Genomic DNA, 115,343 nt, shown 5'->3' with positions numbered 1-115,343 from the left:
AGGCGGCGGTGGCCGGCCCCACGCTGGATGCGGTCAAGAAGAAGGGTTACGTGCAGTGCGGCCTGACCGACGGCGTTTCGGGCTTCTCGGCCACCAACAGCAAGGGCGAATGGGAAGGCATGGACGTGGACATCTGCCGCGCCGTCGCCGCCGCCGTGTTCGGCGACCCGACCAAGTTCAAGGGCACCGCGCTGTCGACCCAGCAACGCTTCACCGCGCTGCAATCGGGCGAAGTCGACGTGCTGCTGCGCACCGTCACCCTGACGCAGACGCGCGACACCTCGCTGGGCCTGTCGGCCGTGGCGGCCAGCTTCTATGACGGCCAGGGCATCCTGGTGAACAAGAAGCTGGGCGTGAAAAGCGCCAAGGAACTGAACGGCGCCACCGTCTGCGTGCAGCCGGGCACCACCACCGAACTGAACCTGGCCGACTGGTTCCGCGCCAACAATATCGAATTCAAGCCGGTCGTGATCGACAAGGTCACCGAAGTCGTGCGCGCCTTCGAATCGGGCCGTTGCGACGCCTTCACCGACGACGCCTCGCAACTGGCCGCGGTGCGCGCCACGCAGGTCGCCAAGCCGGACGACTACGAGATTCTGCCGGAGCGCTTCTCCAAGGAGCCGCTCGGCCCCATGGTGCGCCAGGGCGACGAGAACTGGCTGGGCATCGTCCGCTGGACGCTGTTCGCTCTGCTGGAAGCCGAGGAATACGGCATCACGCAGAAGAACGTGGACGAGATGCTCAAGAGCAACAACCCCAACATCTCGCGCATCCTGGGCGTGACGCCGGGCGCCGGCAAGAACATGGGCCTGGACGAGAAGTGGGCCTACAACGCCATCAAGGCCGTGGGCAACTACAGCGAAGTGTTCGAGCGCAACGTCGGCAAGGACAGCAAGCTGGGCCTGCAACGCGGCACCAACGCGTTGTGGAGCAAGGGCGGCGCGATGTATCCGTGGCCGATCCGCTGAACGTGACGGCATGAGCCCGGAACGGCCCGCGCAAGCGGGCCGTTCTGTTTTCGGCGCTTGCCGGCGCCGCGGGCGCCCTGGAAATTCCGGCTGCCGGAACCCCTGAAATGGTTCCATGCCGGGCGCCGCAAATGGCTCTAGCCGGTTTGCGTTACCCTCCCTATGATTGCCGGGGAAGGGCGCGCAGCCGCTTGCGCCCGCCCGATACAAAACAACCAGGGAAACACGATGAACGGCGCTGATAGTCTTTGCGATACCCTTCTGGCCAATGATGTGGACGTCTGCTTCGCCAACCCGGGCACGTCCGAGATGCACTTCGTCGCGGCGCTGGATCGCAAACCGAAGATGCGCTGCGTGCTGGGCCTGTTCGAAGGCGTGGTGACGGGCGCGGCCGACGGCTATGCGCGCATGGCCGACAAGCCGGCCGCCACGCTGCTGCACCTGGGCCCGGGCCTGGGCAACGGCCTGGCCAACCTGCACAACGCCAAGCGCGCGCGCACGCCGATGGTCAACATCGTCGGCGACCACGCCACCTATCACGTGCAATACGACGCGCCGCTGACCAGCGACGTCGAAGGCGTGGCGCGCCCCATGTCGCATTGGGTCAAGCGCGGCATGTCGGCCGAATCGATGTCGGCCGACGCCGCCGAGGCCATCGCCGTGGCGCGCCGCCATCCGGGCAACATCGCCACCCTGATCCTGCCGGCCAACTCCGCCTGGACCGAGCTGCCTGCCGACTCCCAGGTGGTCAAGGTGGTCGATGAAGCCGTGCCGCACACCACCATCGAGGCCGTGCGCGCCGCCGCCAAGGCGATCCGTTCCGGCGAAGTCACCACGCTGATGCTGGGCAGCACCGCGCTGCGCCAGCGCGCGCTCGACGCCGCCGGCCGCATCGCGCGCGCCACCGGCGTGCGGCTGCTGTCCGAAACCTCCAACCGCCGCATCGAGCGCGGCGGCGACCGCACGCCGGTGGACCGGCTGCCCTATCCGATCGACCTGGCCGTGGCCAAGCTCAAGGACGTGCGCCACCTGGTGCTGGTCGGCGCCAAGGCGCCGGTGGGCTTTTTCGCCTATCCCGGCAAGCCCAGCCTGCTGGCGCCCGAGGACTGCGAGAAGATCGTGCTGGCCACCGTCGAGCAGGACCTGGCGCACGCGCTGGAATGGCTGGCCGATGAACTGGGCATCGCCGCCGACGCGCCGCGCCTGGCGGCGCCCGCGCCGGCCTACGAGGTGCCGGCCAGCGGCAAGCTGACCGGCGCCGCCGTCAACATCCTGGTGGCGCACCACCTGCCCGACAACGCCATCGTCTGCGACGAGTCCATCACCCAGGGCCGTGAATTCCCGATCTACAGCGCCAGCAGCGCGCCGCACGACTGGCTGATGCTGACCGGCGGCGCCATCGGCATCGGCCTGCCGCTGGCGGCCGGCGCGGCGGTGGCCTGCCCGGACCGCAAGGTCATCACCCTGCAGGCCGATGGCAGCGGCATGTACACCTTGCAGGCGCTGTGGACGCAGGCGCGCGAAAACCTGGACTGCCTGACGGTGATCCTGGCCAACCGTTCCTACGCCACGCTGCACGGCGAGATGAAGAACGTGGGCGTGCAGGAGCCGGGCCGCAACGCGCGCCGCATGCTCGACCTGGAAGAGCCGTACCTGGACTGGACTCACCTGGCGCGCGGCATGGGCGTGGAGGCGGTCAGCGTCGATACCGTGGAAGGCTTTGCCCGCGCCTTGCAGGACGGCCTGAAGCGCCGCGGCCCGTTCCTGATCGAAGCGCTGATCTGACGCTTTTGCCCCGCACTGCAAGGAGCAGGCGCGGGGCGATCAGACGCCCAGGTAGCGCGTCAGTTGTTCCGGCGCGGCGGCCAGCGCCGCGCTGTCGCCGTCCCGCACGATCAATCCCTTTTCCATCACCAGGCAGCGGTCGGTGTGCGCCAGCACGGCGCGGTAGTTGCGGTCGACGATCAGCGTCGACATGCCGGTGGCGCGGATCTGCCGGATGATCCTCCAGATCTCGGCCACGATCAGCGGCGCCAGGCCCTCGGTGGCTTCATCCAGGATCAGCAGGTCGGGGTTGGTCATCAATGCCCGGCCGATCGCCAGCATCTGCTGTTCGCCGCCCGACAGCTGCTGGCCGCCATGGCCCAGCCGTTCCGTCAGGCGCGGGAAGGTCTCCAGCACCCGCGCATAGGTCCAGTCGCGCCGTCCCTGTTCGCCGGCGCGCGCCGCCACCAGCAGGTTCTCGCGCACGCTCAGGTTGGGGAAGATGCCGCGGCCCTCGGGCACGTAGGCCACGCCCATCTGCGCGATGGCGTGCGGCCGGGCGCGGGTGCAGTCGGCGCCGCGCACCGCCACGCGGCCCTGCGCGCTGCGCACCTGGCCGACCAGGCTGCGGATCAGCGTGGTCTTGCCCATGCCGTTGCGGCCCACCAGTCCGACGGACTCGCCGGCGCCGATGCGCAGGCCGACGCCGCGCAGCACGTGGCTGGCGCCGTAGTACACGTGCAGGCCGTCGGCCTCGATCAGTGCGCGCATGTGAAGTCTCCGTCCAGGTCTTCGCCCAGGTAGGCGGTGCGCACCTCGGCATTGGCGCGGATCCGCGCTGGATCGCCGCTGGCGATGCTGCTGCCGTTGACCATCACGGTGATGGTGTCGGCGATGCGGAACACCGCGTCCATGTCGTGCTCCACCAGCAGGATGGCGTGGCTGGCCTTGAGTGTCTGCAGCAGCGCCAGGATGCGGTCGGTTTCCTCCGGGCCCATGCCGGCCAGCGGTTCGTCCAGCAGCAGCACCTGCGGTTCGCCGGCCAGGCACATGGCGATCTCGAGCTGGCGCTTGCGGCCATGCGGCAGCAGGCCCGCCGGCCGCGCGGCGTCGGCCGCCAGGCCGGTGCGCTCCAGCGCCTGCGCGGCCAGGTCGGCGCTGACCGCGCAGGCCGAGGCCGGCCGCCACCAGTGCCAGAAGCGCTGGCGCCGCGCCTGCGCCGCCAGCCGGCAGTTCTCGAACACGCTCAGTTCGGGAAACAGGGTCGAGCGCTGGTAGCTTCGGCCCAGGCCGGCGCGGGCGCGCTCGGGCTGGCCCCAGGCGGTGATGTCGCGCCCGCCCAGCGACACCTGGCCGCTGCTGGGCGCCAGTTCGCCGGACAGGATGTTGATCAGGGTCGACTTGCCCGCGCCATTGGTGCCGATGACGGCATGCACTTCGCCGCGTCGCAACGCCAGCGACACGCCGTTGACGGCGGTCAGGCCGCCGAAGCGCCGGGTGACCGCGTCGGCGGTCAGCAGGGGATCAGGCATGAGGCTCTCCTTGGATCGGCAGGGGCAGCGGTTTGGCGGCGGGCGATGCGGCAGGCGCGTTCGGGGCGTGGCGCGCGCGACGCCGGCGCCACTGCGCCGGCAGGCCGGCCAGCCCGTCGGGCAGCAGCGCCACCAGCGCGATGATGGCCAGGCCCAGCGGCAGGTGCCAATGGCGCGCGTAGTCGCCGAACAGCGCCTGCGACTGGAACAGTTCCTGCAACAGCACCAGCGTGGCCGTGCCCAGTACCGCGCCGCCCAGGCTGCCCATGCCGCCCAGGATCACCATCAGCAGCACCAGCCCCGACTGTTCCCAGGCCAGCAGCTCGGGCGTGACGAAGCCGTCCTTGAGCGCGAACAGGAAGCCGGCCAGGCCGGCCAGCGCGGCGCCGATGACGTAGGCCGCCAGTTTGTAGGGATAGGTGGAATAGCCGGCCGCCCGCATGCGCTGTTCGTTGATGCGGATGCCGGCCAGCGCCGCGCCGAACGGCGAGCGCCGCAGCAGGGCCAGGAAGCCCCAGGTCAGCGCCAGGCAGGCCAGCACGAAGAAGTAGTAGGCGTTGCCCTGGTCCAGGTCGAACGGCAGCCAGCCGCCGATCTCGGCCCGCGGCCGGAAATACAGGTAGATGCCGTCGCTGCCGCCGCCGACCTTGGTGTCATGGAACACGTAGTACGCCATCTGCGCGAAGGCCAGCGTCACCATGATGAAGTACACGCCGCGCGTGCGCAGCGCCAGCGCGCCGGTCAGCGCGGCGTAGGCGGCCGCGGCCAGCAGCGCCGCCGGCAGCAGCCACCACAGGCTGGCCGCTTCCGAGGACGGCGACAGCAGCGCGGCGGCATAGGCGCCGATGCCGAAGAACGCCGCATGGCCCAGGCTGACCAGCCCCGCGCCGCCCACCAGCAATTGCAGGCTGAGCGCGAACACCGCGTAGATCATGATCTTCACGGCCAGGCCGGTGTAGTAGTCGCTGCCGCTCCAGGCGAAGGCGGCCAGCGCCAGCAGGGTCGCGACGGGCAGGAGTCGATTCACATTCATGGTCAGCCCTGTTTGAACAGCCCTTCGGGCTTGCACAGCAGAATCGCGGCCATCAGCACGTACACCAGCACGCCCGCCGCGGCGGGGAACAGCACCTGGCCGAAGGTCTCGACCACGCCCACCAGCATCGCCGCCAGGAACGCGCCGCGGATCGAGCCGATGCCGCCGATCACCACCACCACGAAACAGATGATCAGCACGCCGTTGCCCATGCCGGGATATACGGACGACACCGGCGCGGCGATGCTGCCGGCCAGCGCCGCCAGCGCCACGCCGGCGGCGAACACCAGCCGGTACAGCTTGTTGACGTCGATGCCCAGCGACCCGGTCATCTCGCGGTTGCTGGCGCCGGCGCGCAGCATCATGCCCAGCCGCGTGCGCGCGATGACCCAATACAGCAGCAGCGCCACCGCGATGCCCACCGCCGAGATGAACAGCCGGTACACCGGGTAGGTCATCACGTCGCCCAGCGCGATGCTGCCCTGCAGCCAGGACGGCAGCGGCACGCCGTGCACGTCGTTGCCCACCAGGATGCTGCGCAGTTCCTCGAACACCAGGATCAGGCCGTAGGTCATCAGCACCTGCTGCAGGTGGTTGCGGCGGTACAGGTAGCTGAAGAACGCCGCCTCCAGCAGATAGCCGAGCGCGGCCGCGGCCAGCACGCACACCGCCAGGGTGGCGACGAAGCCGCCGCCGAGCCAGCGGTCCACCGCCGGCCCCAGCGCGAACGCCATGTAGGCGCCGATCATGTAGAAGCTGCCGTGCGCCAGGTTGATGATCCCCATGATGCCGAAGATCAGCGTGAGCCCGCTGGCCACCAGGAACAGCAACAAGCCGTACTGGAAGGCGTTCAGGCTCTGGATGAGCAGGATGCCGAGGTCCATGGGGACTCTCCGGTCCTAGAGCTTGCAGCCGCGGGCCGGGTCGGCCAGCTTGCGCACGGCCACGTCGACCACCTTGTTCTCCAGGCCGTCGACGCGGCGCAGGTAGATGTCCTGCACCGGGTTGCCGGCCTTGGACAGCGTGAATGCGCCGCGCGGGCTGTCGACCGTGGCGCCGCGCATGGCTTCGCGGAATTCGGCCTTCTTGCCGAAGTCGCCCTTGACCGCTGCCAGCCCCGACTGCATCAGTTGCGCGGCGTCGTAGCCTTGCACCGCGTATACGTCAGGCTGCATGTTGTAGGTCTTGCCGTAGTCGGCGCGGAAGGCGTTGTCGCGCGGCGTGTTCAGGCCGTCGGCATAGTGCAGCGTGGTCAGCAGCCCCTGTGCCGACGCGCCCTGCGCCTGCAGCGTGCCGTCGGTGAGAAAGCCCGAGCCGTACAGCGGGATGGTCTTGTCCAGTCCCGCGGCGTGATAGTCCTGCACGAATTTCACCGCGCCGCCGCCGGCGAAGAAAGTGAACACCATATCGGGCTTGAGCGCGGCGATCTCGGTCAGGAGCGACTGGAATTCGACGTTGGGGAAGGGCAGGCTCAGTTCCTTGACCACCTTGCCGCCGGCCTGCTCGAAGCCTTCCTTGAAGCCGCCGATGGCCTCGTCGCCGGCCGCGTACTTCCAGGTGATGGTGACCGCCGTCTTGTGGCCGCGCGCCTTGGCCACCGGGCCCATGGCGTAGGCCGGCTGCCAGTTGGTGAACGAGGTGCGGAAGATGCCGGGGCCGCACAGCGGGCCGGTGATGGCGTTGGCGCCGGCGTTGGTCACGATCAGGGTGGTGTCGGCGTCCTTGGCGGCCTTGGCCAGCGCCATCGCCACGCCCGAGTGCACGGTGCCGATCAGCACGTCGACCTGGTCGCGCTTGATCAGGCGGTTGGCGTTCTCGGCGGCCTTGGACGGATTGGATTCGTCGTCCACCTTGAAGTATTCGATTTCGCGCCCGCCGAGCTTGCCGCCCTGCTCGGCCACATACAGCTTGAAGCCGTTCTCGATGGCGTTGCCGAGCGCGGCGTAGGTGCCGCTGTAGGGCAGCATGAAACCGACTTTGAGCTTGTCGGCGGCCAGGGCGCCGCTTGCGGCCAGCATCAGCGCCGCGCCTAGCGCGGCCCGGGTCAGGGCGTGGGTCATGGTGGTGTCTCCGTGCTTGTCATGGGCTGCCGCTGGGGCGGCCGGGTTGGTCCAGCGCGCCGACGAAGCCGGCGATGGCCTGGATTACGGTGGCGGGCTGGTCCTTGTGCGGCGAATGGCGGCAGTCGGGAATTTCCAGCAGCCGCGTCTGCGGCGCGGCGCGGCGGATGCCGCGTATCTGTTCGAGCGTGCCGTACTCATCGTCCACGCCCTGCATCGCCAGCACCGGGCAGGCGATGGCGGGCAGGTGATCCTCGATGTTCCAGCTGCGGAAGGCGGGGTCCAGCCAGACGTCGTTCCAGCCACGGAAGGCCGAGTCGACGTCGTCGTGATGGCGCGCCAGCCGCGCGCGCAGGTCGGTGTCGCGGTAGGCCTGGCGCGCCTGTTCGATATGCGCCACGGTGCGGTCCTCGACGAAGATGTGCGGCGCGGCCACCACCACGCCCGCGACTGCGTCCGGATGCATGGCGGCGTAAAGCAGGGCGATGGAGCCGCCATCGCTGTGGCCGAACAGGATGGGGCGATCCCGCTTGGCATCGATACCGAGCGCGGCGAGCAGCGCCGGCAGCGCGTCGGCGGCCTCGCGGTGCATGAAGTCGACCGCACGCTTTTCGCCGGTGGCCAGCGGCGTGGAGCGGCCATAGCCGTAACGCGAATAGACCAGCCCGCGGCAGCCGGCGGCTTCACAAGCTTGCCTTGGCCAGTCCTTCCACATCGACACCGAGCCCAGGCCTTCGTGCAGGAACACCAGCAATGGCGCGCCCTGGCGCGACGCCGCGATCCACTGGTATTCCAGGCGCAGGTCGCGGCCCGCCGCGCGCACGTCGGCCAGGGCAGCGGGCTCGGGAGCGGGCACGGCGCTCATGGCGTGACCTGTTCCAGCTGGCGCAGGCGGAATCGCTGGATCTTGCCGGTGGCGGTCTTGGGCAGTTCATCGGTGAAGTCGATCTGGCGCGGATACTTGAAGGGCGCCAGGTGCTGCTTCACATAGCGCTGCAGGTCGGCGCCGGTGTTCGCGTCCGGCGCGTAGCCCGGGCGCAGCACCACGTAGGCCTTGGTCTTGACCAGGCCGTCGTGGTCCGGCACGCCGATCACGGCGGCTTCGAGCACCGCCTCGTGCTGCACCAGCACGTTCTCCACTTCCACCGGCGACACGTACTGGCCGCTGACCTTGATCATGTCGTCGCTGCGGCCGGCATAGGTGTAGTAGCCGTCGGCGTCGCAGATGTATTTGTCGCCGCTCTTGAGCCAGTCGCCCAGGAAGCACTGGCGCGTCTTGTCGCGGTTGTTCCAGTACATCAGCGCGGCGCTCGGGCCCTTGATGTAGAGGTCGCCAATCGTGCCAGCGCCCACCGGCGCGCCGTTGTCGTCGCGCAGTTGCACCTCGTAGCCGGGCACCGGCTTGCCGGTGGTGCCGTAGCGCAACTGGCCGGCGCGGTTCGACAGGAAGATGTGCAGCATCTCGGTCGAGCCGATGCCGTCCAGGATGTCACAGCCGAAATGGCGCTGGAAGCGTTCGCCGATGTCGCGCGGCAGGGCCTCGCCGGCCGAGGTGCACACGCGCATCGCCACCTGTTCGCGCGGCGGCAGGTCGGGCGCGGCCAGCATGCTGGCGTACAGCGTCGGCACGCCGTAGAACACGGTCGGGCGGTGCCGCACCAGGCGCTGGAACACGGCCTGCGGCGTCGGCCGCTCGGCCATCAGCACGACGGTGGCGCCCACCGACAGCGGAAAGGTCAGGCCGTTGCCCAGCCCGTAGGCGAAGAACAGCTTGGCGGCGGAGAATGCAATATCGTCCTCGCGGATGCCCAGCACCGGCTTGGCGTACAGCTCGGCGGTGTGCCACAGGTTGCCATGGGTGTGGACCACGCCCTTGGGCTTGCCGGTGGAGCCCGACGAATACAGCCAGAAGGCGATCTCATCGGACAGCGTGCGCGCGGCCGGCGCCAGCGGGGCGGCGGCCAGCAATGCGTCGAGTTCGTGCGCGCCGGCGGGCAGCGCCGCCGCGGGGCGTGACACCACCAGGTGTTCGACCTCGCCGGGCGCTTGCGCCAGCGCGGCCTGCAAGGTCGACAGCAGGCTCTCGGAGACGAAGGCGGCGCGCACGCGGCTGTGGTTGAGAATGTAGGCGTAATCGTCCGGCGTCAGCAGGGTGTTCACGGCCACGGGCACCACGCCGGCGTGCAGCGCGCCCAGGAACACCACCGGCCAGTCGGCCGTGTCCTGCATCAGCAGCAGGATGCGTTCCTCGCGCCGCAGCCCCAACTGGCGCAATGCGCCCGCCATGCGCGCCACGCGCTCGGCCAGTTCGCCGTAGGTGAGCTGGCGGGTGTCGTCGATGTAGGCCAGCTTGGCGGCGCGCGGCGCGTTCAAGGCGGCCAGATGGCTGGCGAAGTTCAGTTCGGCGGGGCAGGCATTCACGGTTGTCTCCTGGTGTCCTGGCGGGCGGGGGCTGTCCGGCGGTCCGCAAGCGTCTGGCGGCTTGTCGTGACCGGCGGCAGGGTGTGGCTCAGCCCGCGCCGGCGGCCGGCCGGCCGCGCGGGGGGCGACCGGGGCGATGGGGAAGGGCGAGGCGCGGATTCATGCGCGGGTGAACTCGATGGCGCCGCCGGGCAGCAGGTACAGCACCAGCGCGCGGCCCTGCGTCACGGTGGGGCGGTGGGCGCTGCCGGGGCCATAGACCAGCCAGCCGGCGCCGTGGCCGTCGAAGCGCGCCGCGTCGGTCAGCGGCATGATCATGTCGACTTCGCCGTTGGGATGCGCGTGGTGCGGGCCGGCCAGATCGTCCATGTCGACCACGTCGACCGAACAGCCGCCCAGGTCCTCGGCCGGCTTGATGACGCGGCCGTAGCGGATGCCGCCGCCTTCGCGGTTGCACATCCAGCCGTCGGCCACTCCCTGCCTACTGGTGGCGAAGATGTCGGCGTACAGCGCGCTGTCGGGGCCGGCCTCCTGGTTCAGGCGCTGCTGCAAGGCGCTGTCCAGCGCCTGGCCGGCCATCAGGCCCGTCACCTGGCGCATCAGCGCGTGGAATCGTTCTGGCGTGCTCACCCGGTCTCCTCCTATACACTGTCGGCGCTTCAGCGGCGGATGCAATCCAGTGCTGTTTTGTCGCACCTGACACGCTGTTGAAGCTGTTGAAGGAAAAATAGTGCTTCCGTTGATGTGGGTCAAGCACTATAGTGCATAAATCAGGTGTTATCAGGGTTTTTGCGGAGTCAGCTACACCATGAACCAAGCGCTAGAAGACGCGGCGCCAACCGAACCCAGGCGGGAAGCTTTCCTGGTGGCATTGGGCGAACGGGTGCGCCGCCTGCGCGCTATCCGCGGCATGACGCGCAAGGGCCTGTCGCAGGTGACCGGCGTGTCCGAACGGCACCTGGCCAATCTCGAGCACGGCGTGGGCAATGCCTCGATCCTGGTGCTGCTGCAGATCGCCAAGGCCTTCAATTGCGCGCTGGCCGAGCTGGTCGGCGACGTCACCACCGAGTCGCCCGACTGGCTGCTGATCCGCGAACTGCTCAGCGGCCGCACCGAGTCCGACCTGCAGCGCGCGCGCGAGGCGCTGACCCAGCTGTTCGGCGTCGGGGCCGGCGCGCAGCGCCCCAACCGTACCCAGCGCATCGCGCTGATCGGCCTGCGCGGCGCGGGCAAGTCCACGCTGGGCCAGATGCTGGCCGATGACCTGGGCTACCCGTTCGTCGAGCTGAACCGCGAGATCGAGCGGGTGGCCGGTTGCAGCATCCTGGAGATCCACAACCTGTACGGGCCCAACGCCTACCGCCGCTACGAGCGCCGCGCGCTGGAAGAGGCGGTGCAGATCTATCCGGAAATGGTGCTGGCCACACCCGGCGGTTTGGTGTCGGAGCCCGCCACGCTCAACCTGCTGCTGGCGCACTGCTACACGGTCTGGCTGCGGGCCACGCCCGAGGAGCACATGGGCCGGGTGATGGCGCAGGGCGATTTCCGGCCGATGTCCGGCAACAACGAAGCCATGGCCGACCTGAAGCGCATCCTGGCCGGGCGCGAGGCTTTCTATGCCAAGGCCGACCTGACCTGGGTCACCAGCCACCTGGAGGTGCAGGAGAGCTTCGCCGGTCTGCGTACCCAGGTGCGCAAGGCTTGCGGTCTGCCGCTGTAGCGTCCACGTCTTTCGCCGACCGCCAGGGCCGCCCGTTGAGGCGGCCTTTTCTTTGGCGGGGCCTCGGCCTGTCCGTTCGGAGGGCGGGCTTCATTGAAGGACGCTTTGATGGGTCCCTTGGTGACCTGCACTTTTGTGCATCTTTTGCTTGACGCTGATTTTCACCTGCACTAACCTGCATAATAATTCATGTCGTGCAGTATTTTTCCTGTCAGATCAGGGCATCAGGAGACAAGCGATGAGCAGCACCGCCAGCAAGGTCGATTTTCGGACCGATCCCACCCAGTATCGTCATTGGCGCCTGTCGTTCGATGGCCCGGTCGCCACGCTGGCGATGGACGTGGCCGAGGACGGCGGCCTGCGCCCCGGCTACAAGCTCAAGCTCAATTCCTACGACCTGGGCGTGGACATCGAGCTGCACGACGCGCTGCAACGCATCCGCTTCGAGCATCCCGAGGTGCGCAGCGTGGTCGTCACCAGCATGAAGGACCGCATCTTCTGTTCGGGCGCCAACATCTTCATGCTGGGCCTGTCCTCGCACGCCTGGAAGGTGAACTTCTGCAAGTTCACCAACGAAACCCGCAACGGCATCGAGGACTCCAGCCGCAACAGCGGGCTGAAGTTCATCGCCGCGCTCAACGGCGCCTGCGCCGGCGGCGGCTACGAGCTGGCGCTGGCCTGCGACGAGATCCTGCTGATCGACGATCGCTCGTCCTCGGTCGCGTTGCCCGAAGTGCCGCTGCTGGGCGTGCTGCCCGGTACCGGGGGCCTGACCCGCGTCACCGACAAGCGCCGCGTGCGCCACGATCACGCCGACATCTTCTGCACCCTGGTCGAAGGCGTGCGCGGCCAGCGCGCCAAGGACTGGCGCCTGGTCGATGACGTGGTCAAGCCGGCGCAGTTCGAGGCCGCGGTGCGCGAGCGCGCGCGGGCGCTGGCCGAGGGCAGCCACCGTCCGGCCGGCGAGGCCGGCGTGACGCTCACCCCGCTGGCGCGCGAGGAAAGCGCCGATGCCTTGTCCTACCGCTACGTCGACGTGCGCCTGGACCGCGAGAAGCGCCAGGCCACCTGGACCGTGCGCGCGCCGCAGGGGCCGGTGCAATCGGAGCTGGCCGACATTCTGGCCGCCGGCGCGGCCTGGTGGCCGTTGCAGATGGCGCGCGAACTGGACGACGCCATCCTGTCGCTGCGCACCAACGAGCTGGACATCGGCACCTGGATCTTCAAGACCGAGGGCGACGCGCAGGCCGTGCTGGCCGCGGACGCTTCGCTGCAACGCCATGCCGGCCACTGGTTCGTGCGCGAGACCGCCGGCCTGCTGCGCCGCACGCTGGCGCGCCTGGACGTGACCTCGCGCAGCCTGTTCGCGCTGGTCGAGCCGGGTTCGTGCTTTGCCGGCACGCTGCTGGAACTGGCGCTGGCCGCCGACCGCAGCTACATGCTGGACAGCGAAGGCGAGGAGCACGACGCGGCCCAACTGATCGTGGGCGAGGCCAACTTCGGCGCCTACCCGATGGTCAACGGCCAGAGCCGCCTGCAACGCCGCTTCCACGAGGAAACCGCGCCGCTTGAAGCGGTGCGGGCCCGCGCCGGCCAGCCGCTGGCCGCGCGCGAGGCGCTGGCGCTGGGGCTGGTGACCTACGCGCCCGACAGCATCGACTGGGACGACGAGGTGCGCATGATGCTGGAAGAGCGCCGCGCGCTGTCGCCGGACGCGCTCACCGGCCTGGAAGCCAACCTGCGCTTCGGCGGCCGCGAAACCATGGAAACGCGCATCTTCGGCCGCCTGACCGCCTGGCAGAACTGGATCTTCAACCGACCCAACGCGGCGGGCGAGAAGGGCGCGCTCAAGCTCTACGGCAAGGGCGAGCAGGCGACATTCGACTGGAACCGCGTCTAGCGCGGCCCACGCAGCAAGTCCCCATACACGGCGCCGGCCCGCGCAGCGCGGCCGGCGCCCCAAGACCCGACGCCGCCCCGACGCGGCCGTCCATCCAGGAGCAGAGACAATGTCAGGCATCAACTACAGCGACAAGATCCCCAATAACGTCAACCTGTCCGGCGACCGCACGTTGCAGCGCGCGCTGGAACACTGGCAGCCCAATTACCTGCAATGGTGGCAGGACATGGGTCCGGACGGCTCGCATGGCTTCGACGTCTACCTGCGCACCGCCGTCAGCGTCGAGCCCGACGGCTGGGCCCACTTCAATCACGTGCGCATGCCCGACTACCGCTGGGGCATCTTCCTGGCGCCGCAGGACGGCCAGCGCAAGATCCACTTCGGCGAGAACATGGGCCGCGACGTGTGGCAGGACGTGCCGGGCGAACACCGCGCCAACCTGCGCCGCATCATCGTCACGCAGGGCGACACCGAGCCGGCGTCGATCGAGCAGCAGCGCCACCTGGGCCTGACCGCGCCGTCGCAGTACGACCTGCGCAACCTGTTCCAGATCAACGTCGAGGAAGGCCGCCACCTGTGGGCCATGGTCTACCTGCTGCACCGCTACTTCGGCCGCGACGGCCGCGAGGAGGCCGACGCGCTGCTGCAGCGCACCTCCGGCGATTCCGACAACCCGCGCATCCTCGGCGCCTTCAACGAGAAGACGCCGGACTGGCTGGCGTTCTACATGTTCACCTACTTCACCGATCGCGACGGCAAGTTCCAGTTGTGCGCGCTGGCCGAATCCAGCTTCGACCCGCTGGCCCGCACCACCAAGTTCATGCTGACCGAAGAGGCGCACCACATGTTCGTGGGCGAATCCGGCATCTCGCGCGTGATCCAGCGCACCTGCGAAGTGATGAACCAGTTGAAGACCGACGACCCCGCCGCCGTGCGTGCCGCCGGCGTCATCGATCTGCCGACGATCCAGCGCTACCTGAACTTCCACTACAGCGTCACCATCGATCTGTTCGGCGCCGACCAATCGTCCAACGCCGCCATCTTCTACGGCTCGGGCCTGAAAGGCCGCTACGAAGAGAGCAAGCGCAACGACGACCACCAGCTCAAGAACGACACCTACCGCGTGCTGTCGGTCGACAACGGCAGGCTGCGCGAGGTCGAGGTGCCGATGCTGAACGCGTTGAACGAGGTGCTGCGCGACGACTTCATCCGCGACTCTGTGGCCGGCATCGGCCGCTGGAACAAGGTCATCGAAAAGAGCGGCATCGCCTTCCGCCTGCAGGTGCCGCACAAGGCCTTCAACCGCCAGATCGGCACGCTGGCCGGCATCCGCATGTCGCCCGAGGGCGAGATCCTGTCCGAGGCGCAATGGCAGGCGCACCGCCACCAATGGCTGCCCACGCCGGAGGACCGTGAGTTCGTCGCCTCGCTGATGGGCCGCGTGACCGAGCCCGGCAAGTTCGCCAACTGGATCGCGCCGCCGGTCATGGGCATCAACCGCCAGCCCGTGAACTTCGAGTACGTTCGTTTCAACTAAGGCCCCGCGGCGGCGCCATGCGCCGCCGCGCCGCGCATTCGGATGACCGCGATGAACGCCGCCCTGCCCATGGAAGTCCTGAAGCAGCACCTGATCGATCCCGAGATCTGCATTCGCTGCAACACCTGCGAAGAAACCTGTCCGATCGACGCGATCACGCACGACAGCAACAACTACGTGGTCGACCCGGACATCTGCAACGGCTGCATGGCCTGCGTGCCGCCGTGCCCCACCGGCTCGATCGACAATTGGCGATTGGTGCTGCGCAGCGACGCCTATTCGGTGCAGGACCAGCTGGGCTGGGACGAACTGCCGCGCGAGCAGCCCCTGCCGGAAGCCGCGGCGATCGTGGATGAGGCGGCGAACGCGGTCGTCGAGCCGGTGTCGTCCGCCGCTGTGGCGGCCATGCCGTCCGTGACGCCCGGCGCCAGCGTGCCGCCGTGGTCCGCCGCGCATCCCTACGTCAACCTCTACACCCACAAGACGCCGGTGACCGCCACCGTGGTCGGCAACTACCGCGTCACCGGCGCCGACACCGACAGCGACATCCACCACATCGTGCTGGACTTCGGCGAGCTGCCGTTCCCGGTGCTGGAAGGCCAGTCCATCGGCATCCTGCCGCCCGGCACCGATGCCCAGGGCCGGCCGCACCACGCGCGCCAGTATTCGTTGGCCAGCCCGCGCGATGGCGAGCGCGCCGGCTACAACAACCTGTCGCTGACAGTGAAGCGCGTCACCGAAGACCACCAGGGCCAGTCGGTCAATGGCGTCTGCTCCAATTACCTGTGCGACCTGGCCAGGAACGACACCGTGCAGGTCATCGGGCCGTTCGGCCACACCTTCCTGATGCCGAACCACCCGCGCGCCAACCTCATCATGATCTGCACCGGCACCGGCTCGGCGCCGATGCGCGCCATGACCGAGCGCTACCGCCGCCGCATCGAGACCGGCGAGAACGGTCGGCTGATGCTGTTCTTCGGCGCGCGCACCGAACGCGAGCTGCCGTACTTCGGGCCGTTGATGAAACTGCCGCGCGACTTCATCGACATCAATCTGGCGTTGTCGCGCGAAGCGGACCGGCCCAGGCGCTATGTGCAGGACCTGATCCGCGAACGCGCCGCCGACGTGCGGGGCCTGCTGGCCGATCGCAACACCTGCATCTACGTCTGCGGCCTGAAAGGCATGGAAGTCGGCGTGCTGGACGCCCTGCGCGAGGTGACGGTGCAAGCGGGGCAGGATTGGACTATCCTGCACGATGTGTTGCGCCGCGAGGGGCGGCTGCACTTCGAGACCTATTGAACCGGCGGCCGCCGCGAAGGACGCCGTCGATCGGTCACCTACGCGAGGGGAAGTCCACCAATGAAGTTCGCTGATTTCAAGGACGGCATGCTGATCAAGGCCGGCCCGGTCACCATCACGGAAGCCGAAATCCTCGAGTTCGCCCGCAAGTACGACCCGCAGTGGTTCCACACCGATCTCAAGCGTGCCGCCGAGGGCCGCTGGGGCGGCCTCATCGCCAGCGGCTGGCACACCTGCGCCCTGGCCATGCGCATGGCGGTGGACTCGGCGCTGCACGATTCCGAATCGTTCGGCTCGCCCGGCCTGGGCGAGGTGCGCTGGCGCACGCCGGTGCGGCCCGGCGATCAGTTGCGCCTGGAAGCCCGGGTGCAAGGCGCGCGCACCTCCTCGTCGCGCCCGGACCTGGGCATCATCACCTGGGCCTGGACGGTGATCAACCAGCACGACGAAGCCGTGCTGGAACTGGACGCGACCAGCCTGTTCGATCTGGCGGGCGACTAGCCTTCCGCCATGCCGGGCCCGCGCCCGCCGCGGCGGGGCCAGGCGCCCGTGTCGCAGTTGCCTTGTCCGCTCCCGCGGATACCCGTAACATGACCGCGTCGTGGGCAAATTGCGTCCACCGGCATTGAAGGCCCGCCCGGGATACCAGGCGGGCCTTTTGCATGGGCCCGCCGAATGAGGCAGCCCGCAAGACGATCACTTCCTTCCGTGAACCCGGCATTCCGCCCAGGCCCGCCCGCATCCGCCGGCGGGCCTTTTTTTTGCGCAGCGCCGCTGCTGCGATTCGTCATCAAGGTCCCCTTCATGCAACTCCTGAAACCTATCAATGTCGGCCAGGCGCCGAACGACCAGACCGGCGACACGCTGCGCGACGCCATGGGGCTGGTGAACGAGAACTTCGCCAAGACCCGCGCGGGCGTCGAAGCCGTCGAAGTGGCCACCGCCGCCGCGCAACGCAAGGCGGATGCCGCGATTGCCTCCGCCGAAAAAGGCGCGGCCGGCGGCGTGACGCCGCTGGACGCGGCGGGCAAGGTGCCGGCCGCGCACCTGCCGCCGCCGGCCATCCCGCTATCGCAGAAATCGGCGCCCGGCGGCGTCGCGCCGTTGGATGAGGATGGGCGTGTGCCGGTCGATCACCTGCCGGTACCGGTGGCGTCCGTGCCGCTGGCGGAAAAGGGCCAGCCGGGTGGTGTCGCGGCGTTGGCCGCGGACGGCAAGGTGCCCTTCGCTCAACTCCCCGATCTGGTTCCGGCGGCGGAGAAGGCGCAGCCCAAAGGTGTTGCCACGCTGGCCGAGGATGGCCGGATCGTCGCCAATCAATTACCGCCGTTGATCCCTGCGGCCGACAAGGGGCGTCCCGGCGGCGTAGCAACCCTGGACGCTGACGGTCGCGTGCCGGCGCTTCAGCTGGCCGCCGTGCCGCCGGAAGAAAAAGGCCGACCCGGTGGCGTTGCCACGCTGGATGCGCAGGGCAAGGTGCCGGTCGGCCAGCTTCCGCCTGTCCCCAGCGGACCGCCGGTCGGTTCGGTCGCGTGGTGGCCGCTGCGCGCTTCCATTCCGGCGGGCCAGATTCCCGCTGATGGGCAGATCGTTACCCGCGCCACGTTTCCCGATCTTGCGGCTATGGTGACGGAAGGCAAGGTGCCGGTGGTGTCCGAGGCGGACTGGTTGGCGGATCCGCTCAAGCGGGGGAGCTACACATTGGGGGATGGCAGCAGCACCATCCGCGTGCCTGATTTGAACGGCATGGCGTCGGGATCGCTCGCCGCGGTCTTTCTTCGGGGCGACGGTGCGCTATCCGCCCGCGAAAATGGCTTGATTCAGGGCGATGCGCTTCAGAACATTACTGGAAGCGTCCGCACCACATATGGTGCTATCGGCGGCGGGGAAGGGGCATTGCTGGCTTCGGCCGGTATAAGTGATGGCGCGCCGCAATTCAACACGACAAATGTGGGCGGGCGATTGGACTTCAACGCTTCCCGCTCCGTTCGCACCGCTGCTGAAACGCGTCCGTTAAACGTCACGGGCGTTTGGACCATTCATGCTTTCGCCGCGGTCGCCAATGGCGGCAGCGTCGATATCGCACAGCTGGTCAGCGACCATGCGGCGCTCAATGCGGCGTTTCAGACTTTACGCGCGCAGGTCTTCGGCGTTGGGCAGACGCTTCAAGACATGGGCGCGTCCCGGGCATTCGGTGTGACATACACCAACAGTACCGGTCGGCCGATCTCGGTTTACATCGTTGGCTCTTCCAACAGTAGCTCCGGCGGCAACATGTATGTGATGGTGGGCGGCATCGCGGGGACGCGCTCCATCACCACAATGAACGGCGTCTCGCTGGCGCTCACCGCTGTCATTCCCCCAGGAATCACCTATCGGGTGGTGGCCGACAGCATGACGCAGAATTTCTGGACCGAGTACCGGTGAGGCTAGTGGAAAGCTCGCCGGGACGTTGGCAGCGGCATCTGTCCGCGCAATCCCATTTTTTTCCCGCCGCCCGAATACGTGGGTGGCTGTTCCATTTCGTGTCGCGGCATCACGCCGTCAGGGCTTTTCTCCCATGCAAATCCTAAAACCCATCAACATCGGCCTCGCGCCGAACGACCAGACCGGCGACACGCTGCGCGACGCCATGGCGCTGGTGAACGAGAACTTCGGCAAGACCCGCGCGGGCGTCGAAGCCGTCGAAGTGGCCACCGCCGCCGCGCAACGCAAGGCGGACGCCGCCGTGCCCATGTCTGAAAAAGGCGCGGCGGGTGGCGTGACACCGTTGGATGCGGCTGGCAAGGTGCCGGCTGCGCATCTGCCTCCACCTGCGATCCCTCTGTCGCAAAAATCGGCACCGAGTGGCGTTGCCCCGCTGGGCGAGGATGGGCGTGTGCCTGTCGAACATCTGCCAATTCCGGTGCCGTCGGTGCCGTTGGCGGAGAAGGGGAAACCCAATGGCGTTGCCACGTTGGGCGGCAATGGCAAAGTCGCGCCAGCGCAATTGCCTGCCTTGATTCCCTTGGCGGAAAAAGCTCAGCCTGACGGGGTGGCGACCTTGGGCGCGGACGGATTGATCGTCGCAAATCAGTTGCCGCCCCTGGTGCCTGCTTCGGATAAGGGGCGCCCGGGCGGCGTGGCGACCTTGGGCGCCGATGGCCGCGTGCCAGCGGTGCAGCTGTCAGCGGTGCCGCCGGCGGAAAAAGGCCAGCCCGGGGGTATCGCCACATTGGACGATGGCGGCAAGGTGCCGGTCGATCAACTGCCACCGATCCCCAGCGGTCCGCCCGTAGGCTCGGTTGCATGGTGGCCGCTGCGTACGTCCATTCCCGCTGGCCAGATTCCTGCGGATGGGCAGATAATCAGCCGCGCCACTTTCAAGGATCTTGCCGCCATGGTGGCAGCGCGTTCACTACCGGTGGTGCAGGAGGCCGAATGGCTCGCCGATCCGCTCAAGCGCGGCAGCTTCACGTTGGGAGACGGCTCTACCACCATCCGAATGCCGGACTACAACGGGAAGTCCCCCGGCTCAATTGGCGCGCCGTTCATGCGCGGCGATGGCGCGCTTTTGAACGGCGTGTTGAAAGCCAGCCAGAACAAGGCGCACCAGCACGTTTTTTCGTCGCCGCAGTACCTGTACGGGGAGACTGGCGGAAGCTCTTCCTTCTACGGAACTACCGCCTCGGTCACTCCTATCTTTACCCGTAACACCACTAGCGAAGGCGGCGCAGAAGCGCATCCGACGTTCGCTTCCGGTGTTTGGACCGTGCAGGCCTTCGGGACTGTCACCAACGCGGGGAGCGTCGACGCCGCACAATTGGCGTCCGACCTGGGCGTGGCCCAATCCACTTTGCAGCAGTTGAAGGGACAAGTGTTCGGTACAGGGCAGCAGCTTCGTTCATGCACGACGGTGTTGCGCACGTGGTATCAGAACACCACAGGCCGCCCCATACTGGTCGGGTTTCATTGTGTTGGCGTCGCTGCGGGGACGATCATCGTTGCTGGATACCTCAACAATGTCTCCGGTAATGCGGGATCGGTTCCTTATCATTACGACACGACCCCTGGCGGGTATGCCGGCATGCGTTGCGGTTTCACCATGCACGTGCCACCTGGCATGTGGTGGATGGCCGACACCATAAATGCCAATGTCGAGTCCGGTTCGATCTGGGAATACGCATGACCGAAAAGCCCCCGGACTCGTGTATGGACGGCTTCCGCCTTCCTACGGCCGCCGCATCGCCTTCAGGATATTCGCCCCTTCCAGCCCCGCCGCCGCCTCCCACTGTTTGACCGAGTCCGCCGCCGCTTTCTTCAGCGCCTGGCGCACCGGCATCGGCACCGCGGTATCGATGGTCACGCCGTTCTTGCGCATGTTGGCGTAGTTCTGCTGCAACCGGCCTTCGATGCGTTTCCACTGCTCGGCCTCGGTCTGCGCCGCGGCCTGGTCGATCGCCTTGCGCGATTTCGCGTCCAGCGCCTGATAGGCCTTCAGGTTCATCGTCGCCACCGAGATCGGCATCGCGTAGTTGATCTCGGCGAAGCGTGGCAGGTGTTCCCACAGCTTGCGGCCGGCGCCGCCATCGCCCGAGGACAGCACCGCGTTGACCTCGCCCGAGGCGATGCGCGGCATGGCGTCGGCGAACGAAATGTTCTGCGCGCGCGCGCCGGCTTTCTGCATCACGTCCTGCGAGGTCGCGTCATAGGTGCGGATGCTCAAGGCCTTCAGGGCGGCGACACTGTCCACCTTGTCCTTGGACCAGATGCCCGAGGCCGGCCAGGGGGTGGTGTAGAGCAGCTTCTGGCCGTGCGCGGCCAGCAGTTTCTCGTAGGCGGGGCGGGCCGATTTGTTGAGCGCGCGCGCCTTGGACAGCGAATCGGCCAGGAACGGCAGCGAGGACACGCCGAACAGCGGGTACTTGGCCGCCAGCGCGCCGGCGAAGGCATCGCCGGCATCGACCTTGCGTGTCTCGACCGCGTCGATCATGTCGCCCGACTTGATGCCCTTGGCGGCGTCGAAGCTGGCGTCGATGACAACCTGGCCCGCGCTCTTGCTGCGCACCAGATCGGCGAAGGTGGACACGCCTTGTCCCGGCATCGACGTGGCCGGGTACTCGGTGGTCATGGTGAGAGTGGTGGCGGCGAATGCGCCGTGGCCCGCAAAAGCGATGACGATGCCCGCCCACAGGCGGAACGAGGGACTGCCGTGCATGCGCGACTCCTGGTCGTGACGAAAAATCCGGGGTCGGGCAGGCGGATGCAGCGGGCCGGCACCAGGCCAATTGCACGCAGCGTAAGCCATGGGCCGCGCGCGGGCTAGCTCCTGATAACCCTAATGCGAGGCGGATGCGATGGTCGGCATCCAAAAAAAAACGCCCCTCGAAAGGGGCGCCCAATCTTCGCCACGCCGGCGAATCGCGCGTCCGGAGCAGAGCCGGGCTCCGTCCGCGCGGGGCACTGCAAATCAATAGAAGGCCTGGATGCCGGTCTGCGCGCGGCCCAGGATCAGGGCGTGCACGTCGTGGGTGCCTTCGTAGGTGTTGACCACTTCCAGGTTGACCAGGTGGCGGGCCACGCCGAATTCGTCGGAGATGCCGTTGCCGCCCAGCATGTCGCGGGCCAGGCGGGCGATGTCCAGCGCCTTGCCGCACGAGTTGCGCTTCATGATCGAGGTGATCTCGACGGCGGCGGTGCCTTCGTCCTTCATGCGGCCCAGGCGCAGGCAGCCTTGCAGGGCCAGCGTGATCTCGGTCTGCATGTCGGCCAGCTTCTTCTGGATCAGCTGGTTGGCGGCCAGCGGGCGGCCGAACTGCTTGCGGTCCAGGGTGTACTGGCGGGCGGTGTGCCAGCAGGCTTCGGCGGCGCCGATAGCGCCCCAGGCGATGCCGTAGCGGGCCGAGTTCAGGCAGGTGAACGGGCCCTTCAGGCCGGACACGCCCGGCATCATCTGGTCGGCGGACACTTCCACCTCGTCCATGACGATTTCGCCGGTGATCGAGGCGCGCAGGCCGACCTTGCCGTGGATGGCGGGGGCGGTCAGGCCCTTGGTGCCTTTCTCGAGGATGAAGCCGCGGATCTTGCCGTCGAACTCGCCGCCGACGCACTTGGCCCACACCACGAACACATCGGCGATGGGCGAGTTGGTGATCCACATCTTGTTGCCGGTCAGCTTGTAGCCGTCGGCGGTCTTGACCGCGCGCGTTTCCATGCCGCCGGGATCGGAGCCGTGGTTGGGTTCGGTCAGGCCGAAGCAGCCGATCCACTCGCCGCGGGCCAGCTTGGGCAGGTACTTCTGCTTCTGCGCTTCGCTGCCGAATTCGTTGATGGGCACCATCACCAGCGACGACTGCACGCTCATCATCGAGCGGTAGCCGGAGTCGATGCGCTCGACTTCACGGGCGATCAGGCCGTAGCTGACGTAGTTCAGGCCGGCGCCGCCGTATTCGGCGGGGATGGTGGCGCCCAGCAGGCCCAGCTCGCCCATTTCCGAGAAGATTTCCGGATCGGTCTTTTCGTTGCGGAAGGCATTCAGCACGCGCGGGGCCAGCTTGTCCTGCGAGTAGGCGTGGGCGGCATCGCGCACCATGCGTTCTTCTTCGGTGAGCTGCTGGTCCAGCAACAGGGGGTCTTGCCAATGGAACGAGGGATTCGAGGACATGCTGGGTCTCCGCTATGGATTTCCGTTTTCGGAATCTGGAAAGTTTAAACCTAAAATAATTGGCGCGGCAACCCGGGGTTTACGCGACGCGCGCGGGGCGCGTCGCCGTGGGGATGCCGTCGCCTCCGGGTATCAGTGCCGGGCCTTGAGCGCCGCGTCGCGGATCTTGTCCAGCGTGGTCGACGGCGTGATGGTCTGCGGGTCGATGAAGCAGTGCAGGATGGCCGGCTTGCCGCTGGCCAGCGCGCGTTCGAACGCCGGGCCGAACTGCTCGGTGGTCTCGACGCGTTCGCCGTGGCCGCCGAAGGCGCGGGCGTAGTCGGCGAAGTCCGGGTTCTTCAGCTCGGTGGCGGAAATGCGGCCGGGGTAGTGCTTTTCCTGGTGCATGCGGATGGTGCCGTACATGCCGTTGTCGACCAGCACCACGATGATGGGCAGGTCGTACTGCACGGCGGTGGCGAATTCCTGGCCGTGCATCAGGAAGCAGCCGTCGCCGGCGAAGCAGACCACGGTCTTGTCGGGCCAGACGCGCTTGGCGCCCACGGCGGCCGGCAGGCCATAGCCCATCGAGCCCGAGGTCGGCGCCAGCTGCGTGCCGAAGCGGGTGAAGCGGTGGAAGCGATGCAGCCAGGTGGCGTAGTTGCCGGCGCCGTTGGTCATGACGGCGTCGGCCGGCAGCGTCTTTTCCAGGTAGGCCATGACCTGGCCCAGCTGCAGCGCGCCCGGGGTGGTGACGGCCGTCGGGTCGCTCCACTTCAGGTACGACTCGCGCATGGCCTGCGTGCCGTCGGCCCAGGCCGGTTGCGCGGGGGCCTTCAGGCCGGCCAGCGCCTGGGCGAAGGCGGCGGGCGAGGTGTTGATGGCCAGCGTGGGGCGATAAACGCGGCCCAGTTCAGCGGCGTCCGGATGCACGTGCACCAGCTTCTGCTTCGGCACCGGGATGTCCAGCAGCGTGTAGGCCTGGCTGGGGTTTTCCGACATGCGGCCGCCGACCAGCAACACCAGGTCGGCGTCGGCCACGCGCTTGAGCAGGGCCGGGTTGATGCCCAGGCCGACGTCGCCGATGAAGCACGGATGGTCGGCCGGGAAAAGCATCTGGCGGCGGAACGACACCGCCGTGGGCAAGGCATGGCGCTGCGCGAAGTCGGCGAACTGCTGCACCGCGCGCGCGTCCCAGCGCGTGCCGCCGAGAATCGCGACGGGATTGCTGGCCTGGGCCAGCAGTTGCTCCAGGTCGGCCAGCTGGCCGGCGGTGGGGGCGGAATCGATGACCTCGTAGCGCGGCGCGTCGGCCACCTGGGCGGCTTCGACCAGCATGTCCTCGGGCAGCGCGATCACCACCGGGCCCGGACGGCCCGAGGTGGCGATGTGGAAGGCGCGCGAGATCAGTTCGGGAATGCGCTCGACCTGGTCGATTTCGGTGACCCACTTGGCCTGCGTGCCGAAGACGGCGCGGTAGTCCATTTCCTGGAAGGCTTCGCGCTCGCGCATGCCGCGCTCGATCTGGCCGACGAACAGGATCATCGGGGTCGAGTCCTGCTTGGCGATGTGCACGCCGGCCAGCGCGTTGGACGCGCCCGGGCCGCGGGTCACCATGCAGATGCCGGGTTCGCCGGTCAGCTTGCCATGGGCGTCCGCCATCATGGCCGCGCCACCTTCCTGGCGGCAGACGGTGACCTTGATGTCGGCGTCGTGCAGGCCGTCCAGCACCGCCAGATAGCTCTCGCCGGGAACGCAGAAAACGTGTTTGACGCCCTGGGCGACGAGCTGGTCGACGAGGATGTGGCCGCCGAGGCGGGATGCTTGCTGGGACATGGTGGGTGTCAGGATGAGCCGAGATTAAGACATCCGAGCATAATGTTCCTTGATCGCACAACGCAATTGATAAAATTGCACAATCTATTGAGCCGCCGGCACGACCCGGCGCCAGGCGCCACGCGGCGTGCGGCGGTGGTCCCCGGTTTTGTTGCGTCCCTGACCCCATGAGAAACGGCATCCCCAATCTGAGCGCCCTGCAGGCCTTCGAGGCTTCGGCCCGCCTGGGCAGTTTTTCCCGGGCGGCCGAAGAGCTGTCCCTGACCCACAGCGCGGTCTACCGCCAGGTGGCCAGCCTGGAGGCACGGTTGGGCGTGCAGTTGTTCACGCGGGTGCGGCGCCGCATCGTCCTGACCGATCATGGCGCGGAATATGCGGGACGCATCCGCCATCACCTCGACCAGATCGAGAAGGACACCTTCGGCCTGGTGAGCCGCACCGGCATGGGCCGCAGTATCCATATCGCCGTGGTGCCGACATTGGCCACCACCTGGCTGATCCCGCGGCTGGCGGATTTTCAGCGCGAGCAGCCGGACATCACCGTCAGCCTGTCGGTGCGCACGCTGCCATTCCAGTTCAAGGACCAGCCGTTCGACGGCGCGCTCTACCACGGCGACACGCTGTGGCCGGGCACCCAGGGCGTGCTGCTGTTTCCGGAACGCGAGCTGGTGCCGGTGTGCGCGCCCGAGCTGGCGGCGCGCGTGACCGAGGCCGGCGCCGGCGCGCTGGCCGGCATGACCCACCTGCACCTGAGTTCGCGGCCCGATGCCTGGCGCCAGTGGTACGGCGCCAACAACTACCTGTACGGCCCGCAGGCGGCCGGGGGGCCGCGCTACGAACTGTTCACCATGGTGATGGCGGCGGTGCAGGCCGGGCTGGGCGTGGGCCTGATGCCGCGCTTCCTGGCGCAGCCGGCGCTGGACCAAGGCGCGCTGGCGATGCCGGTGCCGCAGTCGCTGACGGTCAGCCAGGGCTACTACTTCGGCTATCCGCAGCGCAGCGAGCGTTCCGAGGCCCTGAAGCTGTTCGAGACCTGGCTGAAGTCGGCGGCGGCGGCGGTCGCGGGACGCTGAATGCTCAGGCGACAGCGCCGCCGTAGAATGTTGCCCATCCCGCGGCCGATGCCGCGCCAGGCCTTAGCGCGGCGCTCCGCTACGCCTTGGCCGACCCGTTTTCCTGACGCCTTCCTCCCGGTCCCATGCCTGATTCCCGCGCGCCGCTTGCTTCCCAGGCCGACATCGATGCCTTCATCGACGCCGTCTGGCTCGAGGACGGCCTGTCGGCCAACACCCTGGCGGCCTACCGGCGCGACCTGACCGGCTTTGCCCGCTGGCTGGAAGACCCCGAGGCCTACGCCCGCGAGATGGCCGACCGCTACGGCGACGCGGCGTCGGCGCACGCGCTGCCGGCCGGCCCCGCCAAGGCGCTGGCCGAGGCCGGCAAGGCCGATATCGAGGCCTGGTTTGCCTTTCGCCACGAGGAAACCCGCGCCACCACCGCCAACCGCCGCCTGGCGGCGCTGCGGCGCTTCTACGCCTGGGCATTGCGCGAGCATCGCGCGGCGCATGATCCCTGCCTGACGCTGGTGGCCGCCAAGCAGCCGCCGCGCCTGCCCAAGACGCTGTCCGAGCAACAGGTCGACGCGTTGCTGCGCGCGCCGGACCTGAACGAGCCGCGCGGCCTGCGCGACCGCGCCATGCTGGAAATGCTGTATGCCACCGGCCTGCGCGTGTCCGAGCTGGTTGGCGTGCGGGCGCTGGACGTCAGCCTGAACGAAGGCGTGGTGCGCGTGGTGCTGGGCAAGGGCGGCAAGGACCGCCTGGTGCCGCTGGGGGCGGAGGCGGCGCACTGGATCGACCAATACATGAAAATGGCGCGGCCCGAGCTGGCCGCGGGCCGCGTCAGCGACGCGCTTTTCATCACCGGCCGCGCCGAGGCGATGTCGCGCCAGGCGTTCTGGCAGCTGGTGAAGAAGTACGCGGTGCTGGCGGGCGTGCATGCGCCGCTGTCGCCGCACGTGCTGCGCCACGCCTTCGCCACCCATCTGCTGAACCATGGCGCCGATCTGCGCGTGGTGCAGATGCTGCTGGGCCACGCCGACATCTCCACCACCCAGATCTACACGCATGTGGCGCGCGAACGCCTGAAGGCCTTGCACGCGGCGCATCATCCGCGCGGCTGACGCGGGCGTTTGCGCGCCATCGCCGGCCTGCCTACACTTTTGCCTTCGCCTTTTCGCCGCACCACCATGAGCAAAGCCCGCCACGTTTCCGAAACGCCCGCCACCCAGTTCCTCAAGCAGCACAAGGTGGCGTACACCGAACACACCTACGACTACGTCGATCACGGCGGCGCCGGCGAGGCCGCGCGCCAGCTGGGTCTGGACCCGCACGCGGTGGTCAAGACGCTGGTGATGGAAGACGAATCGGCCAAGCCGCTGATCGTGGTGATGCACGGCGACCGCGAAGTCTCCACCAAGAACCTGGCGCGCCAGGCTGGGCTGAAGAAGGTCGAACCGTGCAAGCCGGAAGTCGCGCAGCGTCATTCCGGCTACCAGGTCGGCGGCACCTCGCCGTTCGGCACGCGCAAGAAGATGCCGGTGTGGGTCGAGGCCGAGGTGCTGCAATACCCGGTCGTCTACATCAACGGCGGCCGCCGCGGCTACCTGGTGGGCATCGACCCGAACGTGCTGGTGAGCCTGCTGGACGCCAGGCCGGTGACCGTGGCGCTGGAATAAGGGGCGCAGCGGCCTCGCGGCCCGCGTGGTATCCCGTTACCACCCTCGCGTCCTCCGGCGGGGGCACAATGGTCCAAGAACATCAAGAACCGGCCGCCCGGTCCGCGGGCGCACCAGCCGGCGATCCCCCATCCCCAGGAGACAAACATGAGCAAGAGACTGTTGATGCTGGTCGGCGACTACGCCGAAGACTACGAAACCATGGTGCCGTTCCAGACGCTGCTGGCGGTGGGCCATACGGTGCACGCGGTTTGCCCCGGCAAGAAGTCCGGCGAGAGCATCGCCACCGCCATCCACGACTTCGAGGGCGCGCAGACCTACAGCGAAAAGCGCGGCCACAATTTCGCCCTGAACTATGACTTCGACCGCGTCGAGGCCGATTCCTACGACGGCCTGGTGATCCCGGGCGGACGCGCGCCGGAATACCTGCGCCTGAACGAAAAGGTGCTGGAGATCGTGCGCGCCTTCGACAAGGCCGGAAAGCCGATCGCCGCCGTCTGCCATGGCGCCCAACTGCTGGCGGCCGCGGGCATCCTGGAAGGCCGTACCTGCTCGGCCTATCCCGCCTGCGCGCCGGAAGTACGCCTGGCCGGTGGCACCTACGCCGAGATCGGCATCGACCAGGCCTACACCGACGGCAACCTGGTGACGGCGCCGGCCTGGCCCGCGCATCCGGCATGGCTGGCGCAGTTCCTGGCCGTGCTTGGGACCCGGATCACGCACTGAACCGGCCGCGTGGCGGGCGCCGCCTTGCGCGATCCGCTGCCGCGCCATGAAAGGGGATGCGCCGTTCCCGCGCCCTGCGTGCATTCCCGCTCCACCGCAAAACAAAGGCGCCTGCCATGGCAGGCGCCTTTTTGCAGGGCGAGGCGAGTGTTACGCCGCCATGTCCAGCACGATGCGGCCTTCGATCTGGCCGCGGCGCATGCGGTCGAACACGCTGTTGATGTTCTCCAGCTTCTCGGTCGCCACGGTCGCGCGCACCTTGCCTTCCTCGGCGAACTGCAGCGATTCCTGCAAGTCCAGGCGCGAACCCACGATCGAACCGCGCACCGTCACGCCGTTGAGCACCATGTCGAAGATCGACAGCGGGAAGTCGCCCGGCGGCAGGCCGTTGAGCGCCACCGTGCCGCCGCGACGCACCATGCCCAGCGCCTGCTCGAAGGCCTTGGGCGAAACCGCCGTGATCAGCGCGCCGTGGGCGCCGCCGATTTCCTTCTTCAGGTAAGCCGCTGGATCGGTGGCCTTGGCATTCACGACCACCTCGGCGCCGAGACGCTTGGCGAAATCCAGTTTGTCGTCGTCGATGTCCACGGCCGCCACGTTCAAGCCCATGGCGCGCGCATACTGCACCGCCATGTGGCCCAGGCCGCCGATGCCGGAGACCACGACCCAGTTGCCTGGCCGTGTGTCCGTCATCTTCAGGCCTTTGTAGACCGTGACGCCGGCGCACAGTACCGGGGCGATGTCGACGAAGCCGACATTCTTCGGCAGCAGGCCCACGTAGTCGGCCGCGGCCAGCGCGTACTCGGCGAAGCCGCCGTTGACGGAGTAGCCGGCGTTCTGCTGCTGTTCGCACAGCGTCTCCCAGCCGCCCAGGCAATGCTCGCAATGGCCACAGGCGGAATACAGCCAGGGGATGCCGACGCGGTCGCCTTCCTTGACGTGCGTCACGCCTTCGCCCACCGCCACCACGTGGCCCACGCCTTCGTGGCCCGGGATGAAAGGGGGATTGGGCTTGACCGGCCAGTCGCCCTCGACCGCGTGCAGATCGGTGTGGCAGACGCCGCAGGCCTCGATCTTCACCAACAGTTCGCCCGCGCGCGGGCGCGGCACCTCGACTTCTTCGATTTCCAGGGGTTTGCCGAACGCGCGGGCCACCGCGGCCTTCATGGTCTTGTTCATTGCTGCCTCCGAAGTCAGATCAGTCTTAGCATGCTCGGATGGGTACGCGTCCGAGACCTTGATTTATATCAACGGTGTCCGGATGGGGACGGCAAGGAAACTTATCGTTGCAGAATCGGCGAGGTCCTCCTGCCGGCAGGGGTGTCTTGCCGTGCCGCCGGGTGTCGTCGTAAAGTGGCTCGCAAGTATCGTGTCCGCACCAGGAGCGCCCATGTGTGAAATCTTCATCCGCGCCAGCGAACAGTCCTACGCGCCCGAAACCCGCTCCCTGCGCCTGCATGGGGCGGCCACCAGCCTGCGGCTGGAACAACTGTTCTGGCAGGTGCTGGAAGAGATCGCGGCGCGCGACGGCATGCGGGTCACGCAATTGATCGAGCGCCTTTACGACGAACTGGTGGAGTACCGCGGCGAGGCCGCCAATTTCACCTCCTTCCTGCGCGTGTGCTGCCTGCGCTACCAACTGCTGCAGGCCGAGGGCCGCATCCCCGCCGATGCCGCGGTGCCGATCCGCTCGCTCAACGCCAAGGCGGTGCTGGAAGGCCTGCCGCCTTCGATGTACGACCCGCAACCGCTGCGGCCGAAACGGGCGGTCGCGGCGTAGGCGTGCATACACAGGCCTTCCGAAGGCCGCCGTTGTGGAAAGCGGATGCCCGCGTCCGCGCATGCGGCGGGCCGGCGCCGGACGAAAAAAAGCCCGATCCAGGATCGGGCTTTTTCGTGGGCGGGCGAGGCGCGGATCAGCCGCCGGGTTGGGCCGAGGCCATGGCCACTTCGCTTTGCACGATGCGGCGGATGCGCACCGCATCGCCGATGCGCGACAGCTTGCCCTGCGAGTCCAGCAGCACGATGGCCAGGTCGCGGCCATTGATGCGCGCCAGCATCACCAGGCATTCGCCGGCTTCGTTGATGTAGCCGGTCTTGGACACCTTGATGTCCCAGTCGGGCTTGCGCACCAGCAGGTTGGTGTTGCGGAAGGTCTGCGTGCGGTTGTTGATCTCGACGTCGTACTCGGTATCGGTGGAGTAGCGGTGGATCAGCGGACGCTGCGAGGCGGCGCGCAGCAGGCGGGCCAGGTCGTGCGGCGACGACACGTTGTCGCTGGACAGGCCGGTGGGTTCGATGAAGTGCGTGCTGGTCATGCCCAGCGACTGCGCCTTGGCGTTCATGGCGGCCACGAACGCGGGCAGGCCGCCCGGATAATGGCGGCCCAGCGCGTTGGCGGCGCGGTTCTCGGAAGACATCAGGGCCAGGTGCAGCATGTCGCCGCGCGACAGCTTGGTGCCCACGCGCAGGCGCGAGGTGGTGTGCTTGAGGCCGTCGATGTCTTCATCGGTGATCTCGAGCATCTCGTCCATCGGCTGGTTGGCATCCACCACCACCACCGCGGTCATGAGCTTGGAAATCGAGGCGATGGGGCGCACCACGTTTTCGTTCTTGGCGAAGATCACGGTGGACGTGGCCAGGTCCTGCACATAGGCGGTGCTGGAACGCAGCGCGGCGGCTTCGGCGCGCACCGACACCGCGGGCGGCGGCATGGCGGCGGCCGCCGCAGCGGCGGCCGTGCGCTGCGCGCGCGACGGTTTGTTCGGCTTGCCGTTCTTGCCGGCGGCGCCCTTCTTGGACGAACCCTGCTGCGCGACGGCCTGCTTGCCGCCCTTGGGAGGCGCCTTTTTGCCGGCGGCCTGCTTGGGCGCACCCTTGCCCGCGGCCTGTTTGCCGGCGGCGCCCTTGGGCGTGGATTTGGCGGCGGCCGACTTGGGCGCGGCTTGCTTGCCGGCGGCTGCCTTGGGCGCGCCCTTGGCCGCGTTCTGCTTGGGGGCGGCGGCCTTGCCGGCGCCGGCCTTCTTGGCGGGAGCGGGCGCCTTCTTGGCTTGTTGCGCCTTGCAAGCGGCCGACTTGGCGTTGGTCTTGCAGGGGTCGGTATTCTTCGCGGCGAGCGCGGCGGAGGGCAGGAGCGCGCACATCGCCAGCGCCGCCGGCGCTATCGCGTTCGCAATTGCACGTTTCCAGTTAAATGCCATGGTTTGAACAGGCTTGTCAGTCTGTGAAGAATTGTTTCCCTGATCGTGCTCGCGACGGTTCAGGAAAAGTCCAGATGAATTAGAGGCTTACGCGTCGAATTTAAACAGCAATTTCAAGTGACGCGCAAGACGATTCGCTATCATCGCCCAAAAAAATATCGGGGTCGTATTGACGGATGGCGTATTCGTCACCAAACGCGTCCCGAGACGCTACCGGCGCGCGGCGCGTGAGCGTAGCCCGGATTAACCCTCATCTGGCTGAAAGCGGGGAATTTTCTTGCGATGGCCTGCGGAATCGAGGCCGGGGATGGGTGGCCTCGCCGGGTGGAATCGAACCACCAATTGACCCTTAGGAGGGGCCGGTTATATCCATTTAACTACGGCGAGACTGCGCGATGGCTTCGCGCTGGAATCGCATCAGGCCAAGTGACGCCTAGTGCTTTGATATTCCAGGGAAAGACCGGCGCGCAAGTGTAACACCATTGGATAAGCACCGAAATTTAGTGGATTAAATCAACTATATGCCCTATATTGCCTGGCATGGCCAGTCGTCGTCGCCGCACGGCGGTCCGGCCGCATACCCAGAACATCCAGGAGCAGGCATGACCCCGACTTTCCACACGATCCTGCTGGACGTGCAGGACCGTGTCGCCACGGTGACGCTGAACCGGCCCGACAGCCGCAACGCGCTCAATTCCCTCATGTGCGCCGAATTGGTGCAGGCCATGCAGCAACTGGCTGACGATCCGGACGCGCACGTGGTGTTGATCGCCGCGGCCGGCACGGCATTCTGTGCCGGCGCCGACCTCAAGGAGCGCAAGACCATGTCGAACGCGGAAATGACGGCGCGCCGGGTACAGGGCTTCGCTGCCTATGCCGCGATCGAACGCCTGCCGCAGCCGGTGATCGCGGTGGTGCAGGGCGCGGCGTTCGGCTCCGGTTGCGAGATCGCCGGCGCCTGCGACTTCGTGCTGGCCTCGTCCGAGGCCACGTTCTGCTATCCGGAGGTGGGGTGGGGCACGGTCGGCGCCACGCAGCGCCTGCCGCGCATCGCCGGCGCGCGCAAGGCCAAGGAATTGCTGTTCACCGGCCGCCGTTTCGATGCGGCCGAAGCGCGCGAGATCGGCCTGGTCAATCATGTATATGCGCCCGACGCGCTGGCGGGCGAAGCGGCGCGCATGGCGGCGGCCATCGCGCGCGCCGCGCCGCTGACCGTCAGGCTGACCAAACGCAGCATCGACCAGGGATTGGCGACCACGCGCGAAGGCGCGATGGCGATCGAGTTGCTGGCCATCGAGGAAAATCTGCGCGGCAGCGACTGGAAGCAGGCCATCGCCGGCTTCGGCGCGGCGGGAGACAAGGCATGATCGGTCCGATGACCCTGTCGCAGGCGCTGGCGCGCCAGGTGGCCGAGCGCGGCGCCGCCGAGGCCTTCGTCGCGCCCGGCGAACGCCACACCTGGGCCGCGCTGCAGGATGGCGCGCAACGTATCGCCCGCGGCCTGCATGCGGCCGGCGTGCGCCGTGGCGACCACGTCGGCGTGCTGCTGGGCAACGGCGGCACCTGGGTGCAGGTGTTCTATGCCTGCGCCATGCTGGGCGCCGTGACGGTGCCGGTCAATACGCGCTTCAAGACCGATGAGCTGGCGTTCTGCCTCAGGCAGGCCGACGTCAAGCTGCTGCTGACGGCCGACTCATTCCTGGGCATCGACTTCCTCGGCCTGCTCACCCAGGTCGAGCCGGCGCTTGACAGTGGCTTGCCCGGCGAGGCGCTGCCGTTGCTGCGGCGCGTCGTGGTGCTGGGCGCGCGCTGCCTCGCGGGCGCGCAGCCGTGGCAGGACTTCCTGCGTGCCGGCGAGACGGTCGACGATATCGAGCTCGACGCCGCCCTGCGCGCCGTGGCGCCCGACGACGTGTTGCTGATCCAGTACACCTCGGGCACGACCTCGTTTCCCAAGGGCGTGATGCTGACGCATGCCAACATGCTGACCAACGCCTGGGCCGCGGCGCAGCGCATCGGCGTGCGGCCCGACGACCGCTATTTCAGCATCCGTCCGTACTTCCATGTGGCCGGCACCACCCTGTCGATCCTGGTCAGCCTGATGACCGGCTGCTGCCTGCTGACGCTGCCGAAGTTCGACGTGGCCGAGGCGCTGCGCATGCTCGACGAAGAACGCTGCACGCTGACGTCCGGCAACGACACCATCTTCCTCATGCTGATGGGACATCCCGATTTCGACCGCAAGCGCATCCATCTGCGCGGCGGATGGGCGGCGGCAGGTCCGCAGGTGATGGGCAAGATCCGCGACGTGATGGGCGTGCCGGGCATCTGCAACGCCTACGGCCAGTCCGAGGCCTCGCCCAACATCACGCTGTCCGCGCACGACGATCCCTTCGAGCTGCGCGCCATGGGTTGGGCGTTGCCGCATCCCGGCATGCAGGTGCGCGTGGTGGACCCGGGCACGGGCGCGCCGCTGCCCGCCGGCATGCAGGGCGAGATCCAGGCGCGTGGCTGGAGCGTGATGAAGGGCTACTACAAGATGCCCGAGGCTACCGCCAAAGCGCTTGGCGCGGACGGCTGGCTCAGCACCGGCGACCTGGGCGAAATGGATGCGGCGGGCCGGCTGCGCATGGTGGGCCGCCTGAAGGACATGTTCCGCGTGGGCGGCGAGAACGTCGCGCCGGCGGAAGTGGAAGAGACCCTGCACGGCCACCCCGCCGTGCGCATGGCGCAGGTGGTGGGCGTGCCGGATGCGCGCCTGGGCGAAGTGCCGGCGGCGTTCGTGCTGCTCAAGGAAGGCCAGGACTGCACGCCGGACGAGCTGACGGCCTGGTGCAAGGCGCATTGCGCCAACTTCAAGGTGCCGCGTTATGTCGAGATCGTCGACAGCTTCGAGCACATCGGCATGACCGGCAGTTCCAAAGTGCAGAAGAACAAGCTGCGCGCCCACGCGCTGGCGCTGTTCGGACTGGAGCAGCAGGCATGAGCGCGCGCGACGTGGTGCTGTGCGAATGTTTCGCGCGCGACGGCCTGCAGCATGAGCCGGACTTCATCGACACCGCGGTCAAGGTCGACCTGATCGACCGCTTTGCCGCGCTGGGCTTCGAGCGGGTCGAGGCGACCTCGTATTCCAATCCCAAGGTGGTGCCGCAATTCGCCGACGCCACCGAGTTGCTGGCGGCGCTGCCGCGGCGCGCCGGCGTCTGGTACAAGGCGACCTGCGCCAATGCGCGCGCCGTCGAGCGCGCGCGGGCCGACCTGGATGCCGGCATCGGCGCCAACGAGATCAGCCTGCTGGTCTCGGCCAGTGAATCGCATTCGACGCGCAACCTGAAGCGCGATCGCGCCGCCCAATGGGACAACATCGCGGAGATGGCGCGGCTGGCGGACGGCCGTTTCCGCCTGATCGGCACGATTTCGGTGGCGTTCGGCTGCCCGTTCGAAGGCGCCGTCGATCCGGAGACGGTCATGGCCGACGCGCGGCGCTTCGCCGCGCTGGGCGTGGACATTGTCACGCTGGGCGACACCACCGGCATGGCCACGCCGGCATCGGTGCGCGACCTGTATGGGCGCATGGCGCGCGAGGTGCCGCAGGTGACCCCGGTGGCGCATTTCCATGACACGCGCGGCACCGGCCTGGTGAACTACGTGGCGGCGCTGGAGGCAGGCGTCACCCACTTCGATTGCGCCTTCGGCGGTGTCGGCGGGCATCCGGCCAAAGTGCGCTACGGCGGCGGCCATACCGGCAACGTCGCCACCGAAGATCTGGTCAGCCTGTTCGAGTCCATGGGCGTGCGCACCGGCCTGGACCTGGCGGGGCTGGCGGCCGTCTCGGCCCATTGCCAGGAAGTGCTGGGTCGCGCCCTGCACAGCCGGGTGGCGCAAAGCGGGCTGAACCCGCTGATCGGCGTTGCCGCGGGAGCGGTCGCGTGATGGCCGCGCGCCGCCTTTGTATATCATGCGGGCAGTGGCGCGCGCCGGGCGCGAACGCCACGTTTTCCCGCACCTGACGAGTCCGCCATGGCCACCCGCACCGCATCCAAGTCCGCCACCGCCGCGCGTCCCGCACCCCGGGCGCTCAAGGAACTGTTCTCGTACCGGCTGAACCGGCTGGCCTATGTTTCCAGCCGCATTGCCGCCGGCTTGAACGAAAGCCGCTACGGCGTCGGTCCGCGCGAATGGCGCATCATCGCGCTGCTGGGCGCGGCGCCCGACATGTCGTTGAACGCCGTGGCGCGCGAAGCCAACATCGACAAGAGCCAGGCCAGCCGCACCGTGTCCGAACTGATCGAGCGCGGCCTGATCCAGCGCAGCGCCGACAGCCAGGACGGCCGTGGCGTCAGCCTGGACCTGACGCGCGCCGGCCGCGCGCTGTACGAGGAAATTTTCCCCGCGGCGATCGAGCGCAACGAAAGCATGCTGTCGGTGCTATCGGATGCCGAGCGCGAGGCGATGGAGCGCATGCTGGACAAGCTGACGGCGCATGCGCTGGAGATGTTGAACGAATGCAAGGCGGAGGTGCCGGCGCGCCGCGGCCGCGGCGTGCAGCCGCGCTAACGCGTGGGCGCGCGCCCCGCGCCTTTTTTTACCCTTATTGTTGATTTAATCAATCACTTTGCTTGTCGCCATTGGAAGAGGATATCCGTGATGTCGGAATTGATCATTGAAGACCTGGGCGTGGTGCGGCTGCTGCGCCTGAACCGTCCGGAAAAGCACAACGCCCTGAACACCGCGTTGACCACGGCGCTGCTGGAGGCCTTGCGCCAGGCGGACCGCGACGACGCGGTGCGCGCGGTGGTGCTGGCGGGCAACGGCAAGTCGTTCTGCGCCGGCGCCGACACCGGCGAGTTCTCGGCCCTGACGCCGGAACAGCCCGACGCGGTGCTGCGCCGCGCCGACCTCACTACCGATCTGCACTTGGTGTTCTCGCGCATGGTCAAGCCGGTGATCGGCGCGGTCCATGGCAATGCGCTCGGCGGCGGCGCCGGCCTGGCGCTGGCGTCTGACCTGACCGTGATGGCCGAGGACGTGCGCTTCGGCTATCCGGAACTGCGCCACGGCATCGTGGCCGCGGTGGTCATGGCCAACCTGGTGCGGCAGGTGGGCCGCAAGCATGCCTTCGAGCTGGTGGCGATGGCCGAGCCCATCGACGGCGCCCGCGCGCTGCAGCTGGGCATCGCCAACCGCGTCGCGCCCGCCGCGCAGGTGCTGGACCAGGCATTGGCGATGGCGCAACGCCTGGCTGGCTGGGAGCCGGCCGCCATGGGCCTGACCAAGCGCGCCTTCCATCGCGCGGCCGACCTGGGGCTGGCCGAGGCGCTGGGCGTGGGCCGCGACGCCAACGTCATCATGCGCGGCTTTCGCCAGGGAGCGGCGCGATGAGGCCGCTCGAAGGCGTCACCATCCTGGACCTGTCGCGCGTGCTGGCGTGCCCGTTCGCCTCGATGATCCTGGCCGAGCTGGGCGCCGACGTGATCAAGGTCGAACAGCCCGGCGGCGGCGATGAGACGCGCGGCTTCGAGCCCAAGGTGCGCGGCGAAGGCGGCACCGAGTCGGCCTATTACCTGGCCTTCAACCGCAGCAAGCAATCGGTCACGGTGAACTTCCGCCACCCCGAAGGGCAGGCGCTGATCCGGCGCCTGGCGCAGACCTGCGACGTGGTGGTCGAGAACTTCCCGGTCGGCACGCTCGCCAAATACGGGCTGGACCGCGAGCACATCGCGCCGGACAACCCCGGCCTGATCTATTTCTCGTGCACCGGCTTCGGCATGACCGGGCCGTACGCGCCGCGCAAAGGCTATGACACCGTATTCCAGGCCATGGGCGGCATCATGAGCCTGACCGGCGAGCGCGGCGGCGGCCCGGTCAAGCCGGGCCTGCCGGTGAGCGACCTGACCTCGGGCCTGTGGGCAGCCATCGGCATCCTGTCGGCGCTGGTGGGGCGGGCGCGTTCGGGGCAGGGCTGCCACATCGACTTCTCCATGCTGGACGGCCAGGTCGGCCTGCTGTCGCTGGCGGCCGCGCGTTACTTCGCGCTGGGTGAGGTGCCGCCGCGGCTGGGCACCGAACATCCCGGCCGGGTGCCGTCCGCCGCCTTCGAGTGCGGCGACGGACGCTGGGTGCAGATAACTGGCAGCGATCAGCACTGGAAGCCGCTGTGCGAGGCGCTCGACCTGCCGCAATGGGCCGACGATCCGGAGCTGGCGCGCAACGCCGTGCGCGTGGCGCGCCGCGACGAAGTCATGGCCGGCCTGTCGGCGGCCGCCGCGCGGCTGACGCGCGACGAACTGTGTCGCCGCTGCGATGCGCGCGGCGTGCCGGCCGGCCCGATCCTGGACGTCGAGGAAATCCTGCACAACGAGCACGTGCTGGCGCGCGGCATGGTGGCCAGCTACGAGCATCCTGCCATCGGCCGCTTCGGCGCGGTGCCGGTGCCGTTCAAGTTCGATGGTTTCGACGATCCGCGGCTGGAGCGTCCGCCCTTGCTGGGCGAGCACACCGACAGCGTGCTGGCGGGCCGGCTGGGCCTGTCGCCGGCGCAGATCGAGGCGTTACGCGCGCAGGGCGCGATCTAGCCATCGGGGCCATGAGCCCCGGGGCCTTTCCCCGCACCACGCATAAAACACAAATATCCCAGGAGACAAACCATGAAGACTCTGAAGCGCCTGCTGTGCGGCGTGGCGGTGGCGGGCGCGTTGTGCGCCCCTGTCGTCGCCGCCGATTCCTATCCCTCGCAGCCGATCACGCTGGTCAACCCGTATGCCGCCGGCGGTCCCGCCGACGTGCTGGGGCGGGCGCTGGCGCGCGAGCTGGAAAAGCAGTTGGGCAAGACCATCATCGTCGAGAACAAGGCCGGCGGCGGCGCGGCCATCGGCGCCAACTTCGTGGCGCGGGCCAAGCCGGACGGCTACACGCTGTTGCTCGGCACGTCGGCCGCCCACGTGGTGACGCCGCTGATGCAGCAGACGCCGTACGACGGCATCAAGGACTTCGCCTTCGTCTCGATCGTCGCCAACCAGCCCAACATGCTGGTGGTGCGGCCCACGCTCAAGGCCGACAGCGTCGAACAATTGATCGTGATGGCGCGCAAGGAACCGGGCCGCATCAACTATGCCTCGGCCGGGCCGGGCAGCTCGCCGCACCTGGGCGCCGAACTGTTCCGCGAACGCGCCGGCGTGGACATCGTCCACATCCCCTACAGCGGCGCGGCGCCCGCCATCAATGACCTGGTGGGCGGCCAGGTGGATATGGCGGTGCTGAACCTGGCCGCCAGCCTGCAGTTCATCCGTAGCGGCCGGCTCAAGGCGCTGGCCTACGCCAACGGCCAGCGCTCGCCGTTGTTGCCGGATGTGCCGACCCTGGCCGAATCCGGGGTGAAGGGCGCGGAGTCGGCGTCCTGGTACAGCCTGGCCGCGCCCAAGGGCACGCCGCCGGAAATCCTCCAGCGTCTGAACGATGCGGTGGCCAAGATCAACGCCGATCCTGAATACAGCAAGCTGATGCAGGCGCAAGGGGTGGATCTGTGGAACATGACGCCGGCGGAGGCCACCGCCTTCGTCGAGAAGGACCAGGCCACCATGCGCAAGCTGGTGCAGGCGGCGGGGTTGATGAAGAAATAGGACGGTTCCGGCGGCCGGAATGACGGTTTGCCGCCCTGGTCGGATCCTGATGAGCGGGAAAATCTCCCGGTGGCCCTGGCTGCCGGGGTTGTTTCATTGCTTTCTATGTAGTAACGTTACTACGTTATTTGTGAGGATCAGGGGATGCATCATGTCTATCACCACACTGTCCAGCCGGGAACTCAATCAGGACGTGACCCGCGCCAAGAAGGCGGCCCTGCATGGCCCGGTGTTCATCACGGACCGCGGCAAGCCATCCCACGTCCTGCTCGGCATCGAGGAATACTGGCGCCTGGTCGGCCAAAAACGAAATCTCGTCAGCGCATTGTCGATGCCGGGCCTTGCCGGCATCGATCTCGATGCCCCGCGCTCACGCGAGCTGCCCCGTCCCGCGGACGTCGACTGATGTTCCTGCTGGATACCAATGTGCTGTCCGAGCTGCGCAAAGCCGGCGACGGCAAGGCGGACAGGAACGTGATCGCCTGGTTCTCGAACGAGGACGCGGTGAACTTCTACGTTTCGGCGATCACGCTCATGGAAATCGAAATCGGCATCCTGCGCATGGAGCGGCGGGATGCCGACCAGGGCGCGCGCCTGCGGGCCTGGATGCGCGATCGCGTCCTGCCGGAATTCTCCAACCGGACGCTGCCGCTCGATGCGGCCGTGTCGTTGCGTTGCGCCAGGTTGCATGTGCCGGATCTGCGTCCGGAACGGGATGCCTTCATCGCGGCTACCGCGCTGGTGCACGGGATGACGCTCGTTACGCGAAACGTGTCCGATTTTTCCGGTTGCGGGGTCCGCCTCGTGAACCCTTGGGAAGCGAGTGCCTGAAAGACAACGCCCAGGCTGCGCCGGCGTTGAGCCGGCGTCGGATGTCCCGCGCCGACCGACGGCGGCGCTTCGCCGTCAACCCGCCAGCGCCGCCACGCGCCTGAGCGCGTCGCGCGTTTCCGCCACCAGTTGCTCCATCACGGCGCCGGCCGGCTGCAGGCTGTCGATCAATCCGGCGCTCTGGCCGGCCTCGACCTTGCCGCCCTGCACGTCGCCGTCGAAGGCTGCCTGCTTGAGGGAACTGCCGGCGAACATCGTCTCCAGCATGGCCTCGTCGCCGCCGCGCTCGGCCGCAAGGTAGTCGCGGGCGAAGGCGTTGCGCAGCATGCGCACCGGCGAGCGGCCGCGCCCCACCAGCGTGGTGTCGGCCACGCCGGCCGCCAGCACCGCGTCCTTGTAGGCATCGCACACGCCGGCCTCGGGCGTCAGCAGGAACCGGGTGCCCAGTTGCGCGCCCGCGGCGCCCAGGCACAGCGCGGCCGCGATGCCGGCGCCGTCGGCGATGCCGCCAGCCGCCACCACCGGCACCGACACGCGCCGCGCCACCGAGCGCAGCAGCACTTGCAGGCCGATTTCATCGGGGCCGGGATGGCCGCCGGCCTCCAGGCCGACGGCGATCACCGCGTCCACGCCGGCCGCTTCGGCCTTGGCGGCATGCTCGGGGCTGGCGATGACCTGCAGCCATTTGACGCCCGCCTCGCGCGCGCGGCCGATGTGCTTCTGCGGCCCGCCCTGCGAGGCGATGATGACCGGCACGCCTTCGGCCAGCGCGATGTCCATGTGTTCCTGCGCGCGCTTGTTGTAGAGCGGGATGTTGACCGCGTAAGGCGCGTCGGTGCCGGCGCGGACCTCGCGGATGGCGGCCAGCAGCGCCTCGGGGTACATCGGGCCGGCGGCGATCACGCCGAGCCCGCCGGCGCGCGACACCGCCAGCGCCAGCGCCGCGTTCGACGAGGCCCAGCTCATGCCGCCCTGGATGATGGGATAGCGCGTGCCCAACAGGCGGGTCAGCGGGGTTTGCAGAGTCATGGCTGATCAGAAGAGGGAAAAACCCATTCTGGAATATATGGTTGATAAAATCAACTATATTTTGCGTGGCACGCCAGCGGGCGCGGCGAGCACGCCATGCGCGATGCGCCGACGCGGGTATTGCCGGTCGCGCCAGGTTATTTGTTTATGATGTGCGCGTCTGGCCCAAGGCCCGGCCGTCCCGAGGAGGGGGCGCCTTTCCCCATCAATAAGAACAATCATGTCCAGCACTACCGATACGCGTTACGTGCGCACCATCATCCTGGGTACCCTGGTGGTGCTGCTTGCCATGGGCGTGCGCGCCACCTTTGGCCTGTTCATGCAGCCCATGGGCCTGGCCCACGGGTGGGGCCGCGATGTGTTTTCCATGGCCTTCGCGCTGCAGAACCTGGTGTGGGGCGTGGCCTGCATCTTCATGGGCATTCTGGCCGACCGCCATGGCTCCGGCCGCACCATCGCGCTGGGCGCGGTGCTGTACATGCTGGGCATGATCGGCACGCGCTTTGCCACGGACGAAACCACGCTGTACCTGAGCGCCGGCGTGCTGGTCGGCCTGGGGCAGGCCGGCACGACGTTCCCCGTGATCCTGCCGGTGGTGGCGCGCGTGGTGCCGCCGGCCTACCGCAGCACGGCCATGGGCATTGCCAGCGCCGGCGGCTCGCTCGGCCAGTTCGCCGTGGTGCCGACCGGCCAGGCGCTGATCACCGGCCTGGACTGGCCGGGCGCGCTGTGGGCGTTGTCGCTGTTCGTGGCATGCGCCGCGCCGCTGGCCTATTTCCTGCGCGGCCGGCCGCAGGCCCACGGCGGGCCGCAGCAGTCGCTGGCGGCGGCGGTGCGCCAGGCGGTGCGGCACCCGTCGTTCCACTTCCTGTTCTGGAGCTATTTCGTCTGTGGCTTCCACACGGCCTTCATCACGCTGCACCTGCCGGCCTACGTCACCGACGGCGGCCTGACGCCGGGGCAGGGCGCCACCGCGATCGCGCTCATCGGGCTGTTCAACGTGCTGGGGTCGTTCTACGCCGGCAAGCTGGGCGGCAAGTACAGCAAGAAGCGGCTGCTCGCGGTGGTCTACGGCATGCGCGCATTCGGCATCCTGCTGCTGCTGTGGATGCCCCTGTCGCCGTGGGTGCTGTATGCGTTCGCGGCCTGGATGGGGCTGTTCTGGCTCGGCACCGTGCCGCTGACGCAGGGGCTGATCGGCCAGATCTATGGCCTGCGCTATGCGGCGACCCTGTCCGGCATCGTCTTCCTGGGGCACCAGGTCGGCAGCTTCATCGGTGTCTGGCTGGGCGGCTACGCCTATGCCAAGACCGGCAACTACGACCTGGTCTGGTGGCTCGGCGTGGCGCTGGCGGTGGCCGCGGCCTTGCTGTGCCTGCCGGTGCGCGAACAGCCGCTGGCGCAGCCGGCCGCAGCCTGACAGGTCGCAACCCGCCATGAACGCCCGGCCTGCTCCCACGCCCGCCCGCCGCCATCGCGGCTGGCGGCTGCTGGGCTGGACGGCACTGGCGCTGGTGCTGGGCCTGGCCTTCTGGGGCTACACCACGCCCGAGATGCAGATCCACTGGGAAAGCCTGGCTTCGCTGTGCGGTTTTTAGCCGCGCTGGCGCGGCGGCCTCGCGGTATCCTACGGCGGTGAACGATTCTTCGCCTTTCCATGCAGGACGACCCGCTTTCCCATCCTGACCTCAGCCTGCCCGAAATCGGCGCCATGCCCGCCGCCGACCTGCTGGTGCTGACGGTCAACAACCGCCTGTCGCGCCGGCTCACGCTCGAGCTGGCCGGGCTGTTGCGCCAGGAACGCCAGGTCAGCGAACTGCCGCGCATCCTGCCCCTGTCCGCCTGGCTGGCCGAGTCCGCCAACGAACTGGCGTTCGAGGACGACGAGGACGTGCCGGCCTATCGCCTCGACAGCTTCGCCACGCAGCTGGTCTGGACCGAGGCCATCCGCGCCGAAGAAGCCGAGCGCGTGCTGCTCGACGCCAGCCAGGCCGCCCGCCTGTCGATGGACGCCGACCTGCTGATGGACGAATGGACACTGCAGGTGCCGTCCGGCGCCGATACCGATGAGTACCGCGGCTTCGCCCGCTGGCGCCAGCGCTACCGCAAGGCGCTGGCCGCCATCGACGCCGAAGACGCGAACCAGGGTTATGCGCGGGTGTTGCGGGCGCTCGAAGACGGCCGGCTGGCCGTTCCCGGGCAGCTGGTGCTGGCCGGCTTCACCGATCTGTCGCCGCGTTTCCGGCGCCTGCTGCGCGCCTTCGAAGACCAGGGCTGCCTGATCGCGCAATGGCGCGATACCCAGCGGGCGCCGGCCACGCCGCGGCGCTTCGAGGCGGCCGACCACGGCGCCGAATGGCGCGCGGCGGCCGAATGGGCCGCGGGCCAGCTGGCGCAGCATCCCACCGGCCGCTACGCCATCGTTTCGCCGCAGCTCGAGGCCGAGTCGCCGTTCGCGCGCCGCATCCTGAGCCAGGCGCTGGCCGGCCGCGATGGCGCGCCGGCATTCGCCTTCAACGTGGCCGTGGGCCGCCCGCTCGACGAATGGCCGATGGCGCGCGCGGCGCTGGCCTGGCTGCGGGCGCTGGCCGAATGCGCGGCCGGCAAGGGCTGCGCCGTCGAGGTGCTGGGCGCGGCCCTGCTGGCGGGGCACTGCGCGGGCGACGTCAGCGAACGCGCGCGCCTGGCCGCCATCGACGCGCGCTGGCGTCGTCGCGGGCAGGTCCATGTCGGCGCGGCCGAGTGGCGCAAGCAACTGGCGGCCTTGCCGCCGTTGGCGCAGGCCTGGGACCAGGCCATGGAAATCTGGACGCGCGGTGGCGCCCGCGCGTCTTGCGACGTCTGGATGCTGCGCATGAAAGCGGCGCTGACGGCGCTGGGCTTTCCCGGCGAAGGCGTGCTGGACAGTGTCGGCTACCAGGCGCTGGGGGCGCTGGGGGAAGCCCTGGGCGGTTTCTCCGCGCTGGCGCCCGCCGCCGGCAAGCTGGGCGGCGTGGCGGCGGTCAATCTGCTGCAGAGCGTGGCGCGCTCGGCTTCGTTCCAGCCGCAGCGCGATCCCTCGGCGCGGCTCGACGTGCTGGGCCTGCTGGAAGCCGAAGGCGGCTTCTGGGACGGTATCTGGATACTGGGCCTGACCGACGACGTGCTGCCTGCCTCGCCCAAGCCGAATCCGTTGCTGCCCCTGGCGGTGCTGCGCCAGGCCAAGGCGCCGCGCGCCACGCCCGAACGCGAACGCGAATGGGCCGAGGGCATCTACGCGGCGTTGTGCCGTTGCGCGCCGCAGGTGATCGTCAGCCATGCGCACATGGACGGCGAACGCGAACTGCGGCCGTCGCCGCTGATCGCCGCTGCTGCCCCCACCGACTGGCGGCCGGCGCCGGTCGCGGCCGTGGCCGCCCTGCCGCAGGAATCGCTGGACGATATGCGCGGACCGCCGCTGGCGGCCGATGACCGCGGCGGCGGCGGCCTGGACGTGCTCGACACGCAGGCGCGCAACCCCTTGTGGGCCTTCGTGCGGCATCGGCTGGGCGGGCGCGAGCTGGCGCCCTATGCCGACGCGGCCACGGTGAACGTGCGCGGCCAGTTCCTGCACAAGGCGCTCGAGCTGGTGTGGGGCATGCTGCCCGACCAGGAGGCCCTGCACGAAACGCTGGCAGCGGGGCGCCTGCCGGCGCTGCTGGAACAGGCGGTGGCGCAGGCGGCGGACGAGGAACTCCAGGAATACGCGCCGGCCCTGAAGGCGCTGGAATGCGCGCGCGCCAGGACGGTGCTGGCGGCGTGGCTCGACATGGAGGCGCAACGCCTGCCGTTCGCGGTGGCGCAGGTCGAGAAAAACCACCAATGGCGCCATGGCGCGCTGCACCTGAAGCTGCGGCTGGACCGCATCGATACGCTGGCCGATGGCCGCAACGTCATCGTCGACTACAAGACCGGGGTGGCCGCCGCCAAGCCCGAGCCGGATTGGTCGCGCAGCCGCCCCGTCAACGTGCAACTGCCGTTCTATGCCTCGGTGCTGGCCGATGCCGCCGGCGGCGAGGTGGCCGGCCTGGTGCTGGCCCAGATCCACGCGCGCCAAGTGGCCGCGCAGGGACTGGCCGACGAAGACCTGGGCATGGAAGGCGTGACGCTGGCCGCCGAGAGCAAGTATTTCGATGGCTTGTCCTGGCCCGAGATCCGCCAGCGCTGGCGCGCCGCGATCGAGTCGCTGGCCGATGAATACGTGGCGGGCTACGCCGCCAACGTCGCCTATCGCCGCGACGACCTGAAATACTGCGATGCGCTGCCGTTCCTGCGCTTGCACCTGGACGATGAGGACGCCTGAGCCATGGCCGATGTCGAACGCCAGCCCCAGGACCACGCCGCCCGCGCGGCCGCGCTGGACCCTGCCCGCTCGTTCCTGGTGCAGGCTCCCGCCGGCTCCGGCAAGACCGAGCTGCTGACCGACCGCATCCTGGCGCTGCTGGCCACCGTCAACCGCCCCGAGGAAATCGTCGCCATCACCTTCACGCGCAAGGCCGCGTCCGAGATGCATGCGCGCGTGCTCAGCAAGCTGCGCCGCGGGCTGGACGCGCCGCCCGAGGCCGCGCACGAACGCCGCAGCTGGGACCTGGCGCGCGCCGCGCTGGCGCGCAACGACGCGCAGCAGTGGCATCTGCTGGACCACCCCGCGCGCCTGGCCATCCGTACCATCGACTCGTTCTGCGCCGGCCTGGTGCGCAGCATGCCGTGGCTGTCCGAACTGGGCGGCATGCCCGAGATCACCGACGACGCGCGAGCGCATTACGAGGCCGCGGCCCGCGCCACGCTCGACCTGGCGGACGACTACGACGCGGTGCGCATCCTGTTGCAGCACATGGACGTGGACGTGCAGGCCGCCAAGGACGCCATCGCCGACATGCTCGGCCAGCGCGACCAGTGGCTGCCGCTGCTGCGCCACGGCTCCGACCGCGAGGCCCTGGAAGAAACGCTGGCCGAAGCCATCGGCGAGGACCTGGACGCGCTGTGCGAGGCCATGCCGCTTGGCTGGGCCGAAGCGCTGTGCGGTCCCGCGCGGCTGGCCGCGGCCCAGTTGCAGGACGGCGGCGAAGACGACCGGCTGGCGCCGCTGCGCGACTGGACCGACGAACTGCCGGCCGACGCCGAGGCGCTGGACCAGTGGCGCGCCGTGGCCCATCTGCTGCTGACCGGCACCGGGTCGCTGCGCAAGACCGTCAACAAGAACCTGGGCTTTCCCGCCAAGTGCGCGCATAAGGAACCCTTCGTCGCCTGGCTCGAGAGCGCCGATGGCGACGCCCCGTGGGTGCGGCGCCTGGCTGCCGTGCGCGATATCCCCGCGCCGCGATTGAGCGATGCCCAGTGGGAAGTGCTGGGCGCGCAGCTGATGACGCTGGCGCTGGCCGTGGCGCAGCTGCGGCTGCGCTTCGCCGATACCGGCGAGGTCGATTTCATCGAGATCTCGCAACGCGCCGCCGCGGCGCTGGGCAGCGCCGACGATCCCGGCGAACTGCTGCTCAAGCTGGATGCGTCCATCCGCCATCTGCTGATCGACGAATTCCAGGACACCAGCCAGACGCAGCTGGATCTGTTGAAAACGTTGACCTCCGGCTGGCAGGCGGGAGATGGCCGCACGTTGTTCCTGGTGGGCGACCCGATGCAGTCGATCTACCGTTTCCGCAAGGCGGAAGTGGGCCTGTTCCTGGAAGTGGCGCAGCGGGGCGTGGGGGAACTCCAGCCCGGCTTTCTCAACCTCACCGACAATTTCCGTTCGCAGGCGGGCATCGTCGACTGGGTCAACGAATCGTTCGCGCAATTGCTGCCCAAGCGCAGCGACGCCGCCGCGGGCGCCATCAAGTACAGCCCGTCCAGCGCGTTCCACGAGACCCTGCCGGATCCGGCGGTGCGCTTTCATCCCGCCTGGTCGCGCGGCGGCGGCGTTCCGGCGGAGGAGCAGGCCGAGAATATCGCGGTCGGCCTGGTGCGCCAGGCGTTGGCGGACCACGCGGGCAGCAAGCATCCGGTCGCCATCCTGGTGCGGGCCCGCAGCCACCTTGGCAACCTCACGCGCCGGCTGGCGCAGGAGGGCATCCGCTGCCGCGCGGTGGACCTGGTGCCGCTGGCGTTGCGGCCGGTGGTGGCGGACCTGGTGCAGTTGGTGCGGGCGCTGTCCCACCCGGGCGACCGGCTGGCCTGGCTGTCGGTGCTGCGGGCGCCGTTCTGCGGCCTGACGCTGGAATCGTTGCAGCGCCTGTTCGGCGCCGACCACGTCACGCCGGTGCCGGTGCTGCTGGAGCGGTTGTTGCGCCCCGCGCCGGCCCGGCCCGCCGACACCCCGCCGGTGCGGGCCGTCTCGGCCACGGTCCCAGCCGCGTCGCGGCAGGGCTCGCTGTTCGACGACACCGAGAATCCGGCGCAGGGGGCGTTGTTCGATGACGCCGCGCCGCCTGGCGATCCGGCCGGGACGACCCGGCAAACAGGCGCGGCGTTGCCGCCGGACGATGCCGGCGCGCGGCTTTCGGCCGAGGCTTTGCTGCATCCCGATGAATACGCCCGCCTGCGGCAGGTGGCGGCGGTGCTGCTGGACTCGCGCAACGCCTCGGGCGCCATGCCATTCGCGGCCTGGATCGAGACGCTGTGGCGCCGCCTGGGCGGTCCCGCGCTCTACAGCGGGCCGTCGGTGGCCAATGATGCCGAAAGCCTGTTCCAGCTGGTCGAGCGCCTGGCGCCGCACGGCGCCATCGATCCGGCCGCGCTGGACGCCGGCATCGCGCGGCTGTTCGCGGCGCCCGATGCGGCCGACGAAGAGGCTGCCGTCGAGATCATGACCATGCACAAGTCCAAGGGCCTGCAGTTCGAAACCGTCATCCTTTACGGCCTGCATCGCGCCCCGCGCGGCGACCAGCCGCCGCTGGTGCGCTTCGAGCAAAGCGGCGGGCGGGTGCTGTTCGGCCCGGTCAAGCCGCGCGCCGAGACCGAGGCCGACCCCGTGTCGCGCTACCTCGGCGCGCGCGAGGCGCGCCGCGCTTCCTACGAAATCGACCGCCTGCTGTACGTGGCCGCGACCCGCGCCCGCAAGCGCCTGCATCTGGTTGGCCACGTCGCCATCGACGAAGCCACCGGCCAGGCCAAGACACCGTCCTCCGCCAGCCTGCTGGGCCGCCTCTGGCCCTGCCTGACAACACCCGTGCCGCCCGCGACGGACGGCGATGGCGCCGAACCCCGCGACGACGGCCCGGAATGGCAAGGCGAGCCCCTGCGCCGCGTGCATCGCGACGGCCTGGCGCAACTGGCGCGCCAGGCCGATGTCGCCATCAGCCCTGGCTTCGCCGCGGCCGCGCGCGGCGCCTGGGGCGACAGCGCCGAGCATCCCGCCTGGCAACTCGAATCCGGCTACGACGCCGCCATCGGCACCCTGGCCCACGCCTGGCTGGCCCGCATCGGCCAGGACGGCATCGCCGCCTGGCCAGCCGAGGCCCTGGCCCACCGCCTGCCCGCCATGCGTCGCCAACTGACCCGCGCCGGCATCCCCGCCAGCCAGGCCGATACCGCCGCCGAAGCCGTCCTGGATACCCTCCAGTCCACCCTCGCCGACGACCGTGGCCTCTGGCTCCTGTCCCAATCCGGCGCCCGCCGCGAATGGCCCCTCATCGACGCCGCCGGCAAGGTCTCCGTCATCGACTTGGCCCTGAGCACCGAAGACGGCTGGCTGATCGTCGACTACAAAACAGGCCGCCCCCAACCCAACGAATCCCCCGCCGCCTTCGCCCAACGCATGCGCCAACGCCACGGCGACCAACTCCTGCGCTACTGCGCCCAAGTCACCGCCCTGGACGGCCGCAAAGCCCGCGCCGCCCTCTACTTCCCCCGCGCCCGCGCCTGGATCGACCTATAGCTCCTCACCAAAACGAACCCAGCACCGCAACGTCCTCGCCTTCAGGAAAAAATCCAAAGCAAGCAACCAAGGAAAAGTGAGGCAAAGCGAAGCGAGCCCCCAAGACAAGCGAAGCAAAGTCTTCCTCCCTCCCCCTCGGGGGGAGGGCCGGGGAGGGGGCGCACATACAGCTCCTCGGGGCCCGCCAAGCAAGAGGCTAGCCGAGCGAGCAACGCGAAGCTCCGCTTCCCTAGCGCCCGAGCCTGATAGACCTATAACCCCGCCAAGGCAAAGCAGGGTAAAGCAAGGCAAAGCAAGGCAAAGCGAAGCGAGCCCCCAAGACAAGCGAAGCAAAGTCTTCCTCCCTCCCCCTCGGGGGGAGGGCCGGGGAGGGGGCGCACATACAGCCCCTCGGGGCCCGCCAAGCAAGAGGCTAGCCGAGCGAGCAACGCGAAGCTCTGCTAGAATCTTGCTTGGCGGGCCCCTTCGCATGGTTCGACGGTGAACCTGGTCAGGTCGGGAACGAAGCAGCCATAGTCGTTTAGGGTCAGTGCCGGAGTAAGGCTCGCCAACCGGTTTCTCAAAGGGGACGGGGTTGTTTTCCAAGGGGATATCCCCGGAAGATGATTCCGTCCCTTTTGCATTTCCTGCCGGCAATCGCATAGGCTCTTGCAAAGGCTCTACAATCCCGCCATGACTTATCTGGTACTGGCCCGCAAGTGGCGGCCGCGATCGTTCGATACCCTCGTGGGACAGGATCACGTGGTGCGCGCGCTGACGCATGCGCTCGACACCCAGCGCCTGCACCACGCCTGGCTGTTCACCGGCACCCGCGGCGTCGGCAAGACCACGCTGTCGCGCATCCTGGCCAAATCGCTCAACTGCGAAACCGGCATCACCTCCAAGCCCTGCGGCGTCTGTCGCGCCTGCACCGAGATCGATGCCGGCCGTTTCGTCGACTATCTCGAACTGGACGCGGCCTCGAACCGCGGCGTCGAGGAAATGACCCAGCTGCTGGAGCAGGCCGTCTACGCGCCGGGCGCGGGCCGCTTCAAGGTCTACATGATCGACGAAGTGCACATGCTCACCGGGCACGCGTTCAACGCGATGCTCAAGACGCTGGAAGAGCCGCCGCCGCACGTCAAATTCATCCTCGCCACCACCGACCCGCAGAAGATCCCGGTCACGGTGCTGTCGCGCTGCCTGCAATTCAATCTGAAGCAGATGCCGGCCGACTCCATCGTGGGCCACCTGCAGGCGGTGCTGGGCGAAGAGCAGGTCGGCTTCGAAGTGCCGGCCCTGCGCCTGATCGGCCAGGCCGCGTCGGGTTCCATGCGCGATGCGTTGTCGCTGACCGACCAGGCCATCGCCTACAGCGCCGGCAACCTGACCGAAGACGCCGTGCGCGGCATGCTCGGCACCATCGACCAGCGCCACCTGGTGCGCCTGCTGGATGCGCTGTCCACCGGCGACGCCAAGGGCGTGCTGGCGGTGGCCGACGAACTGGCCACGCGCGGCCTGTCGTACGCCGGCGCGCTGGCCGACCTGGCCGTGCTGCTGTCGCGCGTCGCCATCGAGCAGCGCGTGTCCGGCGTGACGCCGGCCGAGGATCCGCTGGTGGCCGACATCGCCCGCCTGGCGCAGACCCTGCATCCCGACGCGGTGCAACTGTTCTATTCTGTGGCGGTGCACAGCCGCGGCGAACTGACGCTGGCGCCGGACGAGTACGCCGGCTTCATCATGGCTTGCCTGCGCATGCTGGCGCTCAACGGTGACGCCGGTCCGCAGACCGCCATCGAGGCGCCTGCCACGCCGGCCCGCCAGACAGCCGAACCCGCCGTGGCCGCCGCGCAGCCGCCGCAGGCAGCGCCGGTCGCCACCGCTTCTGCGGTGGAACGGCCCGCGCCGGTGGCGCAACCGGCGGCACCCGCGCCGGCGCCCGTGGCGGCGACGCCCGCGCCATCCGTGCCTGTGAGCGCGCCGCAAGCGAACGTCGCGCCGGTTCCGGCCGCCGCGCCTGCGCCGATGGCCGCGGCGCCTGTCACCGCGCCCGCCGCACCTGTCGCGCCCGCCCAGCCGGCCGCTGCCAGCGTGCCGCCATGGGAAGACGCTCCCGCCGCCGCGGATGCCGCCCAGGCCGCCGCCGCAGCCACTGCCCAGCCGGCGTCTCCCGCGAATGCCGCAGCCGCAGGCGCTCCGGCCAAGACGGCATCGCCCAGCGCCGCTCCCGCCGTCGCGCAAGCGCCCGCCCCGCATGCCCCCGCCACGGACACTCCTGCCGTCTCCGCGGCCCCGGTGCCCGCCAAGTCGGCCCCGCTGGCCGTGACGCCCGCGGCCGCCGCGGTCGCGCCGGCCGCCGATGACGACGGCCCTCCGTCCTGGGTCGACGAGGAAATCCCGTTCGAGGCCGAAGGTGGCTTCGTACCCGATGGTGGCTTCGCGCCCGACGGCGGCTTCACGTCCGACCCCGACGACGATTTCGAAACGCTGGCCAGCGCGCCATCGTCCGCGCCCGCGCCTTCCGCGGCGCCGGCCCGGCGCGAAGGCCCGGCCCCGGCCCGCAAGCGCCAGTCGCGCGCGCGCCTGGCTGACATGACCTCCGCCGCCTGGCCCGAACTGGCGGCGCGCCTGCCGGTCACCGGCCTGGCCGCCGAACTGGCGCGCCAGAGCGAATGGGCCGGCGTGCAGGGCGATGCCATCATCCTGCGCGTGGCCGTCAAGACGCTGGCCGAAAGCGAAAGCCGCGTGCGCCTGCAGACGGTGCTGTGCGAACACTTCGGCCAGGGTATCCGGCTGGACGTGGACGTCGGCGCGGTCGGTGAAGCCACGGCCCACGCCGTGGCCCAGGCCGAGCGCGCGGCGCGCCAGCAGGCCGCCGAGGACGCGGTCGCCGTCGATCCCTTCGTGCAGGCGCTGGTGGCGGACTTCGGCGCCCATGTCGTGGCCGGTTCGATCCGCCACGTCGATCCCCCTTCCGCCGCCGCGTGACGTGTAGCGCGTAACGCGGCGGCAATCCCTACATTCCCTCGTTCAAGGAAGCTCCATCATGATGAAAGGACAACTGGCCGGCCTGATGCGCCAGGCGCAGCAGATGCAGGAAAACATGAAGAAGGCGCAGGACGCGCTGGCCGAGATCCAGGTCGAAGGCGCCTCCGGCGGCGGCCTGGTCAAGGTCACCATGACCTGCCGCCACGACGTCAAGCGCGTCGAGATCGATCCGTCGCTGCTCGCCGACGACAAGGACATGCTGGAAGACCTGGTCGCCGCCGCCTTCAACGACGCGCTGCGCAAGGCCGAAGCCACCTCGCAGGAAAAGATGGCGTCCGTCACCGCCGGCATGCCGCTGCCCCCGGGCATGAAGCTGCCGTTCTGATCGAACGTTCCGGCCGCCGCCGCCCCGGGCGGCGCGGCCTTTGCCGTCCGCAAGTTGCCGTCGTGTCATGGACCCTCTACTGCCCGAACCCGAACCGCTGGTCTCGCTGATCGAGGCGCTGCGGCGCCTGCCCGGTGTGGGCGTCCGATCCGCGCGGCGCATGGCCTATCACCTGTTGCAGCACGATCCCCAGGGCGCCGACATGCTCGGACGCGCGCTGGCGGGCGCGGTGCGCGATCTGCGCCACTGCTCGCGCTGCAACAGCTTCGCCGAAGAGGATGTGTGCGCGACCTGCGCCAATCCCAAGCGCGATCCCTCGCTGCTGTGCATCGTCGAGACGCCGGCCGACCAGAACATGATCGAGTCCAGCCACGGCTACCGCGGCTTGTACTACGTGCTGATGGGCCGGGTGGCGCCGCTGGAGGGCATCGGCCCGCGCGAACTCGATTTCGACCGGGTCATCCGCCGCGCCACCGACGGCGTGGTGCAGGAGGTCATCCTGGCCACCAACTTCACCGCCGAAGGCGAGACCACCGCGCACTTCCTGGGCGAGGCCCTGGGCGAGCGCGGCCTGCGGGTCACGCGCCTGGCGCGCGGCGTGCCGGCGGGCAGCGAACTGGAATACGTGGACGCCGGCACCATCGCCTGGGCGCTGATGGAGCGCAAGACTACCTGACACGCCCCCACAATAGCGCGTCGGCAATGTACCGGCGGGCATTGGAAAAACGGCCCGCCCGCGCCGGCGCGGCCTCCACGAGAGGAAGACAACCAACATGTCAGCCCTGACCGGCCTGAAGGTCCTGGAACTCGGCACGCTCATCGCCGGCCCGTTCGCCGCGCGCATCTTCGGCGAATTCGGCGCCGACGTCATCAAGGTGGAAACGCCGCACGGCCCCGACGGGACCGGCGGCGGCGACCCCATTCGCAGCTGGCGCCACCTGCACGAAGGCAATTCGCTGTGGTGGACCGTGCAGGCCCGCAACAAGCAATCCATCGCGCTCAACCTCAAGCATCCCGAGGCCCGTGAAATCGCCCGCAGGCTGGCGCTGGACGCAGACGTGGTGGTCGAGAACTACCGTCCCGGCGTGCTGGAGAAGTGGGGCCTGGGCTATGAACAGCTGCGCGCCATCAATCCGGCGCTGATCATGGTGCGCCTGTCCGGCTATGGCCAGACCGGCCCGATGAAGGACCAGCCGGGCTTCGGCGCCATCGGCGAATCGATGGGCGGCCTGCGCTACGTGTCCGGCCACCCGGACCGCCCGCCGCTGCGGGTCGGCATCTCGATCGGCGATTCGATCGCCGCGCTGCATGGCGTGATCGGCGCGATGATGGCGCTACGCCACCGCGACGCCACCGGCGGCCGCTGGAACGGCGTGCAGGGCGAAGGGTGCCAGGCGGGACAGGGCCAGATGGTCGACGTCGCCCTGTACGAGGCCGTCTTCAACATGATGGAAAGCCTGGTGCCCGAGTACGACGTGGCCGGCGTGGTGCGCGAGCGCACCGGCGGCGCGTTGCCCGGCATCGTGCCGTCCAATACCTACACCACGCGCGACGGCCAGAACATCGTCATCGCCGGCAACGGCGATGCGATCTTCCACCGCCTGATGCTGGCCATCGGCCGCGACGACCTGGCCTCGGATCCGGACCTGGTGCGCAACGACGGCCGCGCCCGCCGCGTCGCCGAGATCGATGGCGCCATCCAGCAATGGTGCGATGGCCGCGGCATCGAGGAGGCGCTCAACACCCTGAAGGCGGCCGACGTGCCGGTCGGCAAGATCTACAGCGTGGCCGACATGTTCACGGATCCGCAGTTCCTGGCGCGCCGCATGATCGAACAGCACCACTTCGCCGACGGCAGTCCGGTCAAGCTGCCGGCGGTGGTGCCCAAGCTCTCGGAAACCCCGGGCGGCACCCGCTGGATCGGTCCGTCATTAGGGGAACATACCGAGGAAGTCCTGAAATCGCTGGGGTATGATTCAGCGGCTATCGGCAAGCTGGCGCAGACCGGCGCTATCGGTATCCCCGCACCCAAGGAGACAACACATGTCAGTCACACGTCGTGATCTGCTCAAGATGGCCGGCGCCGCCGGCGTCATGGGCATGGCCCCCGCCATCGTGCGCGCCCAGAAGCTGGAAAAGACCAAGGTCCAGATCGCCGTGGGCGGCAAACCCCTGATCTACTACCTGCCGCTGTCCATCGCCGAGGCGCGCGGTTACTTCAAGGACGAGGGCCTGGACGTCTCCATCGCCGACTTCGCCGGCGGTTCCAAGGCCCTGCAGGCCGTGGTGGGGGGCAGCGCCGACGTGGTTTCGGGCGCCTTCGAGCACACGCTGTCGATGCAATCGAAGGGCCAGGCCTACCGCGCCTTCGTGCTGCAGGGCCGCGCGCCGATGATCGGCGTGGGCGTCTCCAAGAAGAACCTGCCCAACTACAAAGGCCCCGCCGACCTCAAGGGCAAGAAGATCGGCGTGACCGCGCCGGGCTCGTCCACCAACATGGTGGTCAGCTTCTTCCTGGCCAAGCACGGCCTGAAGGCTTCGGACGTGTCGATCATCGGCGTGGGCGCCGGCGCCGGCGCGGTGACCGCGCTGCGCAGCGGCCAGATCGACGCCATCTCCAACACCGACCCGGTGGTGTCGATGCTGGAAATGCCGGGCGACATCCAGATCATCGTCGACACCCGCACGCTCAAGGACACGCAGGACATCTTCGGCGGCAACATGCCCGCGGGCTGCCTGTATGCGCCGCAGGCGTTCATCGACGCAAATCCCAATACCGTGCAGGCGCTCACCAACGCCATGGTGCGCGCCGACAAGTGGATCCAGAAGGCAGGCCCGGACGAGATCGCCAAGGTCGTGCCCGAGACCTACCTGCTGGGCGACCCCGCGGTGTACAAGGCCGCCATCGGCAAGAGCCTCGAAGGCCTGTCGCCCGACGGCCTGATCCCCGAGGACGGCGCCGCCACCGCGCTCAAGGCCCTGGCCGCCTACCAGGCGGACTTCGACGGCGCCAAGATCGATCCGTCCAAGGTCTGGACCAACGACTTCGCGCGCCGCGCCAACGAGAAGTACCCCAATGGCTGAAGCCGCGCTTTCGCTGGAAAACATCAGCTGCACCTTCGTCTCCCGCGACGACCGCTCGCAGCGCTACACCGCCGTCAGCGACACCAGCCTGGCCATCGCGCCGGGCGAGTTCGTGTCGGTGGTGGGGCCGACGGGCTGCGGCAAGTCCACCCTGCTCAACGTCAGCGCCGGCCTGCTGGCGCCGTCGTCGGGGCAGGTCAAAGTGTTTGGCCAGCCGCTGTCGGGCATCAATTCGCGTGCCGGCTACATGTTCCAGGGCGAGGCGCTGCTGCCCTGGCGCAGCGCGCTCGACAACGTGGTGGCCGGGCTGGATTTCGCCGGCGTGCCGCGCGCCGAGGCGCTCGAGCGCGGCCGCGACTGGATGCGTCGCGTCGGCCTGGGCGGCTTCGAGAGCCGTTACCCGCACCAGATGTCCGGCGGCATGCGCAAGCGCGCCATGCTGGCGCAGACGCTGATCCGCGATCCCGACATCATCCTGATGGACGAGCCGTTCTCGGCGCTCGACATCCAGACGCGCCAGCTGATGGAAAACGAGGTCCTGGACCTGTGGATGGCCAAGCGCAAGGCGGTGCTGTTCATCACCCATGACCTGGATGAAGCCATCGCCATGAGCGACCGCGTGGTGGTGCTGTCGGCCGGGCCGGGCACGCATCCGATCGGCGAATTCGCCATCGACCTGCCGCGTCCGCGCGACGTGGCCGAGGTGCGCAACAACCTGCGCTTCGTCGAACTGCACGCGGCCATCTGGGCCGTGCTGCGCGAGGAAGTGCTCAAGGGCTACGCCCAACAACAGAAGCGGGCCTGAGGCCGTGCCTGATCCCGGCCACGCCCGCTTCCCCATGAACAGGCCCTGACCATGTCCAAGTCGTTCAAACCAGGCTCCGCCAGCCTGCGCTTCTGGCAGTTGCTGCTGCTGGTCGTCATCCTGGGCGTGTGGCACTTTGCCTCGCGCGATCCCAAGGTGGCGTTCTTCTTCGGCGAACCCCTCAAGGTGTGGGGCCGCATCTGGGCCTGGTTCGTCACCAACGCCGACATCTACACCCACCTGTGGGTCACGCTGACCGAAACCGTGCTGGCCTTCTTCATCGGCACCATCGCCGGCCTTGCCTTCGGCCTGTGGTTGGGGCTGTCGCCACGCGCCAGCGCGATTCTCGATCCCTACATCAAGGCGGCCAATTCGATGCCGCGCGTGATCCTGGCGCCGATCTTCGGCATGTGGTTCGGGCTTGGCATCTGGTCCAAGGTGGCGCTGGCGGTGACGCTGGTGTTCTTCATCGTCTTCTTCAACGTCTACCAGGGCGTGCGCGAGGTCAGCCCGACCCTGCTCGACAATGCCCGCATGCTGGGCGCGCGCCAGCGCCAGCTGCTGCGCCACGTCTACCTGCCGTCGGCCACCAGCTGGGTGTTCTCGAGCCTGCACACCTCGGTGGGCCTGGCCTTCGTCGGCGCGGTGGTCGGGGAATACCTGGGCTCGGCCAGCGGGGTCGGCTACCTGATCCTGCAGGCCGAAGGCACCTTCGACGTCAACACCGTGTTCGCGGGCATCGTGGTCCTGACCGCGTTCGCGCTGGTGCTCGACTACATCGTCGGCGTCGGCGAGAAGCGCCTGATGAAATGGCAGCCCAAATCGGGCGAAACCGAAAAACTCTAGCCACGGGCGTCCGCCGTCAAGCACGGCCGCCGGCGCGGGCCATGCCTATGCCTGGCCGTTCTGCGCTGCCGGCGGAGGCTGGCCGCGTAGCGCATGTTGCGCCCGCAGCCACGCGGTGAGACTGTCGAATGCATCCCGGGCGCCTTGCAGCGCCTGGGTTTCCTGGCCCCTCGCCGCGCTGTCCAGGTGCAGCAGGAAGGCCTTCCACAGCGGGCCGACCTCCTCGCCGTAGCCGCGCAGATAGCGCAAGGGCAGGGGCGGGGAGACGCTTTCGAGGTGCTTGGCCAGGAACCGTCCTCCCAATTGGGAACCCTCCACCACGTAGGCCACGCCCAGCGCGTAGGCATCGGCCGCCCGCGGCGTGGGCGCGGCCGGGCACCGCGGCACCGCCCCGTCATCGCCCGCATCCCGCAGGTCGGCGCGGATCAGGGCGCTTTTGCCGTCGCGCTCCGGCGCCCGCATTGCGGCCGGCCAGCCCAGTTGCCACAGTTGTTGCTCGACCGGTTCGAGCCAGCCCAGCAGAGCGCGCAGATAGGCCAGGTAGCGCGCCTGGCCGACGTCGCCGTCGGCCAGGCCCAGTCCCTGGTCCAGGATTTCATGGCGTTCACGCGTGCCATCGCGCAGCACCTGGTGCACCGGAGAGATCATGCGGACTCCTTGCCGGGGGCGGAGGGAAGATGCAGCGACCAGCATTGCGGCTGGCGTTCCAGGCGCCAGCCCGAGGCGCTGGCCAGGCATTCGATGTCGTGCGGCTCGAACAGCGCCGGCGTGGCCGGCGCTTGGATCGGCGCCGCGAACCGGGCCTGCCAGACGGCCGGGTTGGAGGCATCCAGCTCCAGTTCGGCGCCTTCGGGCAACCACGGCAGCAGGCACAGCAACCAGGCCATCACCAGATAGCGGGTGGTGAAGACCGGCAGTTCGAGGGGCGCGGGATCGTCGGGCCAGATGACCTTGCGCCCGGACCACATCAGTTGGGAAAACAGCAGTTTGCGGCATTGCCGCAGCAGCGTCGCCGCCGGCAGCGAGGCGCCGTCGTCGTCAAGCCACTGGTCCAGGCCGCGGATCACGTCGACACCGTCTTCCAGCATCTGGTTCAGGTCGCCGGCCAATCGTTGGCAACGCAGCTGCCGGGCCTCGGCGTCGGCGCCCTCGGGCGCCTGGCGCAGCATGGCCGCGGCCAGCGTGGCGTTGGACAGCGGCGCGATCGCTTCGTGGCGCAGGACAGGGAAGATCTGCGCCAGGACCTTGAATCGCACGCCGTGGGCGGCCATGGCCAGGGGCGGGGCGGATGGGTCGGTGGCGTGCATCGGCGCGCTCAGTCCGCCTGCCGCAGCAGGGCCAGCAGGGCGTCGGGGTCGGCGGGCTTTTCGATCCAGCCGTCGAACAGGTGGGCCGCGTCTTCATGCCGTTCGTGCCGTGCCAGGCCGCTCAGGGCATAGATGCGCGCGGCGCTGTCGCGCTCGCGTAAGCGGCGGGCCAGTTCGTAGCCATCCATGTCGGGCAGCAGGATATCGACCAGCACCGCCTGCGGCGCGAACGCGCCGGCTTGCGCCAGGGCATCTTCGCCAGTGCCGGCGCAGCGCGTTTCCAGTCCGGACAGGGCCAGGAATTCGGCCAGCAATTCCGAGCCCATTTCGTTGTCGTCTACCAGCAGGACGCGTAACGCGCGCGCATCGTTCAAATGATCTCTCCAGGATTCAAGGGGTGGGCGGCGCGTCCATGCCGCGCGGCAGGGTGACGGTGAAGATGACCAGGCCGTCGCGGCAGGCGACGGTGATGTCGCCTTCGTGGTCGCGCACCACCTGGTCGGCGATATACAGGCCCAGCCCCAGGCCGTTGCGGTTGCGCGAGTGGCCCAGCGATTCCGGCTTGAAGGGCGAGAACAGGTGCGCCATGACCTCGTCCGGTATCGGCGCGCCGTGGTTGGCCACGGCCAGTTCGATCGTGTCGCCGGTCTGCGTGGCGCTGACACGGATCGGCATGCGCGGCGCGCCATGCTGGCGCGCATTGCTCATCAGGTTCGTGACGACCTGGGCGATGCGGTCGGTGTCGGCCATCAGCGTCAGGCCGGGTTGCACTTCGGGTTCGATACGCAGGCCAGGGTAGGCCTGGCGCTTTTCATCGATCAGGCCGTTCAGCAGTTCCGATAGCTGGCATTCGCGCTTTTCGATTCCCAGGCCCATGCCGCCTTGCAGCCGCGACAGGTCCAGCACCTGAGAAATCAGCCGCTGCATCCGTCCGCTCGAATAGCGGATGCGTTCGCCCATGCGGGCGCCGGCGTCGGTCCTGGACAGCAGGGTGGCCGCCATCGAGATGGACTGCAGCGGATCGCGCAGGTCGTGGCCGAGCATGGCCAGCAGGGCGGTGCGGGCGCGGTCGACGTCGGCCGCGCGGCTGGTGGCGATATGGGAAAGCTCGTCGCGCAGGTTGTCGACCGCTTCCAGTTCGGCGGCCAGCCAGGGGGCGCTGGTGTCGCGCATGACTTCGCGCCAGGCCTCGAACGACCCGCGCGGGGTCAGGCGCGGCCCGAGAGTGCCAACGGCATACTGCTTTTCCGGCTTGCCGCCCCAGATCACGGTTTCGATCTGCTCGCGCCGCAGCCAGACCAGCCAGCCGTTGTTCATGGGATCGAACTTGCAGGCCATCAGGCCGGCGTAGGGCACCAGGTCGGTCTGCAGCTCGGGATAGTCGCGCGCGATGTTGTTGGTATGGACCAGGCGCTGGCCGCTCTGGTCCAGCGCACACAGGATGCCGGCCAGTTCGCCGCGCGGCGCGATGCCGCCAAAGACCGTCACGCTGTTGCCCCACAGGCATAGCGCGGCGTCGTTGGGAACCAGCGAGGCGGGCGTGTCGGGTCCGCCGGACAAGGCCTGGTGCACGTTTTCGGAGTCCGAGACGCGCTCGGCCAGCCGGCTGACCAGCGCGGCGCTGCGGCGCGCCTGCTCGGCGCGTTCGCTGCCTTCGATATTGGCCAGCGCCGCCGACAGCACCTGGGCCAACGCTTCGCAGGCCAGGCGGGCCGGGTAGGGAATGAGGCGCGGCGCATGATGGTGGCAGGCGATCATGCCCCACAAGCGGCCGCCGATCACCAGCGACAGGCTCATCGTGGCGCGCACCCCCATGTTGGCCATGTATTCGAGGTGGATCGGCGAGACGCTGCGCAGCACGGAAAAGCTCATGTCCAGCGGCGTGCCGCCATGGCCGTTCTCGCCCAGCACGCGCACGGGCTGGTACTGGCCGTCGGCGATCTGGCGCAGCGTGTTCACGGTGTACAGGCGGCGCGCCTGGGCCGGAATGTCTCCGGCTGGATAGCGGCGCCCGACCCAATCTTCCAGCGTCGGATCGCCGCGCCGTTCGGCAACGATCTCGCCGCTGTCGTCGGGATGGAAGCGATAGGCCATCACGCGGTCAAAGCCGGTGGCGCGCTGCACTTCCTGCACCGTGCGTTCCAGCAGGCCGGCGATGTCGCGTTGCGAGCGGATTCGTTCGATGCCGCGGTAGATGCGCGCGGGTTCCGCGATGCCGGAATCGTCGCCGCGGCGTTCGAGTTCGATCAGCGTCAGGCCGTCCGGGTTGCGGTGGACGATGACGTCGTAGGCCTGCCCGTCCAGCGTGATGACGAGCGGGTCGAAGACCGGGTCGGTGCTGGCCAGCCAGCCCGGCAGCATATGCGCCAGGCCGGGCGGCAGCGCGTCCGGCGCGCAGGGGTAGCCCAGCGCCAGCGGCCTGCCCAGCACCTGGGGGGCGTTCTCGCTGGCATAGCGCAGCACGCCTTCGGGGTCGAACGCGAGCAGCGCGCCCAGCGGCTGGATGGCGCCCGGTACGTGTATCGGTTCGCTGTCGCAGTTGGCGAGCGTGACTGGCGGATGGGACTGGGTTGGCGCATTCATTCTAGGCTTGTCCTGGAGGTGCGCGATGTGTTGTCATTATGTCAAAGTTCTTGCGAATGTGTGCATATGCAGCGTGCGTCTTTTTGGCGCGCACCGCCTGGTCCGCGTCGCTCGGTCTTTCGGGTGTCCCCTGTCTTTGGGGAACCACCGTCCCCCGGGTCAGTCGGCGCGAGCCAGCCCGATCCCTACGGAGTTTCCATGGCGCGTCTTCCCTACGCCGATCTGTCCCATCCTGAAGCACGACCCCTGGTCGACCGTATCGTCGCCGAGCGCGGCAGCGTGCTGCACCTGTACCAGATGCTGCTGCACAGCCCCGCCGTGGCCGGCGGCTGGCTCAACTACCTGACTTCCATCCGCCAGTTGTCCACCCTGCCCGGCGATATTCGCGAACTCGTGATCATGCGGGTGGCGGCGATCAACGGCGCGCCCTACGAGGCCGACCAGCACGCGCCGATCGCGCTGAAAGAGGGCGTGTCACAAGCCCAGCTGGACGCCTTGCCCGACTGGGAGGCGTCGACTCTGTTCAGCGAGCGCGAGCGCGCGGTGCTGGCCTACACCGATGCCATGACGCGCCACGTGCAGGTGCCCGAGCCGGTGTTCCAGGCGGCCCGCGCCGCCATGGGATCGGAAAAACTGATCGTGGAATTGACCGCCACCGTGGCGGCCTACAACATGGTGTCGCGCTTCCTGGAAGCGCTGCAGGTGCATTCGCACGATCACCGCTGACGCGCGGCCCGGCGGTGGCCGCCGGGCCAGCGCCGGCGGTCTCAGGCGCGCTGCGCTTCGATCAGCGCGTCCAGCTTGATGGCATCGGCCACGAAGGCGCGGATGCCTTCGGCCAGCTTGTCGCTGGCCATGGCGTCGTCGTTGAGCTGGGTGCGGAAGGCCACTTCGCCCGACGCGATGCGGGCGATATCGCCGCCCGCCGCATCGGCGCGCAACTGCGCCGGCGCGTCGCCTTCGGTCTGCGACAACTGGGTCAGCAACTCGGGGCTGATGGTCAGCAGGTCGCAGCCCGACAGCGCCAGGATCTGGCCGACGTTGCGAAAGCTCGCGCCCATGATCTCGGTGGCGATGCCGAAACGCTTGTAATAGTGATAGATGCGGGTCACCGACTGCACGCCGGGGTCGCGCGCGCCGGCGTGGTCGGCTTCGACCCAGGCGGCGCCGGCGGCCTTCTTGTGCCAGTCGTAGATGCGGCCGACGAAGGGCGAGATCAATTGCACCTGGGCGTCGGCGCAGGCCACCGCCTGCGGCAGCGAGAACAGCAGCGTCAGGTTGCAGCGCACGCCCTCGGCTTGCAGCGCGCGGGCCGCCTGGATGCCTTCCCAGGTGGACGCGATCTTGATCAGCACCCGTTCGCGCGGCACGCCGGCGGCTTCGTACAGCGCGATCAGGGCGCGGGCGCGCTCGATGGTGGCGCGGGTGTCGAACGACAGGCGCGCGTCCACTTCGGTGGAGACGCGGCCGGGCACGATATCCAGGATGGCGCGGCCAAAGGCGACCAGCAGCCGGTCCATCAGCTCGGCGGTGGGCGCGCCGCGGTGGTCGCGGGCGGTCTTTTCGAGTAGCGGGCGGTAGGCGTCCTGCTGGACGGCCTTCAAAATTAGGGACGGATTTGTGGTGGCGTCGGTGGGACGCAGCGCCTTCATTGCCTCGAAATCGCCGGTGTCGGCGACAACGGTGGTGTGATTGCGCAGGGCGTCAAGTTGGCTGGACATGGACAATACGGCTCGCAGCATCAGGGGTTGAAGGTGCTTTAGCGTATCACCGAGCCGCCGACGGCGCTGTCACCGTTGGTATGGCAAAGGAGGGGCACGGCCGGCCCGCCGCGGCGGCCGAAATCTCCGATCTCAGCCTTATTTGGCGCGGTTCCCCGGGAAAAACGCCCGCTCAAGGTATAATTCCAAGGTTTGATTATCGATTCTAAAACCGGGGTTTACTGTGCTGCCGCAACTCTTTCCCGAGGGGATCAACCGCTTCCCTCCTGCAATTCTGGCTCTGGCGGACGGTACCATTTTTCGAGGCGTGTCGATCGGTGCGCCTGGCCATACCGTCGCCGAAGTGGTGTTCAACACCGCGATGACCGGGTACCAGGAAATTCTCACCGATCCCAGCTATAGCGGCCAGATCGTCACGCTGACCTATCCGCACATCGGCAACACCGGCGTCAACGCCGAGGACGTCGAAGCCAATCGCGTCTACGCCGCCGGCCTGGTGGTGCGCGACTGTCCCGCCCGCGTGTCGAACTTCCGTTCCACGCAATCGCTGCCCGAGTACCTGTCCGAACAGGGCATCGTCGCCATTTCCGGCATCGATACCCGCAAGCTGACCCGCATCCTGCGTGAAAAGGGCGCCCAGGGCGCCTGCATCTTCGTCGGTTCGGATGCCGACCGCGCCGTCGAACTGGCCCGCGGCTTTGCCGGCATGGCCGGCCAGGACCTGGCCAAGGTCGTTTCCATAAAGGACAGCACCACCTGGACCCAGGGCACCTGGCAGCTGGGCGAAGGCTACACCCAGCCCGACCAGTCCAAATTCCATGTCGTTGCCTACGACTTCGGCATCAAGTCCAACATCCTGCGCCTGCTGGCCGACCGCGGCTGCCGCCTGACGCTGGTGCCGGCCCAGACCAGCGCCGAGGAAGTGCTCAAGCTCAACCCCGACGGCGTGTTCCTGTCCAACGGCCCCGGCGACCCCGAGCCCTGCGACTACGCCATCGACGCCACCCGCGTGTTCCTGGACAAGAAGCTGCCGGTGTTCGGCATCTGCCTGGGCCACCAGATCATGGGCCTGGCCGTCGGCGGCAAGACGCTCAAGATGAAGACCGGCCACCACGGCGCCAACCACCCGGTGCAGGACCTGGCGTCCAAGCGCGTGTTCATCACCAGCCAGAACCACGGTTTCGCGGTCGACGCGGCCAGCCTGCCGGCCAATGCGCGCGTCACGCACGTCTCGCTGTTCGACGGCACGCTGCAGGGCTTCGAGCTCACCGACCGTCCGGCCTTCTGCTTCCAGGGCCACCCCGAAGCCAGCCCCGGTCCGCACGACATCCTGGAGCTGTTCGACAAGTTCATCAGCCTGATGTCCGGCCAAAAGTAAAGATTGCATCATGCCCAAGCGTACAGACCTAAAAAGCATTCTCATCATCGGCGCCGGCCCCATCATCATCGGGCAGGCCTGCGAATTCGACTATTCCGGCGCGCAAGCGTGCAAGGCGCTCAAGGCCGAGGGTTACCGCACCATCCTGGTGAACAGCAACCCCGCCACGATCATGACGGACCCGGAAACGGCCGACGTCACCTACATCGAGCCCATCACCTGGCAAGCCGTCGAAAAGATCATCGAGCGTGAAAAGCCCGATGCGCTGCTGCCCACCATGGGCGGCCAGACCGCGCTGAACTGCGCGCTCGACCTGGCCCACCACGGCGTGCTGAAAAAGCACAACGTCGAACTGATCGGCGCCAACGAGCACGCCATCGAGAAGGCCGAAGACCGCCAGAAGTTCAAGCAGGCCATGACCGACATCGGCCTGGAATCGGCCAAGTCGGGCGTCGCCCACAGCATGGACGAAGCCTGGGAAGTGCAGCGCCGCATCGCCGCGGAAGTCGGCACCTCGGGCTTCCCCGCTGTGATCCGCCCCAGCTTCACCATGGGCGGCTCGGGCGGCGGCATCGCCTACAACGCCGAAGAATTCGAAACCATCTGCCGCCGCGGCCTGGAAGCCTCGCCCACCAGCGAGCTGCTGATCGAAGAGTCGCTGCTGGGCTGGAAGGAATTCGAGATGGAAGTGGTCCGCGACAAGGCGGACAACTGCATCATCGTCTGCTCCATCGAGAACCTTGACCCCATGGGCGTGCACACCGGTGACTCCATCACCGTGGCGCCGGCCCAGACGCTGACCGACAAGGAATACCAGATCATGCGTAACGCATCGATCGCGGTGTTGCGCGAGATCGGCGTGGACACGGGCGGCTCGAACGTGCAGTTCGCGGTCAACCCCAAGAACGGCCGCATGATCGTCATCGAGATGAACCCGCGCGTGTCGCGTTCGTCGGCGCTGGCATCCAAGGCTACCGGTTTCCCCATCGCCAAGGTCGCCGCGCGCCTGGCCGTGGGCTACACGCTGGACGAGCTCAAGAACGAAATCACCGGCGGCGCCACGCCCGCCTCGTTCGAACCGTCGATCGACTACGTGGTCACCAAGGTGCCGCGTTTCGCCTTCGAGAAATTCCCCACCGCCGACGCGCGCCTGACCACCCAGATGAAGTCCGTGGGTGAAGTCATGGCCATCGGCCGCACCTTCCAGGAATCGTTCCAGAAGGCGCTGCGCGGCCTGGAAGTCGGCGTCGACGGCCTGAACCAGAAGACCACCGACCGCGAAAAGCTGCAGGTCGAGCTGGGCGAACCCGGTCCGGAACGCATCTGGTACGTGGGCGACGCCTTCGCGCAAGGCTTCACGCTGGACGAAGTGCACAACATCACGCACATCGACCCCTGGTTCCTGTCGCAGATCAAGGAAATCGTCGACATCGAGCTGGCGCTCGAACAGAAGACGCTGTCCGACCTGGACCACGCCACCCTGTGGGAACTGAAGCGCCGCGGTTTCTCCGACCGCCGCCTGGCGTTCCTGCTGGACACGGTCGAATCCGAGGTGCGCAAGCTGCGTCACCAGCTGAACGTGCGCCCGGTCTACAAGCGCGTGGACACCTGCGCCGCCGAATTCGCCACCCGCACGGCCTACATGTACTCGACCTACGAGGAAGAGTGCGAAGCCGCGCCCACCGACCGCAAGAAGATCGTGGTGCTGGGCGGTGGCCCGAACCGCATCGGCCAGGGCATCGAGTTCGACTACTGCTGCGTGCATGCCGCGCTGGCGCTGCGCGACGACGGGTACGAGACCATCATGGTCAACTGCAACCCGGAAACCGTCTCCACCGACTACGACACGTCCGACCGCCTGTACTTCGAGCCGCTGACGCTGGAAGACGTGCTGGAAATCGTCCACAAGGAAAACCCGGTCGGCATGATCGTCCAGTACGGCGGCCAGACTCCGCTGAAGCTGGCGCGCGCGCTGGAAGCCAACGGCGTGCCGATCATCGGCACCAGCCCGGAATCCATCGACATCGCCGAAGACCGCGAGCGCTTCCAGAAGCTGCTGAACAAGCTCGGCCTGCGCCAGCCGCCCAACCGCACCGCCCGCACCGAAGGCGAGGCCCTGGCCCATGCCGCCGAGATCGGCTACCCGCTGGTGGTTCGCCCCAGCTACGTGCTGGGCGGCCGCGCGATGGAAATCGTGCACGAGCAGCAGGATCTCGAACGTTACATGCGCGAGGCCGTGAAGGTCAGCAATGACTCGCCCGTGCTGCTGGACCGCTTCCTGAACAACGCCACCGAAGTCGACGTGGACTGCCTGGCCGACGGCGAAACCGTCTTCATCGGCGGCGTCATGGAACACATCGAGCAGGCCGGCGTGCACTCGGGCGACTCCGCCTGCAGCCTGCCGCCGTACTCGCTGTCGGCCGACGTCATCGCCGAGATCAAGCGCCAGACCTCCATGATGGCCAAGGCCCTGAACGTCAGCGGCCTGATGAACGTGCAGTTCGCCATCCAGGGCGGCGACGTCTACGTGCTGGAAGTGAACCCGCGCGCCTCGCGCACGGTGCCCTACGTGTCCAAGGCCACCGGCCTGCAACTGGCCAAGATCGCCGCGCGCGCCATGGCCGGCCAGACGCTGGCGGCCCAGGGCATCACCCGCGAAGTCGTGCCGCCTTACTTCTCGGTCAAGGAGGCCGTGTTCCCGTTCGTGAAGTTCCCGGGCGTGGACACCATCCTCGGCCCGGAAATGAAGTCGACCGGCGAAGTCATGGGCGTGGGCACCAGCTTCGGCGAAGCCTTCGTCAAGTCGCAGCTGGCCGCCGGCGTGCGCCTGCCGGAATCCGGCACGGTGTTCATCAGCGTCAAGAACCAGGACAAGCCCCGCGCCGTGGAAGTGGCGCGCGGCTTGCACGCCCTGGGCTTCAAGCTGGTGGCAACCCGCGGCACCGCCGCCGAGATCGAAGCGGCCGGCATCCCGGTGCAGTTGGTCAACAAGGTCACCGAAGGCCGTCCGCACATCGTCGACATGGTCAAGAACGGCGAGATCTCGCTGGTCATCAACACTGTCGAGGAACGCCGCAACGCCATCGCCGACTCGCGCACCATCCGCACCCAGGCGCTGGCGGCGCGCGTGACCTTCTTCACGACCATCGCGGGCGCCCGCGCGGCCGTCGAGGGCATGCAGTATCTGCGCCAGGGCCTCGGCCTGCAGGTTTACCCGCTGCAGGAACTTCACGCGTCTTTATTGGACAAATAACGCTTGGGCGCGCAGGGGGCGCGTCTCAAGTGAATTGAGGACAAAAGAATGAAGTGGTTCATTCTGGCGTTATTCATCGTGTGCGCCACGGTAGTTCACTACCGTGGCCGCGTACGACACCGGTTCTCGCGGCAGGCGTTGGATCATTCCACCTTCACCGCCCCGCTGAACTGCTTCATGTACGCATTCTCCAGCGTGCCCAACAAGCCCTATCTCGACCTGGACCAGTTCCCGGAACTGAAGGTCTTGCTGGACCGCTGCGACGAAATCCGGGCCGAGGCCGTCAACCTTTATGGCGACGGCCACATCAAGGCCTCGGACAAGTACAACGACGCGGGCTTCAACTCGTTCTTCAAGACGGGCTGGAAGCGCTTCTACCTGAAGTGGTACGACGCCGACCATCCGTCGGCCGAGGCGCTTTGCCCGGTGACCACCAAGCTGCTGGCGGGCATCCCGACCATCAAGGCCGCCATGTTCGCCTCGCTGCCGCCGGGCAGCCGGCTGCCGCGGCATCGTGACCCCTACGCCGGTTCGCTGCGCTTCCACATGGGCCTGATCACGCCGAACAGCCCCGACTGCTACATCAACGTCGATGGCCAGGAATACTACTGGCGCGACGGCGAGGCGGTCGTGTTCGACGAGACCTTCATCCATTACGCCGAAAACAAGACCGACCAGAACCGGATCATCCTGTTCGCGGACGTCGAGCGGCCCATGCGCTATCGCTGGGCCCAGGCGTTCAATCGCGTGGTCGGCGGTTTCCTGCTGCGCGCGGCCGCCGCGCCCAACCAGGAAGGCGACGCCACCGGCGGCATCAACCGCATCTTCGGCGCGGTCTACGCCGTGCGCCGCTTCGGCAAGGCGCTCAAGAAAAAGAGCAAGCCGCTGTACTACCTGTCCAAGTGGGCGCTGGTGGCGGCGATCTTCGCGCTCATCTTCCTGTAAACCCGGCGCCAGCGTTCCTGTAGCATAGCGGGCGGAGCCTCTCATCCGGGAGGCTCCGCTTTTTTACATCCGACCGGGGCCACCTTCATGGACAGGGTTTTCATCACCGGCGCCAGCAGCGGCCTGGGCCGCGCCCTGGCACGACGCTACGCCGCCAGCGGCGCCACGCTCGGCCTGCTGGGCCGGCGCGAAGACGCGCTGCGGGAACTGGCCGACAGCCTGCCCGGCCAGCATCGCTGCTACGCCGTGGACGTGCGCGACCGCCAGGCGCTGCATGCCGCTGCGCAGGATTTCATCGCCTTCTGCCAGGGGCGGGTGGACGTGGTTATCGCCAGCGCCGGCATCAGCGCCGGCACCCTGACCGGGCATCACGAGGACTATGAGGTCTTCAAGGCCATCGTCGATACCAATCTGCTGGCGACCGTGGCGACCTTCGAACCCTTCGTCGAGCCGATGCGCGCGACGGGCGGCGGCCGGCTGGTCGGCATCGCCAGCGTCGCCGGCGTGCGCGGGCTACCGGGCGCGGGCGCCTACAGCGCCTCCAAGTCGGCGGTGGTGACCTACTGCGAAAGCCTGCGGCTGGAACTGGCGGGCGACGGCATCCGTGTCGTCACCATCGCGCCGGGCTACATCAAGACCGCGATGACGGCGCACAATCCGTACAAGATGCCGTTCCTGATGGACGCCGACAAGTTCGCGCAGCGCGCCCAGGCGGCGATTGGGCGCGGCACCACGTACACGGTGATTCCCTGGCAGATGGGCGTGGTGGCGAAACTGATGCGCCTGCTGCCCAACGCGGTCTACGACCGGCTGGCGCGCAACGCGCCGCGCAAGCCGCGCAAGGCGGACAAAGCCGGCTGAGCCGCAGGGCGCCAGGACGACACCCTGGCGCCGGCCGTCACGGCACGACGTCGTCGCCGACCTCGGCGGCCACGTGGCCCACGTCGCCCCAATCCAGCACTTGCCACTGGCGGCCGCGCACGCCGACCCGGTTGATGCTGACGTTCAGCAATGCCGCGTCGCGCGGCGCATTCAACGGCACGCCGCTGGCATGGCGCCAGATGATGTCCAGCACGCCGCCGTGGGTGAACATCAGGATGCGTTCGCCGTCATGGCGGCTGGCCACGTCATCCACCGTGGAGATGACGCGCGACTGGAACTGGCCCAGCGTTTCGCCGCCGTCCAGCGCGCGCAGCGGATCGCGGCTGCGCCAGGCGGCCGCGGCTTCCGGCGCCAGCGCGTCGATGCGTTCCAGGTCCAGCCCTTCGAGCACGCCGAAGCCGCGTTCGCGGATGCCGGGCTCGACCCGCACGCGCAGGTCCAGCTGTTCCGACACCGGCGTGGCGGTGGCATGGGCGCGTTGCAGGTCGCTGCTGTAGATGGCGTGGATCGGCGTGCTGCGGGCGTCTTCACGCAGGCGCGAGGCCAGCAAACCGGCCTGGTTGCGGCCGAATTCGTTCAAGGGGATGTCTTGCCAGCCCTGCAGGCGGCGCTGGCGGTTCCAGTCGGTTTCGCCGTGGCGGATGAACCAGATTTCAGTCATTGCGGTGTCGATACGGTGGGGAAGGGCGCAGGTGGCGGACCGACCCGGCTCAGAGCGGCTCGGGCGCGACTGGCGCGCGCGGCTTCCAGATGGCTTGAATCACCGAGCTTAACGCGACCAGCGCGGGCTCGCTAGCGCGTTCGTAGGGCAGGATGAAACCCAGCGTGGCATCGGCTCGCGCCTGGCCCCACACCATGAAATCGCCCGAGGCCGCGCCGGCCAGCGCGGTTTCCTCGCGCAGCAGCGCGCAACCGGCGCCGGCCCGCACCAGCGCCTCCAGGTTGGCCTGGTCGTCGTTCTGCATGGCGATGCGCGGCGAGAGGCCGTGGCGCTCGAACATGTCGCGCAACAGCAGGTGGGTGTGGCTGCCGGCGGGGCCGTCCAGCCACGGCAATTGCGCCACCTCGCGCCAGCCGCCGCGCTTGAGCACGGCGGCATGTTCGGTCGGCAGCGCGATGCGGTAGCGCACGCTGCGCAGCGGCAGCCACAGCACGCCGCGCGGCGGGTGCGCGGCGATGGTCAACGCCGCCGGCAGCCGGCCGGTGCTGACCTGCTCGGCCAGCACGGCGGTGGGCTGGATCTGCGTCTTCAGTTCGATCAGCGGCAGCCGCTGCGTGATGGCCGCCGCCAGCTCGCCCAGCCGCAGGAAGTCGGGCTTCTCGCTGGGCAGGCCCAGTTCCACCACGCCCTGCAGGCTGCCTTGCAGTTGCTGCGCCTCGGACTTGAATTGCGCGCCCAGCACCAGCAGCGATTCGGCCGTGGGCAGCAGCATCTCGCCGGCCTTGGCCAGGGCCAGCCGTCCGCCGCTGCGGTCGAACAACGCCACGCCCAGGCTCTGTTCCAGCGCCTTGATCTGCGCGGTGACGGCGGGTTGGGTCAGCGACAGCGCTTCGGCGGCCCGCGTCAGGTTGCCCAGGCGGGCGACGGTGACGAAGGCGCGGATCTGATAGATTTCCATGCCGCCTTTGTAGGGGAAGCCGGCTCAGGCGGCAAGCAGCCGTACTTGCGTCGGCTCCAGCCCGATCGACACCGGCGCGCCCACCGGGAACGGCGACAGCCCCGCCAGGTGCGACTGGTCGGCCGTCAGGCGCTGTTCGCCGATCTGCACCTGGTAGCGGGTGAACTCGCCCAGGAACTCGCTGCTTTCCACCACGCCCGGCAGCCACACATAGCGCGCGTCGCCCAGCCCGTCGGCCATTTCGATCTGCACCGTGTGCGGCCGGAAGCTCGCCGCCAGGCGCTGCGCCGCCGGCGCTTCGGCCGCCAGCGGCAGGTGCAGGTCGCCCACGCCTTCCACCGCCAGCACCACGCTGCCGCTGGTGCGCTCGCGCACCTCGCCCTCCAGCACGTTCATGGTGCCGACGAAGTTGGCCACGAAGCGGTTCACCGGGTAGTCGAACAGCGTGCTGGGCGCGCCGATCTGCTGGACCACGCCGTGGTCCAGCACCGCCATGCGGTCGGCGGTGGTCATGGCCTCTTCCTGGTCGTGGGTGACGAAGATGGTGGTGATGCCCAGCCGCCGCTGCAGGCTCAGCAGGTCCTGCCGCATCTGCACCCGCAGCTTCTTGTCCAGGTTGGACAGCGGCTCGTCCAGCAGCAGCACCTGCGGCTCGATCACGATGGTGCGCGCCAGCGCCACGCGCTGCTGCTGTCCGCCGGACAGTTGGTTGGGGCGGCGGCGCGCGTATTGCGACAGGCCCACCAACTCCAGCGCGGCCTCGACCTTGGCGCGGATCTGCTCGCGCGGCAGCTTGCGCTCGACCAGCCCGAACGCCACGTTGTCCCACACGGTCATGTGCGGCCACAGCGCATAGTTCTGGAACACCATGCCGATGTTGCGCTCCCATGGCGGGATGGCGCTGATGTCCTTGCCGTCCACCAGCAACTGACCGGCGTCCTGCCGGTTGAAGCCCGCGATCAGGCGCAGCAGGGTGGACTTGCCCGAGCCCGACGGCCCCAGCAGGGCGAAGAACTCGCCCGGCTCGATGTGGATGTTGACGTCCTTGAGCACTTCGGTTTTGCCATACGACAGCCGGATGTTGCGGCATTCAACGCTGACTTTCTTCATGTCGATTCCCCTTTGTTCAGGCCGTCTCGTCGTGACGCGCCGGGCGCTGGCGCGCCTGGGCGCGTTCCACCAGCAAGTGCGAGACATACGTGCCGACCGCGACCGCGGCCACCGCCAGCACGCCCAGCGCCGCGCCGGGGCCCCGGCCCGCCGCGCTTTGCATGTACAGATAGATGCCATAGCTCATCGGCGCCTGGCTGTCCTTGGTGACCAGCATGATGGTGGCCGACAGCTCCACCGCCGCCGTCACGAAGCTGGTCACGAAGCCGGCCAGCATGCCGCCCGCCATCAGCGGTACCACCACCCGCCGGATGGTGCGCAGCCGCGTGGCGCCCAATGATTGCGCCGCTTCCTCCAGCGACACGTTGATCTGCTGCAGCGCGGCCACGCACGAACGCAAGGCGTAGGGCAGGCGCCGTACCGAGTACGCGATCATGATGATGATCCACGACGAGGTCAGCAGCGTGCCGGTGCCCGGGATCTCCACGCCGCGGAATGTGCGCAGCAGTCCGATCGCCAGCACGATGCCCGGGATCGCCAGCGCCGCCGAGGCCAGGAAGTCCAGCCATTGGCGCGCCGGCAGCCGGGTGCGCAGCATCAGGTAGGCGATGGCGGTGCCCAGGATCACGTCCACCCCCGCGGCCAGGCCGCAGTAGAGCAGGGTGTTGGCGATCATGCCCTGCGACTCGTTGAACACCGCGCCGTAGTGCGCCAACGTGTAGCCGTCCGGCAGCGGCGCGAAGCTCCAGACGCTGGCCAGTGACAGCAGCAGCACCCCCATGTGCGGCGACAGCACCAGCAGCAGCACCAGGATGATCCAGCCATAGGCCAGCACGCTTTCGGCCGGCCGCAGCTTGCGCTTCTGGATCGAGTTGCCGCCCTTTTGCAAGGTGGAATAGTCGCGGCCCTTGAGCACGCGCGCCGACAGCCACAGCGCCAGGATCGAGAAGGCGATCATGATGACGCTGATGACGTAGCCCAGAGGATCTTCCAGCCCCACCTGCGTGATGCGCAGATAGGCCTGCGGCGCCAGCATGTTGGTGGTGCCCAGCACCAGCGGCGTGCCCAGGTCGTCGAACACCTTCACGAACACCAGCGAGGCGCCGGCCACGTAGCCCGGCAGCGCCAGCGGGAAGATCACGCGGCGGAACAGCCGGAAGCCGCGCGCGCCCAGGTTGAAGGCCGCTTCCTCCATGGCGCCGTCGATGTTGCGCAGCGCCACCACCAGGTTCATCAGGATGAACGGGAAGTAGTGCAGCGCCTCGACGAAGATGACGCCGTTCAGGCCTTCCATGAACGGGATGGTGAAGCCGAACCAGTCGTTCAGCAGCAGGTTGACGCTGCCGGAACGCCCGAAAATCAGCTGCATCGCCACCGCGCCGACGAAGGGCGGCATGATCAGCGGCAGCACGCCCAGCGTCTGGATGATGAGCGCGCCGCGGAAATCGAAGCGCACCGTGAAGTACGCCAGCGGCACCGCGATCAGCGAGGCCAGCAGCGCCGACCAGCCCGCCACGTAGAGGCTGTTGAAGAACGCCTCCAGCATCAGCGGCTGGTTGAAGAACGCGCCGAAGTGGCCGATGGTGAAGCCGCCATCGGCATTGACGAAGGCGCTGTAGAACACCGTGCCCACCGGCACGGCCAGGAACAGCGCCAGGAAACCCAGCACCAGGAGCGCGGCCAGCACGGGGCCGGCGGGCAGGCGTGAATGGCCCGGAAGATTCATCGAGATTCCCGTAAAGGTTCAAGACAGGCCGCCCGCGGCGGGGCGGCGGCCGGACGGGGCGAGCCCCCCGTCCGGCGCGAGCCGGGCCTACAGCGCCGCGGCTTCCCGCGCCAGCTTCACGGCCTGCTCATAATTGCTCTTGGCCGTGCCGTTCCATTCGCCTTCCAGCTTGGTGATCTGCTGGTTGACCGCGGCGTCCTTCTTGTTGCCGCTGAAGATCTTCAGGAACTCGGGATCGGCGGCCTGCTTGCCATCGACCAGCGGCGCCCAGGCCAGCTTGCGGGCCTGCGCCAGCAGTTCGGCCGGCTTGCCGCTCTTGCCCTTGTCGCCGAGCTTGGCCTCGGCGTCGTAGATCGCCTTGGTCGCCGCCTGCAATTCCTTCAGGCGGAACGTGACGGTCTGGTCGTACAGCGACTGCACCACGTAGTAGCGCGTCTGCGACAGGTCGGCGTTGAACTGCACCTTGCTGCGGCGCGCGATCTCGGCCGGGTCGGGGTAGCCCTGCGGCACCTTGCCCGCCAGCGCCGAATACGGCAGCACCGGCAGGCGCGAGATCTTCGGTTCCAGCAGCAGCTCCTGGCCGGCCTGGCTGAGCGTGAAGGCGATGAACTTCCTGCCTTCCTCGGCGTTCCTGGCGCCGTCGATCAGCGCGATGTTGGCCGGCACGATGGCGGTCTCGGAGGGATAGACGAATTCCACCGGGAACTTCGAGTACTTGCTCGACAGGCCGAAGAAGTCGATCACCGGACCCGCGCCGAACTGGCCGTTGTTGACGCCGTCCGGCACGCCGAACGAGCGCTCGGTCACGGCGCTGCTGTTGCCCGACATGCGCAGCAGCGTGTTCCAGCCGTCGTCCCAGCCTTCGCCCTGCAGGATGGTCTCGACCGTCAGGTGCATGGTGCCCGAGCGCGACGGCGAGGTGATGCCGACGTGGCCGAACCAGTGTGGCGCCAGCAGGTCCTTCCATTCGACCGGGGCGGGGATCTTGTGCGCCGCGATGTAGCGCGTGTTGTAGACGATGCCGTAGCCGGCCAGCGCCTGGCCCAGGTACATGCCGCCCGGGTCGTTGATGGGGTAGTTGCCGATCTTGTCCGGCACGTCCTTGTTGGCGACGTCCGCCGATTTGGCCAGCAGCTTGTCGCGTCCCAGCACCTCGAAGGCGTCCGGCGCGCTGGCCCAGAACACTTCCGGGCGCTGGCCGGCCGGCGTCTCGCGCACGTAGGCGATGCCGGACACGGTGTTCTTGTTGAGGATTTCCAGCGTGATGCCGGGGTTGGCCTTCTCGAACGCGGTCTTGTAGGCCTGGGTCAGGTCTTTCGGGAACGACGTGATCACCGTGACGGTGCCCGCCAGGGCGGGGGCGGCGCAGGCGGCCAGCAGCGCCCCTGCAAGGGCTGTGCGCATTGCATGCATGGTTTGTCTCCGTGGTTTTTTCGATTTGTCCGGAGACCTTAGCGGCTGCATGCGCCGCCAGTCCAATCACAAATTTTGATGCGCGCCATCAGCCCTGCGGGCATTCGGGAGAACCCGCGCGAACTTGGGAGTCGAGCCGGCGGGCCCTTTTACGCGGTGGCGGACACCCCGCCGTTCGCCTTGGCCATCGCCTTGATCTTCTCGTTCATCACCTGCTGGATCTGGTTCATGATCTGCAGCGCTTGCCCATTCAGGGCCTGCAATTGCGTGGCCTTCTGCTCCGCCGACGCATTGCTGTCGCGCACGCGTTCGATCTGCTCCATGACGCGCTTGAGCTGGCGCTGGAGTTCCTTGATCTGGCGGGTGTAGTGGTCGTCGTTTTCGGACGATTCCGTTTCCTCGGCCTGGCCCACCTTCATGGCGCCCGCGTTGGTGACGCGGATCTTGCCGTCGGGGGTGACGGTGACGCCCGGGTCGCCCGCCTTGGCGTCCCGGGCCTCCTTGTTGGCCTGGATCTTCTGCGCCCACAGGTCGGCCATGCTGCCGATGCGCGAGGTGCCGCTGATGGAATCGATGGCCATGAAGGTCTCCGGGGAGAGGTTTGACTGGGGTTTCCACTAATACGGCATGCTGGCGGGGAACTTAAGTTGCCGCCCGTTCCCGGCCCCCTTTACACTGGCGCCCGCTCACACCAAACACTCCCGGGGAATCCATGTCCAATTCCTATTTTCCGCGCTGGCGCCTGGCGGACGACGCCGAGCCCGGCGTCATCATCGCGCCCGATGAACGCCTGTCGTGGCCCAAGAACGTGGCCATGGGCGCCCAGCACGTGGTGGCGATGTTCGGCTCCACCGTGCTGGCGCCGCTGCTGATGGGCTTCGACCCCAACGTCGCCATCCTGATGTCGGGCATCGGCACGCTGATCTTCTTCCTGTTCGTGGGCGGGCGCGTACCCAGCTACCTGGGGTCCAGCTTCGCCTTCATCGGCGGCGTCATCGCGGTCACCGGTTACGCCGGCGGCGGCGCCAACGCCAACATCGGCGTGGCGCTGGGCGCCATCATCGCCTGCGGCCTGGCCTATACGCTGATCGGCGTGCTGGTCTGGATCGCCAACGGCCGCGCCGGCGGCGGCGCCAACTGGATCGACACCCTGATGCCGCCGGTCGTGACCGGCGCGGTGGTCGCGGTGATCGGCCTGAACCTGGCCCCCATCGCCGCCAAGGGCGCCATGGGCGCCTCGGGCTTCGACAGCGCCATGGCGATCGTCACCATCCTGTGCGTGGGCGGCATCGCCGTCTATACCAAGGGCATGGTGCAGCGCCTGTTGATCCTGGTCGGCCTGATCCTGGCCTGCGTGGTGTACGCGATCTTCGCCAACGGCATGGGGCTGGGCAAGCCGATGGACTTCTCGGCCGTGTCGGCCGCCGCCTGGTTCGGCCTGCCGCACTTCGCCGCGCCGGTGTTCAAGGCCGAGGCCATGGGCCTGATCGTGCCGGTGGCCATCATCCTGGTCGCCGAGAACCTGGGCCACGTCAAGGCGGTCAGCGCCATGACCGGCCAGGACCTGGATCGCTACCTGGGCCGCGCCTTCGTCGGCGACGGCGTGGCCACCATGGTCTCGGGCGCGGTCGGCGGCACCGGCGTCACCACCTACGCCGAGAACATCGGCGTGATGGCCGTGACCCGCATCTACTCGACCCTGGTATTCGTGATCGCCGCGCTGATCGCCATCGTGCTCGGGTTCTCGCCCAAGTTCGGGGCCCTGATCCAGACCATTCCCGCGCCGGTGCTGGGCGGCATGTCGGTGGTGGTGTTCGGCCTGATCGCCATTGCCGGGGCCCGCATCTGGGTGGTCAACCAGGTCGATTTCAGCGACAACCGCAACCTGATCGTGGCCGCGGTCACGCTGGTGCTGGGCGCGGGCGACTTCACCGTCAAGCTGGGCAATTTCACCCTGGGCGGCATCGGTACCGCGACTTTCGGCGCCATCATTCTCTACGCCCTGTTGCGCCGCAAGAAATAGGACGGGGCATGGGCGGCGGCCCATGCGCTGTTCCGGGGCCATGGGCCGCCCCGATCCCGCCCGGGGCGCCGCCGTGCCTGCGCCGCCCCGGATTCAGAAACCCGCCGCGCCTTTTCAGGGGCGCGACAAGCGCGAAGCCGGCGCCCGGCCGGTCATCTGCACCGGCGCCGCCTCGATCACCTGGCCCGACTGGGTCTTGAATACCGCGGTCGCCTCGGCCAGGCGCCTGGCCTGCTCCTCCATCGCCGATGCGGCCGCCGAGGCCTGTTCCACCAGCGCGGCGTTCTGCTGCGTCACTTCGTCCATCTGCGAGACCGCCAGGCTGACCTGATCGATGCCGCCCGCCTGTTGCGTCGATGCGGCGGAGATCTCGCCCATGATGTCGGCCACCCGCTGCACCGAGGTCACGATTTCCTCCATCGTCTGGCCGGCGGCCGATACCTGGGCCGAGCCGGCCGCGACCGTCTCGACCGAGGTTTCGATCAGCGCCTTGATTTCCTTGGCCGCCTGCGCCGCGCGCTGCGCCAGCGTGCGCACTTCGCCCGCCACCACCGCGAAACCCTTGCCCTGTTCGCCCGCCCGGGCCGCCTCCACCGCCGCGTTCAGCGCCAGGATGTTGGTCTGGAAGGCGATACCGTCGATCACCGAGACGATGTCGGCGATGCGTCGCGAGCTGTCGGAAATGCCCTGCATGGTGGCCACCACCTGGCCGACCGTGTGGCCGCCACGCTGCGCCACCTCCATGCTGACCGCCGCCAGCTGGTTGGCCTGGGCGGCGTTCTCGGCGTTCTGCTTTACCGTGGTGGCCAGCTCTTCCATGGTCGACGCGGTTTCCTCCAGCGCCGCGGCCTGCTCCTCGGTGCGGGTCGACAGGTTGGCGTTGCCGGCGGCGATTTCCGCGGCGCCGATGTTGATTTCCTCGACTCCCTGGCGCACGGCCGTCACCGTGCGCGTCAGGCCTTCCTGCATGCGCCGCACCGCCGAGAACAGCATGCCGATTTCATTATTGGAGCGGGCCTCGACCCGCTGGGTCAGGTCGCCGGCGGCGATGCGATCGAAATGCCGGCCGGCGTCCTGCAGCGGCAGCAGCACGCCACGCCGGATGAAGGCCCAGCACAGCGCGGCCAACAACAGCGCCACGGACAGCAGCACGATTGCCGACATTCTTGCGGTGGAATAAGTGGTCTGCGAGCGCGCCAGCACGTCGTCGCTGCGTTCCTGCACCCGCGTCAGGAAAACCTGCATGTCCTTGGCGAAAGCGGCATCGGCCTGGCGCACCCGCGGCTCGCTCTGCTGGTAGCGGGCCGCGGAGCGTTCCTTGAGGGCGGCGTCCAGTTCGTCCAGCACTGCCACATAGGCATTGAACTGACCTTGCAGAATCTGCGCCAGTTCCTGGCCGCGTTCGCTCTTTGGCACCGCCATATAGCGGGTGAACCGCTCGCGCGCCTGTTGCAGCTGGCTGGCGGCGGCGGACTCGGCGGTGGCGGCCTGGTCGGCGGCGCCCGCCTGCAGGTCGGCGATACCGGCGCCGAGCGCCAGCCGCGCCCGCAGCAGGGCGCCGCTGGCCTCGTACAACGGGTCGACCTGATGCACGGCCACATTATTCAGGTCCTCGATTTCCCGGACACTGTTTTCCGCATTGCGCCAACTCAGCCCGCACGCCAGGGCCAGGGTAATGACGAAAAAGAACAACACCAGCATCATGCCCGTACGGACTTTCATTTTTTCCAGCATGGGAGCTCCCGTTCTTGAACGCGCTCCACCCCGGGCGCGGGCCTTTGCCCGCAAGCGCCACGGCGGAGGGACGAACGTCGAGCCGGATGACTGCGATGCGTCCGCCCAACCTGCAACACGCACAATCAATCGATTTACGCGGCGGCCATGAACAGCCGGCGCGTCCCTTCGCTGCGAACCAGAAAAAATGCCGGCGAATACCGGCATGTATTTAATTGTTATTAATGGGCCAGTTTGTCGGTTATACCTTTTTTATTGAATACAACCGGCCGTTTTTACATAAACCCGGCCACCGCCGGGTTTATCCCTATCGCCCAGTATCTTTTATGCAACGCGGGCGGTGACCGGGAAACGACGGGTTTTAGCGGGTTACGGCGGCGAAATGCGCCGAAAACGCCGGTTTCTCCGGTGGCTTGCAATTCCCGCGGACTTTGACCACAATATGACCTTGATTGCCCCGGTTCCGACCCGAGCCGGGGTTTTGTTTTGGTCGCAGCTTGCCGCATTCGTCCGGCGGGCCGGCCCGAGCGGGCGCAAGGGGATCCATCGGGTTCAGCTTTGCCCGCCCCTGGCCGTTCCGCTCCTGGCGATGCCCGTCACGAGTCAGCTTCCGACGGCGCCCCATGCGTCAGGTCCAAGACCTTCACACCGAGAACGCTCCGTCGGGGGCGTTTTCTACTTTTGTTTGGGAAACGACATGTCTGCCATTCCTTTGACCGTGCGCGGGGCCGAGCGCTTGCAAGAAGAGCTCCAGCGGCTGAAAACCGTGGAACGTCCCGCCGTCATCAACGCTATCGCCGAAGCGCGCGCGCAGGGCGATCTGTCGGAAAACGCCGAGTACGACGCGGCTCGCGAGCGCCAGGGTTTCATCGAGGGCCGGATCGCCGAGCTTGAGGGCACGCTTTCCAATGCCCATCTGATCGATCCGACCTCGCTCGAGGCCGAAGGTCGCGCCGTGTTTGGCGCCACCGTCGACATCGAGGACCTGGATTCGGGCGATCGCGTGACGTACCAGATCGTCGGCGACGTCGAAGCCGACATCAAGTCGAACCTGATCTCCGTGTCGAGCCCCGTGGCCCGCGCGCTGATCGGCAAGAGCGAAGGCGACGTGGTCGAGGTCAAGGCCCCGGCTGGCGTTCGTGAGTATGAAGTGTTGAGCGTGCGTTACATCTGACGCTGGCTCTGAGCGGTAAAATCAGCAAAACACCATAGCCCGCACCGGATATCCGGCACGGCAATATTGCGGAACGCTATGGTGGACCGGGCGCGTAAAGCGCCCGTTTTTGTGCCCGGCGGTACTATCTTTTGGGCGACGACTTGCGGCTGGTGCCGCTGCGGGCCCCGGCCCGCAGGCTCAGCGCGCTGCCGGCGCGGCGCGGAATGCCGTGGCTGCCGGAAGTGGTTTTCTTGGTGCCGGGACGCATCGGCTTGCCGTTCTTGTTGAGCTGGTCCTGCGGCACGAAGCGCGTCTTCGGCTTGGGCTCTTCGGTTTCGGAACGGCGCGGGCGCTTGGCCAGGGTCTTGCCCTCGGCGGCCAGCTTCTTGGGCGTATGCGGCTCGGAGGCGCGGCGCTTGGCGGGGCGTTCCGGCTCGAGGGCGGCCAGCACGGGCGGCTTGATGTTGCCGGCCAGCGGGCGGAACAGGATCAGGGTCTTGCCCAGGTGGTGCACCGGGGCGCAGGACAGCGTGTCGCAGATGGTCGACAGCATGGCCTCGCGGGCCTCGCGATCGTCGCCGCCGGCCCGGACCTTGATCAGGCCGTGGGAAGTGAGTGCCAGGTCGATTTCCTTGAGCACGGCTTCGGTCAGGCCGTTGTCGCCGATCAGGACGACGGGGCGCAGAGGGTGGGCGGCGGACCGAAGGTCGCTACGCTCACGAGAGGTAAGTTCTAATATAGGCATGCGTGGAATTGTACGGTAATGGCCAAGAATAAATTCTCCAAAGACTGGATTCACCAGCACATCAACGATCCCTATGTGAAGATGGCGCAACAGAAGGGCTACCGGGCCCGCGCCGCCTTCAAGCTGATCGAGATTCTCGATACCGAGAAGCTGTTGCGGCGTGGCGACCTGGTGGTCGACCTGGGTTCGGCGCCCGGCAGCTGGTCGCAAGTGGCGCGCGAGCGCCTGGCGGGGCCGGGCGGGGTGGTGGACGGGCGCATCATCGCGCTCGACATGCTGCCCATGGAGCCCGTGGCGGGCGTCGAATTCATCCAGGGCGACTTCCGCGAAGATGACATTTTGAAACAGTTGGAAGACATGGTCGGATCGCGCGCGGTCGACCTTGTAATTTCCGACATGGCCCCCAACTTGTCTGGCGTGGGTATCGCCGACGCCGCGCGCATCCAGCACGTGTGCGAGCTGGCGATGGAATTTTCCCTTGCCCACCTCAAGCCCAACGGGGCGCTGATCGTCAAGGCATTCCACGGAACGGGCTTTTCGCAGATCGTGGAGTCCTACAAACAGCACTTCAAGCGGGTGGTCGAGCGCAAGCCGAAGGCATCGCGGGACAAGTCCTCCGAAACCTTTCTGGTTGCGCGCGATCTGAAATGACCCGCGCCGGGGCACGTGCCCTGGTGTCACAAGAACCTACCGGCCCGACGGCGGCCGGCCTGCCGAGACAACGACCAGCAAAATCACGAATCAGACGTAACTTAGCGGCCCGCCCCTTCCCAGGACGCAACCCGGTCCGACAGGGTAGAATGGGCTATTGACATACTTGTGACTGTGCCATATGCGGGTGCGCGGTCGCCGGTCGGAATCGAAAGCAGGAGATCGACCTTGAATAATTCATTTTCGAAAGTCGCCGTCTGGATGGTGATAGCCCTGGTGCTATTCACGGTCTTCAAGCAGTTCGACGGACGCGCGCAGACCCAGGACGGCGTGACCTACACGCAGTTCATGGACGACGCCAAGGCGGGCCGTATCCGCAAGGTGGACGTGCAAGGCGGCCCTGGTGGCGACGTGCTCTACGTCACGCCGGACGCGGGCCGCGCCTACACGCTGACCTCGCCGGGCGACCTGTGGATGGTCTCCGACCTGCTCAAGTACGGCGTGCAGGTGTCGGGCAAGCCGCGCGAAGAGCAGTCGCTGCTGATGAGCATCTTCGTGTCCTGGTTCCCCATGCTGCTGCTGATCGGCGTGTGGGTGTTCTTCATGCGCCAGATGCAGGGCGGCGGCAGGGGCGGCGCGTTCAGCTTCGGCAAGTCGCGCGCCCGCATGCTCGACGAGAACACCAACCAGATCACCTTTGCCGACGTCGCCGGCTGCGATGAGGCCAAGGAAGACGTCCAGGAACTGGTCGACTTCCTGCGCGACCCCAGCAAGTTCCAGAAGCTGGGCGGCCGCATCCCGCGCGGCGTGCTGATGGTCGGCTCGCCCGGCACCGGCAAGACGCTGCTGGCCAAGGCCATCGCCGGCGAAGCCAAGGTGCCGTTCTTCAGCATCTCCGGTTCGGACTTCGTTGAAATGTTCGTCGGCGTGGGCGCGGCCCGCGTGCGCGACATGTTCGAGAACGCCAAGAAGCACGCGCCCTGCATCATCTTCATCGACGAAATCGACGCCGTCGGCCGCCAGCGTGGCGCCGGCCTGGGCGGCGGCAACGACGAACGCGAGCAGACGCTGAACCAGATGCTGGTGGAAATGGACGGCTTCGAGTCGGGCCAGGGCGTCATCGTGATCGCCGCCACCAACCGTCCCGACGTGCTGGATCCGGCGCTGCTGCGTCCGGGCCGCTTCGACCGCCAGGTCGTGGTGCCGCTGCCCGACATCCGCGGCCGCGAGCAGATCCTGAAGGTCCACATGCGCAAGGTGCCGCTGTCGCCCAACGTCGACGCGACCATCCTGGCGCGCGGCACCCCGGGCTTCTCGGGCGCCGACCTGGCTAACCTGGTCAACGAGGCCGCGCTGTTCGCCGCGCGCCGCAATGGCCGCACGGTCGACATGTCGGACTTCGAAAAGGCCAAGGACAAGATCATCATGGGCGCCGAACGCCGCTCGATCGTCATGCCCGAAGAGGAACGCAAGAACACCGCGTACCACGAGTCCGGCCACGCCATCGTCGCGCGCATGCTGCCCAAGACCGACCCGGTCCACAAGGTCACCATCATCCCGCGCGGCCGCGCGCTGGGCGTGACGATGCAGTTGCCCGAGACCGATCGCTACAGCATGGACAAGAGCCGCCTGCTGTCGACCATCGCGGTGCTGTTCGGCGGCCGTATCGCCGAAGAGATCTTCATGAACCAGATGACCACCGGCGCCTCGAACGACTTCGAACGCGCCACGGCCATCGCCCGCGACATCGTCACGCGCTACGGCATGACCGACGAACTGGGCCCGATGGTCTACGCCGAGAACGAAGGCGAGGTCTTCCTGGGCCGCAGCGTGACCAAGACCACGCACATGTCCGAAGCCACCATGCAGAAGGTGGATTCCGAGATCCGCCGCATCATCGACGAGCAGTACGGTGTCGCGCGCAAGATCCTGGAAGACAACCGCGACAAGGTCGAAGTCATGACCGCCGCGCTGCTCGAATGGGAAACCATCGACGCCGACCAGATCGACGACATCATCGAGGGCCGCCCGCCGCGTCCCCCGAAGACGCCGCAGGGTCCGTCGGACACGTCGGACACGCCTCCGACCGGCCTGGCCGCCGGCGGCAACACGGCAGCCGCGGTCTGAGGTCTTTCGTCCTGATTTATGGCGAATAACTTCCTTTGCGGGCGCTTCGAGTTCGATCTCGAGCGCCCGCTTGTCATGGGTATCGTCAATGTCACGCCGGACTCGTTTTCCGACGGCGGCCAGCACGACGATACCGATTCCGCGGTGGCGCATGCGCGCCGCTTGATTGAAGAGGGCGCGCGGATCCTGGACCTGGGCGGCGAGTCGACGCGGCCGGGCGCCGAACCGGTGTCGGTCGCCGACGAACTGGCGCGCCTGCTGCCGGTGATCGAGGCGCTGCGCGATTGCGGCGTGCCGCTGTCCATCGACACCTTCAAGCCCGAAGTCATGCGCGCCGTGCTCGACGCCGGCGCCGACATGATCAACGACATCTACGGGTTCAGGCAGCCGGGCGCCATCGAGGCGGTGGCGCAATCGCGCTGCGGATTGTGCGTCATGCACATGAAAGGTGAGCCGCGCACCATGCAGGCGACGCCGCCCGAATATTCCGACCTGATCGGCGAAATCGGACTCTTCCTGGGATCGCGGGCGCAAAAGCTGCGCGCCGCCTGGGTCGATCCCCGACGCATCGTGCTGGACCCCGGTTTCGGGTTCGGCAAGACCGCCGACCAGAATTTCCAATTGCTGCGCCGGCTGTCCAGCCTGCGCAGCGGCGGTTATCCATTGCTGATCGGCCTGTCGCGCAAGAACATGATCGGCCAGGCCACCGGCCGGCCGGTCGGCGACCGGCTGCCCGGCAGCATTGCCGCCGCCCTGGCCTGCGTGGCCCGTGGCGCCTCCATCGTGCGGGTGCACGACGTGGCGGCCACGGTCGACGCGCTCAAGGTCTGGCAGGCGGCTGAACAAGGAGCAATCACTTCATGATTCGACGCAAGTATTTTGGTACCGATGGTGTGCGCGGCGAAGTCGGCGGCGCGGTGATCAACGCCGAATTCGCCCTGCGCCTGGGCTACGCCGCCGGCCGCGTGCTGGCTCGCGAGCACGCGGTGCGTGGCGGCAGCCGCCCGCAGGTGGTGATCGGCAAGGACACCCGCATTTCCGGCTACATGCTGGAATCGGCGCTGGAAGCCGGGCTGTCGGCCGCGGGCATCGACGTGCTGCTGGCCGGCCCGATTCCCACGCCCGCGGTCGCCTACCTGACCCGCGCGCTGCGCCTGGTCGCCGGCATCGTCATCAGCGCCTCGCACAATCCCTACCAGGACAACGGCATCAAGTTCTTCTCGGCCCAGGGCATGAAGCTGCCCGACGAGATCGAGGCCGCCATCGAGATCGCCCTGGACGAACCGCTGGGCTGCGTCAGCTCCGAAGGCCTGGGGCGCGCGCGTCGCATGTCGGATTCCCAGGGCCGCTACATTGAATTCTGCAAGAGCACCTTCCCCAACGATCTGGACCTGAACGGCATGACGATCGTGGTGGACGCGGCCCACGGCGCGGCCTACAACATCGCGCCGCACGTGTTCCGCGAACTGGGCGCCGAAGTGCACGCCATCGGGGTGCATCCCGACGGTTTCAACATCAACAAGGGCGTGGGCGCGCTGCACCCCGAACTGCTGGCCAAGGAAGTGAAGGCGCGCGGCGCCCAACTGGGCATCGCGCTGGACGGCGATGCCGACCGCCTGCAGATGGTGGATGGCGACGGCCGCATCTACAACGGCGACGAATTGCTCTACGCGATCCTGCGCGAGCGTATGCAGCGCGGCAAGGTGGATGGCGTGGTCGGCACGCTGATGACCAACTTCGGCTTCGAGCGCGAATTGCAACGCCTGGGCGTGGGTTTCGAGCGCGCCAACGTGGGCGACCGCTACGTGCTGGAGCAGATGCAGGCGCGCGGCTGGCTGTATGGCGGCGAAAGCTCGGGCCACCTCCTGTGCCTGGACTGCCATTCGACTGGCGACGGCATCGTGGCGGCGCTGCAGGTGCTGACGGCGTTGCGTCGCAACCATGTGTCGATGGCCGATTGGGTCAAGGATCTGCGCATGTACCCGCAGAAGATGATCAACGTGCCGTTGACGCCGGGCCAGGATTGGAAAACCCACCCCGGCCTGACGGCGGCGCGCCGGGCGGTCGAGGAGGAACTGGCGGGCCGCGGGCGCATCCTGATCCGCGCCTCCGGCACCGAGCCCAAGCTGCGGCTGATGGTCGAGGCCGAGGACGAGGCCCTGGCCGTGGCCAGCGCCGAGAAGCTGGCGGCCAGCCTGGGGTAGGTTCAACCATCCGCTCCAGACCCGACATGGCCATTCATTGTTTCGCGATGAATGGCCATTATTTGTGAATATTTCGTCTTTGTTTGTAAAGTTTTGTCGAGCTTTGCAGGAATTGACTCTCCTCGCTCCAAACTAAACTTCATAGTCACGTAACATATTGGTCAAGTCATTGACATACAGGGCGTCCAAACTGACCGGACTCTCTAGGAGCTTCGCGCAATGCTGGAACTAGCACGCATCAACCCAAGCCGTAATGCCGCAGAACCATGGACGGGCGCCGCCCCCCGGGTGCTGGTGGTCGGCCTGGCGCGCACGGCCGAGGAAATCGAACAGATCCAGCGCCTGCGCTACGACGTCTTCACCGAAGACATGGGTGCGGTCTTCCCGGATGCCCAGGACGGAATCGAGCACGACCGCTTCGATCCTTTCTGCGAGCACCTGATGGTGCGCGAGCTCGACACCGGCCGCGTCGTGGGCACCTACCGCATCCTTACGCCCGAAAAGGCGCGCGAGGCGGGCGGCTACTACTCGCAGTCCGAATTCGACCTGTCGGGGCTGGGCGCCATCCGCGACGAGCTGGTGGAAGTGGGGCGTTCGTGCACCCACGCCGACTACCGCAACGGCGCGGTCATCATGCTGTTGTGGTCGGGCCTGGCGGAATACCTGCGCCGCGGCGGCTACCAATACGTGCTCGGTTGCGCCAGCGTCAGCCTGCGCGACGATGGCGTCACGGCGGCCGAAGTGTGGCGCACCATTTCCAAGCAGCTGCCGAAAGAGGGCGAGCCGCAGGTCACGCCCTTGCATCGCTACCCCGTGGAAAAGCTCAACAGCACGCTGCCGGCGCGCGTGCCGCCGCTGATCAAGGGATACCTGAAACTGGGCGCCACGGTTTGCGGCGAACCGGCCTGGGATCCCGATTTCAATGCGGCCGATTTTCCGGTGCTGCTGAAGATGGACGGCATGGACGAGCGCTACCGCCGCCATTTCGGCCTGGATCAACCCGCGACCGTCGGCCAGCGCTGATCATGCGCCGCCTGTTCCGCCGTATGAAGATCAAACTGATTCGGCGGGCCACGCGGCCTTTCCGCCTGGAACTCAAGCAGCTCGATCGCCAGACCGATCTGTCGCCGTTCTAGCCGCCCCCCGCCGTTGCACGGCAAAAGGCCCCGGATATTTCCGGGGCCTTGTCGTTTTCAGAACTCGAGCAGCTCGAACGAGAAGCCGACCTTCGACCATTCCGCTTCTTCCGCCCGCAGCGTGAAGTCGCTGAGCGGGTGTTGCGCCAGCCAGTCACGGTTCACGCGCACCACGATGGAATCGTTGCGCATGGACGCGGTCAGGGGCAGCGGTTCGATTTCACCACGGCGGCGGAACAGCAGCACGGCCAGCCGCAGGCTCAGGATGGCCATCCATTGGGCGCGGTTGCGCACCAGCGGTTCCAGCTTGCCCAGCTTGCCTTGGTGGCCCAGCGCCAGCAGCGCCAGCAACTGCTGGTCGGCGCGGGAAAAGCCCGGCATGTCGGCGTTTTCAAGCACGTAGGCAGTGTGCTTGTGATAGGCGTTGTGGGCGATCGACAGCCCGACTTCGTGCAGGTCGGCGGCCCAGCCCAGGGCCGCGCGCAATTCGGTGCGTTCGGCGCCTTCGGGCATCATCGCGTCGAACAGGCTGAGCGCGGCGTGGCGCACGCGCCGGGCCTGGTTGACGTCGACGTGGTAGCGCTTCACGAACTGGCGCACCGATTCGTCGCGCTTGTCGTGTTCGTCGTCGCGGCCGAGCAGGTCGTACAGCACGCCCAGGCGCAGGGCGCCGTCGCCCGTGTGCATGACGTCGATGCCAAGCTCGTCGAACAGCGCGCTCATGATGGCCAGCCCGCCCGGCAGCACGTCGGCGCGCTCGACCTTGATGCCGGGCAGTTCCGACGGGATGACGCGGCCGGCGCGCACGATGCGGTCCTTCAGCTTGCTCAGGCCGGCGCGGGTGATGCCGCGGTCGGACATGCCGCCTTCGGTGAGGATGGCGAACAGTGCCTTGGCGGTGCCGGACGAGCCGTAGGCTTCCTTCCAGCCCGTCTTGCGGTACTGCTTGGCGATGACTTCGATCTCGCGCCGGGCGGCCAGTTCGGCCTGCTTCATCTGGTGGGCGTCGACGATGCCATCCGAGAAGAACTGCCGGCTGTAGCTGACGCAGCCCATATACAGGGACGACATCAGGCCGGGCTCGTGGCCCTTGCCGATGATGACCTCGGTGGAGCCGCCGCCGATGTCGATCACCAGGCGCTTGTTGGGCGAAGGGGGCAGGGTATGGACCACGCCCGAGAAGATCAGGCGGGCCTCTTCGCGTCCGGCGATGACTTCGATGGGAAAGCCCAGGGCAGCCTCGGCCCGGGGCAGGAAATCGCGGGTGTTGCGCGCGACCCGGAAGGTGTTGGTCGCCACCGCGCGCACGCGGTTGGGATGGAAACTGCGCAGGCGATCGCCGAAACGTTCGAGGACGGCGATGGCGCGCTCGATGGCGTCGTCGCCCAGGCGTTTTTCGGCGTCCAGCCCGGCGGCGAGCCGGACGGTTTCCTTGAGGCGGTCGATCTGGTAGATCTGGGGCGTACCGTCCTGCTGAACGATGCGTCCGATGGAGAGGCGGAAGCTGTTGGACCCGAGGTCCACGGCGGCCAGAAGTTGATCCATGCGGCTCGTGATTTTGGCTGTGAGGTGGCCTGATTATAGAGACCCCATATGACAGCGCCGGCCCCCGCGGGTTTTCGCTTATGGAACAGATAGTTGGCGCCGGGAGACCATGCGCCATACGTCCCGGTTTTGTCGTACGCTACGCATTTGGCGTTGTGTCATAGAACCGTCACTCTTTTGAAGTAAAACTCCACGCTTTCCTTACGTATGGAATCCGGTATGACCACTCGCCCGCCCGCCGAGCCGCTGCTGCTGAACCGTGAATTGTCGCTGCTCAAATTCAACGAGCGCGTGCTGGCGATGGCGGAAAATCCCGGCACGCCCCTGCTCGAACGGCTGCGCTACGTGTGTATCGTCAGTTCCAACCTGGACGAGTTCTTCGAGATCCGGATCTCCAGCCTGAAAGAGCAGCAGCGCCAGTCGCCCAACCTGGTGGGGCCGGACGGCATGACGCCCGACCAGGCGTTCGAGAACGTCCAGCAGGCGGTGCACGAGCTGGTGGGGCGCCAGTATGCGTTGCTCAACGACGCCATCCTGCCGGCGCTGCAGGCCGAGGGCATCGCGCTGCATCATGCGTCGGAATGGAATGCCGAGCAGCAGGAATGGGCGCGCGAGGTCTTCAACCGCGACGTCATGCCGCTGCTGACCCCGATCGGGCTGGACCCGGCGCACCCGTTTCCGCGGGTCTACAACAAGAGCCTGAACTTCATCGTTTCCCTGTCCGGCGCCGACGCCTTCGGCCGCCAGGCCTCTATCGCCGTGGTGCAGGCGCCGCGCGCGCTGCCGCGCCTGATCAAGATGCCGCAGGAGCTGTCCGGCCATCCGGAAGGCTACATCCTGCTGACCTCGTTGCTGCGCGCCTTCGTCGGCGAGCTGTTTCCGGGCCTGGAAATGCTGGGCTGCTACCAGTGGCGGGTGACGCGTAACAGCGACCTGTTCGTGGACGAGGAAGAAGTCACCAATCTGCGCCACGCCTTGCAGGGCGAGCTGTCGCAGCGCAACTTCGGCGCGGCGGTGCGGCTGGAGATCGACAAGCTGACCCCGGTCGAGCTGGAAACCTTCCTGCAGCGCGAATTCTCGCTCAAGCCCGAGGACACCTACCGCGTGCCGGGGCCGGTGAACCTGTCGCGCCTGATGCAGCTGTGCAATTCGCCCAACCGGCCCGACCTGCTGTTCCCCGACTACCGCGCGCCGGTGCCGGCGCCGTTCGACCGCGTCGGTGACAAGCCGGCCGAGCTGTTCGAGGCCGTGGCCGAGCAGGACCGCCTGCTGCACCACCCCTATCAGTCGTTCCAGCCCGTCATCGATTTCCTGACCGCCGCCGCGCTGGATCCGGACGTGATGGCCATCAAGCAGACCATCTACCGCACCGGCGAGGATTCCGAGCTGATGAAGATCCTGCTGGCCGCCGCGCGCGCCGGCAAGGAAGTGACGGTGGTGGTAGAGCTGATGGCGCGTTTCGACGAACAGACCAACATCAACTGGGCCTCCAAGCTGGAAGAGGTGGGGGCGCACGTGGTCTACGGCGTGGTCGCGCACAAGACCCACGCCAAGATGGCGGTGGTGCTGCGGCGCGAAAAGGGCCGCCTGCGCCGTTATGCCCACCTGGGCACCGGCAACTACCATCCGCGCACGGCGCGCCTGTATACCGATTTCGGCCTGCTGACCGCCGATCCGAAGCTGTGCGAGGACATGGACAAGGTGTTTGCGCAGCTGACCGGCCTGGGCGCGCGCCGCGCGCTCAAGTCGCTGATGCAGTCGCCCTTCACCATGCACGACGGCATGGTGGCGCTGATCCGCGCCGAGGCGCGCGCCGCCAAGGCGGGCCAGCGCGCCCGCATCATGGCCAAGATGAACTCGCTGCTGGAAGAGCAGATCATCGAGGAACTCTACAAGGCCAGCCAGGCCGGCGTGAAGATCGACCTGATCGTGCGCGGCGTCTGCGCGCTGCGCGCGGGGGTGCCGGGGCTGTCGGAAAACATCCGGGTGCGTTCCATCGTCGGCCGCTTCCTGGAGCACTCGCGCGTCTTCTATTTCTATGCCGACGGCGCCGAGACGGTGTATCTGTCCTCGGCCGACTGGATGGACCGCAACTTCTTCCGCCGCGTCGAAATCGCCTTCCCGATCTACGACAAGACCCTCAAGAAACGCGTCATCGACGAGGCCTTCACCTTCGCCCTGCGCGACAACCAGCTCGCCTGGCAACAACAGGCCGACGGCGACTACGTCCGCGTCCGCAGCCGCCGCGAACCCTTCAATCTGCACCAATACCTGATGCAGAAACTGGGCGTGTAACACAGGGCCGCGCGGATCCGACCCGCCGGCCCACCTCTGGCGCCCCCGGGGAAACGACTCCGCCCCCGGGGAAACGACTCCGCCCCCCATTTCCACCAGCAAACCGCCCCCCATCCCACCCGCGCCCTCCCAAGCCAGGCCGCGCGGATCCGGCTCCGCCGGTCCGCCACCGGCGCCCCCCTGGGGGGGAAGCGCGCAGCGCTCCGGGGGGGGTATATGACTGTCACTATCCTGTCACGTTGGACTTCTAAGATGCGAGGGTCGCTGAAAGACAGGCAGTGGAAAGCCTGCCAAAGACTCCTCTAACGAGCACAGAAGGAACCAAGATGTTCAAACGTGTCTTCAAACAAGTTTCCCTGGGCGTCGCGCTGAGCGCCGCCGTTTTCGCCGTCCAGGCCGCCGATGTGACCGGCGCCGGCGCTTCGTTCCCGTACCCGATCTACGCCAAGTGGGCGTCGGACTACAAGGCTGCCACCAACAACGCCGTGAACTACCAGTCGATCGGTTCGGGCGGCGGTCAGCAACAGATCATCGCCAAGACCGTCGATTTCGGCGCCTCGGACGATCCCATGAAGGCCGCCGACCTGGAAAAGAATGGTCTGCTGCAGTTCCCGGCCGTCATCGGCGGCACCGTGGCCGTGGTGAACATCGACGGCATCGAGCCGGGCAAGCTGAAGCTGTCGGGCAAGGTCCTGGGCGACATCTTCCTGGGCAAGATCAAGAAGTGGGACGACGCCGCCATCAAGGCGCTGAACCCCGACCTGAAGCTGCCGTCGGCCGACATCATCGTCGTGCACCGTTCGGACGGTTCGGGCACCACCTTCGGCTGGACCAACTACCTGTCCAAGGTGTCGCCGGAATGGAAGGAACAAGTCGGCGAAGGCAAGGCCGTCAAGTGGCCCGTGGGCCAGGGTGGCAAGGGCAACGAAGGCGTCGCTGCCTACGTCGGCCAGTTGAAGAACTCGATCGGCTACGTCGAATACGCCTACGCCAAGCAGAACAAGCTGGCCTGGACCCAACTGCAGAACAAGGCCGGCAAGTTCGTCCAGCCGGAACAGAAGGCCTTCGCCGCCGCTGCCGCGAACGCCGACTGGAAGAGCGCGCCTGGCATGGGCGTGGTGCTGACCGACGAGCCGGGCGCCGATTCGTGGCCCGTCACCGCCGCCACCTTCATTCTGGTCCACAAGTCGCAGGACAAGCCGGTGCAAGGCAAGGCCGTGCTGGACTTCTTCGACTGGGCCTTCAAGAACGGCGCCAAGTCGGCTGAAGCCATGGACTACGTGCCGCTGCCGGAAGCCGTCACCAAGGAAATCCGCGCCGCCTGGGGCGAGGTCAAGTCCGCCGACGGCAAGGCCGTCTGGAAGTAAAGCGGTTGCCCGGCGCGACGGTCCAGCCACGCGCCGGCATCTGCCAACTGCCCCGGCATCCGGTTCGCCGGACGTCGGGGCGGGTCTCCCGGACCCATTCGTCGTTTCCCCCAAGGTTTCCTAAGGAAAGTCCATCCATGAGCGCGGTAATGGATAATAGTGTGCCGCTTCCGCCCAGCGTGGCGGACTCCGTGACTACCGGCACGCCTTCGCCTATGAAGCAAAACAAAAACGCGCTGATGGATGCGCTGTTCAAGAACCTGACCCGCCTGTTCGCCTTCCTGGTGTTCATCCTGCTGGCGGCGATCCTCGTTTCCCTGATCTATGGCAGCCGCGAATCGCTGGCCAAGTACGGCCTGTCGTTCCTGTGGCTCAACGATTGGGACCCCGTCAAGCAGAACTATGGCGCGGTGGTGCCCATCATCGGCACGCTGCTGACCTCGGCCATTGCCCTGATCATCGCGGTGCCGGTGTCGTTCGGCATCGCCATCTTCCTGACCGAACTGTCGCCGACCTGGCTGCGCCGCCCGCTGGGCACCGCGGTCGAGATGCTGGCGGCGATTCCGTCGATCATCTACGGCATGTGGGGCCTGTTCGTCTTCGTGCCGGTGTTCCAGCAATACGTGCAGCCTTTCCTGATCGCCACGCTGGGCAGTGTGCCCATCATCGGCGGCATCTTCGCGGGACCGCCATTCGGCATCGGCATCTTCACCGCCGGGCTGATCCTGTCGATCATGATCATCCCGTTCATCGCCGCGGTGATGCGCGACGTGTTCGAACTGGTGCCCGCCATGCTGAAGGAATCGGCCTACGGCCTGGGCAGCACGACCTGGGAAGTGATGTGGCGCGTGGTGCTGCCGTTCACCAAGTCGGGCGTCATCGGCGGCATCATGCTGGGCCTGGGGCGCGCGCTGGGCGAGACCATGGCGGTGACCTTCGTGATCGGCAACGCCTTCAAGTGGTCCGGTTCGCTGTTCTCCCCGGGCAACTCGATCGCCTCGGCCCTGGCCAACGAATTCAATGAAGCCGGCGGCATCCAGAAGTCGGCGTTGCTGGAACTGGGCCTGATCCTGTTCCTGATCACCACGATCGTGCTGGCGCTTGCCAAGATGCTGCTGGTCCGCCTGTCGGCCGGTGAAGGCAAGCGTACCTGACCGGCGCCGCACAAGGAAAAGATCATGGCTGCTGTATCCGTACTCAATATGCAAAACGGCGTCTACCGCCGGCGCCGCGTGGTCAACCGCGTGATGCTGACCATCTCGCTTGGCACCCTGGTGTTCGGCCTGTTCTGGCTGTTCTGGATCATCCTGACGCTGCTGCTCAAGGGCGCGCCGGCGCTGTCGTACACGCTCTTCACCGAGATCACGCCGCCGCCCGGGCAGTCCGGCGGGCTGGTCAATGCCATCTTCGGCAGCGTGATGATGGCGGGCGTGGGCACGCTGATCGGCACGCCGGTCGGCATCCTGGCCGGCACCTACCTGGCCGAATACGGCCAGCGCGGCTGGCTGGCGCCGGCCACGCGCTTCCTGAACGACGTGCTGCTGTCGGCCCCGTCCATCATCATCGGTCTGTTCATCTACGCCGTGTACGTGGCGCAGGTCGGGCACTATTCGGGCTGGGCCGGCGCCATCGCGCTGTCGATCCTGGTGATCCCGGTGGTGGTGCGCACCACCGACAACATGCTGCTGCTGGTGCCCAACAGCCTGCGCGAAGCCGCGGCCGCGCTGGGCTGCCCGAAGTGGCGCATGATCACCCTGGTGTGCTATCGCGCCGCCAAGACCGGCATCATCACCGGCGTGCTGCTGGCGATTGCCCGCATCTCGGGTGAAACCGCGCCGCTGCTGTTCACCGCGCTGTCGAACCAGTTCATGTCGACCAACATGAACGGCCCGATGGCCAACCTGCCGGTCGTGATCTACCAATACGCCGCCAGCCCCTTCAAGGACTGGAACGACCTGGCCTGGGCCGGCGCCACCCTGATTACGCTGCTGGTGCTGGGCATCAACATCATCGCCCGCAACATGTTCCGCAAATAAAGATCGCTTTGCCGGCGCGCGTGCCGCGCCGGACCTAGGGAAACCAAATGGAAAACACCGCCACCGCCGTCAAGAACAAGATCGAGGTCAAGAACCTGAACTTCTACTACGGCAAGTTCCATGCGATCCGCAATGTGAACATGTCGATCCAGGAGAAGAAGGTCACCGCCTTCATCGGCCCGTCGGGCTGCGGCAAGTCGACGCTGCTGCGCACCTTCAACCGCATGTTCGAGCTGTACCCGGGCCAGCGCGCCGAGGGCGAGATCATCCTGGACGGCGAGAACCTGCTGACCGCCAAGACCGATATCTCGCTGATCCGCGCCAAGGTCGGCATGGTGTTCCAGAAGCCCACGCCGTTTCCCATGAGCATCTACGACAACATCGCCTTCGGCGTGCGCCTGTTCGAGCGCCTGTCCAAGGGCGAGATGGACGAGCGCGTGGAGTGGGCGCTGAGCAAGGCCGCGCTCTGGAACGAAGTGAAGGACAAGCTGCACCAGAGCGGCAACAGCCTGTCGGGCGGCCAGCAACAGCGCCTGTGCATCGCGCGCGGCGTGGCCATCAAGCCGGAAGTGCTGCTGCTGGACGAGCCGTGTTCGGCACTGGATCCGATCTCGACCGCCAAGATCGAGGAACTGATCGCCGAACTGAAGAACGACTACACCGTCGTCATCGTGACCCACAACATGCAGCAGGCCGCCCGCTGTTCGGATTTCACGGCCTACATGTACCTGGGCGAACTGATGGAATTCGGCCAGACTGACCAGATCTTCGTGAAGCCGTCGCGCAAGGAAACCGAGGACTACATCACCGGCCGCTTCGGCTGATCGGCGGCGGGAGCGCGCCTGGCGGGCAACCGGCGGGCGGCGCTCCCGCGGCGCTTCATCACGGTGGTATCGGCGGCGCGCCCGGAAGGGCGCGCCGTTGTCATTTCCGCTGGCCTGCGTTGCTCGCCCGGCAGATGGGCAGCATCAGGAACGCTGCTGTTCCAGCGTCCGCGCGCCGGCCGCGGGTTGCGCCGACGCGCCACCGGCGTAGCGCCCCGGGATCAGGATCACGAACACCGCCGCCAGCACCGCCGCGCACGAGAACGCCATGAAATTCCATGCCAGCGGCAGCTGCAGCCCGGCCAGATAGCCGCCGACGATGGGGCCGCTCATCGCGCCGATGCGGGCGAACGACAGCGCCCAGCCGGTGGCGGCGCCACGCGCATGCGCCGGGTAGTAGCCCGCCAGATAGCCGGTCAGGATCAGCGAAGACGAAATGCTGCCGATCCCTGCCAGCGCCACCCACAGGTAGTTGACCGCCAGCGGATTGTTGTAGGTCAGGCAATAGATGCCGATAGCGCCCACCAGATAGAACAGCGCCACGATCCTGCGCGGTTCGCTCTTGTCGGCGAACTGGCCCAGCACCAGGCCGCCGATCGCGGAGGCCAGGCTGAAGACCAGCAGGAACGAGATGCTCGACCCCAGGTCGTAGCCGTTCTTGCGCATGATCTGCGGCAGCCAGGTGTTCAGGCCGTAGACCAGCATCATGCCCAGGAACAGCGCTCCCCAGAAGCACAGGGTGGCGCGCAGGTGGCGCGGCGCGAAAACCGCGGCCATCACATCGCGCCAGGTGGTCTTCTCGCCCGTCACTTCGCGCGGGCGGAACGGCTCCAGCGAGGCGATGCCCAGGCGTTGCGCCATGGCGCGGGCGCCGGCCTCGTCGCCCTTGGCCAGCAGGTATTCGAGCGACTCGGGCAGCAGGCGCGCCAGCACCGGCACCAGCAGCAGCGGCGCCGCGCCCACCAGGATCACCGCGCGCCAGCCCCAGTGCTGCAGCACCGCCATGGCCACCGCGGCCGAGCACAGGATGCCGAGCGAGTAGCCGGAGTACATGACGCCGTAGTTGAAGCCGCGCTTTGCGGGCGGTGAATACTCGATCGTCAATGCCGCCGCCACCGGGATCACGCCGCCCAGCCCCAGGCCGCCGATGAAGCGGAAGGCCGCGAACCAGGTCGGGGTGGGCGCCCAGGCCGCGCCGATCATGGTCAGGGAGAACAGCGTCACGCAGGCCAGCAGCATGCGCCGGCGGCCCAGCAGGTCGGACAGCGTGCCCACCGCGAACGAGCCGACGAACATGCCTGCCAGCGCGTAGCTGCCCAGCATGCCCAGTTCGATCGAACTGAGATTCCAGCTCTTGTCGTCGGCCAACGCCGGCAGCACCGCGCCCATGACGCCGACGTCGTAGCCCTCGAACAGGATGGCCAGCCAGCAAACGAACAGCACGGTGTAGGTGGTCCGCGCGGGCGTGGCCCAGGCGGACGGAGTGGAGGCGTTAGCCATGTGGTTCCCGATGAATGTCGTTATGAGTCGTGGGGCTTAGAGGGCCGCATTTAATTTATGCTTCAACTATATAGGTGTCAATCAGGGCACGCCCGACGGGCGCGGAGCGGCGGCATGCTCCCGATGTGGTCGGGGATGGCGCCGGTATCTGGTATAGTTGCGACCCTCGGGGCGTAGCGCAGCCTGGTAGCGCATCTGCTTTGGGAGCAGAGGGTCGTGAGTTCGAATCCCACCGCCCCGACCAATAAAATCAAAGGGTTAGCTCAATGTCGTTGAGCTAACCCTTTTTCTTTGCTGGGCATATGGGACAACATATGGGACAACGAACTTGCAGTTGGCGGTGAGCAAGTTCAGGCGGCATCAAGGCAAGGATGTGCACTCGGTGGCAATAGCCCATCTCGGGACTTGCCGGGTCTCTGCTTGATTGGGGGGGGGCGGGCAGCTCGCCGCACTTTAGGCTCATCAGGCCAATTGGGTGGGTTCTGGGGACTGTTGCGCTTGGGGCAGGCCAAACCCCTTCATCTGAGGCTGTGTGTGCTGGGGCAGCAAAGCGACAGTTCCCGAGCTCAGGTCGCAGAGCATCGGCGGCACCACGCGACAGTTGAATCGTTACGACCCCTCGGCCCTTCCATCCTCGCGGCGTTATTCGTTAGCGGAGCAAATGCCGAGCTGTGCTGTGGACCGGTCTTCCGCGGTTGCACTTTTAAAGCGTCGCGGCCTGTACTCTGCATGTGCTGTGTGCATTGCACTGAGACCATACTGCACACCTCAGTGTCAAATGCGCTCTGAGCTGCGCTGAGAGAAATCAAAGTCGACGGTCTATCCGACCCGAACGGCGGAGACTTGGCCTAGTACGGGAATGAGGGGATAGGGCATCCTTTAACCTAGTACTGATACGAGGGGTGCCCTTTCGACAATGGAAGTAGGAGTTGCCGCAATGTCTGAATGGCTGCGACAGGAACACGGAGTCTTTCAGGCGGCTAACAGATTATTTCGCTGAGTCGACCCCGGGCTGGCCGCGATCCCGCGTATGAGGCGCTGAAACTTGTCCGCAGGTCCGTAGATTTCACCCCGCCGCAACCGTCCGCACTTGTGAATCGTGGGGGGGCTTGGTGGATCCTGCTGCACCGAAGGAGGGTGGGGCGCGATTAATGCTCAGAAACACGGACCGTGGGTCGCAGCAAAAAGGTCGGCAATGGCTGGACCAAGCGCGGTTCATGTCGCGGAGGAGTTAGTGGCTTGAATTGCCGACAGGATATTTGAGTATCTCGGCCTGGCAAATAGTTCCCAGTCAAAAGAGCCCGGCTCGTGGCGTTGCAAAAGTAACTCCCACCTTGAGACGCCGGCGCCCGACAGTTGCCACCCTAGTCACGTACGTCTGGAACATCATCAACCGTTGATCGTTCCAGCTTCACTGACGGTGGGCGAGGGGCGGGGCGGCTGTCCAGTTGTGGACCATCGAACAGATCCGGAGTGCTTGGCTGGCGTAGAGATCAAGTGTTGACGCGATCAGTCAAAGCCCTTTTCAAACACCCTATCAAAATCCCTATCAAATATTCCGAATATGCGGGGAAGCTTGGCGCCCCGGTGGGCATCGATTCTTGCCATGGACAAAAGGGAAGGCTGGCTCGGCGGTCTCACGTTCTAGCGAGCGAAGTCGTTGGATTGTGCAATACAGGACTCTGGCCACACCCTCCGACTTGCCCACTTTCTTTTGCACGGCGCCAACCGTCTTCTAGACCCTGCAAGGCAAAAACTCGGAGATTCGACTCGCGTTTCAGAAACAGAGCGCGAGACCGCGCAGAACGCGCTCTGGGCTGCAATGACTCTGAAGTGGCTGCTACCCCGTCACCCGAGGTGTTTCGACCGCTCATGCGGGCTGTGGACGCGTCTAAGCACCATCACTGCATCTACGAGGGCGTCCCATCTGGAATTGGTCCGGCCTGTTGTGGCTTATCAGGTCAGACAGCGGCGCAGACGCTGTTGACACTGGCGTAGCCAGTAAAAGATTTGGGATTGGGAATGGGATTGGGATTGGTAGCTTTGCATCCGGTTTGCACTGGGTTCGAAAGTAAAACCTGGCCATAACCTGCTGGGTTTCCGCTACAGGCCCCCAGTTTCCCTCGCTTCGTGGGTATTTCTACTATGAGGATGGCCATGGATCCTGTGTCAGCGGCGCTCATGGACCTCAAGATCTGAGCAACTGTGCTGGGGCACAGCGCGCTCCTTTACGCCGTGTTTCAGAACCAAATTGGTCGAGTGCCGCTCTAGGTTTTGATGTGGGAACCGGCGGTTAACCAAGTAGGAACCCAGCAGGATCCCAACGGGTTTCCTGTTACGAACGATGTTGCGTTGCGCTGCGGATTCTCAGTTCATATCCGGCGGTGATTGCTATCATCAGGCGTACCGATAGGGCTGTGTTTGTGGAGAAAAGCGTATGGACTTGGGTACTACGGTGATGCTCGGAGTACTTGTAGCTGTTATCGCATTCGGCCTTTGGGTCGCGAATAACATCGCTCGTTCCGAAGGGCGCAACAAAGAAGACCATCAGACCTGAAGCGGCAATAATTCGGAGTAGGTCTCAAAAATTAGGCTGGCTTGTTATGTTCTTTGAAGTAACAATTGGTCATCTAGTTCATTCCGGGAGGGGAACGTGGCCGATTTCTTCATTGAACATAGCCACATGCTGGCTTTGAAACCCATTAGCAGTCCGAACTCGGGTTTTAGGCCAGGCCAGTTGGGCGCTCTTCATTCTGTGGCGGCCCACTTTTCGGTCTACGACGAGCCGGCCATAGTGTCTTTGCCGACTGGATATGGGAAGACTGCCGTGATCATGGCGCTTCCTTTTTTGTTGGGCTCAAACCGTGTGCTGGTGGTGGAACCCACGGATGTGCTGAGACGACAGACCTCGGCCCACTTCGGTGAACTGTCGACGCTACGCAAGCTCAAGGTCTTACCGGCGGAGGCAGGAAATCCTCATGTACATCCACAGAAGGGCAGGCCATTGAGCGCCGATGAATGGCTTGCCTTTCAAACTTTCGATGTGGTCGTGTCCACGCCAGCGAGCACCTCGCCGGTCCTGGAGCCCGTAAGTCCCGCAGATCTATTCGATTTGATTATCTTTGACGAGGCGCACCATGCTCCAGCAGACACTTGGAGTGCGTATCTCGGTCACTACTCCCGCGCCAAGTTTGTCTTCTTGACGGCTACTCCATTCAGGCGCGATAAAAAGGCAATTCCGGGTCGTCTGGCATATAGCTATCCAGTTTCCAAGGCGTCTCGCGAACAAGCGTTTGGGAGTGTCTCCTTTCGTCCAGCGCCTGTGCATAACGATCACGATGAGGACGAGGTGGACCTTGCCATCGCAAGGGTGGCGATTGCACAGTTGCGGGAAGATCAGGCGCAAGGATTCGACCATCGACTGTTTGCGCGAGCATCCTCGATATCCGCTGCTAGGAAGCTGACGGGGATTTACGCCGGGCTGGGGGCGAGGGTAGAAGCGATCGACAGCGGAATTTCCAAACGGAGGCAGGAGCAACTGGAGGTCTCCTTGCTCCAGGGCGAGCTGGAGGGAATAGTCTGCGTTGACATGTTCGGGGAGGGCTATGACTTTCCAAAGCTGAAGATCGCAGCACTCCATGCGCCGCACCGCTCCCTAGTTCCAACGATACAGTTCATAGGTCGGTTTGCGCGAACAAATGATGAACGCACGGGCAACGCTACTTTAGTGTCGACTGTGAGTCGTCTGCAAGATGCCACCGCAAGGCTCTTTCAAGAGGGAGTGGACATCGCTTCCCTTATCGACGAAGAGGCGAGGCGTCAGCTCGCCGAAGGGGCTGCCGATGAATCAATCTTGGAGATCTTGAAGCCGAAGAGGCAGACAGTCTCGGACTACGACGCCGTGTCGCCAATGTCATTTGAGCTATATGCCCATGCTCGAATCTTTCAGTGCGACGTGGCCCCGGACTTCACTTTGTTTGAGGCATTGATAGGGCGAAGGCTTCACTTGGCTAAGCAGTGGATCTCGGATGATGGGTTGATCACACTGCTTTTGACCGTCGACCATGAGCCGCCGAACTGGGCGACTGCTGACGTGCTTGTAAATGTACGACACGACGTTTTCCTGCTGGCCTACAACGCTGCTACACGGTTGTGCTTCATCGGCTCCACTCGTAGAACAGATCGCTTATATATCGCACTAATGCAGGTCGTGGCCAAGGATCACCATAGACCTTTGAGCTTCGAGGAGACCATCCGTGCGCGCGCCGGCCTCACGGATATGCGCTTCTACGCTGTTGGCTTGCGTAACACGGCCGTAAATTCGCAAGCAGAATCCTATCGCATGCTAACTGGACCTCGTGCTGAGCGAGCGGTCACGCCGGGCGATGGGCGCGCCTACGTACAAGGACATTACTTTGGGAGTGGATTGGAAGATGGCGAGCGTGAAACCATCGGAGCAAGCAGTAACTCGCGTATATGGAGCAATCAACGTCTCTCCGTATCGCAATACCTTGAGTGGATATCGAAGCTGAACAATCGCTTGAATGGCGACGAAACGCTAGCAGAGTCTCAGCTAGATCTCGTCCAGCATTCGCGGACGTTGCGGCGAATCCCAGATGTTGTTATTGGTGGAAGTTGGTCGCGCAATGCCTACAAGCAGGCGCATCGGTTGAGATATCGACGTGTTGGGCAGCAGCAGTGGCTCTATCGCCAAATCACTGATCTAGAGCTCTCGTCATTCGCCTCAGGACCTGATGGCCTGGATTTCGAAATCGTCTCGGACTCAGATGCGGTGCCCTACCGCATGTCTTTAGCCGGGGGCGCATTGTTTCGACAGCACGGCGCTGGTTGGGAAGTCGAAATATCTAGCACGCACGATGACTGGTTGGATTTTGACCAGTGGCTTTCTATGCATCCTCCAATCTTTTACGCAGCCGACAAGTCATCGTTCGAAGGGATGAACTGCTACCCGCCTCCGAAGCTGGCCAGCAATCGGCTTCTTGATGAGGACGTCGAGAACCCTGGGTGGGATGGCTGTGAGATCGGTAGAGAGTTTGACGCCGATAATCCCGAACGAATGACCGTCCACAGACATTTGGAATTGTGGATCAGGGCGAAGGAAAATCTCGAGGTCCTCGTTTATGACCACAGGACTGGGGAGGCCGCCGACTACATCGCGGTCACACGAGAAGAAGACGACAGAGTCCTCGTGAGTCTGTATCACTGCAAGGGAGCTGGGGGCGAACCAAATGGTGCCCGTGTTGACGACGTCTACGAAGTCACCTGCCAGCTACTAAAGTCAGTTGTTTATTGCGAATCCCGTGTGTTGGTCGAGCATGTGGAGCATCGGATAAATGAAAGGCGGCATAGGCGTCCGTCAGTCTTCAAGGTCGGCAATCTTGCAATGTTGCAAGAGATCTTGCTGAACCGGAGCGCGGACAAAGTCATTTTCGCCATCTATGGCGTGCAGCCGGGGATTTCGAAAGGACAGATTGATGCCCACCTCGCTGATCTTATGGCCTTCAGTATTGACTACGTGAAAAGAGGGGGCGCGGCCGTTGGGAAGTGGTTGGTGAATGCATAGCCGAGACTTCCATCAGGTGAGGCCGCGTTTGGCACGGGAGACTTAAGGGCGTGGGCGCAACACTGAAGTGGTTTCTGAACAAACTTGGACAACTGCTCGCAACGCGTCGAAGGTGGCCCAGATGCAACAAATGTACTGGGAGAGCTTTGCCGTGCTTCGCGGTGCCGATGACCAGGCGGACCAGCGGCTCTCCGCTTCGCACACTGAATAAAACCTGTCGAGGAGTGCGGCGGCTGGTCCAGGTTCGGCTCTGTGGGCGATCTTATTCCGTACCGTATTGAGTTGCTCCGCAGCAACCCAGCATGCGCCCTCATTAAAGTGTCCGGCGACTGCTCTTGCCAAGCACAAGGCATTGGAGAATGTGAGCTTCGCTTCGTCAAAGTAGCGAGGGTTGGCGACTGACGAACGGGTGATGGATCGTAGTTGCTCTTCGACCAGGAGGTGCCCTTTCAGTATTACTGTGAGTTCGTCCGCTGTTGGAGGAACGAGCCGAAAAAATCGTTCGTCATTCTCCGCAAAATCGGCTTTATGGTTGGCAGGACTCTTCACGGGGGCGCTCGCATGAGATATAGGGGCGCGACGAGGTTAGCGCGCAGTAGAGGGTAGGAGCAATCTCGGCTTTGGCAGGGACTACCTTATCTCTTGCTAGGCGGAATTCACCAGCCCGAACTTTCACCTGATGTCTGTGGTCTCGGCTCCGAACGAGGTACGGTCGTACCTGGGAAAGTTGCGTACCGTACATTCCTTCATGTAGGTACGGTATCGCGCGCTGATGCGCACACCTAGGCGACACTGTCGCACGTCATTGATTCTCCGACGAAAGTTCTGGCTTCGGGGCGCTGGATGCGCAGCGGTCAGGTCAACTGAGACGCGGCGTTGTCGGGTTGGCAGTTCAGTCCAGATCAAAGCTACTAGAAATGTCTAGAGCGAACTCCGGTGCAACCCTACGTCGACCAAGACCGTGCCTTCTGGACGACAAAGTCGATGAGCGTGCGGGTTGCAACGGTTTGATAGGCGCCTGGCATCCGCAGCAGGAACATGCGGGTACCGAACACGCTCAGGCGCCAATCGGACAAAGCGGTGACCATGCGTCCCTCGGCAACATCCTGGCGGACGACATAGTCAGGGACGAGACCGACGCCCAGGCTGGCGAGGATGGCCTCCCGAAGGAACTGGAAGTTCTCCGATGCCAGGGTGGGGTGCAGCGTCAGTTCGCGCCGTTCCTCACCGTCTTGATAGGCCGAGACTCTCAGTTTGCGCCCCGCCACGGCCGACGTGATCAGGGGAACATCGCCGAGTTCCTCCAGCCGCTCTGGCATCGCGTGCCCGCGGGCGTAGTCGATCGATGCGCAGGTGACGTAGCGCACCTGGGCCAGCTCGATGGCCACCATCTGTTGGGGAGGCTCCGACATAACGCGTACCGCGATGTCCACTTCTTCGCGCAGGAGATCGTCGACGCGATTGTCGAACAGCAGATCGAGATCGATGTCAGGATAGAGGCGCTTGAACTCGATCAGCCAACTGGACATCACCATGTGCCCGAATCCGGTGGGCAAGCTGAGCCGAACCGCGCCATGCAGGCTTTTGCCGAACACCGCCACCGACTCCTTGGCTGCGAGTACTTCATTGCGAATGACGCACCCGTGGTGGTAGAGGCGTTGGCCAATGTCCGTGAGCTCCACACGCCGCGTCGTGCGCCGCATCAGCTGCATCCCGACCGACCTTTCAAGCTGGGTCAGGTGATAACTGATATTGGCCCGGCTCATCTTCATGTTCCGCGCGGCCAGGCTGAGATTCCCTGCTTCCACGATGTCGACGAAGAGTGTGAGTGCGTGGGCGTCCATGAATCCTATATGTCGAAAATTTTGAACAGTATGTTCATTTTATTTCCAATTGTCAAGTTAATTCGATCGTTAAACAATCCTGTCCATTCAAAGGAGACCCCTCATGGCGCTTGATCAAGAAACCTTCCAACTGCTGAAAGACAGCGTTCAACGCTTCGTCCGCGAGCGGCTGGTGCCCGCCGAAAACCATCTCGAAGAGCACGACGAAGTGCCGACCGACATCGTGGCCGACATGAAAGAGCTCGGCTTGTTCGGCATCTCGATTCCCGAGGAGTACGGCGGCATTGGCCTGTCGATGGCCCAGGAGTGCGAGGTCGCCTATGAGCTTGGCCAGACAGCGCTTGCGTTCCGCTCGGTAGCGGGGACGAACATTGGCATCGGCTCGCAAGGCATCCTGATGGATGGCACGCCCGAACAGAAGGCCGAATACCTGCCGCGCATCGCCAGCGGAGAATTGATCATCTCCTTCGCGCTCACGGAACCCGATGCGGGGTCGGATGCGGCATCGTTAAAGACCAAGGCCGTGGCTGATGGCAGCGACTACGTGATCAGTGGTACGAAGCGCTTTATCACCAATGCGCCGCGCGCAGGTGCCTTCACGCTGATGGCACGCACCGGCGGCCCGGGGGCGGGTGGCATTTCCGCCTTCGTCGTCCCGGCCGGTCTGCCGGGTTTGACCCTCGGTAAGCCCGACAAGAAGATGGGACAGAAAGGCACGCGCACTTGCGACGTCAATCTCGACAACGTGCGGGTTCCCGCCGTCAACATCATCGGCGGCGAAGCAGGCAAGGGTTTCAAGACGGCGATGAAGGTGCTCGACCGCGGTCGCCTGCACATCTCGGCCCTGGCCTGCGGCATGGCACAGCGCATCCTGCAGGAGGGCGTGGCCTATGCGCAGCAGCGCAAGCAGTTCGGCCAGCGCATCGGCGACTTTCAGTTGGTACAGGCAATGCTGGCCGACAGCCAGGCCGAACTGCTGGCCGGCTGGGCGCTGGTGCGTGAAACCGCGCAGCGCTACGACGCCAAGCCCTTTGGGGTCACCGATCCGGAAGTGAGCATGCGCGCCTCGTGCACCAAGATGTTCACGACCGAAATGGTGGGCCGCGTCGCTGACCGTGGCGTGCAGATCCACGGCGGCTCGGGCTACATCAACGAGTTTCCGGTCGAGCGCTTCTATCGCGATGTGCGCCTGCTGCGCCTGTATGAAGGCACGACGCAGATCCAGCAACTCGTCATCGGCAAGCAACTGATGAAGGCCGAGTGAGGTTGACCATGCTGGACATCCGCAACGGCATCGCCGTCATCACCCTGGACAACCCGCCCGTCAACAGCCTGGGCCACGCGTTGCGCGAACACATCGTGCAGCAGCTCGACGCCGCGGAGGCCGATTCCGCCGTGCGAGGCATTGTGCTGGCCGGTAGCGAAAATGCATTCTCTGCCGGCGCTGATGTGACCGAGTTCGGCACGCCGCACCAGTTGCAGGAGCCCATCCTGCGCACGGTCGTCGCTCGTCTGGAAGCGAGCAGCAAGCCAGTTGTTGCGGCCATCTCCGGCGTTGCCTTGGGCGGTGGTCTGGAGCTGGCACTGGGCTGCCATGGGCGTATAGTCCAGGAAAGGGCCCGTATCGGGCTTCCCGAGATTACGTTGGGCCTGATCCCCGGACCTCAGCGCATGAGCGACTGCCTCGCCTAGTAGGCATTGCCGCAGCTCATGCGCTGATGTCCGGCGGTCAGCCCCAAGGCGCTCGACAACTCGCCACGTCGGGCCTGTTCGACGATGTGGTGACCGGCGACGTCATTGGCGCAGCAGCTGCGCGCGCGACGGTGCTCGCTGAAAAGGGCGCTCCTTATCCACGGGCTCGGGATGGCGAACTCGATGCTGCGGAGGTGCAGTCCACGGTGGCCGCGCAGCGGGCAAAGCTCACCGCCCGCCAGAAGCTGCAGCCGGCTTATGGCGCGCTGCTTGCCGCCCTGGCTGCGTCTACGCTGCCGTTCGACGCAGGCCTGCAGAAGGAGCGGGACCTGTTTCTGGCTCTTGTGCCTACTACGGCCGCCCAGGCGCAGCGCTACCAGTTCAAAGTCGAGCGGGAAGCCACCAAGCTGCCGCCGGCGTTCCAGGTGCCCGCGCGGGAGGTGCGTTCCATCGCTGTGATCGGGGCCGGAACCATGGGCTCAGGCATCGCCATCTCGGCGCTTGATGTTGGTTTGGCCGTGCTGCTGCTGGAGCAGGACGGAGCTGCGCTGGAACGAGGGCGGCAACGCATTGCCGACCACTACCGTGAACGCGTCGCAGCGGGCAAGCTCTCGGCCGACGCCGCGTCGTCCAACGAGGCACGCCTTCAGGCCAGCCTTGAATGGGAACGTCTGCAGCAGGCCGACCTGGTGATCGAGGCCGTCTTTGAAGACCTGGCTGTCAAGCAGGAGGTCTTTCGCAAGATCGACGTCCATGCGCGGCCGGGCGCTGTCCTGGCGACGAACACCTCCTACCTCGACATCGACCCGATCGCTGCAGCCACTTCCCGCCCGCAGGACGTGCTGGGGCTGCATTTCTTCAGCCCGGCGAACGTGATGAAGCTGCTTGAGGTGGTGCGCGGCGCAAAGACCGCCCCGGGCGTGCTGTCCACCGGCATGGCGCTCGGTGCTACCCTGAAGAAGATGCCGGTGCTGACTGGGAATGCCTTCGGCTTTATCGGCAACCGGATCTACAACGCCTACCGCCGCCAATGCGAGTTCATGCTCGAGGATGGTGCCTGGCCCGAGGACGTGGATACTGCGCTGACGGGGCTGGGCTTTGCGATGGGGCCGTTCGCCGTGGCCGATCTCTCCGGCCTCGACATTGCCTGGCGTATGCGCAAGGCGCAGGCGGCGACGCGTGATCCGCGTGAGCGCTACGTGTCCATTCTGGATCAGCTGTGCGAGGCCGGACGCCTGGGGCGCAAGACCGGCGCGGGCTACTACGCCTATGTGGACGGCAAGCAGGTGAAAGCCATCGATGCCACTGTTCGCGGTGTGATCGAGCAGGCGAGTGCGCAACGCGGCATCATCCGGCGTGCGCTTGCTCCCGAAGAGATCCAACGCCGGGCCTTGCTCGCCATGGTCAACGAGGCCGCCTTGCTGTTCGCCGAAGGAGTGGCATCCCGCCCCAGCGACATCGACGTGGTGCTGGTGCAAGGCTATGGATTCCCGCGTTGGGAGGGTGGCCCGGTGTTTTGGGCTCGCCAGCAGGATCGCTCCCAGCTCGAGAGCGACCTCCAACGTCTGGCGGATGAGGCCGGTTTCGGCTTCTCTCTGGGCAACCTCGAACCACTACTTTCAACCTGATTCAAAGACTATCATGAACACTTCCCAAGCCTTCATCTGCGACGCCGTGCGCACCCCCTTCGGCCGCTACGGCGGCGCCCTGGCCGGCGTGCGCACCGACGACCTCGGCGCCGTGCCCATCAAGGCCCTGATGGATCGCAACCCCAACGTGGACTGGACCGCCGTGGCCGACGTGCTCTACGGTTGCGCCAACCAGGCCGGCGAGGACAACCGCAACGTGGCGCGCATGTCGTCGCTGCTGGCCGGCCTGCCCATCGACGTGCCCGGCGCCACTATCAACCGCCTGTGCGGCTCGGGCCTCGATGCCGTCGGCTCGGCCGCGCGCGCCATCAAGGCCGGCGAGGCCCGCCTGATGATCGCCGGCGGCGTGGAGAGCATGAGCCGCGCCCCCTTTGTCATGCCCAAGGCCGAGAGCGCCTTCAGCCGCAGCAACGCGGTATACGACACCACCATAGGCTGGCGCTTCGTCAACAAGCTGATGAAGGCACAGTGCGGCGTGGACCCTATGCCAGAAACGGCCGAGAACGTGGCCGACGACTTCAGGATCGAGCGCGCCGCCCAGGACCGCATGGCCCTGGCCTCGCAGCAGAAAGCCGCCGCCGCCATTGCCGCCGGCTACCTGGCGAAAGAGATCGTGCCCGTGTCCATCGCCCAGAAGAAGGGCGCCCCCATCGTCGTGAGCCAGGACGAGCACCCCCGCGCCACCAGCATCGAAGCGCTGGCCAAGCTCAAGGGCGTGGTGCGCCCCGATGGCTCGGTGACCGCCGGCAACGCCAGCGGCGTGAACGACGGCGCCTGCGCCCTGCTGCTGGCCAATGAAGAGGCCGCCAAGCAGTATGGCCTCACGCCGCGCGCCCGCGTGGTCGGCATGGCCACCGCCGGCGTGGCGCCGCGCATCATGGGCTTCGGCCCCGCGCCCGCCGTGCGCAAGGTGCTGCAGCTCACCGGCCTGTCGCTGGCGCAGATGGACGTGATCGAGCTGAACGAAGCTTTTGCCGCCCAGGGCCTGGCAGTGCTGCGCGACCTCGGCATCGCCGACGACGACCAGCGCGTCAACCAGTGGGGCGGCGCGATTGCGCTGGGCCACCCGCTGGGCGCCTCGGGCGCGCGCCTGGCCACCACGGCCGTGAACCAGCTGCACACGCTGGGCGGCCGCTACGCGCTGTGCACCATGTGCATCGGCGTGGGCCAGGGCATCGCTGTCACTTTCGAAAAAGTCTGACGTTCCAAGCCAATTGATCACCGCGTCATCGGGCGCGGTGGGCCGCTTTCCCGAACGAGGAATAGTGGCGCAGACAGAAATACAGTCATTGGAGACTACCTATATATGAGCCCTGAGGACATTCTGAGTACCTACGGCCCGCGTGAAGCGATGGAGTACGACGTGGTCATCGTCGGCGGTGGCCCGGCCGGTCTCGCCACGGCCATCAGGCTCAAGCAACTCAGGCCCGACGCCCGCGTCGTCGTGCTGGAGAAGGGGTCGGAGCCCGGCGCCCACATCCTGTCGGGCGCGGTCATGGACCCGCGCGCCATTGACGAGCTGTTCCCGAACTGGAAGGAGCTGGGCGCCCCGCTGAGCCAGCCTGTTACCGGCGACGACGTGCTCTTCCTGTCCGAGTCGGGAACTAGTCGCACGCCCCACTGGCTGGTGCCGCGCAACTTCCACAACCACGGCTGCTACGTCATCAGCCTATCCGACGTCACCAAGTGGCTGGCGCAGCAGGCGGAGAACCTGGGCGTCGAGATCTTCCCCGGCTTCGCTGCCGCCGAGATGCTCTACGACGAGCAGGGCCGCGTGAGAGGCGTGGCCACCGGCAATATGGGCCTGGGCAAGGACGGCGAGCCGACCGACCATTTCCAGCTCGGCATGGAGCTGCTGGGCAAGTACACCGTCTTCGCCGAGGGCGCGCGCGGCCATCTGGGCAAGCAGTTGCTCAGCCGCTTCAAGCTGACCGAAGGCAAGGACACGCAGACCTTCGCCATCGGCATCAAGGAGCTGTGGGAGATCCCCGCCTACAAGGCCCAGCCCGGCAAGGTAGTGCACACCGCCGGCTGGCCGATGGAGGGCGACACCTTCGGCGGCGGCTTCCTCTACCACCTCGAAGGCAACCGCGTAACGCTGGGCTTCGTCATCGGGCTGGACTACACGAACCCCTACCTCAGCCCCTTCGAGGAGATGCAGCGCTGGAAGACCCACCCGGCCATCGCCGCGCACATCGAAGGCGGCAAGCGCATCGGCTACGGCGCCCGCGCCATCAACAACGGCACGCCCCAGGCCCTGCCCAAGACCGTGTTTCCGGGCGGTTGCCTGGTCGGCTGCGACGCTGGCTATCTGAACGCAGCCCGCATCAAGGGCAGCCATGCCGCCATCAAGAGCGGCATGTTGGCCGCCGAGGCGCTCAGCGCCGCGCTGGAAGCCGGGCGCGCCCAGGACGAGCTGAGCGCCTACCCCGAGGCCTTCGACAAGAGCTGGCTGAGCGAAGAGCTGCAGCAGACGCGCAACTTCAAGCTCTGGTTCAAGAAGGGCAAGACCGCCGGACAACTGATGACCGGCATCGAGCAGTGGCTGCTGCCAAAGCTGGGCGTCAAGAGCCCGCTTTGGACCCTGCACAACCACAAAGCCGACCACAACGCGCTGCGCCCGGCGAGCGAGTTCTCGCCGATCAGCTACCCGAAGCCCGACGGCAAGCTGAGCTTCGACCGTTTGTCCTCGGTGTTCATCAGCAACACTAACCACGAGGAAAGCCAGCCGGCCCACCTGACGCTGAAGGATGCGGCGGTGCCGGTACAAGTCAACCTCGCAAAGTTCGCCGGCCCCGAGAGCCGCTATTGCCCGGCCGGCGTCTACGAGTTCGTGAAGAACGACGACAACAGCGACCGCCTGCAGATCAACGCGCAGAACTGCGTGCACTGCAAGACCTGCGACATCAAGGACCCGACGCAGAACATCATCTGGGTCACCCCAGAGGGCGGTGGCGGTCCGAATTACGCGGGGATGTAGCTCGGGGGCGTTTCCCGCTTGACGGCGCTGCGGCTTGCGTGCAATGACTGTTGCCGTCCGTTGTGAAGGTCCGCCGTGCAAATGCTCAAGTGGAAGCCCGGCGTGCACAGAAGGAGACCAACGGCTGTGTGGAGCGACCAGTTCCGGTCATTAGCGCATCAGGCTTCTTCGTAATCGAGCAACCCGTTGTCGAGCACCAAGATCCCGGGCTCAATTACCAGGCACCGGAAACCCGCAAGCCTTTGTGCCTCCCACCAGATGTCGGTGCAGAGTGTTTCCTCGGGATAAACCGGCTACGCCAGCAGCTTGTAGTGCGACACGTCGTAGCCGAGAGAGATGGCACGGGGCTCGTTTTCGCGGATCGCGGTCAGCAGCGCATGTCCGAAAGGCGAGTGGATGATTCGATGGATGAGCCAGAAGCCCGCCGCGCAGACGACGAGCACGAAGAAGTACATCGCGAGGTTGTCGGAGAGGTCGAGGACACCGAACAAGCGGTCGCGAGGCACACCCTGGATTCCTTCCTCGCCACCCGTGAAGGGGAGTTGCAGGGCCAGGAAGAAGATTAGCTGCGAGAGCGCCAGTGTGATCATGGCGAAGTAGATGCTGGCGCTGCGCACGGCAATCCAGCCGAATATCGCGTCCAGTACAAGCGCATACAGCGCACCCGCCAGGATGCCGAGCTCCGGTGTCAGACCCCAGTGCTGGACGACCGCCGCGCAGATGTAGGCGGCGCCACCGAAGAAGGCGGCGTGACCGAAGGAAAGCACGCCGCCGAAGCCGAGCAAGAGGTTGAACGCCGTGGCGAACAGCGCGAAGCACAGGACTTTCATCAGGAAAGTCGGGTAGATGAAGATGGGGGCCGCGATGGCCAGCAGGATCAGGAGGGGGTAACGCGCGCGCATGCGGAGATTCCTTGGATTCGAGTTGAACGCGCCGCTCAGGCCGTCTTGCCGAAGAGACCGGCGTGACGTACCAGCAGGATCATGACCATGACGACGAAGATGACGATGGCCGACGCCCGGGATAGAAGACCTTGGTCAGACCTTCGAGCAGACCAAGTCCGAGACCGGTCACGATGGAGCCCAGGATCGAGCCCATGCCTCCGATCACGACGACAGCGAACACCACGATGATCAGGTTCGATCCCATGACGGGGTTGACCTGCATGATGGGCGCCGCCAGCACCCCGGCATAAGCCGCCAGCGCAACGCCGACCGCATACGTCGCGGTCACCATGACGGGCACGTTGATCCCCAGCGCTTGCGTCAGCCGAGGGCGTTCGGTGGCTGCGCGCAGCCGTGCTCCAAGGGGCGTGCGCTCAATCACGTACCAAGTCGCGAAGCACACGATCAGGGATGCGACCACGACGCATGCGCGATACAGGGGTAGGTACATGATGCCGATGTCCACGCCGCCTTGCAGCGCTGCAGGGACGGGATAGGGCGCTCCATTCCGCGTTACGCAGGCGCTAGTTGACGACTTCGTCGTCGATACCGACGCCGCCTGTGCTGCGATCAAAGATGTGTTCGAAGATACTCGCCGCCTCCTCGAACGCTCGGGCGCCCTGGGCGTGGCAGCCATCAAGAAATAAGCGGCCGAGCACGGCTGCAAAGGCCAAAACTTCATCGCCATCACCTCGGGCGCGAACATGAACTTCGGCCGGCTGCGCTTTGTCGTTGAGCGCGCCGAGGTCGGCGGGCAGCGCGAGGCTCTGTTCGCTGTCACTATCCCGGAGGCGCGCGGCAGCTTCCGGCGCTTCTGCGAGTTGCTCGGGCCGCGTAGCGTCACCGAGTCCAACTATCGCATCGCCGATGCCGAGGTCGCTCAGATCTTTGTCGGCGTTGCTATCAGTAGGCCCGACGAGGTTGAAAAGCTCGCACCACCTTCTGCAAAGCCGGGTTGAAGAAGGGCGAGGGACGCAGAAAGCGAACGTGCGAACCGGTTGGGAATAGGGGCGAATTCGGATGGTGTGACAAGGGGGCAGCGATCATCCAACATCCAGCCTTTCGGGCGCCGCCATTGGTGCGGTAGTACGCCGAGATGCGATGACGACTCTCGGGAAGCGCCTGTGGGACTGACTGTCGGTCGAACGGTCGGTGCGGCGCCGGTACGTGCAGCGCCCCATGCCTCGACGGGCACTTGACCGGCAATTTGGGCGCTGCCTTCAATCGAACGGGTATTTATGTCAACATCCTTGCGCAAAGCTGCTAAGATGGACAAGGGGTTGTCGATGCTCGCGGCGCAAAGAGGAGACGCGCCTTCATGGGTCGCGGTACGGTGGCCATCCATCGTTCCCGTGAGTTGTTCAGCTACCTGAAGGCTCGATTCTGAACTATTTGAAGCTCCCCGACTAGTAACCTGCGCATGTCTGATAACGAAAACTACGATCAATCGGTTTCCGCCGTTCACAACCGATTGTTTTTTCGGCTGTTCCAAGCTGGCAACACTTTGGATCGCCAGTCCGTCAAGGAGCTTGGCATCACCACAGTCCAGTGGGCGACGCTGGGAGCCTTGTCGCGACCCCAGGTGAAAGATGGAATGTCGTTCTCCGACCTTGCGGACTATCTGGTCGTAAGCCGCCAAAGTCTTGATGGAGTTCTCAAGCGCTTGGAGCGTGAAGGGCATGTGGCGCGCGTCGTGGATCCAACTGATAGGCGTGCCAAGAAAGTCGTGATGCTGCCCCCGGGGCGGGCGTTCTGGGACGGAATCCAGCCAAGAATCTATGAGTTCTATCGTCAAGCGGTGGCAAGCTTTCGCTTCGACGACAAGATATCTCTGCTGTACCACATCAACCAGCTCAATGACGGGATGTCGAAGGTTGCCCTCGGGATGGGGGCCAACTCTGAGGAAGGTGAAGGCTAGAACAAGAACGAGATTGCGAGACGAGCTATCGTCCGCTGTGTCAGACGTCGCGTTCTGGATGGGTGTCATGGTTTGGGAGCCCCTTAGCCAGAGGGGGGCGATGCAATGCAACGGCAATTCAAGCGTTTGCTTGATCATCGATCAAGGAATGTCGGTCTGCACGCGCCGAACTCCGTTGGCGAAAGTCAGGTGCTGGTCTAGGAATCGTCGAAAGTCTTCGAGATCGCAGTGCGATGAAAGTGCGAGGCAAGCTCACTTCGGGGGGGGCTAACACTGCGACATAGCGGTGGATCACTCCCATGTCTTCCAGCATCAGTACTTTGCGAACGCAGAGGAGGGAGACAGCCCTACCTCCTGGGCCAAGTCAGTGTTTGAGACCCGGCCGGGGCATTCGCGGGGGTGTTTATCGATGGCTGAATATAGCGGGGCATCCGAGACGACGTTTGCGGCTGGTTGGGGCTAAACGAAGCCAGTCAACCGGGAGGCCCGCGACTGGAGTTCCGTCAACGACGGCTCTTTGCGCGGCCATCTCAGTGTCACGCCGTCACCATCATGGCGCGGCAGCACGTGCAGATGGACAGGCGGCACTGTTTGCCAACCCGCTGGTCTTTTCGTCTGCATCATGGTGATGCCATCCGGATGGAATGCGGCTTCGATGGTGCGTGCGATTCGCGCTGCGGTCCGGAGCAGCGCGCCAGCTGTCTCGTCGTCGAGGTCGGGAATGTTTTCGACCTGCGCTTTGGTGGCCGCGATCACATGGTCAGCGTTGCCTAGCCTGGTCCATGAAGCTGGTCGCCAAATCGTCCTCGTAGACGATGGCAGTGGGAACCCCGCGCCGAATGATACGGGGTGATCGTGGCGCTCATTTGTGCACCGCGCTATTAGATGGTTAAGACGAGCTTCCCAATCACCCCTCTTGACGCAAGCCGGGCCGCTGCGTCTGCGAAAGATTCGAGAGGAAACGTTTGCGTGATGTGCGGGCGCACGAACCCCTGAACGTAGAGTTCGTTCAGTTTCGCTTGGGCATCTGCGACGAGTTCGGGCGAGTGCGTTGGATAGTCCGTCCACTGCATGCCGGCGACGGAGATGTTCTTGAGCAGCAGGTAGGAGCCTTTGATCACCGGAATCTTGCCGGCGACGAACCCGATGATCACTGCCCGGCCGCGCCGCGCGAGGGCGCGAATGCACGCATCGAACACATCGCCGCCTACGGGATCCAGAAATACGTCGACACCTTTACCGCTGGTGGCTCGATGTACTTGTTCGCGAAGGGACTCGGCAAGGTTGGCTGCGGACAGGTCAATTACCTCGTCGGCTCCAGATTGGCGCACCGCTTCCGCCTGGACCTCAGAGGTGACGCCCGCGAGAACTTTCGCCCCGAGCCCTTTGGCGATCTGAATGGCAGCCAGGCCAACACCCCCGGCAGCTCCACTGATCAGCACGGTCTCCCCCTTGCGGAGGCCGCCGCGATCCGTGAGTGCAAAGAACGCCGTCTGGTACACGAGGCCCATCGCAGCCGCATCGGCGAAAGCAATTTCGGACGGAATCTTGTGTGCGCTCGCCTGAGGAACGCACAGGCGACTTGCGAAGCAACCATTCTCCACCAGCGCCACGACGTGGTCGCCAGTTTTGAGTGATCGCACGTTCGAACCGACGGTCTCCACGATGCCGGCTGCGTCCTTTCCGGGAATGAACGGACGTTCGGGAAGGACCTGGTATTTCCCGCTCATGACCAGGAGATCGGGAAAGTTGAGAGACGCGGCTTTGACACTGATCAGGACGTCGTCGGGGCCGACAACCGGATCGGCCACCTCTTCGACGTGGTGTGTGCGAGGGTCTTCGCTGAACTGACGGATGAGTACGGCTTTCATGCTGCTCGGAAGAGGTAAGGGTGACTGTGTCGCGCCTCGAACTGAGTTCGAGTGCCTCCGTTTTGCAGACGAAGGTATCGTGTAGGTCCATGCTATTACGTAATCATCATTTCATAATTCGCCATACACCTCTTGTTAAAAGTTAGTACAAACCCCCGGATTTCACAAAATTATATGACAAGACATTGATGTAAATGGCGAGCTCTGCAAAGATCACGTCGTCGTGAGAACGATGGATTGCGCGGAGAGCCTGTGCTGGCCGCTTGTGCTTCGCGTGAGCGAGCCGACGGAGCAAGTCTTGGGCGTGGTTCCGATGCATCCCTACCGAAACAAAGGAGACAAGACCGATGCGAGAGATCAACGTGCACGAACTTGCCGATGGGGCCAAGTTCAATCGCTTCCATGCCAAAGTGCTGGCTTGGTGCTTTCTGGTCATCATCATTGATGGCTATGACCTGGCGGTCGCTGGAGCGGCGCTTCCAGCGATCATGAAGGAGATGGGTGTGGAAGCCGCGACCGCAGGCTTCATGGCCAGCTCGGCACTGTTCGGGATGATGTTCGGTGCCATCTTTCTGGGTGCGCTGTCGGACAAGATCGGCCGCCGTTGGACGATCTCGCTGTGCGTGTTTCTCTTCAGCGTGTTCACTGCAGCAGCAGGGCTGACCAAAGATCCTGTCACCTTCAGCATCGCGCGCTTCATAGCGGGGCTGGGCATCGGCGGCGTGATGCCGAACATCACAGCCCAGATGACTGAGTACGCACCCAAGCGAAT

General features: G+C 66.5%; 91 protein-coding genes, 2 tRNA genes, 1 other RNA gene and 3 pseudogenes (2 of these 97 only partly in view). 62 read left to right on the top strand and 35 right to left on the bottom strand.

Annotated elements, in window-relative coordinates:
• Both AT699_RS24195 and AT699_RS24190 read left to right on the top strand, forming a co-directional pair.
• A protein-coding gene (locus AT699_RS24195) for an amino acid ABC transporter substrate-binding protein (protein ID WP_006385546.1) crosses the window boundary here: on the top strand, nucleotides 1-968 show its 3' portion. Its footprint begins 55 nt before the window's first position; the window shows 968 of its 1,023 coding nt (coding positions 56-1,023); its start codon lies beyond the left edge, outside the window; it ends in the stop codon at nucleotides 966-968.
• A gap of 228 nt (nucleotides 969-1,196) precedes the next feature.
• Complete coding sequence (locus tag AT699_RS24190; RefSeq protein ID WP_006385545.1) at nucleotides 1,197-2,753, top strand: acetolactate synthase large subunit; 1,557 nt, start codon at nucleotides 1,197-1,199, stop codon at nucleotides 2,751-2,753.
• Nucleotides 2,754-2,792: 39 nt separating this feature from the next.
• Here the strand turns inward: AT699_RS24190 and AT699_RS24185 are convergent, their stop codons facing one another.
• The 8 genes from AT699_RS24185 to AT699_RS24150 form a co-directional block, all read right to left on the bottom strand.
• Nucleotides 2,793-3,503, bottom strand: coding sequence for an ABC transporter ATP-binding protein (locus AT699_RS24185; protein WP_024070128.1), 711 nt, complete (start codon nucleotides 3,501-3,503; stop codon nucleotides 2,793-2,795).
• Nucleotides 3,491-4,264: an ABC transporter ATP-binding protein gene (locus AT699_RS24180; RefSeq protein ID WP_024070127.1), complete on the bottom strand. Its 774-nt coding sequence runs from the start codon at nucleotides 4,262-4,264 to the stop codon at nucleotides 3,491-3,493. Before AT699_RS24180 ends, AT699_RS24185 begins: the two co-directional genes overlap by 13 nt.
• On the bottom strand, nucleotides 4,257-5,297 hold the full coding sequence (locus tag AT699_RS24175; protein WP_024070126.1) for a branched-chain amino acid ABC transporter permease: 1,041 nt from the start codon (nucleotides 5,295-5,297) through the stop codon (nucleotides 4,257-4,259). The genes AT699_RS24180 and AT699_RS24175 overlap by 8 nt, the downstream gene beginning before the upstream one ends.
• A gap of 2 nt (nucleotides 5,298-5,299) precedes the next feature.
• Complete coding sequence (locus AT699_RS24170) at nucleotides 5,300-6,181, bottom strand: branched-chain amino acid ABC transporter permease (protein WP_006385541.1); 882 nt, start codon at nucleotides 6,179-6,181, stop codon at nucleotides 5,300-5,302.
• Between the two features lie 15 nt (nucleotides 6,182-6,196).
• On the bottom strand, nucleotides 6,197-7,357 hold the full coding sequence (locus tag AT699_RS24165) for an ABC transporter substrate-binding protein (RefSeq protein ID WP_006385540.1): 1,161 nt from the start codon (nucleotides 7,355-7,357) through the stop codon (nucleotides 6,197-6,199).
• A 19-nt stretch (nucleotides 7,358-7,376) separates the two neighbouring features.
• Nucleotides 7,377-8,222, bottom strand: coding sequence for an alpha/beta fold hydrolase (locus AT699_RS24160; protein WP_006385539.1), 846 nt, complete (start codon nucleotides 8,220-8,222; stop codon nucleotides 7,377-7,379).
• Nucleotides 8,219-9,778, bottom strand: a complete 1,560-nt coding sequence (locus AT699_RS24155) for a benzoate-CoA ligase family protein (protein WP_024070125.1) — start codon at nucleotides 9,776-9,778, stop codon at nucleotides 8,219-8,221. Before AT699_RS24155 ends, AT699_RS24160 begins: the two co-directional genes overlap by 4 nt.
• A 159-nt stretch (nucleotides 9,779-9,937) precedes the next feature.
• Nucleotides 9,938-10,408 (bottom strand): DUF4863 family protein, encoded by a 471-nt coding sequence (locus AT699_RS24150; RefSeq protein ID WP_024070124.1) that lies wholly within the window; start codon nucleotides 10,406-10,408, stop codon nucleotides 9,938-9,940.
• Between the two features lie 178 nt (nucleotides 10,409-10,586).
• Here AT699_RS24150 and AT699_RS24145 point away from each other — a divergent pair, with 178 nt between their 5' ends.
• From AT699_RS24145 to AT699_RS24115, 7 genes are all read left to right on the top strand, one after another.
• Nucleotides 10,587-11,498 carry a helix-turn-helix transcriptional regulator gene (locus AT699_RS24145; RefSeq protein WP_006385536.1) on the top strand — a complete coding sequence of 304 codons (912 nt, stop codon included), beginning with the start codon at nucleotides 10,587-10,589 and terminating at the stop codon, nucleotides 11,496-11,498.
• 238 nt (nucleotides 11,499-11,736) lie between these two features.
• Nucleotides 11,737-13,398 (top strand): 2,3-epoxybenzoyl-CoA dihydrolase, encoded by a 1,662-nt coding sequence (boxC, locus tag AT699_RS24140; protein WP_024070123.1) that lies wholly within the window; start codon nucleotides 11,737-11,739, stop codon nucleotides 13,396-13,398.
• Nucleotides 13,399-13,507: 109 nt separating this feature from the next.
• Nucleotides 13,508-14,935, top strand: a complete 1,428-nt coding sequence (gene boxB, locus AT699_RS24135) for a benzoyl-CoA 2,3-epoxidase subunit BoxB (RefSeq protein WP_006385534.1) — start codon at nucleotides 13,508-13,510, stop codon at nucleotides 14,933-14,935.
• A gap of 51 nt (nucleotides 14,936-14,986) precedes the next feature.
• On the top strand, nucleotides 14,987-16,234 hold the full coding sequence (gene boxA / locus AT699_RS24130; RefSeq protein WP_024070122.1) for a benzoyl-CoA 2,3-epoxidase subunit BoxA: 1,248 nt from the start codon (nucleotides 14,987-14,989) through the stop codon (nucleotides 16,232-16,234).
• A gap of 60 nt (nucleotides 16,235-16,294) precedes the next feature.
• A complete protein-coding gene (locus AT699_RS24125; protein ID WP_024070121.1) occupies nucleotides 16,295-16,735 on the top strand; it encodes a MaoC family dehydratase in 441 nt (146 codons plus the stop codon).
• A 303-nt stretch (nucleotides 16,736-17,038) separates the two neighbouring features.
• Nucleotides 17,039-18,661 carry a phage tail protein gene (locus AT699_RS24120; RefSeq protein WP_006385531.1) on the top strand — a complete coding sequence of 541 codons (1,623 nt, stop codon included), beginning with the start codon at nucleotides 17,039-17,041 and terminating at the stop codon, nucleotides 18,659-18,661.
• A gap of 133 nt (nucleotides 18,662-18,794) precedes the next feature.
• The gene (locus AT699_RS24115; RefSeq protein WP_058207473.1) at nucleotides 18,795-20,402 is read left to right on the top strand and encodes a hypothetical protein; all 1,608 of its coding nucleotides are present in this window, start codon (nucleotides 18,795-18,797) and stop codon (nucleotides 20,400-20,402) included.
• Between the two features lie 42 nt (nucleotides 20,403-20,444).
• Here AT699_RS24115 and AT699_RS24110 read toward each other — a convergent pair whose 3' ends face one another.
• From AT699_RS24110 to AT699_RS24100, 3 genes are all read right to left on the bottom strand, one after another.
• Nucleotides 20,445-21,431, bottom strand: a complete 987-nt coding sequence (locus AT699_RS24110) for a TRAP transporter substrate-binding protein (RefSeq protein ID WP_006385529.1) — start codon at nucleotides 21,429-21,431, stop codon at nucleotides 20,445-20,447.
• A gap of 252 nt (nucleotides 21,432-21,683) precedes the next feature.
• Complete coding sequence (locus tag AT699_RS24105) at nucleotides 21,684-22,877, bottom strand: acyl-CoA dehydrogenase (RefSeq protein ID WP_006385528.1); 1,194 nt, start codon at nucleotides 22,875-22,877, stop codon at nucleotides 21,684-21,686.
• 132 nt (nucleotides 22,878-23,009) lie between these two features.
• Nucleotides 23,010-24,692 (bottom strand): thiamine pyrophosphate-binding protein, encoded by a 1,683-nt coding sequence (locus AT699_RS24100; RefSeq protein ID WP_024070118.1) that lies wholly within the window; start codon nucleotides 24,690-24,692, stop codon nucleotides 23,010-23,012.
• 167 nt (nucleotides 24,693-24,859) lie between these two features.
• Here AT699_RS24100 and AT699_RS24095 point away from each other — a divergent pair, with 167 nt between their 5' ends.
• From AT699_RS24095 to AT699_RS24080, 4 genes are all read left to right on the top strand, one after another.
• Nucleotides 24,860-25,765, top strand: a complete 906-nt coding sequence (locus tag AT699_RS24095; protein WP_006385526.1) for a LysR substrate-binding domain-containing protein — start codon at nucleotides 24,860-24,862, stop codon at nucleotides 25,763-25,765.
• 125 nt (nucleotides 25,766-25,890) lie between these two features.
• The gene (gene xerD, locus AT699_RS24090; RefSeq protein ID WP_024070116.1) at nucleotides 25,891-26,874 is read left to right on the top strand and encodes a site-specific tyrosine recombinase XerD; all 984 of its coding nucleotides are present in this window, start codon (nucleotides 25,891-25,893) and stop codon (nucleotides 26,872-26,874) included.
• 66 nt (nucleotides 26,875-26,940) lie between these two features.
• Entirely contained in the window at nucleotides 26,941-27,429 is a 489-nt protein-coding gene (gene ybaK, locus AT699_RS24085) for a Cys-tRNA(Pro) deacylase (protein ID WP_026383153.1), read from the top strand.
• Nucleotides 27,430-27,576: 147 nt separating this feature from the next.
• Entirely contained in the window at nucleotides 27,577-28,155 is a 579-nt protein-coding gene (locus AT699_RS24080; protein ID WP_006385523.1) for a DJ-1/PfpI family protein, read from the top strand.
• Nucleotides 28,156-28,305: 150 nt separating this feature from the next.
• On the opposite strand, the gene adhP is transcribed toward AT699_RS24080, so the two are convergent.
• On the bottom strand, nucleotides 28,306-29,334 hold the full coding sequence (adhP, locus tag AT699_RS24075; RefSeq protein WP_006385522.1) for an alcohol dehydrogenase AdhP: 1,029 nt from the start codon (nucleotides 29,332-29,334) through the stop codon (nucleotides 28,306-28,308).
• 211 nt (nucleotides 29,335-29,545) lie between these two features.
• Between adhP and AT699_RS24070 the strand changes: the two genes are divergently transcribed.
• The gene (locus AT699_RS24070) at nucleotides 29,546-29,935 is read left to right on the top strand and encodes a ribbon-helix-helix domain-containing protein (protein WP_006385521.1); all 390 of its coding nucleotides are present in this window, start codon (nucleotides 29,546-29,548) and stop codon (nucleotides 29,933-29,935) included.
• Between the two features lie 136 nt (nucleotides 29,936-30,071).
• Here the strand turns inward: AT699_RS24070 and pbpG are convergent, their stop codons facing one another.
• Together pbpG and AT699_RS24060 are read right to left on the bottom strand one after the other, a co-directional pair.
• Nucleotides 30,072-31,355: a D-alanyl-D-alanine endopeptidase gene (pbpG, locus tag AT699_RS32300; protein WP_024070114.1), complete on the bottom strand. Its 1,284-nt coding sequence runs from the start codon at nucleotides 31,353-31,355 to the stop codon at nucleotides 30,072-30,074.
• A 312-nt stretch (nucleotides 31,356-31,667) separates the two neighbouring features.
• Nucleotides 31,668-31,742 (bottom strand) — tRNA-Arg (locus AT699_RS24060).
• Between the two features lie 215 nt (nucleotides 31,743-31,957).
• On the opposite strand from AT699_RS24060, the gene AT699_RS24055 reads away from it, so the two are divergent.
• From AT699_RS24055 to AT699_RS24015, 9 genes are all read left to right on the top strand, one after another.
• Nucleotides 31,958-32,722 (top strand): enoyl-CoA hydratase/isomerase family protein, encoded by a 765-nt coding sequence (locus AT699_RS24055; protein WP_006385518.1) that lies wholly within the window; start codon nucleotides 31,958-31,960, stop codon nucleotides 32,720-32,722.
• The gene (locus tag AT699_RS24050) at nucleotides 32,719-34,341 is read left to right on the top strand and encodes an AMP-binding protein (protein WP_006385517.1); all 1,623 of its coding nucleotides are present in this window, start codon (nucleotides 32,719-32,721) and stop codon (nucleotides 34,339-34,341) included. Before AT699_RS24055 ends, AT699_RS24050 begins: the two co-directional genes overlap by 4 nt.
• Nucleotides 34,338-35,288 (top strand): hydroxymethylglutaryl-CoA lyase, encoded by a 951-nt coding sequence (locus AT699_RS24045; RefSeq protein WP_024070113.1) that lies wholly within the window; start codon nucleotides 34,338-34,340, stop codon nucleotides 35,286-35,288. Before AT699_RS24050 ends, AT699_RS24045 begins: the two co-directional genes overlap by 4 nt.
• A gap of 87 nt (nucleotides 35,289-35,375) precedes the next feature.
• Entirely contained in the window at nucleotides 35,376-35,912 is a 537-nt protein-coding gene (locus tag AT699_RS24040) for a MarR family winged helix-turn-helix transcriptional regulator (RefSeq protein ID WP_006385515.1), read from the top strand.
• A gap of 90 nt (nucleotides 35,913-36,002) precedes the next feature.
• The gene (locus tag AT699_RS24035) at nucleotides 36,003-36,737 is read left to right on the top strand and encodes an enoyl-CoA hydratase/isomerase family protein (protein WP_058207472.1); all 735 of its coding nucleotides are present in this window, start codon (nucleotides 36,003-36,005) and stop codon (nucleotides 36,735-36,737) included.
• Nucleotides 36,734-37,930 carry a CaiB/BaiF CoA transferase family protein gene (locus AT699_RS24030; protein ID WP_024070111.1) on the top strand — a complete coding sequence of 399 codons (1,197 nt, stop codon included), beginning with the start codon at nucleotides 36,734-36,736 and terminating at the stop codon, nucleotides 37,928-37,930. The genes AT699_RS24035 and AT699_RS24030 overlap by 4 nt, the downstream gene beginning before the upstream one ends.
• Nucleotides 37,931-38,002: 72 nt before the next feature.
• Nucleotides 38,003-38,974, top strand: coding sequence for a Bug family tripartite tricarboxylate transporter substrate binding protein (locus AT699_RS24025; RefSeq protein ID WP_024070110.1), 972 nt, complete (start codon nucleotides 38,003-38,005; stop codon nucleotides 38,972-38,974).
• A gap of 151 nt (nucleotides 38,975-39,125) precedes the next feature.
• The gene (locus tag AT699_RS24020; RefSeq protein WP_006385511.1) at nucleotides 39,126-39,380 is read left to right on the top strand and encodes a type II toxin-antitoxin system prevent-host-death family antitoxin; all 255 of its coding nucleotides are present in this window, start codon (nucleotides 39,126-39,128) and stop codon (nucleotides 39,378-39,380) included.
• Nucleotides 39,377-39,805 (top strand): type II toxin-antitoxin system VapC family toxin, encoded by a 429-nt coding sequence (locus AT699_RS24015; protein WP_035181958.1) that lies wholly within the window; start codon nucleotides 39,377-39,379, stop codon nucleotides 39,803-39,805. Before AT699_RS24020 ends, AT699_RS24015 begins: the two co-directional genes overlap by 4 nt.
• Before the next feature lie 75 nt (nucleotides 39,806-39,880).
• Here AT699_RS24015 and AT699_RS24010 read toward each other — a convergent pair whose 3' ends face one another.
• Nucleotides 39,881-40,834: an NAD(P)H-dependent flavin oxidoreductase gene (locus tag AT699_RS24010; RefSeq protein WP_024070109.1), complete on the bottom strand. Its 954-nt coding sequence runs from the start codon at nucleotides 40,832-40,834 to the stop codon at nucleotides 39,881-39,883.
• 220 nt (nucleotides 40,835-41,054) lie between these two features.
• On the opposite strand from AT699_RS24010, the gene AT699_RS24005 reads away from it, so the two are divergent.
• The 12 genes from AT699_RS24005 (at nucleotide 41,055) to AT699_RS23960 (ending at nucleotide 56,809) form a co-directional block, all read left to right on the top strand.
• The gene (locus tag AT699_RS24005; protein WP_006385507.1) at nucleotides 41,055-42,254 is read left to right on the top strand and encodes an MFS transporter; all 1,200 of its coding nucleotides are present in this window, start codon (nucleotides 41,055-41,057) and stop codon (nucleotides 42,252-42,254) included.
• Nucleotides 42,255-42,270: 16 nt separating this feature from the next.
• The gene (locus AT699_RS32015) at nucleotides 42,271-42,432 is read left to right on the top strand and encodes a hypothetical protein (RefSeq protein WP_024070108.1); all 162 of its coding nucleotides are present in this window, start codon (nucleotides 42,271-42,273) and stop codon (nucleotides 42,430-42,432) included.
• Nucleotides 42,433-42,491: 59 nt separating this feature from the next.
• Nucleotides 42,492-45,155 carry a PD-(D/E)XK nuclease family protein gene (locus AT699_RS24000; protein ID WP_024070107.1) on the top strand — a complete coding sequence of 888 codons (2,664 nt, stop codon included), beginning with the start codon at nucleotides 42,492-42,494 and terminating at the stop codon, nucleotides 45,153-45,155.
• Between the two features lie 3 nt (nucleotides 45,156-45,158).
• Complete coding sequence (locus AT699_RS23995; protein WP_024070106.1) at nucleotides 45,159-48,722, top strand: UvrD-helicase domain-containing protein; 3,564 nt, start codon at nucleotides 45,159-45,161, stop codon at nucleotides 48,720-48,722.
• 454 nt (nucleotides 48,723-49,176) lie between these two features.
• Nucleotides 49,177-49,274, top strand: an RNA gene (ffs, locus tag AT699_RS31220) — signal recognition particle sRNA small type.
• Between the two features lie 120 nt (nucleotides 49,275-49,394).
• Nucleotides 49,395-51,689 (top strand): DNA polymerase III subunit gamma/tau, encoded by a 2,295-nt coding sequence (gene dnaX / locus AT699_RS23990; protein WP_024070104.1) that lies wholly within the window; start codon nucleotides 49,395-49,397, stop codon nucleotides 51,687-51,689.
• Between the two features lie 58 nt (nucleotides 51,690-51,747).
• Complete coding sequence (locus AT699_RS23985; RefSeq protein WP_006385500.1) at nucleotides 51,748-52,074, top strand: YbaB/EbfC family nucleoid-associated protein; 327 nt, start codon at nucleotides 51,748-51,750, stop codon at nucleotides 52,072-52,074.
• Nucleotides 52,075-52,141: 67 nt separating this feature from the next.
• Nucleotides 52,142-52,750: a recombination mediator RecR gene (gene recR, locus AT699_RS23980; protein WP_006385499.1), complete on the top strand. Its 609-nt coding sequence runs from the start codon at nucleotides 52,142-52,144 to the stop codon at nucleotides 52,748-52,750.
• A 97-nt stretch (nucleotides 52,751-52,847) separates the two neighbouring features.
• The gene (locus AT699_RS23975; RefSeq protein ID WP_024070103.1) at nucleotides 52,848-54,137 is read left to right on the top strand and encodes a CaiB/BaiF CoA transferase family protein; all 1,290 of its coding nucleotides are present in this window, start codon (nucleotides 52,848-52,850) and stop codon (nucleotides 54,135-54,137) included.
• A complete protein-coding gene (locus AT699_RS23970; RefSeq protein ID WP_020926770.1) occupies nucleotides 54,118-55,158 on the top strand; it encodes an ABC transporter substrate-binding protein in 1,041 nt (346 codons plus the stop codon). The genes AT699_RS23975 and AT699_RS23970 overlap by 20 nt, the downstream gene beginning before the upstream one ends.
• On the top strand, nucleotides 55,151-55,963 hold the full coding sequence (locus AT699_RS23965) for an ABC transporter ATP-binding protein (protein ID WP_020926771.1): 813 nt from the start codon (nucleotides 55,151-55,153) through the stop codon (nucleotides 55,961-55,963). The genes AT699_RS23970 and AT699_RS23965 overlap by 8 nt, the downstream gene beginning before the upstream one ends.
• A 51-nt stretch (nucleotides 55,964-56,014) precedes the next feature.
• Nucleotides 56,015-56,809: an ABC transporter permease gene (locus AT699_RS23960; RefSeq protein WP_024070102.1), complete on the top strand. Its 795-nt coding sequence runs from the start codon at nucleotides 56,015-56,017 to the stop codon at nucleotides 56,807-56,809.
• A 45-nt stretch (nucleotides 56,810-56,854) separates the two neighbouring features.
• Here the strand turns inward: AT699_RS23960 and AT699_RS23955 are convergent, their stop codons facing one another.
• Genes AT699_RS23955 through AT699_RS23940 form a run of 4 tightly spaced genes read right to left on the bottom strand, consistent with a single transcriptional unit; the run spans nucleotide 56,855 to nucleotide 60,699 of the window.
• Nucleotides 56,855-57,457, bottom strand: a complete 603-nt coding sequence (locus AT699_RS23955; protein WP_024070101.1) for a biliverdin-producing heme oxygenase — start codon at nucleotides 57,455-57,457, stop codon at nucleotides 56,855-56,857.
• Nucleotides 57,454-58,116 carry a hypothetical protein gene (locus AT699_RS23950; protein ID WP_024070100.1) on the bottom strand — a complete coding sequence of 221 codons (663 nt, stop codon included), beginning with the start codon at nucleotides 58,114-58,116 and terminating at the stop codon, nucleotides 57,454-57,456. Before AT699_RS23950 ends, AT699_RS23955 begins: the two co-directional genes overlap by 4 nt.
• 8 nt (nucleotides 58,117-58,124) lie before the next feature.
• Nucleotides 58,125-58,490: a response regulator gene (locus AT699_RS23945; RefSeq protein ID WP_024070099.1), complete on the bottom strand. Its 366-nt coding sequence runs from the start codon at nucleotides 58,488-58,490 to the stop codon at nucleotides 58,125-58,127.
• A gap of 16 nt (nucleotides 58,491-58,506) precedes the next feature.
• Nucleotides 58,507-60,699 (bottom strand): ATP-binding protein, encoded by a 2,193-nt coding sequence (locus AT699_RS23940; protein WP_024070098.1) that lies wholly within the window; start codon nucleotides 60,697-60,699, stop codon nucleotides 58,507-58,509.
• A gap of 198 nt (nucleotides 60,700-60,897) precedes the next feature.
• Between AT699_RS23940 and AT699_RS23935 the strand changes: the two genes are divergently transcribed.
• On the top strand, nucleotides 60,898-61,425 hold the full coding sequence (locus tag AT699_RS23935; protein ID WP_020926777.1) for a carboxymuconolactone decarboxylase family protein: 528 nt from the start codon (nucleotides 60,898-60,900) through the stop codon (nucleotides 61,423-61,425).
• A gap of 41 nt (nucleotides 61,426-61,466) precedes the next feature.
• Here the strand turns inward: AT699_RS23935 and tal are convergent, their stop codons facing one another.
• Nucleotides 61,467-62,420 carry a transaldolase gene (gene tal / locus AT699_RS23930; protein ID WP_006385489.1) on the bottom strand — a complete coding sequence of 318 codons (954 nt, stop codon included), beginning with the start codon at nucleotides 62,418-62,420 and terminating at the stop codon, nucleotides 61,467-61,469.
• A gap of 223 nt (nucleotides 62,421-62,643) precedes the next feature.
• On the opposite strand from tal, the gene carA reads away from it, so the two are divergent.
• The 4 genes from carA (at nucleotide 62,644) to AT699_RS23910 (ending at nucleotide 68,857) form a co-directional block, all read left to right on the top strand.
• Nucleotides 62,644-63,798 (top strand): glutamine-hydrolyzing carbamoyl-phosphate synthase small subunit, encoded by a 1,155-nt coding sequence (gene carA, locus AT699_RS23925; protein ID WP_006385488.1) that lies wholly within the window; start codon nucleotides 62,644-62,646, stop codon nucleotides 63,796-63,798.
• A 10-nt stretch (nucleotides 63,799-63,808) separates the two neighbouring features.
• Nucleotides 63,809-67,051, top strand: coding sequence for a carbamoyl-phosphate synthase large subunit (gene carB / locus AT699_RS23920; protein WP_006385487.1), 3,243 nt, complete (start codon nucleotides 63,809-63,811; stop codon nucleotides 67,049-67,051).
• A 48-nt stretch (nucleotides 67,052-67,099) separates the two neighbouring features.
• Nucleotides 67,100-67,996, top strand: coding sequence for a lipid A hydroxylase LpxO (lpxO, locus tag AT699_RS23915; protein ID WP_024070096.1), 897 nt, complete (start codon nucleotides 67,100-67,102; stop codon nucleotides 67,994-67,996).
• Between the two features lie 87 nt (nucleotides 67,997-68,083).
• Nucleotides 68,084-68,857: an SDR family oxidoreductase gene (locus AT699_RS23910; protein WP_006385485.1), complete on the top strand. Its 774-nt coding sequence runs from the start codon at nucleotides 68,084-68,086 to the stop codon at nucleotides 68,855-68,857.
• A gap of 37 nt (nucleotides 68,858-68,894) precedes the next feature.
• Here AT699_RS23910 and AT699_RS23905 read toward each other — a convergent pair whose 3' ends face one another.
• From AT699_RS23905 to AT699_RS23880, 6 genes are all read right to left on the bottom strand, one after another.
• Complete coding sequence (locus AT699_RS23905; protein ID WP_006385484.1) at nucleotides 68,895-69,539, bottom strand: histidine phosphatase family protein; 645 nt, start codon at nucleotides 69,537-69,539, stop codon at nucleotides 68,895-68,897.
• Between the two features lie 49 nt (nucleotides 69,540-69,588).
• Complete coding sequence (locus tag AT699_RS23900; protein ID WP_006385483.1) at nucleotides 69,589-70,497, bottom strand: LysR family transcriptional regulator; 909 nt, start codon at nucleotides 70,495-70,497, stop codon at nucleotides 69,589-69,591.
• A 24-nt stretch (nucleotides 70,498-70,521) separates the two neighbouring features.
• Entirely contained in the window at nucleotides 70,522-71,607 is a 1,086-nt protein-coding gene (locus AT699_RS23895) for an ABC transporter ATP-binding protein (RefSeq protein WP_024070095.1), read from the bottom strand.
• Nucleotides 71,608-71,623: 16 nt separating this feature from the next.
• The gene (locus AT699_RS23890; RefSeq protein ID WP_024070094.1) at nucleotides 71,624-73,333 is read right to left on the bottom strand and encodes an ABC transporter permease; all 1,710 of its coding nucleotides are present in this window, start codon (nucleotides 73,331-73,333) and stop codon (nucleotides 71,624-71,626) included.
• 87 nt (nucleotides 73,334-73,420) lie between these two features.
• On the bottom strand, nucleotides 73,421-74,746 hold the full coding sequence (locus AT699_RS23885) for an ABC transporter substrate-binding protein (protein ID WP_024070093.1): 1,326 nt from the start codon (nucleotides 74,744-74,746) through the stop codon (nucleotides 73,421-73,423).
• Nucleotides 74,747-74,895: 149 nt separating this feature from the next.
• Nucleotides 74,896-75,327: a FlxA-like family protein gene (locus AT699_RS23880; RefSeq protein ID WP_006385479.1), complete on the bottom strand. Its 432-nt coding sequence runs from the start codon at nucleotides 75,325-75,327 to the stop codon at nucleotides 74,896-74,898.
• 131 nt (nucleotides 75,328-75,458) lie between these two features.
• On the opposite strand from AT699_RS23880, the gene AT699_RS23875 reads away from it, so the two are divergent.
• A complete protein-coding gene (locus AT699_RS23875) occupies nucleotides 75,459-76,769 on the top strand; it encodes a solute carrier family 23 protein (RefSeq protein ID WP_024070092.1) in 1,311 nt (436 codons plus the stop codon).
• Nucleotides 76,770-76,883: 114 nt separating this feature from the next.
• On the opposite strand, the gene AT699_RS23870 is transcribed toward AT699_RS23875, so the two are convergent.
• A complete protein-coding gene (locus AT699_RS23870) occupies nucleotides 76,884-78,503 on the bottom strand; it encodes a methyl-accepting chemotaxis protein (RefSeq protein WP_006385476.1) in 1,620 nt (539 codons plus the stop codon).
• Between the two features lie 697 nt (nucleotides 78,504-79,200).
• Here AT699_RS23870 and greA point away from each other — a divergent pair.
• Nucleotides 79,201-79,677, top strand: a complete 477-nt coding sequence (gene greA / locus AT699_RS23865; protein WP_006385475.1) for a transcription elongation factor GreA — start codon at nucleotides 79,201-79,203, stop codon at nucleotides 79,675-79,677.
• Nucleotides 79,678-79,801: 124 nt separating this feature from the next.
• Here the strand turns inward: greA and AT699_RS23860 are convergent, their stop codons facing one another.
• The gene (locus AT699_RS23860) at nucleotides 79,802-80,404 is read right to left on the bottom strand and encodes a YhbY family RNA-binding protein (RefSeq protein ID WP_020926788.1); all 603 of its coding nucleotides are present in this window, start codon (nucleotides 80,402-80,404) and stop codon (nucleotides 79,802-79,804) included.
• Between the two features lie 18 nt (nucleotides 80,405-80,422).
• On the opposite strand from AT699_RS23860, the gene AT699_RS23855 reads away from it, so the two are divergent.
• The 5 genes from AT699_RS23855 to AT699_RS23835 all read left to right on the top strand — a co-directional run bounded on the left by AT699_RS23855 (nucleotide 80,423) and on the right by AT699_RS23835 (nucleotide 86,409).
• Nucleotides 80,423-81,055 (top strand): RlmE family RNA methyltransferase, encoded by a 633-nt coding sequence (locus AT699_RS23855; RefSeq protein ID WP_006385473.1) that lies wholly within the window; start codon nucleotides 80,423-80,425, stop codon nucleotides 81,053-81,055.
• Between the two features lie 228 nt (nucleotides 81,056-81,283).
• The gene (gene ftsH / locus AT699_RS23850) at nucleotides 81,284-83,182 is read left to right on the top strand and encodes an ATP-dependent zinc metalloprotease FtsH (RefSeq protein ID WP_006385472.1); all 1,899 of its coding nucleotides are present in this window, start codon (nucleotides 81,284-81,286) and stop codon (nucleotides 83,180-83,182) included.
• A gap of 18 nt (nucleotides 83,183-83,200) precedes the next feature.
• Nucleotides 83,201-84,046, top strand: a complete 846-nt coding sequence (gene folP / locus AT699_RS23845; RefSeq protein ID WP_006385471.1) for a dihydropteroate synthase — start codon at nucleotides 83,201-83,203, stop codon at nucleotides 84,044-84,046.
• Nucleotides 84,043-85,386 (top strand): phosphoglucosamine mutase, encoded by a 1,344-nt coding sequence (glmM, locus tag AT699_RS23840; protein ID WP_006385470.1) that lies wholly within the window; start codon nucleotides 84,043-84,045, stop codon nucleotides 85,384-85,386. The genes folP and glmM overlap by 4 nt, the downstream gene beginning before the upstream one ends.
• Nucleotides 85,387-85,605: 219 nt before the next feature.
• On the top strand, nucleotides 85,606-86,409 hold the full coding sequence (locus AT699_RS23835) for a GNAT family N-acetyltransferase (RefSeq protein ID WP_006385469.1): 804 nt from the start codon (nucleotides 85,606-85,608) through the stop codon (nucleotides 86,407-86,409).
• A 170-nt stretch (nucleotides 86,410-86,579) separates the two neighbouring features.
• On the opposite strand, the gene ppx is transcribed toward AT699_RS23835, so the two are convergent.
• Nucleotides 86,580-88,067: an exopolyphosphatase gene (ppx, locus tag AT699_RS23830; RefSeq protein WP_006385468.1), complete on the bottom strand. Its 1,488-nt coding sequence runs from the start codon at nucleotides 88,065-88,067 to the stop codon at nucleotides 86,580-86,582.
• A gap of 219 nt (nucleotides 88,068-88,286) precedes the next feature.
• Here ppx and ppk1 point away from each other — a divergent pair, with 219 nt between their 5' ends.
• From ppk1 to pstB, 5 genes are all read left to right on the top strand, one after another.
• A complete protein-coding gene (gene ppk1 / locus AT699_RS23825; protein WP_006385467.1) occupies nucleotides 88,287-90,362 on the top strand; it encodes a polyphosphate kinase 1 in 2,076 nt (691 codons plus the stop codon).
• 326 nt (nucleotides 90,363-90,688) lie between these two features.
• Entirely contained in the window at nucleotides 90,689-91,729 is a 1,041-nt protein-coding gene (gene pstS, locus AT699_RS23820; RefSeq protein ID WP_006385466.1) for a phosphate ABC transporter substrate-binding protein PstS, read from the top strand.
• 137 nt (nucleotides 91,730-91,866) lie between these two features.
• Nucleotides 91,867-92,883: a phosphate ABC transporter permease subunit PstC gene (gene pstC / locus AT699_RS23815; protein WP_035181926.1), complete on the top strand. Its 1,017-nt coding sequence runs from the start codon at nucleotides 91,867-91,869 to the stop codon at nucleotides 92,881-92,883.
• Between the two features lie 24 nt (nucleotides 92,884-92,907).
• Nucleotides 92,908-93,765 (top strand): phosphate ABC transporter permease PstA, encoded by an 858-nt coding sequence (gene pstA, locus AT699_RS23810; RefSeq protein ID WP_006385464.1) that lies wholly within the window; start codon nucleotides 92,908-92,910, stop codon nucleotides 93,763-93,765.
• Between the two features lie 47 nt (nucleotides 93,766-93,812).
• Entirely contained in the window at nucleotides 93,813-94,589 is a 777-nt protein-coding gene (pstB, locus tag AT699_RS23805) for a phosphate ABC transporter ATP-binding protein PstB (protein WP_006385463.1), read from the top strand.
• Between the two features lie 144 nt (nucleotides 94,590-94,733).
• On the opposite strand, the gene AT699_RS23800 is transcribed toward pstB, so the two are convergent.
• Complete coding sequence (locus tag AT699_RS23800) at nucleotides 94,734-96,089, bottom strand: MFS transporter (protein WP_006385462.1); 1,356 nt, start codon at nucleotides 96,087-96,089, stop codon at nucleotides 94,734-94,736.
• Nucleotides 96,090-96,256: 167 nt separating this feature from the next.
• Here AT699_RS23800 and AT699_RS23795 point away from each other — a divergent pair.
• Together AT699_RS23795 and AT699_RS23790 are read left to right on the top strand one after the other, a co-directional pair.
• A tRNA-Pro gene (locus tag AT699_RS23795) sits at nucleotides 96,257-96,333 on the top strand.
• Between the two features lie 2,409 nt (nucleotides 96,334-98,742).
• Complete coding sequence (locus AT699_RS23790) at nucleotides 98,743-101,673, top strand: DEAD/DEAH box helicase (RefSeq protein WP_058207471.1); 2,931 nt, start codon at nucleotides 98,743-98,745, stop codon at nucleotides 101,671-101,673.
• 944 nt (nucleotides 101,674-102,617) lie between these two features.
• Here the strand turns inward: AT699_RS23790 and AT699_RS23785 are convergent.
• Entirely contained in the window at nucleotides 102,618-103,517 is a 900-nt protein-coding gene (locus AT699_RS23785) for a LysR family transcriptional regulator (RefSeq protein ID WP_024070090.1), read from the bottom strand.
• Between the two features lie 103 nt (nucleotides 103,518-103,620).
• Here AT699_RS23785 and AT699_RS23780 point away from each other — a divergent pair, with 103 nt between their 5' ends.
• From AT699_RS23780 to AT699_RS23765, 5 genes are all read left to right on the top strand, one after another.
• Complete coding sequence (locus tag AT699_RS23780; RefSeq protein ID WP_024070089.1) at nucleotides 103,621-104,781, top strand: acyl-CoA dehydrogenase family protein; 1,161 nt, start codon at nucleotides 103,621-103,623, stop codon at nucleotides 104,779-104,781.
• A gap of 8 nt (nucleotides 104,782-104,789) precedes the next feature.
• The gene (locus AT699_RS32295; RefSeq protein WP_024070088.1) at nucleotides 104,790-105,209 is read left to right on the top strand and encodes an enoyl-CoA hydratase/isomerase family protein; all 420 of its coding nucleotides are present in this window, start codon (nucleotides 104,790-104,792) and stop codon (nucleotides 105,207-105,209) included.
• 26 nt (nucleotides 105,210-105,235) lie between these two features.
• Entirely contained in the window at nucleotides 105,236-106,837 is a 1,602-nt protein-coding gene (locus AT699_RS23775; protein ID WP_024070087.1) for a 3-hydroxyacyl-CoA dehydrogenase, read from the top strand.
• A gap of 13 nt (nucleotides 106,838-106,850) precedes the next feature.
• The gene (pcaF, locus tag AT699_RS23770) at nucleotides 106,851-108,059 is read left to right on the top strand and encodes a 3-oxoadipyl-CoA thiolase (protein WP_024070086.1); all 1,209 of its coding nucleotides are present in this window, start codon (nucleotides 106,851-106,853) and stop codon (nucleotides 108,057-108,059) included.
• A 105-nt stretch (nucleotides 108,060-108,164) separates the two neighbouring features.
• Complete coding sequence (locus AT699_RS23765; RefSeq protein WP_024070085.1) at nucleotides 108,165-109,838, top strand: electron transfer flavoprotein-ubiquinone oxidoreductase; 1,674 nt, start codon at nucleotides 108,165-108,167, stop codon at nucleotides 109,836-109,838.
• Nucleotides 109,839-110,134: 296 nt separating this feature from the next.
• Here the strand turns inward: AT699_RS23765 and AT699_RS23760 are convergent.
• Nucleotides 110,135-110,740 (bottom strand): annotated as a pseudogene (locus AT699_RS23760) (branched-chain amino acid ABC transporter permease); the annotation flags it as partial.
• A gap of 35 nt (nucleotides 110,741-110,775) precedes the next feature.
• Nucleotides 110,776-111,290 (bottom strand): annotated as a pseudogene (locus tag AT699_RS31720) (branched-chain amino acid ABC transporter permease); the annotation flags it as partial.
• Nucleotides 111,291-111,306: 16 nt separating this feature from the next.
• Here AT699_RS31720 and AT699_RS32290 point away from each other — a divergent pair.
• Nucleotides 111,307-111,717: pseudogene (locus AT699_RS32290) on the top strand (threonine ammonia-lyase, biosynthetic); the annotation flags it as partial.
• A gap of 485 nt (nucleotides 111,718-112,202) precedes the next feature.
• On the top strand, nucleotides 112,203-112,700 hold the full coding sequence (locus AT699_RS23745) for a MarR family winged helix-turn-helix transcriptional regulator (RefSeq protein ID WP_049051136.1): 498 nt from the start codon (nucleotides 112,203-112,205) through the stop codon (nucleotides 112,698-112,700).
• Between the two features lie 459 nt (nucleotides 112,701-113,159).
• Here AT699_RS23745 and AT699_RS23740 read toward each other — a convergent pair whose 3' ends face one another.
• Both AT699_RS23740 and AT699_RS23735 read right to left on the bottom strand, forming a co-directional pair.
• On the bottom strand, nucleotides 113,160-113,456 hold the full coding sequence (locus AT699_RS23740) for an HIT family protein (RefSeq protein WP_197602767.1): 297 nt from the start codon (nucleotides 113,454-113,456) through the stop codon (nucleotides 113,160-113,162).
• Nucleotides 113,457-113,581: 125 nt separating this feature from the next.
• Nucleotides 113,582-114,571 carry an NADPH:quinone oxidoreductase family protein gene (locus AT699_RS23735; protein ID WP_026384015.1) on the bottom strand — a complete coding sequence of 330 codons (990 nt, stop codon included), beginning with the start codon at nucleotides 114,569-114,571 and terminating at the stop codon, nucleotides 113,582-113,584.
• 347 nt (nucleotides 114,572-114,918) lie between these two features.
• Between AT699_RS23735 and AT699_RS23730 the strand changes: the two genes are divergently transcribed.
• Nucleotides 114,919-115,343: the beginning of an MFS transporter gene (locus AT699_RS23730; protein ID WP_024070079.1), read on the top strand. 925 nt of this gene lie beyond the right edge of the window; the window shows 425 of its 1,350 coding nt (coding positions 1-425); its start codon is at nucleotides 114,919-114,921; the stop codon falls past the right edge of the window.

Source organism: Achromobacter xylosoxidans (assembly GCF_001457475.1).
GTDB classification, from domain to species: domain Bacteria; phylum Pseudomonadota; class Gammaproteobacteria; order Burkholderiales; family Burkholderiaceae_B; genus Achromobacter; species Achromobacter xylosoxidans.
The sequence above is the reverse complement of the archived record's forward strand: the minus strand, read 5'-3'. Positions and strand labels throughout refer to the sequence as shown.

Excerpts from the sequence above, each read along its gene's own strand:
- AT699_RS23935 (WP_020926777.1), top strand. The coding sequence starts at position 60,898 with ATGGCGCGTCTTCCCTACGCCGATCTGTCCCATCCTGAAGCACGACCC.
- AT699_RS24115 (WP_058207473.1), top strand. The coding sequence starts at position 18,795 with ATGCAAATCCTAAAACCCATCAACATCGGCCTCGCGCCGAACGACCAG.
- pstA (WP_006385464.1), top strand. The coding sequence starts at position 92,908 with ATGGCTGCTGTATCCGTACTCAATATGCAAAACGGCGTCTACCGCCGG.
- AT699_RS24120 (WP_006385531.1), top strand. The coding sequence starts at position 17,039 with ATGCAACTCCTGAAACCTATCAATGTCGGCCAGGCGCCGAACGACCAG.
- AT699_RS24030 (WP_024070111.1), top strand. The coding sequence starts at position 36,734 with ATGAGGCCGCTCGAAGGCGTCACCATCCTGGACCTGTCGCGCGTGCTG.
- AT699_RS23775 (WP_024070087.1), top strand. The coding sequence starts at position 105,236 with ATGTCCGGCGGTCAGCCCCAAGGCGCTCGACAACTCGCCACGTCGGGC.
- boxA (WP_024070122.1), top strand. The coding sequence starts at position 14,987 with ATGAACGCCGCCCTGCCCATGGAAGTCCTGAAGCAGCACCTGATCGAT.
- AT699_RS24105 (WP_006385528.1), bottom strand. The coding sequence starts at position 22,877 with ATGTCCTCGAATCCCTCGTTCCATTGGCAAGACCCCCTGTTGCTGGAC.
- AT699_RS24175 (WP_024070126.1), bottom strand. The coding sequence starts at position 5,297 with ATGAATGTGAATCGACTCCTGCCCGTCGCGACCCTGCTGGCGCTGGCC.
- AT699_RS23880 (WP_006385479.1), bottom strand. The coding sequence starts at position 75,327 with ATGGCCATCGATTCCATCAGCGGCACCTCGCGCATCGGCAGCATGGCC.
- pstC (WP_035181926.1), top strand. The coding sequence starts at position 91,867 with ATGAGCGCGGTAATGGATAATAGTGTGCCGCTTCCGCCCAGCGTGGCG.
- AT699_RS24110 (WP_006385529.1), bottom strand. The coding sequence starts at position 21,431 with ATGCACGGCAGTCCCTCGTTCCGCCTGTGGGCGGGCATCGTCATCGCT.
- AT699_RS24025 (WP_024070110.1), top strand. The coding sequence starts at position 38,003 with ATGAAGACTCTGAAGCGCCTGCTGTGCGGCGTGGCGGTGGCGGGCGCG.
- AT699_RS24045 (WP_024070113.1), top strand. The coding sequence starts at position 34,338 with ATGAGCGCGCGCGACGTGGTGCTGTGCGAATGTTTCGCGCGCGACGGC.
- AT699_RS24125 (WP_024070121.1), top strand. The coding sequence starts at position 16,295 with ATGAAGTTCGCTGATTTCAAGGACGGCATGCTGATCAAGGCCGGCCCG.
- AT699_RS24160 (WP_006385539.1), bottom strand. The coding sequence starts at position 8,222 with ATGAGCGCCGTGCCCGCTCCCGAGCCCGCTGCCCTGGCCGACGTGCGC.
- dnaX (WP_024070104.1), top strand. The coding sequence starts at position 49,395 with ATGACTTATCTGGTACTGGCCCGCAAGTGGCGGCCGCGATCGTTCGAT.
- AT699_RS23895 (WP_024070095.1), bottom strand. The coding sequence starts at position 71,607 with ATGAAGAAAGTCAGCGTTGAATGCCGCAACATCCGGCTGTCGTATGGC.
- AT699_RS32295 (WP_024070088.1), top strand. The coding sequence starts at position 104,790 with ATGCTGGACATCCGCAACGGCATCGCCGTCATCACCCTGGACAACCCG.
- AT699_RS23960 (WP_024070102.1), top strand. The coding sequence starts at position 56,015 with ATGTCCAAGTCGTTCAAACCAGGCTCCGCCAGCCTGCGCTTCTGGCAG.
- AT699_RS24165 (WP_006385540.1), bottom strand. The coding sequence starts at position 7,357 with ATGACCCACGCCCTGACCCGGGCCGCGCTAGGCGCGGCGCTGATGCTG.
- xerD (WP_024070116.1), top strand. The coding sequence starts at position 25,891 with ATGCCTGATTCCCGCGCGCCGCTTGCTTCCCAGGCCGACATCGATGCC.
- AT699_RS24070 (WP_006385521.1), top strand. The coding sequence starts at position 29,546 with ATGTGTGAAATCTTCATCCGCGCCAGCGAACAGTCCTACGCGCCCGAA.
- AT699_RS32015 (WP_024070108.1), top strand. The coding sequence starts at position 42,271 with ATGAACGCCCGGCCTGCTCCCACGCCCGCCCGCCGCCATCGCGGCTGG.
- AT699_RS23800 (WP_006385462.1), bottom strand. The coding sequence starts at position 96,089 with ATGGCTAACGCCTCCACTCCGTCCGCCTGGGCCACGCCCGCGCGGACC.
- AT699_RS23955 (WP_024070101.1), bottom strand. The coding sequence starts at position 57,457 with ATGATCTCTCCGGTGCACCAGGTGCTGCGCGATGGCACGCGTGAACGC.
- AT699_RS23855 (WP_006385473.1), top strand. The coding sequence starts at position 80,423 with ATGGCCAAGAATAAATTCTCCAAAGACTGGATTCACCAGCACATCAAC.
- AT699_RS23890 (WP_024070094.1), bottom strand. The coding sequence starts at position 73,333 with ATGAATCTTCCGGGCCATTCACGCCTGCCCGCCGGCCCCGTGCTGGCC.
- AT699_RS23970 (WP_020926770.1), top strand. The coding sequence starts at position 54,118 with ATGTCAGTCACACGTCGTGATCTGCTCAAGATGGCCGGCGCCGCCGGC.
- AT699_RS23860 (WP_020926788.1), bottom strand. The coding sequence starts at position 80,404 with ATGCCTATATTAGAACTTACCTCTCGTGAGCGTAGCGACCTTCGGTCC.
- AT699_RS24185 (WP_024070128.1), bottom strand. The coding sequence starts at position 3,503 with ATGCGCGCACTGATCGAGGCCGACGGCCTGCACGTGTACTACGGCGCC.
- AT699_RS24180 (WP_024070127.1), bottom strand. The coding sequence starts at position 4,264 with ATGCCTGATCCCCTGCTGACCGCCGACGCGGTCACCCGGCGCTTCGGC.
- recR (WP_006385499.1), top strand. The coding sequence starts at position 52,142 with ATGGACCCTCTACTGCCCGAACCCGAACCGCTGGTCTCGCTGATCGAG.
- AT699_RS23870 (WP_006385476.1), bottom strand. The coding sequence starts at position 78,503 with ATGCTGGAAAAAATGAAAGTCCGTACGGGCATGATGCTGGTGTTGTTC.
- AT699_RS23985 (WP_006385500.1), top strand. The coding sequence starts at position 51,748 with ATGATGAAAGGACAACTGGCCGGCCTGATGCGCCAGGCGCAGCAGATG.
- AT699_RS23940 (WP_024070098.1), bottom strand. The coding sequence starts at position 60,699 with ATGAATGCGCCAACCCAGTCCCATCCGCCAGTCACGCTCGCCAACTGC.
- pstB (WP_006385463.1), top strand. The coding sequence starts at position 93,813 with ATGGAAAACACCGCCACCGCCGTCAAGAACAAGATCGAGGTCAAGAAC.
- AT699_RS24145 (WP_006385536.1), top strand. The coding sequence starts at position 10,587 with ATGAACCAAGCGCTAGAAGACGCGGCGCCAACCGAACCCAGGCGGGAA.
- AT699_RS23785 (WP_024070090.1), bottom strand. The coding sequence starts at position 103,517 with ATGGACGCCCACGCACTCACACTCTTCGTCGACATCGTGGAAGCAGGG.
- adhP (WP_006385522.1), bottom strand. The coding sequence starts at position 29,334 with ATGAACAAGACCATGAAGGCCGCGGTGGCCCGCGCGTTCGGCAAACCC.
- greA (WP_006385475.1), top strand. The coding sequence starts at position 79,201 with ATGTCTGCCATTCCTTTGACCGTGCGCGGGGCCGAGCGCTTGCAAGAA.
- boxB (WP_006385534.1), top strand. The coding sequence starts at position 13,508 with ATGTCAGGCATCAACTACAGCGACAAGATCCCCAATAACGTCAACCTG.
- AT699_RS24050 (WP_006385517.1), top strand. The coding sequence starts at position 32,719 with ATGATCGGTCCGATGACCCTGTCGCAGGCGCTGGCGCGCCAGGTGGCC.
- ybaK (WP_026383153.1), top strand. The coding sequence starts at position 26,941 with ATGAGCAAAGCCCGCCACGTTTCCGAAACGCCCGCCACCCAGTTCCTC.
- AT699_RS23780 (WP_024070089.1), top strand. The coding sequence starts at position 103,621 with ATGGCGCTTGATCAAGAAACCTTCCAACTGCTGAAAGACAGCGTTCAA.
- pstS (WP_006385466.1), top strand. The coding sequence starts at position 90,689 with ATGTTCAAACGTGTCTTCAAACAAGTTTCCCTGGGCGTCGCGCTGAGC.
- pcaF (WP_024070086.1), top strand. The coding sequence starts at position 106,851 with ATGAACACTTCCCAAGCCTTCATCTGCGACGCCGTGCGCACCCCCTTC.
- AT699_RS24005 (WP_006385507.1), top strand. The coding sequence starts at position 41,055 with ATGTCCAGCACTACCGATACGCGTTACGTGCGCACCATCATCCTGGGT.
- AT699_RS24190 (WP_006385545.1), top strand. The coding sequence starts at position 1,197 with ATGAACGGCGCTGATAGTCTTTGCGATACCCTTCTGGCCAATGATGTG.
- lpxO (WP_024070096.1), top strand. The coding sequence starts at position 67,100 with ATGAAGTGGTTCATTCTGGCGTTATTCATCGTGTGCGCCACGGTAGTT.
- tal (WP_006385489.1), bottom strand. The coding sequence starts at position 62,420 with ATGTCCAGCCAACTTGACGCCCTGCGCAATCACACCACCGTTGTCGCC.
- AT699_RS24100 (WP_024070118.1), bottom strand. The coding sequence starts at position 24,692 with ATGTCCCAGCAAGCATCCCGCCTCGGCGGCCACATCCTCGTCGACCAG.
- AT699_RS24170 (WP_006385541.1), bottom strand. The coding sequence starts at position 6,181 with ATGGACCTCGGCATCCTGCTCATCCAGAGCCTGAACGCCTTCCAGTAC.
- carB (WP_006385487.1), top strand. The coding sequence starts at position 63,809 with ATGCCCAAGCGTACAGACCTAAAAAGCATTCTCATCATCGGCGCCGGC.
- ppk1 (WP_006385467.1), top strand. The coding sequence starts at position 88,287 with ATGACCACTCGCCCGCCCGCCGAGCCGCTGCTGCTGAACCGTGAATTG.
- AT699_RS24040 (WP_006385515.1), top strand. The coding sequence starts at position 35,376 with ATGGCCACCCGCACCGCATCCAAGTCCGCCACCGCCGCGCGTCCCGCA.
- AT699_RS24080 (WP_006385523.1), top strand. The coding sequence starts at position 27,577 with ATGAGCAAGAGACTGTTGATGCTGGTCGGCGACTACGCCGAAGACTAC.
- AT699_RS24020 (WP_006385511.1), top strand. The coding sequence starts at position 39,126 with ATGTCTATCACCACACTGTCCAGCCGGGAACTCAATCAGGACGTGACC.
- AT699_RS24095 (WP_006385526.1), top strand. The coding sequence starts at position 24,860 with ATGAGAAACGGCATCCCCAATCTGAGCGCCCTGCAGGCCTTCGAGGCT.
- AT699_RS23995 (WP_024070106.1), top strand. The coding sequence starts at position 45,159 with ATGGCCGATGTCGAACGCCAGCCCCAGGACCACGCCGCCCGCGCGGCC.
- folP (WP_006385471.1), top strand. The coding sequence starts at position 83,201 with ATGGCGAATAACTTCCTTTGCGGGCGCTTCGAGTTCGATCTCGAGCGC.
- AT699_RS23835 (WP_006385469.1), top strand. The coding sequence starts at position 85,606 with ATGCTGGAACTAGCACGCATCAACCCAAGCCGTAATGCCGCAGAACCA.
- AT699_RS24035 (WP_058207472.1), top strand. The coding sequence starts at position 36,003 with ATGTCGGAATTGATCATTGAAGACCTGGGCGTGGTGCGGCTGCTGCGC.
- ppx (WP_006385468.1), bottom strand. The coding sequence starts at position 88,067 with ATGGATCAACTTCTGGCCGCCGTGGACCTCGGGTCCAACAGCTTCCGC.
- AT699_RS23745 (WP_049051136.1), top strand. The coding sequence starts at position 112,203 with ATGTCTGATAACGAAAACTACGATCAATCGGTTTCCGCCGTTCACAAC.
- AT699_RS23735 (WP_026384015.1), bottom strand. The coding sequence starts at position 114,571 with ATGAAAGCCGTACTCATCCGTCAGTTCAGCGAAGACCCTCGCACACAC.
- AT699_RS23910 (WP_006385485.1), top strand. The coding sequence starts at position 68,084 with ATGGACAGGGTTTTCATCACCGGCGCCAGCAGCGGCCTGGGCCGCGCC.
- AT699_RS23965 (WP_020926771.1), top strand. The coding sequence starts at position 55,151 with ATGGCTGAAGCCGCGCTTTCGCTGGAAAACATCAGCTGCACCTTCGTC.
- AT699_RS23900 (WP_006385483.1), bottom strand. The coding sequence starts at position 70,497 with ATGGAAATCTATCAGATCCGCGCCTTCGTCACCGTCGCCCGCCTGGGC.
- glmM (WP_006385470.1), top strand. The coding sequence starts at position 84,043 with ATGATTCGACGCAAGTATTTTGGTACCGATGGTGTGCGCGGCGAAGTC.
- boxC (WP_024070123.1), top strand. The coding sequence starts at position 11,737 with ATGAGCAGCACCGCCAGCAAGGTCGATTTTCGGACCGATCCCACCCAG.
- AT699_RS23950 (WP_024070100.1), bottom strand. The coding sequence starts at position 58,116 with ATGCACGCCACCGACCCATCCGCCCCGCCCCTGGCCATGGCCGCCCAC.
- AT699_RS24010 (WP_024070109.1), bottom strand. The coding sequence starts at position 40,834 with ATGACTCTGCAAACCCCGCTGACCCGCCTGTTGGGCACGCGCTATCCC.
- AT699_RS23975 (WP_024070103.1), top strand. The coding sequence starts at position 52,848 with ATGTCAGCCCTGACCGGCCTGAAGGTCCTGGAACTCGGCACGCTCATC.
- AT699_RS24055 (WP_006385518.1), top strand. The coding sequence starts at position 31,958 with ATGACCCCGACTTTCCACACGATCCTGCTGGACGTGCAGGACCGTGTC.
- AT699_RS23875 (WP_024070092.1), top strand. The coding sequence starts at position 75,459 with ATGTCCAATTCCTATTTTCCGCGCTGGCGCCTGGCGGACGACGCCGAG.
- pbpG (WP_024070114.1), bottom strand. The coding sequence starts at position 31,355 with ATGGCATTTAACTGGAAACGTGCAATTGCGAACGCGATAGCGCCGGCG.
- AT699_RS24000 (WP_024070107.1), top strand. The coding sequence starts at position 42,492 with ATGCAGGACGACCCGCTTTCCCATCCTGACCTCAGCCTGCCCGAAATC.
- AT699_RS23765 (WP_024070085.1), top strand. The coding sequence starts at position 108,165 with ATGAGCCCTGAGGACATTCTGAGTACCTACGGCCCGCGTGAAGCGATG.
- AT699_RS23905 (WP_006385484.1), bottom strand. The coding sequence starts at position 69,539 with ATGACTGAAATCTGGTTCATCCGCCACGGCGAAACCGACTGGAACCGC.
- AT699_RS23885 (WP_024070093.1), bottom strand. The coding sequence starts at position 74,746 with ATGCATGCAATGCGCACAGCCCTTGCAGGGGCGCTGCTGGCCGCCTGC.